We start from the raw sequence: 115,343 nt of genomic DNA on the forward strand, positions 1-115,343 counted from the left end.
TAATGTAGCTCTGATTTGGTTTTTGTTTATTTAACCACTAAACATTCTTACCAAAATAACCTACGAATTTACGAGTAAGGAGCTAGTTTCGTTCATGATAACTCGTGCTTATTGCACTGCGGGGTCTCATCGAGGCCTTTGCTCCCGCTGGAGTCTTCGTGTATTTCCTCAGCTGGTAAATTTATATTCGTATAGATGACAGTAAATGACCGGACTATCTTGATTTATATTCAAGTTATAGTTCGGTCATTGGCTTTATCAATATTAATTTGTCCTAGTCTCATATTTTATTTCCATAATAATACTAAGATTAAGTATTAAAGTAATTTAAGGGTTGCATTGGATAGGCCAAATATTTTATGCAAAATGTCGATTGTAGCTGAAGGGGCAGACTCCTACGGGATTCCGAACCTTGTCTAGTTCAGGCTCCTAGTAGCTAGTGAATTTTCGAAGCCCGCAGAAAGCAAGCCCCTGCAGCGAAAATCAACCATCGCTTATATCTTATAAAAAGAGCAGTAATCTTTAAGGAAATTAACTAATAAAGTTAATTTTTTACATATGATGAACACACTCTGGACACTTTCCATAAATTTCAAATTTATGGTCAGCAACCATGTATTCTTTTAAATCTTCGCGAACAAATTCCATTGGACATGCTTCAATTGCTTTTGTACTCCCACAATCAAGACATATAAAATGATGATGGTGATCATGAACAGAGCACGTATAGCGAAAGTGTTTTTCCCCCGCTAGCTCTGTAGACTCAAGTATACCTAGTTTATTGAATAAAGAAAGATTACGATAAATTGTATCGAAACTGAGTCCAGGATAATCTTCTTGCATCTCCTCCAGTAATTCTTTGGCAGTAATATATTTATTACTTGCAGAAAAAATTTCTAGCATTTGCTCTCGCTTTCCAGTAACCTTATAACCACTATTTTTCACTATATTAATTGCTTCCGTTATATTCATGCTCTCCACCTCACATTCCTTTTAATGGTCTTTTACTTTTCATATTTTTATAACCAATCACAATTAACAGAATCGCAATTGCAATCATGACAATCGTCCCCCCTGGAGCAAGATCCAAATAAAAGGCACTAATTAATCCCCCAATTACGGAAATTTCTCCAAATAGGATGGAAAACAAAATTGTTTGTTTAAAACCTCTTGCAATGCGCATACTTGCCGCAACTGGTAGCGTCATTAAAGCTGATACTAGTAAAATACCAACAACACGCATTGAAGCTGCAATTACAAGTGCTATCATTACCATAAAAATAAAATGAATTACTTTTGCAGGAATACCTGATGTTTTTGCATGCTCTTCATCAAAGGATAATAAAAACAGCTCTTTAAATAATAAAATAATAACTAAAATTACAATTACACTAATCATCAAAATGACGTATAAATCCATTCTACTAACAGCACTTACACTTCCAAATAAATAACTTAATAAATCCGTATTAAAGCCTTCTGCTAGGGAAATAAAGATTACTGCAAATCCTATTCCTCCAGATAGAATGATAGGTATTGCTAGTTCCTGATAATGCTTATAAACCATTCTTAGCCTTTCAATAAAAATAGAACCAAGTACTGAAAACCCCATTCCTAAATATAATGGATTTATTCCTGCAAACAGCAATGTTTTTTTACTTAAAAATAAACTTGCTGCTATACCTGCCAGTGTTACATGACTTAAAGCATCAGCAATAAGCGATAGTCTTCTAACTACAATAAATGTCCCCAATAACGGAGCAATTAACCCAATTAATAATCCTGTTATAAAAGTATTACGGAGAAATTCATAACTAAAAATTGCAGTTATCATCTCAGCGTTCACCTCCATGAGCATGATCATGGTTGTGACTAAGAACGTGTACATCATGTTGATATATATCAGATAGTTCTTCTTGATTGAGCTTCTCAAACTCCTCCACAATACCGTGATAATGTAAGTGTTTATTAAGACAAGCAACATGTGTTACTTTACTCGTTATTGTTCCAATATCGTGTGTTACTAATATTAAGGTTATCCCACGTTCTTTATTTAGCGTTTCGAGCATACTATAAAATGATTTCACATTGCTCTCATCTACACCGACAGTTGGCTCATCAAGAATTAATACATCAGGATTTGATACAATTGCCCTCGCAATAAAAACACGTTGTTGCTGTCCACCTGAAAGCTCACCAATATTGCGATTAGAGAATTGCTCCATTCCAACAGCTTTAATTGCTTCAGCTATTTCTTTACGTTTTCCGATAAAACGGAATAAGCCAATCTTTCCAGTTAGACCACTAGCTACAACTTCATATACAGTAGCAGGAAAACCACTGTTAAATGAATTCGCTTTTTGAGAAACAAACCCTATCCGATTCCACTCTTTAAATTTATGAAGAGGTTGACCAAATAACGAAATTTCACCTTGTTGTGGCTTAAGAAGTCCCAAAATTAATTTCAACAAAGTAGATTTCCCTGATCCATTAGGTCCAACAAGACCTAGAAACGCACCTTTTGGAATCGATAAATTAATATGCTCAAGCACATATTCACGTTCGTATCGGAAACTAACGTTTTTTATTTCAATTATGTTGTCAGTTATCATTAAAAACATCCTTCTAATAAGAATCATTACGATTTACGTTTTACCATTTGTCATTATACACAATATTTTTTTCAAAGTAAATAAAAGAATTTGTCACAATCCCCATTTTAAGTACATACATATTGATGAGGAGTGATACTTAAATGAATTTCTTGATTAAAAACATCGTGAGACAACGCCTTAATGCAGCAACTGCAGATGAAATACTTAAATATGCGAAAGAATACGGGTTTGAGGTTACAAAACAGCAAGCCGAATATGCCGCTAACTTTTTACGTGGGAAAAATTATGATATTTTTGATGACAAAACACGGGCAATGATTGTAAGAGAGATTGCCAAAATTGCAGGACCAGATACAGCAAGAGAACTCAATAAGCTTTTTATCGAATTTACTAGTTAATAAAGAAAAAGAGGCATTTGTCTAATAGTAAGACAAATGCCTCTTGTATTTATTTCACCAAAGTCCCCATAATTTGCTCACGTAATGTTTCATCAAATTCGCCACTTTTAATCATTGCGATTTCATGTTTATATGGAGCTTTCTTATTGTTCTTATCTTCTCCAACAAAAGGTGTTTCTAAAATTTTTGGTACACTTTCTAATTGCGGATGGTTAATGATATATGATAATGCATTAAAACCAATATGACCAAATCCAATATTTTCATGGCGGTCTTTTCGTGCACCACACTCATTTTTACTGTCATTAATATGCAATACCTTAATCCTATCAATGCCAATTAACTTATCAAACTCAGATAAAACACCATCAAAGTCATTAATAATGTCATAGCCTGCATCATGTGTATGGCACGTATCAAAACATACAGATAATTTTTCGTTCAAAGTGACTCCATCGATTATTGCAGCAAGTTCTTCGAATGATCTTCCACATTCAGATCCTTTTCCTGCCATCGTTTCTAACGCAATTTGCACATCGTCCTCTGGGGCAAGAACTTCATTTAATCCTTCGATAATCTTCTTAATTCCCTTTTCAGCGCCTTCTCCTACATGGGCTCCTGGATGAAGAACAATTTGTTTCGCACCAATAGCGATTGTACGATCGATCTCCGACCGTAAGAAATTAACTCCTAGTTCAAATGTTGCTGGGTTAACCGTATTCCCTATATTGATAATATAAGGAGCATGTACAACAATATCTTCAATCCCATTTTCCTTCATGTGAGCAAGACCAGCTTCAATATTTAGATCTTCAATTTTTTTGCGACGAGTATTTTGGGGTGCCCCCGTATAAATCATAAACGTATTTGCCCCATATGACGCTGCTTCTTCACTTGCTTGTAGGAGCATTTTTTTCCCACTCATCGACACATGTGAACCAATTTTCAACATATCCTCCACTCCCTATCGATTATTACGGCTTTTTACCTTTCTTTCTCTCTTCTTAATTTGCTCTCTTTGTTCTTGCATTTTCTTTTTATATCCAGGCTTTACTTTCTTCGGCTTACGTACAAGTTGTCGGGCTTTCTTTTCCTCTTCAGATACTGTTTTCGGTCTGTTCTTTCTTCTATTGCGATCCTTTACCTCAACCCAGTCACCTTTTTGTAAATCATAGGATAAAAACTCGATTCCCATTTTTTCTAACCTAACTAATGCATCCTCATCTGCAGGTTGATAGATCGTAGCAGAAATCCCCTTATTACCTGCACGTGCTGTCCGTCCAGCACGATGAATGTAAAAATCTAAATCTCTCGGTAATTCATAGTTAATGATATGACTTACCCCTGGAATATCAATTCCTCGAGCTGCTAAATCAGTAGCGACAATATATTGAAACTCTAAATCATGGATTTGTTTCATTACTTTTTTGCGATCACGCGGACTTACATCCCCATGAATTCTTCCTACTTTTAATCCTCGTTCGATTAATTGATCAGCTACTTGATCAGCCATTTGCTTCGTATTCACAAAAACGATTGCTAAATACGGATTATACGTTCTTAACATTTCATCTAATAATGCAATTTTTTCACGACTCCGAACTGGAACCAAAATATGTTCAATATTTTCTGCAGAGATTTGTTTCGGTTGTACCTGTTCAAATTTCGGATTTTCCATATATTTTTTCAAGAAAGGTTTCAATTTCTCTGGTATTGTCGCAGAGAAAACGAGAATCTGTAAATTTTTTGGCATTTTCCCAGCGATTTGATCGACATCACCTAAAAAACCCATATCTAGCATCATATCCGCTTCGTCAACCACTAATGTGGAAGCAGTATGAACAAAAAGTGCTTGTTCCCTAACTAAATCATTAATTCGTCCTGGTGTTCCAATAACAATTTGCGGTTGCTGTTTTAATTTACTAATATCTCTTTGTTTATCCGTCCCACCAATAAAACAACGAGCAGTTATTTGTTCTTCATTATGGCTAATAATTTTTAATGCTTCTTGGTATATTTGGTTTGCGAGTTCCCTAGTAGGTGCAGCTATAACTGCTTGAACTTGATCATTATTTGGGTTGATGTTATTTAAAATTGGCAATAAATAGGCATGGGTTTTCCCAGTACCTGTTTGTGATTGGCCAATTGCACTATCACCTTTGAGAATAATAGGTATCATTTTCTGTTGAATTTCAGTAGGTTCACTAAAGTTTAGTTCCTTAATTGCTGTATTAATAAATGGCTTTAATTGAAATTGCTCAAATTTATTTAATGCCATATTGCATCACTCCTTTAAGAGGTCTAAATGCCTCGAACAATAATTATAAACCATTAATGGTGCTTGTACAATAAAAGCAAAGAATGTACTTTATACAAGTTATTCTTCATAACATAGTAAAAATTATGACAGCAATGTTTAATAACTAATCTTTTCTTATATTATTGCATACTGTAAGACTATAGGAAGGGAGTGATCTTGATGTTCCGAAATCAAATGCAAAGAAATATGTCATGGCACCAAGGACCGTCTAGGAACCCAAGTTCTCTTAGCAGAAGAGCGCGCTTTCAACAATATAATCAAGGATTCCAACAAGGAATGGGGAGACCAGGAAATAGAGGCTTATTGTCTAGATTGTTTCAAAGACAAAGTGGACCACAATCTGCATCGATGTTTTCACGTGGATCTGAGCAAACATCACTTCTTCAAGGTATAGCTAACCCGGAAAGAATTAGTAACTTCCTTAGCCAAACACAGCAAGTACTTAATACTGCGCAACAATTTGGACCAATGATTCAGCAATATGGACCATTAGTTAAAAATTTACCTGCTATGTGGAAGCTTTATCAAGGGTTTAAAAATATGCCTGACAGTGAGACAGAGGAAAAATCTCAAGAAGAAAAACCAGCTGAAGAACCAATTCTGAAGACTGATATACAAAATACCGTACAAAATAGCAATGATACAGGTGGAACAAATAAAAGTCCGAAGCAACAAACACGCTCGAAAAAAACTGGTGAATCAATACCAAAATTATATATTCCTTAATTAATAGGGTTGTCATCCATCCCTCATTGGCTTTTTTCATGTTCTTCTATATAATAAGAGTATGAGTTCAATAGATGAAAGGCTAATAGTCTGTAGTCAGGAGGATTTGCATTGAAAATAATTAAAATAACACCACGTGGCTATTGCTATGGCGTAGTAGATGCGATGGTAATTGCCCGTAATGCAGCACTAGACAAAACATTACCACGTCCAATCTATATATTAGGTATGATTGTTCATAATAAACATGTAACAGATGCATTTGCCGAAGATGGAATTATTACATTAGATGGACCTAATCGCAAAGAGATTCTGGCTAAAGTAGATACTGGTACAGTCATTTTTACGGCACATGGTGTTTCACCTGAAGTAAAAAAATTAGCAGAAGAAAAAGGGCTAACGACAATTGATGCAACATGCCCAGATGTTACAGTTACACATGATTTAATTCTCCAAAAAGAAAAAGAAGGTTATGATGTAATCTATATTGGTAAGAAAGGACACCCAGAGCCAGAAGGTGCTGTTGGTGTTGCACCACAAATCGTACATTTAGTTGAAACACTTGATGATGTGGATGAATTAAATGTACAAAATGACAAAATTATTGTTACAAACCAAACGACAATGAGTCAGTGGGATGTTCTTGCAATTATGGAGAAGGTTCAAGAAAAATACCCACAGGCAGAAAAACATAAGGAAATTTGCATGGCAACACAAGTACGACAAGAAGCTGTTGCTGAACAAGCAGGAGAAGCTGACTTACTGATTGTTGTAGGTGATCCGATGAGTAATAACTCAAATCGCCTAGCGCAAGTATCACAAGAAATAGCTGGTACAAAATCGTATCGTGTTGCCGATGTTTCTGAAATAGAAATAGAATGGTTAAAGGACGTAGAAACAGTTGCAGTTACTGCAGGAGCTTCTACACCAACCCCAATTGTTCGTGAAGTTATTGCCTTCTTAGAACAATTTAAATATGATGATGAAACTACATGGGCACGAGAAAACAAAGTACCATTAGACAAAATATTACCGAAGGTACGCAATCAAAAAATACTCAGTAAATAACTAATCAATTGCTGACAGACTTAACTGTGTTCTATCAATGGTAGTAAAATAATAATACCGCTTCGGAAATACACCACGCTGGTTAGGTTCTAATCTTTTTATAGCAATTTTCATTCCAATCTTTACCCTCCTGTAATAAAATCACTTTGGAGATACATCAGGAGGAACTTTTAGCAGAATTTAATTTTATCTAAAAAGCCAAACTTCCATGAAAATAATTCAGGATTAGTTTGGCTTTTTTTAATTAGCTCTGTTAAACTCTGTTGTTGATTTTCGCTCCTGTACACTCGCTTTCCGCGGGAACGGCCTCAGCTAACTTGGCAAAGAAAACCGCTTTGCCAAGTGGATCTTCGGCTCGTGCTGTTCCCGCAGGAGTCTCGTGTACATCCGCTACAATCTACTAAGTTGTTAACAACAATGAACTTTAACAGAGCCTTTTAATTAAGAAGAAATGTTAAAAAGGCTCTTCCAGTTGTAGCGGGATATTTATTTTCATAATAGAAGACAATCTACAATACGAATATATTGTGTGTTAATAAGAATTTACATACGATAACTTCATTCTAAGTAATTTTATAGCAGAACTCGTTGATTGTAGCGGAAGGAGGCGACTCCTGCGGGACTAGCGAGACTGGTGAGACACTAAAAACTGAAGTGGCTCACCGCTCGCCCCGCGGAAAGCGTCCGCCTAGAGCGGAAATCAACTATTTGGAATTATTTTTCCGTACTGGTTTTATATAATACTTGATATTACCATTTATAGAAAAGTAAAAGGATTTGTATCTATTTCGGAACTGAATATCCGAACATCAAATTGCTTTTCAGCACATTTTTCATTTAGTACATCAGCTGTTCCTTGTTTCATAACTTTTTCCACATTATGTCCTGGGTCGACAATATTTAATCCCATATTCATTGCATCATGTGCAGTATGGTAATAAAAATCACCTGTAACATACACATCGGCTCCCTTAAACTTTGCTTGCGAAAAGTACTTATTACCATCTCCACCTAATACAGCAACTTTACGCACTTTTGACGTTAAATCTCCTACAACTCGAACACCAGGTGCATCTAAGGCTTCTTTTACAAACTTAGCAAACTCTTCTAATGTAAGATCACTTTTTAACGTACCAATCCTACCGAGTCCCAAACTACTCTCTTCCATTGTTGGAGATAATACTTCAATATTCTCTAGCTGTAATGCTTGTGCAAGCATATCATTTACTCCACCAGGTGTAACATCTAGATTAGTATGAGCAGCATATACCGCTATATCATGTTTTATTAATTTCTCCACGATTCTTCCATTCGTATTATCCGTGACTAGTTTCTTTAATGGACGAAAGATAATTGGATGATGAGCAATGATTAAATCTACATCGTTTGCAATTGCCTCATCTACTACCTCCTCTAGCACATCTAGGGCAATCATTACATTATGTACAGGCTTATTTAGTGTTCCAATTTGCAAACCAATTGGATCACCTTCTAATGCATATTTTTTAGGTGCGAATTCTTCAAATAATTGAATGATTTGCTGTCCATTCACCATTTTCATTTCAATTCCCCTTTCACCATATTAATTACATTTAAAAGACTTTCCTTTTTATAATGTACCTTTTCATTCTGCTCTGCTTTATTTAATTCTTGTAGGATATGTTCCCATTGCTCTATCTCTTGTTGCCATTTATAGTAAAATGCTTCGTTTTTCTTTTTTAAAATGAAAGGTCCTAGCATCAATTCTTTAACACTATAAGACGGTGTTACTTCTCCTCTTTCAGCAACTAAAACCTCATAAAACTTTCCATCCTCTTCTAGAATCTCTTCGTCAACTAACTGCCAGCCGTTGCGAACGAGCCAATTGCGAATAACATCTGCTGCTATATTTGGCTGTAATATCAGTCTTTTAACTCCTTGTAGCTTCTCTTTACCTGCTTCTAAGATATCTGTTATTAACGTACCACCCATGCCAGCTATGACGATGGCATCGACTTCTCCAGCTTCTATTACTGCTAACCCATTTCCTTTTCTAACATCAATTATATCGTTAAGCCCTACTGATGCTACCTGCTTACGTGCAGATTGATAGGGTCCCTCAACAACTTCTCCTGCTATCGCTCTAGAAACAATCCCTTTCTTTACTGCATAACAAGGTAAATATGCATGATCAGAACCAATATCTGCAATACTCATACCTTTATCAATATACGATACAACTGTCTCAAGTCGTTTTGATAGTTTATCTACATTCACCGTATCCACCTCACTCCTAAATAATAAAAGAGTTCTTTGCAGATTGCAAAGAACTCCATCATTCTACTCTAATGTTAAAATCCATTCAGCCATTGCTTCTTCGTTACCAGCAACAAGGCCTCCTGGCATCATTCCAGCATCACCATTACGACCATTTTTCAATACGTCGATTAGCTCGTCTTTTGATAGCTCAGTATTAACAAGTCCTGGGATATTCCCTTTACCTTCTAAATTGTCACCGTGACAACTAATACATGACTTAGACTTTTCTTCTGGATCAAAGACAACTTGTTCTGTGTCATCATCACCTTGAGCGATTTCTTTTGAGTCGCCAACCCCTTTTACTGATAGGAAAAATACTAGTACAAGTCCCATAACCATAATTAAAAAATAGGGTACGATTGCGTTTCGTTTCATGATTTAACCCTCCTTATGTATTAAACAATTATCTACTATAAATTATGTAACAAACATCTATATTTTACTCGATATGAATCAGATATGAAAGCTTTTGCTATTAAGTTTCACCCATTTTTCATTAATTAGACATAATATCACGTTAAAATAGTAAATAGAATTACGCATATTGCAATGATTCCCGAAACAGTAAAGAAATGAAGTTTTCTCCATACACCGGTAAATAGCCATACAAACCCATGGAAGAATAAAATAATTTGTAAACTTTTTTCGTTAGCATTAAAAAAAGTATCATTAATTTGAACGGAATAAATTAATAGAAGGAATGCGGCCGTAATATAGATAACTAATCGTTTCTTCCCTTTTTTTCGAAAAAAATAATAAGCTAAAACCAATAAAAAACAACATATCGACAAAAAAAGCGTTTGCATTCCAAATGAAAAGTCTGTAATATATGTAATTACAATCGAACTTATTATCATTAGTAAAAAGAGGAGACTAACGTAAAGTTCACTATAGTCATTTTTATGTCGTTTTTGACTTTCCGTTTTAATGTCACCACCACTATATAATGCTAATAAGTAGTCGCAGTATTGTTCTGGCAACATATTATTCTGTTTCCAAAATTCAATCTCATTCAAAATAATTTTTTTACGGGTCTCATTCATTCATTGTGACACATCCATATTTACTTATAGATAAAAAGAGAAAAGTTTACTCCCATATTTAGAAGTAAACTTTCACATAATTAATTTACTCTAAAAAGTCTTTTAGTCGTTTGCTTCTACTTGGATGACGAAGTTTTCTTAAAGCTTTAGCTTCAATTTGCCTTATTCTTTCACGTGTTACACCGAAGACTTTCCCGACTTCTTCTAAAGTGCGTGTACGGCCATCATCTAAGCCGAAGCGAAGTCTAAGTACATTTTCTTCACGATCTGTGAGTGTATCAAGAACATCTTCTAGTTGCTCTTTTAATAGCTCATATGCAGCATGTTCAGATGGAGAAGTAGCTTCTTGGTCTTCAATGAAATCACCTAAATGGGAATCATCTTCCTCACCAATAGGTGTTTCTAATGAGACAGGTTCTTGAGCAATTTTAAGTATTTCTCTAACCTTTTCTGGAGTTAAGTCCATTTCTTCTGCAATTTCCTCTGGACTTGGTTCACGGCCAAGGTCTTGTAATAATTGTCGTTGTACACGAATCAATTTATTTATTGTTTCAACCATATGAACTGGAATTCTGATTGTACGTGCTTGGTCTGCAATTGCACGAGTAATCGCCTGGCGTATCCACCATGTAGCATACGTACTGAACTTAAAGCCTTTATCATAATCAAACTTTTCAACGGCTTTAATAAGTCCCATATTTCCTTCTTGAATTAAATCAAGGAATAGCATTCCTCTACCAACATAACGCTTCGCAATACTAACTACTAGACGTAAATTAGCCTCTGCAAGACGTTTCTTTGCTTCCTCGTCTCCCTTTTCAATTCGCTTAGCAAGCTCAATTTCTTCCTCAGCAGATAAAAGGTCTACGCGCCCTATTTCTTTTAAGTACATACGAACTGGGTCGTTTATTTTAACACCTGGTGGTACACTTAAGTCATTTAAATCAAATTCTTCTTCGCTATCTTTCTGAATTTCATCTGCATCTGGACTCTCATCACTATCTTCACTATCTTCATTTTCTTCCAATAGCTGAATACCTTGGTCTGTAAGTTGTTCGTAATATTCATCCATTTGGTGAGAATCCAAATCAAAATGAGCAAGTTTCCCTGCTATATGTTCATATGTTAGTGTACCTCTTTTTTTACCTTGTTCAATTAATTGTTCCTTTGCTTGATCTAAGGTAATTTCAAATTCTGTTTCATTGGAGCGAGCTGATTTTTCAGCCATACGTCCTCCTCCTTCCGACATTTGCACACATACAGTAGTTTTAGTTTATAAAGATCTGCGGAGTTCAATAATTTCTTGTAATATTTGCATTGCACTAGTGAAGTCATTATTTTTCTCTGCAGCTTTTTGCTCTGCTTGCTTTTTCTTTATCATTAACAACTTTGCATGTTTCAACACATGACTGACATAATCTCTTATTTCTTTTTCATTATAATCATGATTTAAATCATGCATTTCGATTTCTGTCACGATTGTTCGAAGTTTTTTATCTGGTAGGTAATTTATAAACAAACTTAAATCAGGAATATTTCCAGCTTCATAATAGCCGACTAAATAGGTAAGTATTGCTTGATGTTCATCATATTGAAAAGGGGTATCTCCTAGCATTTCAACAACTTTATATGTTATCTCTTCGTCATGTAGCATTCTGGCTAATAGATTTCTCTCAGCAATTTCGTAAGCGGTAGGTATTGATTTTGTTACACTGGGCTCTGGTTGTATGACCAGTTCCTTTTCTTTTGGTTTTTGTTTTGGAATTGTTTCTCTTATTTGTTGCAATTGCTCACTTAGCGCTGTTAATGATAATGAAAATTCTTCAGAAAGTTGACGAAGATAAATATCTCTTTCCACCGGATTATCAAGCTCACCAATTTCCTTCATCGCTTGGTTGATATACTCTAGCTTATCTCCTTCATTTTGCAAGTTTTTGCCATTGCGGAAATAGATTAGCTTATATGCCATCCAAGTTTGCGGATTCCCTATTACATCTTCTCGAAACTTTTCAGCTCCAAATTTCATAATGTAGTCATCAGGATCCATTTTCGAAGGTAGCATTGCAACTGTAACAGTAAGCCCTTTTTTAACTAGCATTGTCCCGGAGCGATATGCTGCTTCCGCTCCTGCGGAATCTGAGTCAAAACATAAAAGGATAGAATCTGTTAGTCTCTTTAATAAATGAATGTGTTGCTCGGTTAAGGATGTACCCATCACCGCAACTCCATTATGAACACCTGCTGAGTCAGCTGAAATTACATCAGCAAACCCTTCAAATAAAATAGCATACCCTTGTTTTCGAATTTTACTTCTTGCATTGTAATAATTGTATAGCAATGAGCTTTTGTTAAATATTTCTGTTTCAGGTGTGTTTAAATATTTTGGTTGGTTTTCTTTTGTTAAAGACCTTGCTGAGAATCCAACAATTCTCCCTTGAGAATTAAGGAGTGGAAACATGATCCTATCCCTAAATCTGTCAAAGTGCGAATTATCCTTATCTCTTACAGCCACTAAACCTGCTTTTTCTAATAGTTCAGTGTGAAAACCTCTCTTTTCTAAAAACTTTAATGAAAAGTCCCAACTTGGTAGTGAGTATCCGATTTGGAACTTTTGAATACTTTCTTCTGTAAAACCTCTATTTAATAAATACTCAAGAGCAATTGATCCTTCATTTGTATTCATTAACAAATGATTATAAAATTTTGCAATGAGCTCATGTGCCTCCATCATATCAGCATGTTCAGGTGGCAACTCATTTTCTTTATGTCTATTTTGCGAACCTTCTATTTCTAATTGAACATTTCCTTTTTCAGCTATTTTCAATGCTGCATCTTGGAACGATATACTCTCTATTTCCATTAGGAAGGTAAAAACATTACCTCCCATTCCACAGCCAAAACAGTGGAAGATTTGTTTCTCAGCAGAAACAGAGAAGGATGGTGTGTTTTCACCATGGAAAGGACAAAGACCAAAGTAATTTCGACCTTGCTTCTTCAATTGAACATAGTCACTTATTACATCTACTATATCGGTTGATTGACGTAGTTCATTTAATTTGTCTTCTGGTATTCTTGTTGACACAAAAACACTCCACCTATCTTATAACTGTCGATATAATATTAATTCGACACTAAACTTTAATCTCCTGCAAGATTCGACAATAATCTGCGTAAAGATTCTTGGAATTGCTGACGATCTAAGTCTGTAAATGCCTTAGGTCCTTTTCCATATTTCCCAGCCCTCCTAGCTTTCGCTGCAAGGAAACGAAAATCAAGTGCTGTCACGATAGATTCATCTTTGTATTCCGTTCCCCTAGGTGAAAGTACATAAACACCTTTTGATAAAGCTAAACTCGCTAACCCAATGTCTTGGGTAATTAATATATCTTGGTGTTTGATATGATTTAAAATATATAAATCAGCTGAATCTCTACCAGGGTCAACAAAAATCCACTCACCGCTTTCCTCCTCCCGATTGGATTTATGGTCATAAGAAGCGATGAAACGCAATTCACACTTGAATTCTTTAGCTAATATAGATATTTCTAACTTTACTGGACAAGCATCTGCGTCTACATATATAACAGAATTAATATGGCTTTTATTAATTATTCTACATCTCTCCTATGATTCCTTCTTACTAATGAAAACTCTTTAAAGAATCATGTCGTTTTTTAAGGAAATCCGACATTTTAATGACGATAGACCTAAAATATTTATTTGAAAGACAATAATTAGTTTATTCCTGAATACGCAGCTCTAAACCTATTTTATGTATTTTTCAAACACAATTTTTAATTATAGCGCATTTTTTTCGTTTTGACTATTAGAAAGCAGGAAAAACACAACTAATTGTTGTGCTTTATTTTTCCTTCTGCATGTAGTCAATAATAATGTTTGCAGTTTCTTCCACTGCTTTATTTGTAACATCTATTACTTTGCAGTTTAATTTTTGGGCAATGGTATCAAAATATTCTATTTCTCTTTTTATTCTTTCTATGTTCGCATAACTAGCAGTATCAGCTAATCCTAAGGCTTTCAATCTTTCGCGACGAATATGATTTAATTTTTCTGGGCTAATTTTCAAACCAATACATCTTTTTGGATCTACTTTAAAAAGTTCAGCTGGTGGGTCGACTTCGGGTACAACAGGTACGTTTGCGACTTTATATCGTTTGTGAGCCAAATATTGTGATAATGGTGTTTTTGATGTTCTAGAAACACCTACTAATATAATATCTGCTCGTAAAAGACCACGCGGATCTCTTCCATCATCATATTTTACAGCAAATTCTATCGCTTCCACTCGCTTAAAATAATCCTCATCTAATTTACGTACTAAACCAGGTTCATTTAATGGTGCCTTATGATATGTTTTTTCAAAAATATCCATTAACGGACCCATAATATCAATTCCATGAATATTTGCTTTTGCAGCTTGGACTCTCATATGTTCACGAATCTCTGGTTTAACTAATGTATACACAATCATACCATCTTCTATTTTTGCTAATGAGACAATTTCGTCAATATGTTCTTTATCTTCGATATATGGATATCTTCTAATCAATGCATTAGATCCATTAAATTGACTAATTGCTGCTTTTGTTACGAGTTCTGCTGTTTCACCAACTGAATCAGAAACTACATAAATGATTGGATCAGACATCAGATGTCCTCCTTTCGGAAAAAATGAGCTTGTCGGCTTTATTTGACAAGCTCATATAAAATTTATTTTACAATAATTTCATTCATTGCTGCATATGCTCCAATTAGGTCTGAAAGTTTTTTCATTTGGGCAAGTCTATTTTTACGAAGCTTTTCTTCTTTTGCCATTACCATCGTATTGTCAAAGTAGCTAGAAATAGCAGGCTGTAAGGATGCCAATTTTTCAAAACGTTCCTCACTTGAATTTGTTTTGGTATTTATTTCAGCTAATTGCTGCCATGCGTTATATAGATTCAGTTCATAGTCATTCTCGAATATGGAGGTATCAATGTCTTCATCAGTTTCTGCTTTACTTGCAATATTTAAGACCCTAGAGAGCGATTCAATAATTCCTTTAAATTGAGTATCATTACTTCTATTTTGAAGTGTAATTGCACGGTTAACAATATCAGGTACTCCATTAAAGGATCCAGCTAATACCGCTTCAATGATATCATGTCGAATACCTTTTTCTTCCAGTAAATACTTTAATCGTAATTTAAAGAATACTTCTAAATGATTGTATAGCTCCGCATCTTCTTCTGCTTTTTCTATCGCAATAATTTCTTGTAACACATGTTCCAAAGAAATATTCCAGTCGAATTCAAGTAACATCCTAATAACACCAGTTGCTTGTCTTCTTAGTGCATATGGGTCTTGTGATCCCGTTGGAATTAAACCAATTGCAAAGGATGAAACAATGGAATCAAGCTTATCAGCAAGACTAACGATAGCACCGATATTAGATGATGGAATTTCATCATCTGCATGCTGTGGTTGATAATGTTCTTTAATTGCAAGCGCAATATCACGATCAACACCTTGTTGTAGAGCATACTTTTCGCCCATAACCCCTTGTAATTCAGGGAATTCATTTACCATATTAGATACAAGGTCAAACTTTGAAATTTCTGCTGCCTTCACTGCTTTTTCTTGTTCCAGCTCTGATAAATCCACCATTTTGCCAAGTATAGAAGCTATTTGCACTGTTCTACTTACTTTTTCAGATAAGGTACCTAGTTTTTCATGGTAGATGATATTTTCTAATTTTTTAAGTGATTGATCTATCGGAATTTTTTGATCCTCAAGATAAAAGAAATCAGCGTCCGAAAGTCTAGCTCTTAGCACTTTTTCATTTCCTTTTACTACCGTATCGAGATGATGATTATTTCCATTTCTAACACCGATAAAGTACGGTAACAGTTCGCCTTGTTTGTTCTTAACAGGAAAATAACGTTGATGTTCCTTCATACTAGTCACTAAAACTTCTTCTGGCAGGTGTAAAAACTCTTGATTAAAGGTTCCAAAGAAAGCAGTTGGATACTCAACTAAGTTTGTCACTTCTTCCAACAACTCTTCATCCATTGGAATATCCCATTGCTGGCTTTCAGCTATTTGCTTTATTTGTTCCACAATCAATTGTTTACGACGATAATAGTTTGCAATAACAAATTGCTCTTCCAATTTCTCTTCATAATGTTTTGGATCATGGAGCACAATTTCATTGCCTAAGAAACGATGACCATATGAAACATTGCTAGCCGTAATATTTGCAACCGTAAAAGGAATTGTTTCATTACCAAATAAGGCAACAATCCATCTAATTGGTCGAACATATCGGATTTGCAAATTACCCCAACGCATATTATTCGGGAAGTGTAAATGGGTAACGATATCCCCAAGCTCGGATAAAAGCTCTATTGATTTTTTCCCTTTAATAAATTTGCTTATATGAGCGTATTCGACTCCTTTTATTTCTTTATAAAATATATCTTCAACAGATGCACCTTGTGACCTGGCAAAACCTAAAGCTGCTTTTGACCAATTACCATCTGCATCTTGCGCAATTTTTCTAGCAGGACCTTTCGCTTCTTCTTCGATGTCTTGCTGTGATTCAGCTACAGCTCGAATCAATATCGCAAGTCTACGAGGAGTGGAAAACAATTGAATTTCGCCAAAAGTAATTTTGTTTTCTTGGAGCCAATTTTCAACTTGTTTTCCAAGATTATTAATTGCATTTAATACGAAGCGAGCTGGCATTTCTTCAATACCAATTTCTAGTAGTAAGTCACGATTACTCATGTTGAGCTCCCCCTTTCTCTTTATGCTGTAAAATTGGAAAACCAAGCTTTTCTCGTTCTTCATAGAAGGTTTTCGCTACTTGTCGAGCCATTGTGCGCATTTTCCCAATGTATGCTGTTCTTTCTGTTACAGAAATAGCACCTTTCGCATCCAACAAATTAAATACATGGGAACATTTCAAAATATAATCATATGCAGGATGAACAAGTCCTAACTTCATTTGTTCTTTTGCTTCTGCTTCGTATGTATTAAATAATTGTAGGAGCATTTCTTGATTAGATGTCTCGAATGCATATTTAGAATGCTCATACTCTGGTTGATAAAATATATCTCTAATTGTAAAGCCATCTGTCCATTCTAAGTCAAAGACATTTTCCTTGTTTTGAATATATGAAGCTAGTCGTTCAATCCCATATGTTAATTCGACAGAGACTGGCTTACATTCCAGGCCACCAACTTGCTGGAAATAAGTAAATTGTGTTACTTCCATCCCATCTAGCCATACTTCCCAACCGAGTCCAGCACATCCTAGTGATGGATTTTCCCAGTTATCTTCGACAAAGCGAATATCATGTTCTAACGGGTCAATTCCAAGAGCTCTTAATGAGTCTAAATACATTTCCTGAATATTGTCAGGAGAAGGCTTCATGATTACTTGAAATTGGTGATGCTGGTACAGACGGTTTGGATTATCTCCATATCTACCATCAGCAGGTCTCCTAGAAGGTTCTACATAAGCAACATTCCAAGGCTCTGGACCGATTGCCCTTAAAAACGTATAGGGACTCATCGTTCCCGCACCCTTTTCAACATCGTATGCTTGCATTAAAATACATCCATAATCTGACCAATGTTTTTGTAATGCCAAAATCATTTCTTGGATATTCAATACTATCATCCTTTCCATTCTTCATTAGTTTGTTTCCGTCTTGGAGTTACCTTCTAATCTAACCACAATACAAATAAAAGACGTTACAACATTGCAAAATAAAAAACTCCCGTCTCTATGCTTTCATAAAAGCATAGGGACGAGAGTTACCCGCGGTTCCACCCTATTTGCTACATTGTAGCCAACTTTCTATTGTACTGCTCCAGAATGCCTTCACTGACCTTCCAATACACTGGCTTTCACTATCCCAGGCTCGCTATAAATGGAGAACAATCAGCTACTCTTTTCTATCTCTGCAGATATATATTAAATTCTTCTATAACACAAAATAGACTAACTAACAGAAAAAGTCAATGTTTATTACTAGATTTTATCACGCAATGAATCTAATTGTTGTAAAAATCGTTTGGACTTCAAGTATAAACCCGAATATTCTTCATAATATGTTGATATTACATCACGTAATTCTTTTTTTGTTTTTTCTTTCACTGAAATAGAACCAAGACGATGTATATCTAACAAATAAAATACTCTTAGTAATTTCACAGTATGGGGTGAAATTGGAAAATAATGTGGATCATTCTCATAACAAAGATGACATATTAATCCATTTTCTTTTATAGAAAATCCAAAATGTGCTTCTGTATTTCCACAAATAGCACATTTGTTTAGTTCTGGATATAATCCTAGTACATTGAGCATTTTCATTTCAAAAATATTCGTTATTATATCAGGATCATACTCTTCATTTATATAATTTAGACTTTGCATTAACAATTCGAATAAATAAGGATTTGTTTCTTTATCATTCGTACTTTTATCAAGTAATTCAACAATATAGGTGGCATAAGCTGTCTTAAACAAATCTTCACGAATAGATCGATAAGATGATATCATTTCGCCTTGTTGTAAGATACCTAATCCTCGATTACCACCTTGTATTACGAAATAACCATATGTAAAGAGCTGGGAACTACTAGCAAGACGACTGCTTGGTTTTTTCGCCCCTCTAGCCATTCCTGCTATTTTCCCAGCCTCCCTTGTAAAAAGGGTGATTATTTTGTTTGATTCACCATAATCTGTAGTTCTTATGACAATACCTTCTAATTTATTTATCATTTTACAGTTTCAACCCCTTTAATACAGTAATCTTGGACTGCATACGGGGCATAATTTCAAGTTACTGGGTAATCTATTTCATTTGAGCTTTCTACATTTGGCAGAATATCGATATGTTCTTCTTTTTCAAGTTCCTTTAGAAGCAGGTACGTATCAACACTTCCCGTCTCTTTAAAAACTTTCCACGTGAATTCATACATTTTCATCCCGCCTTTCAATTGTTTGGAGCATAATTGTATTTCAATACTATTTTTTCACCATATGACTGAACAATACTGGACAAAATTTGTAAAAAAGTTAATACTCATCTTCTTTAAATCCGTAATCACGGAGGTGAAATGCTTTATTTCTCCAATCCTTTTGAACTTTTACCCATAATTCTAGAAACACTTTCGACCCCAGTAAATTTTCAATATCCGTCCTAGCAAGACTACCTATTTGCTTAAGCATTTTTCCTTGTTTGCCGATGACAATCCCTTTTTGAGAATCACGTTCGACAATGATTGTTGCCATAACATGGACGACATCTTGGTTTGTTTTTTGTTCCATTTTATCTATTAATACTGCTAATGAATGAGGTATTTCCTCGCGCGTTAAATGTAGCGCCTTCTCCCTGATTAACTCTGAAACAATAAACCTTTCAGGGTGGTCTGTAACCTGATCTGCAGGGTAAAATTGCGGGCCAACATCAAGGCGATCTTTTATTTGCGAAAGAAGTCGGTCTATATTATTGCCTTCCAATGCAGAGATTGGAATAATCTCTGCAAATGAATACAAATCTTTATAATGATCAATAATGCTTAGAAGAGCGTCTGGATTAACCTGATCTATTTTATTTACAACTAAAAAGACTGGTGTAGTTAGTCCTTTTAATTTCTCAATGATAAATTCATCTCCACGCCCATACCCTTCCTCAGCATTGATCATAAATAAGATTAGATCTACTTCTTTCAATGTGTTAATGGCTATTTTCATCATAAAATCGCCAAGTTTATGTTTTGGTTTATGAATTCCTGGTGTATCGATAAATATTAATTGAGCATCATCTGTTGTTAGTACCCCTTGTACTTTATTTCTAGTGGTTTGTGGCTTATCACTCATAATTGCGATTTTTTGCCCAATTACTCGATTTAAGAAAGTGGATTTCCCTACATTCGGTCTACCTATGATAGAGATAAATCCAGATTTAAAGTTATCATTATTCATGTAAATCCTCCGAAGAAAATGCAAATGGTAATAATTCTGCTACTGTTATTGTTTTTATTTCCCCATTTAAGTTAGTTAAAACCACTTTCATATCTTTTGGGCAATGTTCCGCTATTACTTGTCGACATGAGCCACATGGCGGAACTGGTCTTGCTGAATCCGCAATGACAGCTAGCATTGAAAAGTCTTTTTCCCCTTCTGAAAGCGCTTTAAACAGTGCCGTCCGCTCAGCACAATTAGTCAAGCCAAACGATGCATTCTCAATGTTGCATCCATGATAGACTTCACCATTTTTTGTAATAAGTGCTGCACCCACTGGGAAATTAGAATAAGGGACATATGCTTTTTCTCTTGCTGTTCTTGCTTCTTGGATCAGTTGTTCCATATTCATATTTTTTCATCTACCTTTATATATTTTATTTTACTACATTTCGAATGAAAAGTTATCACTTTTTCAAAAAGTTTTTAGATAATTACAATATTTACTACTTTCATCCCTTTTCATGTAATGTTATTTTATCGTACTCACTCTTTAGTTTCAAATTATAAAAAGAAGCTAGGGATAAATGTATGTGTTTTGATTCATTTTTAAAAAGAGAATCTAATGATTCATCGGTCTACCTCTTCTATTTTACTCATATATGGTCTTTTTCCGATTCAAGCTAATTTTTGGATACATCTTCCAGACCAAGTGGCAAATATTAGTTGATTCGCGAAACAATGTCATAGTGATGGTCAAAGCACCAGTAAAGTGCATCTAAGTTAATCCGTGCCTCAGAATTGTTTCCAAATCAAAAAAAACATTCACTAAATATCATTTGTACCAGCAAAGATCATAAAAATAGCCGAACTATATTGAATTAATTCATCCATAGTTCGGCCTTGCCATCTATATTCATTTGTACCAGACTATTTAATGATTGAATATCAGCTGTATTAACTTTGGCCCTAGTATAATGATTCCTATAATCACAGCCATTATTGCATATACAAGTACAGCTGCGGCAGCTAAATCTTTAGCTTGTTTTGCTAAAGGATGGATTTCCGTTGTAGATAAATCCACTACTCGCTCAATCGCTGAATTTATAAGTTCAAGTGCCATTACTCCAAAAATGGAGATGATGATAAACAGCCATTCCACCGCCTGCAATCCCAAAAAAGCGGAAACAAATAATACCAATACAGCACATAATAGATGGATCTTAAAATTTTTTTCCACAGTACTCGCATATTTTATCCCTTGAAAGGCATATTTAAATGCAGACTTGAGACGTATTATGGAGAATGTTTTTTTATCTTCCAAGGCCATAACCTTCTAGTATTTCATTTTGCTTAGTAAACATTTTTTTCTCATCTTCTTCATTCATATGATCATAGCCAAGTAAATGTAAAAATCCATGCACTGCTAAAAATCCAATTTCGCGGTCAAAAGAGTGTCCATATTCGGCTGCTTGTTCCTGGGCTTTTTCAATAGAAATAATGATGTCTCCTAAAAACCGAGGCATTTCCACACCCTTTATTATAATTTCGTCCTCGCCGAGTTCCTCTAATGCAAATGATATTACATCAGTAGCATAATCTTTTCCGCGATATGATTTATTTATTTCTTGGATGGCATTATTCGTCACAAAAGTAACGGAAAGTTCTGCATCCTCTTCTATCTTTTCGATTTCAGCTGCATATTGGAGAATATTTTCAACTAAATGTAATGTTTCCTCTGATAAATGCTCTGTTTCATCTATCATGTCAAGTTGAAGCGCCATCTGTTATCACCTTCTGTTGTTTAAAGTCTGGATATTCAATCCGTGAATGGAATATACCATTTAATGTCTCACAGAAACCTTCTGTCACGATTTTAAGTTCCTTTAATGTTAAATCACATTCATCAAACTGATTATCTTGTAGCTTATCTTGAACAATTTTATTTACAAGCGAACGTATTTCCTCTTGAGTCGGATTTGCCATGGATCGTACCGCTGCTTCCACACTATCGGCTAAACTAATAATTGCTGCTTCTCTTGTTTGCGGCTTTGGTCCTGGATAACGAAAATCTTTTTCTAAGACATCAGGATTCTTTTCTTTTGCCTTATAGTAGAAGTATTTCAATAATGATGTACCATGATGTTGTTCAGCGATATCAACAATCTCTTTTGGTAATTTATGCTTTCTTAATTCACGTGCACCATCTGTCGCATGCGCAATAATAATATCCTTACTTGTTTCAGGTGGTAATCGATCATGTGGGTTCTCAATATTCACCTGATTTTCAATAAAAAACGGTGGTCTTTTCGTTTTTCCAACATCATGGTAGTAACATCCTACCCGTGCTAACAAACCATTTGCACCAATTGCTTCACATGCTGACTCAGCTAAATTCGCAACCATAACGCTATGGTGATACGTTCCAGGAGTTTCTGTTAATAATTTCTTTAATAGCGGATGATTCGGGTTTGATAATTCAATTAATCTCATAGTAGATAAAATGCCAAACCCAGCCTCTAAAAATGGTAAAAGACCTATCGTTAGTACGGACGAAAGTAATCCAGAAACAATAGCATATATAAAATAATAAATATACTCTGCCGTAGAGAACTGGCCGCCTCCAACTAAAATTAAAAACAAAATAACTAATATATTAATGATTGCAACGAATAATCCAGCTTTTAAAATATGGCTTCTTTCATTGCGTCTAGGGATAAATAATATGCTCGCAAGACCACTAAATAATATATATAAAGCAATTTCAATATCTATTGCACCAGATATCCCATCACTGAACACAATACTTCCACATGCTGATAATATTATCGTCATGATTAATGCAAAACGTTCATTTATTAGGATTTTAATAAGCATTGGTGCAACAGCTGCCGGAATAATAAATGCAATCCCATTAATATTAGTATCTTCCATCATTTTAATTATTTGCATAATTACAAGCGAAATCATAAATATTAAACTAGTTAATAGAAGATAATTTTGTTTCTTTTCATTTGAAAAGCCTAAACGCACAAAGGTAAAATATATTGTCCCAATTGTTAATAGAACGAAAAGCGCAACTCCGAAAAGCGGTTTTGAACTTGGATTACTTTTGAGTAATCCGAGCATTTCAAGTTGTCTATAAATTTCTTTATCAATAAAATGACCTTCTTGAACAATAATTTGACCTTGTAAAATCCGTATAGGTTCTACTTCTTCCATTGCTTGCTTTCTTCTTTCTTCTGTTAGTTCAGGGTCGTACAAGTCATTTGCTACTACAGCATATTTTCCTAGTTCGGCAGCTGCTTTTTCTACAGCAGATGACAGCCCTATCTCTGTTATACTATCTTCTAGCCTATTCTTTGCATTATCAATATCCTCTTCACGAATTTTCTCTGCCATCGTTGCTTCGACTTGCGTTATAACTACCTCACGCATTTTTTGTAAATTCGTTTGATCAGCATTTAATAATGTTATTAATGTTTCGTTAGATATTGATTTAGTCACATCTTCTGATATGTTTTCATTTAATTTTGATTTTAATACTTTTAAACGATTTTCAATGGCTAATACGGATTCAATTTTATTTACATCTGACGGATCAATTTCTTGGGAGGATTTAGTAATTTCCCTATTTGTTTCTTCCACAAAATCAAATATGGACGCAATTAAGGAAACACGATTTTGACCCATTTCTTTTTTGTAAACGTACGCTTTTCCAACCTCTTCAGCAGCAAGCTCTTTCGCTTCTGCTGTTTTTAATTCATCTACTACTGTACGAGGAGAACGAATTGTTTTTTCAGCAATAGATAGAGAATTCACTTCGTAAGTTTCAGGCTTTACATTATGATATAGAATAAATAAAACTAACGCTGCTAGTATCAAATAAATGAGGCTTGTAAACACCTTATAACTAATAAAGGATCTAATTTTATTTATGTAGGATTGAAAGTTCATAAGGACCTCCATACTCGTATTTACACTTATTATATTATTTAAAATGATAGCAGGTTTTCATATGAAATACACTAAAAACTGGTTTATTAATGGAAAAAAGAAGAAAAATGAAAAAAACAACCTCTATAGCTATGAAAAAGAAGCTGTAGAAGGTTATTTTCAGACATATGACTAGTTTTGTAATACATCATTATTTTCGTATGCTTCAATGATTCTTCCAACAAGTGGATGACGGACTACATCAGTAGAAGTTAGGTGTATAAACGAAATACCTGAGACATACTTCAAAACAACTTCCGCTGCCACTAATCCAGACTTTACACCTCTAGGTAAATCAACTTGTGTGGAATCACCAGTTAGTACCATCTTGGATCCAAATCCTAACCTCGTTAGGAACATTTTCATTTGTGCTTGTGTAGTATTTTGGGCTTCATCCAGAATGACAAAGGCATTATCTAATGTTCTACCACGCATATAAGCTAATGGTGCAATTTCGATTGTTTCACGATCAATCAACCTTTGTGTATGTTCTGCTCCTAATACATCATGTAAGGCATCATATAACGGCCTTAAGTAAGGGTCTACTTTTTCCTTTAAATCCCCAGGTAAGAACCCTAGGCTTTCCCCTGCTTCAATTGCTGGGCGTGTTAATATAATCTTATCTACTTTATTATTTTTCAATGCGTTCACAGCCATTACTACAGCTAGATATGTTTTACCTGTACCCGCAGGACCGATACCAAATACTAGGTCCTTTTTTCTTATTGCTTCGATATATTCTAATTGTCCAACTGTTTTAACATGTATCGCTTTTCCCTTCGTATTCCTTGCTATTTCTTTTTCAAATAACTCAGAGAAGAATTCTGGACGATTTTCTTTTGTTAACCGAGAGGCATATTCGACATCACGTTCACTAATATGGACACCTTTTCTAATAACCCTTTGTAACTGTCTAATTGTTTCAGTTGTGTTTTCAACTGCTTGTACTTCACCAGAAACATTAACGGTTTCTCCACGTGTTACAATTGTGACATTAAAACTTTCTTCTAATAACTTTAAATGAATATCAGCATTTCCAAATAATACAAAAGCCTCGTTAGGACTTTCTAATTCAATTTTCACAGTAACTTGTTCTTCTGACATTTACTAATCTCCTTGGATGATAGGTTTTTCTTCTGCAATATTTTCAATCACCTGAAAATTTATGGTTAATTTTACTTTACCATTCTCTACCTTCTCTTGCAAAATATATTCTTCATCTATCTTAGCATCCACAGGAATATGTTTTTTAATATCTTCACGAGCAAATTTTTTTGCAGCAGCAATTGCTTCTTCCTCTGATAATGATCTTTGATAATTTTCTTTTTCTCGAGTAGTTATTTCTGCATAATCAAAGGGAAGTTTCCACCCTAGAAAGAATAAATCATGTTTCTCTATTTCTGTTTCAGATTGAGTGTAATCTGCTTTACCAAATCCCCAAACAGGTAATGAAAATTTCCCAAATACAAGTGCATGTTTTTTCTTTTCTTTCCCTGTAAATACACGCAATGATGAATCTAAAGGAAACTCCACCGTTGTTTTATACCACGTTTTACCCCAGACTTTCCCTTCTGCTACAACCATCATTTCTTCTTCCTTACCAATTGCTCCTGATACGAGAAGTTGTCCTTTATCAACAAATTGATTAATTTTCACCATCGGCTTTCCTCTCTCTACGAACATATGCGAAATTACAGCCTTTTTACTGGCAATTAAATGACCCGGACTTTTTTCCACCTGTTGCTTCGGTTCCGTCTTTTGAACAACTTGGAACTGATAGGTTGTCCCTTTTAATTCGACTCCAATCCATGTTATATTATCAATTTTCTCTGTTAACTTTTTTTGAATCATATTTGGTCTGTCACTAAAAATATGGGGAGTTCCTACTTTTACACCGAGAGTTGCAAGTTCTTTTCTGATTTGATGTTCAGTTTCAGGATCTGCTCCTTCCACTTGTATTCCCCATGTAATATTAGAAAGTATTCCTGCGACGAGGAAGAAAAATAAGATACCAACTAAAAAACCACTATTTTGAAGGGCCCTTTTCCAGAGGAAGGGAACACCCTCCCCACGTTTAAAGGAAATGGTACAATCGCTTTTTCTTACTGCTTTTCTAACCTTATGTAAATCTGGAAGTGCAATAAAAAAATAAACCGCTCCTGATTTCTTCCTTTTAATATTCCAAGTACTAATCCCTGCTTGAGTGAATTTATTTAATAATCTTTCTATCCCTCTTCCTTCTAATCTTATAAGAACGCGACCTAAGAAAAATGTTGTCCATTTGTTTTTCAATCATGACACTCCCTATTCATTTATATAAATTACTTCATCAATTTTTCCTTCTAATAAAATTTCCTCTGGAAGAATCGTTTTAATCACGAAGGCTGAACCTTTAATAAGTAGTTGTCCCTGCTTCAATAGCAGTCTTAGTTCATTGTCCTTAAAGACGAGAAGTCCTTTATGGTTTTCTATATAAACATGGAACTGCCCAACTACGGTTACTCTTGGGAAATCCATCATCACATCGGCAGGAAGTTCCATTTTGTTGGTCATCCATTTTTTTACCTTGTTAGCCCATTTTTTTGCCATAAAAAAGAACCCCCTTTCCTCTCATATGTATGAGTGGAAAGAGGGTTTCATAACAAAATTCCTCGCATAATTATATGTTTGTTTATTTACCTTCTTTGATAAGGCTTCCGGGATTTAGGCGGACCTAAAACCTCTGACATAACAATCCCGTTTAATACATCCTCCTGCGAAAATCGAAGTGCAAGTTTCGGATGTGTTTTTATCCGTTCGACTTGGTGACTAAATATATCCGCTTCTTTTTTCAACTTCTCTTCTTCTTGCTTTAATTTTTCCATCTTTAATGCTAATTCTTCTCTTTTGCGCTCAAAAGGAGAAGTTGCTTCGGTATTCTCATTTCTTGGCGTACTATTTTTATTTTCCGTCCAATCTCGTAATTCCTTTTGAACAGGTCGCATTGTTTGTTGTCGTTGTTCATTAGATGTTTGTGGAGATGGAACATTCGGTCTTGGTTGCGGATTTTTATATTGTTTTCCTTCATTTTGTTGATTTTTATTATTTCGATTAAAAAGAAATGAAACAACCGCTATAATAATGAAAATAATAAACTGTTCCAAGGGTTAACACCCCTTTCATAAAACAAGTTCCGATTTATTGTTGCTTGTTGTTATTGCCATCCTTCGGTTTCGTCATTTTACCAATTGAGTCGCGCATATCAGTATCAGCGTCAATATTTTTCAAGGAATAATAATCCATTACTCCAAGTTTTCCTGATTTTAATGCTTCAGCCATTGCCAAAGGAACTTCGGCTTCTGCTTCCACTACTTTTGCACGCATTTCTTCAACACGTGCCTTCATCTCTTGTTCATTTGCAACAGCCATTGCTCTTCTTTCTTCTGCTTTCGCTTGAGCAATTTTCTTATCTGCTTCTGCTTGATCTGTTTGTAGATGAGCACCAATGTTTTTACCAATATCCACATCTGCAATATCGATGGATAAAATTTCAAATGCAGTACCTGAATCTAACCCTTTTGTTAGAACTGTTCTAGAAATCATATCCGGATTTTCTAGTACTTTCTTATGATTCTCACTAGATCCGATTGTGGAAACGACACCTTCACCGACACGTGCGATTACCGTATCTTCACCTGCACCACCGACTAGGCGATCAATATTTGCACGAACAGTAATACGTGCTTTCGCTTTAACTTCAATACCGTCCATCGCAACACCCGCAATAAATGGTGTTTCGATAACTTTTGGATTAACACTCATTTGTACGGCTTCAAGTACATCCCGACCAGCTAAGTCAATTGCAGCTGCCCTTTCGAATGTAAGCTCAATGTTAGCGCGTTGTGCAGCAATTAATGCATTAACTACGCGGTCGACATTACCTCCTGCAAGGTAATGACTCTCAAGCTGGTTGGTAGCGACATTTATTCCCGCTTTATGGGCTTTAATGAGCGGATTCACAACTCTTCCAGGTATAACCCTTCTTAATCGCATCCCAATCAGTGTGAAAATCCCTATTTTTACTCCTGCTGCAATTGCAGATATCCAGAGCCCAATCGGTACAAATGTAAATAATATCGCTAATACAATAATACCAATCACAATAGCAACTAATAAGAAAATTGTTTCTGGTCCTAGTTCTGTTGGCATCTATGTTCCTCCTCTATCATATATTAAAGCTCACGTACCACTATACGAGAACCTTCTACCTTAATTACTTTTACTTTCGTATTTTTTTCTACAAAGCTACCCTCTGCAACTACATCAAGACGCTCATCTTCTATTTTAACAGTACCTGATGGTCTTAAATCGGTAATAGTAATACCTTCTCTACCGATGAGTTCCAGCCGATTTACGTTTGATACATATCCACTTTCTGTACTAGTTGAGTCAGTTAAAATAAGTTTTCTAAATATGTTCATACGTTTACCAAACACCTTTATCATAATGATGGACAATAATATCGATAGGAATAATGCTATTATAATTGAAATTGCCATATGAACGACATTTGCTCCTGCCATCAGCATACTCCCTATTATTGCTACTGAACCAAGTATACCAGCAATTCCTCCAGGGAGAAAGAATTCTGCAGCTATTAAAATAATTCCTAAAACAAATAATACAATGGATTCATAGCCTGCTAGACCTGCAATATAATGGCCATAAAAGAATAAAAGCAATGCACTTAAGCCCATCCCACCAGGCAAACCGAATCCAGGGGAATATAACTCCAAAACTAATCCTAAGCTAGCAATTGATAATAGAATTGGCACGACAATGGGATTTGTAATAAATTGGGCAAGTTCCTCTGAAAAAGTTGTATCTATTTTACTTACTTTTGCATTTTCATACCCTATTTTAGTTAATAAATCGTCAAGATCATGAACTGTTCCTTCAGAGTAACCAACCTTTAATGCCTGTTCTGCATCAAGAGTTAGTAACTTCCCATTTTTCTTTAATTCTGGCAAATCTATATCAGGTGTTGCCATTGCCTTTGCTATTTCAGGATCTCGACCGCTGTGTTTTGCTGCACCAGCCATAGAAGAAATCCACATACTATCAGCCTTTTCTCCTGCTGTATTACCGGATTGATCTATAATAGCTGAAGCACCCATCGTAGCATTTCCTGTCATATAGATTTCATCAGTATGCAATGCAATATAAGAACCAGCAGAAATAGCTTTAGAATTTATGAATGTTATCGTTTTGATATCCGTATTCCTTATCGTATTTGCAATATCAGTTGCAGCATCAACTGACCCACCGTTTGTATGCATATCAAAAATAATTAAATCTGCATCATTTTCTTCTGCTTCCTTAATACCTCTCTCTAAGTAAGGATGAAGTCCTTTGGCAATATCCTCACGAATCGAAAGAACATAAATATTTGCATCATTACTCTCTGCATAAACAGGTAAAATAGACAGAAATGCAGCTGTTAGAATGCAGAACATTATAAATATTCGTCTCAATCAATACCTCCCCCTTATTGAGAAAACTGTACCTATAATACGTACAACACAACTAAAAGGATTCAAAAAAAAATCCTAATATAAATAAAAGTCGATAAGCTTTTGCTCATCGACTTTTTTGACTGCAGATTACGATAAATGCCGTTGGACAAGTTTGCTTACAAGTGATCCATCTGCTTTTCCTTTGACCTTAGGCATTAGAACACCCATAACCTTGCCCATATCACTTTTTGAAGTTGCTCCAGTTTCAGCAATTGCACTTTTAACAATTGCTGAAACTTCATCTTCTGAAAGTTGCTCTGGCATATATATATTTACATATTCAAGTTCGCTTTGAATTTTCTGGACGAGATCATCTCGACCTGCTTTTTCAAATTCCTGGAGGGAGTCTTTGCGTTGCTTTACTTCGCGAGAAAGGACTGTCAACTCTTCTTCTTCGGACAATTCTTGCTTCCCAAGCTTAATCGACTCATTCTGCAAGGCTGCTTTAAGCATTCGAACGACTGAGAGCTTATCTTTTTCTTTATTTTTCATCGCTTGTTTCATATCTTCATTTAAACGCCCAAGAAGACCCATTGTTTAGCACCTCTTTTAGAACTTGCGCTTTCTAGCAGCTTCTGATTTTTTCTTACGTTTTACGCTTGGCTTTTCATAAAATTCGCGCTTTCTGTATTCTTGTAGAGTTCCCGTTTTAGAAACTGTACGTTTGAAGCGACGAAGAGCATCTTCAAGCGATTCGTTTTTACGAACAACTGTTTTTGACATCTCTCTTTCCCTCCCTCCGAACATAGCAATAACATGTTCATACATGGATGACCGTGTACCTTGCAATTATAATATAATGACTTTCTTAGGTCAACAATCTTTATTCTAAATGACCCAATATACATTATTTTTCAAGATATATATGTATATAATATTCATCTCCTCTTAACTTTGTCCATATATTATAAAAGGAGGAGAGGACATGCTATATATATTCTTTGCAATTATTTTGGCGTTTTGTTTTTTATTAGGTATGACATGGTTACGAATTGGTTTATTTAATTTATCCGGTACAAAAATGAAAGAAATGTTGCAAAGAGTAACAACTACACCTATTAACGGCACGATTGCCGGTATCATAATGACAGTCATTCTTCAGAGTAGTTCTGCTGTTACAGTTATTACAGTAGGATTAGTTTCAGCTAGAATACTAACTTTTCCGCAAACAATTGGAATCATATTAGGGACGAATATAGGCACAACGATAACATTACAATTTTTTACTTTTGATATTACAAATTATATTATCCCATTCTTTCTCATTGGGATTTTCCTACAATTCTTTAACAAGTTTAGAAGTTATAGTTTTATTTTTTTAGGTATAGGAATTATTTTTACTGCGATGAATGGATTTGTGTGGATTTCCGAACCTTTTGCACAAATTGAATATATACAACAATTTCTTGGTCTAATGAGCAAGCATTTATTATTAGCTTTTTTAGTTGGAACAGTATTAACAGCAATTGTACAGTCAAGTACGGTTATGACGGGAATTGCCATGAGTTTCTTAATGACTGGTACCATTACGCTTGAATCAAGTATCGCCATTATGATTGGAGCAAATATTGGAACATGTGCAACTGCATTATTAGCAGCTATTGGGGCAGGAAGAGAAGCAAGTTTAACAGCATTTGCCCATTTATGGTTAAATATTGGTGGAGCTGTGATATTTATACCTTTTGTTTCTTTCTTAGCATATATTTCTAGTTGGGTTGCTCAATCACCAGCAACCCAACTAGCACATGCTAGTGTAATTTATAATGTGCTCTGTTCATTGCTTGTACTACCTTTTGCAGAGCAATTTGGGAGACTTATTATCAAATTCCATGGTCGACGTTAATAATTAGTCTCAGCAGTCAATCCTTGCATAATAGCAACACCTGCACTTGCTCCAATTCTACTTGCACCAGCATCAATCATGTTACGGAGATCTTCTAAATTACGTACTCCCCCTGATGCTTTTACGCCAATGTCATTTCCAACAATTCTTCTCATCAGTTGAACATCTTCTATTGTCGCACCACCTGTTGAGAAGCCAGTAGATGTTTTGACAAAGTCAGCACCAGCTTGTTTGGATATTTCACACGCTCTTTCTTTTTCTTCATTCGATAACAATGAAGTTTCAATGATAACTTTTACTAGTGCTTTACCTTTCGCAACAGTACAAACCCTTGATATATCCTGCTTCACTTCATCATTTTGTTTCGCTTTCAGAGCACCTATGTTGATTACCATGTCAATTTCAGTAGCGCCATTCTCAATTGCATTTTTAGCTTCAAACTCTTTTGTTTCGGTCGTATTTGCACCTAATGGAAATCCGATTACGGTACAAACTTTCACATCTGAATCACCTAATAGTGAGCTAGCAAATTTGACCCATGTGGGATTAACACAAACAGACGCAAACTTGTATTGTTTAGCCTCTTCACAGATTTTCTTAATATCTTCTTTCGTTGCATCAGCTTTCAATAATGTATGGTCGATATAAGAAGCGATATTGTTCGTCATATATGTAACTCCTTTAAGTTAAATTTATTTTTATATCTTATCATTTCCATCTTTAAAATAAAAAAACAAGAAAGAAGGCGATCCGATTTTGGATAGCCTCCTTATATTACATAGCTACTGGTTTTTCTACTACATTAGTATCATCCATGACACGGACAAATTGCCCCTCATTGTATGGATAGCCGGCTTTCGTAATTTTAACTTTCACTATTTTACCAATCATTTCTTCGTTAGCAGGAAATACTACTTTCAAATAATTATCTGTATATCCTTCATATAATCCACTTTCAGGATCTTCTTTATATAGTTCTTCTGGAATAACTTCTAATACTTCATCTTCGAATTGAGCAGCATATTCTTTTGCCAATTGGTCAGACAATGTAATTAAGCGATGAACACGATCATTTTTTATGTCTTCATCAATTTGATCTGTCATACGCGCTGCTGGTGTTCCTGTACGTTTTGAGTATGGGAATACATGTAATTCTGAAAACTTATGTTCTTTTATAAAATTATATGTTTCCATAAACTCTTCTTCCGTTTCACCTGGAAATCCAACGATTACATCAGAAGTTATAGCAAGGCCTGGTAGAGCTTTTTTCAATTTTTCTAAACGTTCAGCAAAAAACTCCATCGTATACTTTCTACGCATTCTTTTTAATACTGTATTTGATCCAGATTGGATAGGGATATGCATATGGCGAACAACTAATTTCGACTTATCAATAACATCAATCACTTCATCCGTTAATTGACTAGCCTCTATGGAAGAAATACGAATTCTCTTCAAGCCACGAACTTGAGACTCTAAGTCACGCAATAATGCAGCTAAATTATAATCCTTTAAGTCTTCGCCGTACCCACCAGTATGAATGCCAGTGAGTACAATTTCTTTATAACCAGCATCTACAAGTTGTTGAGCTTGGCGTATTACTTCCTTCGGATCTCTTGAACGCATTAATCCACGCGCCCATGGAATAATACAGAAAGTACAGAAGTTATTACATCCTTCTTGAATTTTTAAAGAGGCACGAGTTCTATCTGTAAATGCAGGAACATCTAACTCTTCATAAACACGGTTCTTCATTATATTACCAACTGCATTAATCGGCTTACGTTCTTCTTTATATTGCTCAATGTACTCTAGCATTTTGACGCGATCTTGAGTACCAACGACAATATCTACACCAGGAATAGCCATAATCTCTGCGGGAGAAGTTTGAGCATAACACCCAGTAACACAAATTACTGCATCTGGATTTCGACGAATTGCGCGACGAATAACTTGTCTACTTTTTTTATCCCCTGTATTCGTAACAGTACATGTATTAATAACATAAACGTCAGCAGTGCTTTCGAAATCAACACGCTCGTAATTATTATTTTTAAATAATTGCCAAATTGCCTCAGTTTCATAGTGGTTTACTTTACAACCTAAAGTATGAAATGCAACTAGTGACATTAAACTCACCTCATTAATTCAAAATGATAAGAAATTGCCGCAAGCGTATATAAAGGTGCGGTTTCTGTTCTTAATATACGTGGTCCGAGACCACAAATCACGAAATTATTATTGATAAGTACATCTTTTTCTTTTTCTGATAAACCACCTTCAGGCCCGTACACAATGAAAAAAGAATCTCCTGCTTTTGCTGATTGAAGTGCTTTGGCAAACGAACTTGTCTCCCCTTCTTTTGCAGCCTCTTCATATGCAACCAGTTTACATGTAAATTGGTTACTATATTCTATTAACTCTGTCAACGTAAAGGGAGGATGAACAGTAGGTAAAACTTGGCGATGAGCTTGTTCAGCCGCTTCTTTCGCAATTTTATTCCAGCGTTCTATTTTTTTTACTTCTTTTTTCTTATCCCATTTTACTACGGAGCGATCAGCAATGAAAGGGACAAACTCAAATGCACCTAATTCTGTTCCTTTTTGTATGATCCATTCTAGTTTATCCCCTTTTGGCAGTCCGCTCGCGACTGTGATTTGAACAGGAAGTTCTTTATTTTGTGGTTCCCATCCTAAAATTTCAACTTCAACAAAAGTATCCTCTATGTTTGTAATAGCAGCAGAGGCCGTTTTCGATTCATTGAAAACAACCCAAATGTGATCACCAATCTTCATACGCATGACTCTTCCAATGTGATGAACATCCTCACCAGTGATTCTCACCAAATTTTGTCCTTTATAATGTTCATTTAGGAAATAACGTTGCATTTGTTCACCTCATTAGGAGCGCTTTGCAATAAAAGCTACCCAATCTTCCATTACGAGAGTTTCTTCAATTGAAAATCCTGCATTGATTAAGGCATCCTTTACTTCTTGTTTCTTTTGTTGAATAATGCCAGAAGTAATAAAGTATCCACCCTTCTTAACAACTTTTGCCGCATCGTCCGTAAATCTCAATATAACATCAGCTAAAATATTGGCAACTACAATGTCTACTTCAACATCTATTCCGGAAAGTAGATTTCCTTGTTTTACAGTTACTGTATCTGACACTTTATTTAGGGAGACATTTTCTTTTGCAGATACTACTGCAACTTCATCTAGATCTAGTGCAGTAATCTGTTTAGCCCCTAGTAAAGCAGCTGCTATACTTAATACTCCAGATCCCGTTCCAACATCAATAACTTCATCACCTTTTTGGACAACTCTCTCTAACGCTTGTATACACATAACTGTCGTCGGATGTGTGCCAGTTCCAAAAGCCATTCCTGGGTCTAACTCAATAATCAGTTCATCACTACTTACTCTTTCATAGTCTTCCCAAGTTGGAACAATTGTAAAGGTCTCCGATATTTTTACAGGATGATAATATTTCTTCCATGCTGTAGCCCAATCTTCTTCCTTTACCTCTGTTGTAGTAACTTCATTATTTCCTATATCAATATTGAAATTTACCAAATCAGAAATCTCTTGTTTTATGGCCTCAATTGTTTCTGCGATAAAGCTAGTAACAGGAAGATATGCTTTAATAATAACCCCTTCCTCAGGGTAGTCATTCGGATCTAATTCGAATATTTCTCCGAAAACGTCCTCACGTTCTCTTGTCAATTCTCTAGGATCTTCTATCACTACTCCACTTGCTCCAGCTTCATGTAATATATTGGAAATAGGCTCTACTGCTTCATTTGTCGTATGAATACTTATTTCTGACCACTTCATTTACATACCGCTCCAATCACTTTATTCAACTTTTAAAAGCACGTTTTACTTTATCAAAAAAGCTCTCTTCATGGCCATCTGGGACACTTCCGCTTATATCAGCAAATTCACGTAACAATTGTTTTTGTTGCTCCGTTAATTTTGTTGGTGTAATTATTTTTACGACAATATGTTGATCCCCTACACCAAGACCACGTACATTATGAACTCCTTTTCCTCTTAAACGGAAGCGAGTTCCAGTCTGTGTACCTGCTGGAATTTTCAATTTTACTTTTCCATGTAATGTCGGTACTTCTATTTCATCACCTAACGCTGCTTGTGCAAATGTGATCGGCATTTCACAATATATATCATCCCCATCACGTTCAAAAAACTCATGTTCTCTTACATGGAAGACTACATATAAGTCCCCTGCTGGACCACCGTTAATACCAGGTTCACCTTCACCAGAAATACGAATTTGTTGACCGTCATCTATACCTTTAGGAATCTTAATATTGATTTTCTTATTCTTCTTAACTGTGCCATCCCCAGAACATGTGCGACACTTTTCTTTAATAATATTCCCTGTCCCGTGACAGTGGTGGCAAACACGGCGGTTTACAATTCTACCGAATGGAGTGTTTTGTTCCACATTAAGTTGACCACTACCACTACAATGTGAACATGTTTCAGGAGAAGTTCCTGGTTTCGCACCTGACCCCTTACATGTATCACATGTCTCTTCCTTAGGTATTTCAATAATTGTTTCTTTACCAAAGACAGCATCTTCAAAATCAAGACGCATCGTGTATTGAAGATCAGCACCTTGTCTCGGAGCATTCGGATCCCTGCGGCCACCTCCACCAAAGAAGGTATTGAAAATATCTTCGAATCCACCAAAGCCACCACCGAAATCGGCTCCTCCGAATCCGCCACCGCCTCCAAATCCTTGAGGTCCAGCGTGGCCAAACTGATCATATTGCGAACGTTTTTGATCATCACTTAACACTTCATATGCTTCTGTTATTTCTTTAAATTTTTCGTCCGAACCAGGTTCTTTATTAATATCTGGATGATATTGCTTTGATAATCTTCGATATGCCTTTTTTATTTCATCTTTAGTAGCACTTTTCGAAACACCTAGTACTTCATAATAATCCCTTTTACTCATGTAAACACGCTCCCGAGTCTTTTCGCATAACGTTTATTCTAACATATTTAATAGCTTACTTGAAAGTAGTTCACATAAAAAGCCAAAGCCGTCTCTCGGTTAGGCTTTGGCTTTTTACCAGAAAAAATTACTTCTTATCTTCTTCGTCTTTTACTTCTTCATATTCAGCATCTACTACATTATCATCTGTATCAGCTTTTCCTTCTTCACCTTGTGCGGCTTCAGCTTGCTTAGCTGCTTCTTCATACAGTTTCATAGATAGATTTTGAACAATCTCTTGTAAAGCATCTTTTTTAGCTTTAATTTCATCTAAGTCATTTTTCTCGATTGCTGCTTTTAATGCGTCTTTCGCTTCTTCAGCAGATTTAACTTCAGCTTCATCTACTTTTCCTTCTAAATCCTTCAACGTTTTCTCTGTTTGGAATACTAATTGATCTGCTTCATTTCTCAGTTCAACTTCTTCCTTACGTTTTTTATCCGCTTCCGCATTTTCTTCTGCTTCTCTTACCATACGGTCAACTTCATCTTCAGAAAGTCCAGAAGATGATTTAATCGTAATATTTTGTTCCTTACCAGTACCAAGATCTTTCGCACTTACATTTACAATACCGTTTTTATCAATATCGAATTTAACTTCAATCTGTGGAATTCCACGTGGTGCTGGAGGAATATCAGATAATTGGAATCGACCTAATGTTTTATTGTCAGCAGCCATCGGACGTTCCCCTTGAAGAACATGGATATCAACCGCAGTTTGATTATCGGCAGCTGTTGAGAATACTTGTGATTTAGATGTAGGAATAGTCGTGTTACGATCGATTAACTTCGTAAATACGCCACCCATTGTTTCGATTCCAAGAGATAACGGAGTAACATCTAGAAGTACGACATCTTTTACGTCTCCAGTTAATACTCCACCTTGGATTGCAGCTCCCATCGCTACTACTTCATCTGGGTTAACTCCTTTGTGAGGATCTTTTCCAGTTTCTTTACGAATAGCTTCCTGAACTGCAGGGATTCTTGTAGAACCTCCTACTAAAATTACCTTATCAATCTCTGATGAAGTCTTACCTGCATCTTTCAATGCTTGTCGAGTTGGCCCCATCGTTCTTTCTACTAAATCAGCAGATAGTTCATCAAATTTAGCACGAGTTAATGAAACTTCTAAATGAAGTGGACCTGCTTCTCCCGCTGTAATAAATGGCAAGGAAATTTGTGTTGAAGTTACACCAGAAAGATCCTTCTTCGCTTTTTCAGCAGCATCTTTCAAACGTTGTAAAGCCATTTTATCTTTTGATAAATCAATGCCATTTTCTTTCTTAAATTCTGCAACTAGATAGTCGATGATTACTTGGTCAAAATCATCCCCACCAAGTCGGTTATCCCCAGCAGTTGCTAGAACTTCGAACACTCCGTCCCCAAGCTCCATGATCGAAACGTCAAATGTTCCTCCACCAAGGTCATATACTAAAATTGTTTGATCTTCATCAGCTTTATCAAGACCATAAGCAAGTGCAGCAGCTGTTGGCTCGTTAATAATTCTTTCTACTTCAAGTCCTGCAATAATACCTGCATCACGTGTTGCTTGTCGTTCAGCATCATTGAAATAAGCCGGAACTGTAATTACAGCTTTTTCTACTTTTTCACCTAAGTATTCTTCTGCATAAGATTTTAAATATTGTAAAGTAATAGCAGATAGTTCTTGAGGAGTATATTCTTTACCTTCAATATCTTGTTTAAAATCTGTACCCATATGTCTCTTAATAGACATAACAGTATTAGGGTTTGTAATTGCTTGACGTTTTGCAACTTCTCCTACTTGACGCTCACCATTCTTAAATGCAATTACAGATGGTGTTGTCCTGTTTCCTTCTGGATTAGGAATTACTTTTGGCTCGCCACCTTCTAATACGGCCACACATGAGTTAGTAGTTCCTAAGTCAATACCGATAATTTTGCTCATATTGAAATTCCTCCTGATAATTATGTAGAGTAATGATTATTTACTGGTTCACTTTCACCATAGACGGTCGAATAACACGATCTTTTAAGATATAGCCTTTTTGAAACTCTTCGACCACAATATTACTTTCGTATTCGGAATCATTTGCTTGCATCACAGCTTGATGTAAATGTGGATCAAATTCCTTACCTACAGCTTCGATTTGCTCAGCACCTTCTTGTTTTAAAGCATCTATAATGGCACGATATACCATCTGTACTCCCTCAAGTAGTGCTTTCGTTTGCTCATTATTAGGTTCAATTTGCATTGCTCGTTCGAAATTATCTATAGCTGGAAGTAAATTGGAAATTAAACCTTGAGCTCTATATTTTTGACTAGCTTCTTTATCAAGTTGAACGCGTCGCTTGTAATTTTCAAAATCAGCATATAAACGTAAATAACGATTTTCAGCTTCTTCTGCCTTCGCTTCTAATTCACTGATTTTCTTTGCGATATCATTATTATCTTCTACTTGTACATCCTCTGAAGCTTCTTCATTTACTGTTTCGTTCATTTCTTCCGTATTTTCATCTTTTATTTCTTCATTTTCAGCTGTTACTTTTGATTCTTCGTTCATTTTACTACTTCACCTCCTTGAAAGTTTACAGTATAACATATAATAATTGTTAACTGTGCCAAAACCTAACATCATTATAAAAAAATGTAAAATGAGATGCAGGCACAAATAGAAATCAGCAGGAAAGCTTGCTGATTTCCTCCATCATGCCTTATATCTACTTTGAATATAATTTTGATAACACAGCAGTCATATCTTTACTGAAAAAGTCTAATAAGCTAATTACTCGAGAATATTCCATTCGAGTTGGCCCTAAAATAGCTATTGTGCCGACATTTTCATCTTCAATTGAATAAGTCGCAGTAATTACACTACAATCTTCCATCATGACATTTTGATTTTCCCTACCAATTTTAACATTTATTCCTTTTGGTGTATGTTTAAACAACTCGTAGATTCCTTTTTCTTGCTCAATTAAATCCAATAAAGTTCTAACCTTATGGATATTATGGAATTCTGGTTGATTTAACATATTCATCTTTCCGCCAAAGAACAATTTTTCATTACCGGAAGTTTCAAAGGTTTGCAAAATCGTTTGTAGGAAATAGTCATATTGCTGAATATTTTCTTTCAGAATTACTGAAACCTCTTTTAATATAGTTTCTCTCAAGTCTGTAATAGCGATACCAGCTAGTTTGTCATTTAAAATATTAACAAGCTTTTCAATTTCCCCTGGTGCGATATGTTGCGGTAAAGAGAAGGTTCTGTTTTCAACATGTCCCGTATCCGTAATAATAATAGCAACTGCTGCTTCACTATTTAAAGGAACAATTTGTAATTTCTTTAATTTATGATCCTTTACTTCAGAACCAAGGAAAATTGCTGTGTAATTAGTTAAATCCGACAAAACTTTTGCTGCTTTTTGAGCTATTATCTCCATCTCGTATATTCGTTCTGCAAAAATGGAGCGTATCATCTGTGTTTCATAAGAATTTAAAGCTTCTGGAGCTAATAGATGATCCACATAATAACGATATCCTTTTTCAGACGGTATTCTTCCAGAGGACGAATGCGTCTTTTCAATATAACCCCATTCTTCCAGATCGGCCATTTCATTTCTGATAGTTGCAGAACTGATTGGAACTTCTATTTTTTTTGAGAGACTTCGCGAGCCGATAGGTTGTGCAGACCGAATAAAATCATCAATAATGGCTTGTAAAATTAGAAGCTGACGATCTGTTAACACGTTTTATCACCTCTGTTAGCACTCGTTAATCTTGAGTGCTAATTCTAATATAAAATTATCAAAATGCAGGAATGATGTCAATCATTTTACATACAGCACAGAGAGATATATTTATGAAATTAGAAATGATTGAAAAACCTCATTCCCTAGAAAACGCCCTTCCGTAGTCAGACGAATATAACCATTCTCCACAACTAATAAACCACGGTTTCGCATTGTCGTAACTGCCTCTTGGAAAACTTGTTCTAAATCTTTATCAAAACGTTGTTTGAAACGACTTAAACTTACACCTTCTACTTTCCGTAAACCTAAAAACATTTCTTCTTCCATTTTCTCTTGAATAGATAAGATTGTTTCATTAAAAATAGGTCGTTTATGGTCAACTAATGGTGTCATATATTTCTTTAATGGACCTGCATTCGAATATCTAACACCATTTATATAGCCATGAGCCCCTGCACCAAAACCAAAGTATTCCTCATTATCCCAATAAACTAGATTATGCTTACTTTCATATCCCGGTTTTGAAAAATTACTAATTTCATATTGTGACAACCCATAACTTTCCATCTCTTCTATTAATGTTTCATACATTTTAGTTTCTGCTTCCACACTAGGTAATACTAATTTACCTTTTCTCATTAAATTATAAAAAACAGTTTTAGGTTCAACAATTAATGAGTAGCTTGAGTAATGTGGTAATTGCAGTGACAATGCCTCTCTTAACGTTTCACGGAAGTCATTAATTGTTTGTCCAGGTAATGCATAAATGAGATCAATACTAATATTATCAAAACCAACTTTTTTCGCATTATCTAAAGAACGATAAACATCTTTCACACGATGAGAGCGGCCAATTCTTTCCAATAATTCATTATTGAAAGATTGTACACCAAAGCTGAGTCTATTTACTCCATACTCTTTAAGAATTTGTAGTTTTTCTATCGAAAGATCTCCTGGATTTGCTTCAAATGTGAACTCCCCATCTTCAAATGGTAAGTTTTCTCTAATCCCTTTACACAGTCTTTCCAATTGTTTCTCATTTAAGGCTGTAGGAGTCCCACCTCCAACAAAAATTGTTTTCAATTGTTTTACAGGTGTTTCTGTAATAGTAATTTCTATTTCCTTCATAAGTAAATCCACATATTCATCTACAGGTTGACCATGTAAGAATACTTTATTGAAGTCACAGTAGTGGCAAATATGTTCACAAAAGGGAATATGGATATATGCTGCTTTCATCGTTTTACACAACCTTTATTAATATAATAGGAAAAAGGGAAGTGCAGCATGATAAATTCAATCAAGCTTTACCTCCCTGCATGTAACTTCCTATTTTGACTTTCCGCCTTCATCCCGCTTCAAGACAGCCATAAATGCTTCCTGAGGGACTTCAACAGATCCAACTTGTTTCATACGTTTCTTACCTTCTTTTTGTTTTTCCAGTAGTTTACGTTTTCGAGATATATCTCCGCCATAACATTTAGCTAATACGTTTTTCCCCATTGATTTAATTGTAGACCTTGCGACAATTTTTTGCCCAACTGCAGCTTGAACAGGGACTTCAAATTGTTGTCTTGGTATAAGTTCTTTTAGTTTTTCTACAATCGTCTTACCACGTTCATAGGCGAAATCACGATGAACAATGAAGCTAAGTGCATCAACAGTTTCACCATTTAATAAAATATCCATCTTCACTAATTTGGAAGGTTTATATCCAATCATCTCATAATCAAATGATGCATAGCCTTTAGTATTTGATTTTAATTGATCAAAGAAATCATATACTATTTCAGCTAATGGTATTTCATAAATGACATTTACTCGAATATCATCTAGATATTGCATGTCAATGAAATTGCCTCTTTTTTCTTGTGCAAGTTCCATAACAGCTCCAACGTAATCGTTAGGTACCATCATCGATGCTCTTACATATGGTTCTTCGACGTGGTCTATCTTTTGTTGGTCTGGCATATTTGCAGGATTATCGACATCTACTGAATTTCCATTCGTCATATGTACCTTATATATAACACTTGGTGCAGTAGTGATTAACTCGATATTAAATTCACGTTCAATACGTTCTTGAATAATCTCCATATGAAGTAAACCTAAAAATCCACAACGGAAACCAAATCCAAGTGCTTGTGATGTCTCAGGTTCATATTGTAGTGCTGAATCATTTAATTCTAGTTTTTCTAATGCCTCACGCAAGTCATTAAATTTAGCAGAATCGATAGGATAAAGACCACAATATACCATCGGGTTCAACTTCCTGTAACCTGGAAGTGGAGTATCAGCAGGGTTGGCCACACTAGTAATTGTATCCCCTACCCGTGTATCTCCAACATTTTTAATAGAAGCTGTTAGAAAACCAACATCTCCAACAGTTAATTCATCGACAAGCATTGGTTTCGGTGCATGTACACCTACTTCCGATACTTCGAACACTTTACCTGTTGCCATCATTTTTATTTTATCTCCAGCTTTGACAGTACCCTCAACAACTCGGATATAAGCAATAACTCCACGGTAAGCATCATATAACGAGTCGAAAATAAGTGCTTTTAATGGAGCTTCTGGATCACCAGTAGGTGCCGGCACTTTTTCTACTACTTGTTCTAAAATTTCTTCTATACCAATCCCTGCTTTTGCAGAGGCTAACACTGCATCTGATGCATCTAATCCGATCACATCTTCTATTTCCTGTTTCACACGCTCTGGATCTGCAGCAGGTAGATCAATTTTGTTAATTACTGGTAAGATTTCCAATTCGTTATCAAGAGCTAAATACACATTGGCTAATGTTTGTGCTTCAATACCTTGAGCAGCATCTACAACCAATACTGCTCCTTCACAAGCAGCAAGACTTCTTGAGACCTCATAAGTGAAATCTACGTGTCCTGGTGTGTCAATTAAGTGAAAAATATAGTCTTCACCATTTTTCGCTTTGTATTTAAGTTGTACTGCATTTAACTTAATCGTAATACCTCGCTCACGTTCTAAATCCATAGAATCTAGTAACTGCTCTTTCATTTCTCTAGCAGTAAGTGCTTTTGTTTTCTCAAGTATACGATCTGCTAATGTTGATTTACCATGGTCAATATGAGCAATGATAGAGAAATTACGAATTTTCTCTTGCCTTTTTAATCTGTCTTCATGATTCATTCTTTTCACTCCTGTTAATCGGCGCATGTATGCTAGGGTAAATTATATCAGCACAACAAACAATCAGCAAATAAGAAATGCGAAAGGCGCTCGATTATCGGCGACAAGCAAATGTTCTGAGGCAACGAAAGGCGCTCTTTGCCTTTCATTGCCTCAGGTTATTTGACCTCGAGCCGATAGCGCCTTGAGCTAGACAATAAGAAATGCGAAAGTGCCTGTTTATCGACGTACAGATTTATTAAGAACCTGACGAGATAAAGGAAACACGACGAGGAACGAGTCGATGTTGACTTATCGTAGGAAGGTTCTGGAAATCTGCTAGTCGATAGGCACTTGAGCTAGACAAAGAAATGCGAAAGGCGCTCGATTATCGGAGACAAGCAAATGTTCTGGGGCAACGAAAGCTATTATTATGAAAGATATAGACCTCAAAAAAACAAAAAGAGGCTGCGAGAAAAGGAATATGGTTACAAATAAAAACCGAACTATAACTTGATTTCAAAACAAGATAGCTCGGTCACTTTGTCAATTATAAAATTTTTATAATTACCAGCGGAGGAAATGCACGAAGACTCCTACGGGAGCAAAGGCCTCGATGAGACCCCGCAGAAAGAAAAGCGAAGGCGACTGTTTAGCGGCGTACGAACGGGAGACAATCCTGTACTGAGATAAAGGAAACACGGCGAGGGCCCACAGGATGTGGGTCACGTCGACGTTGGCACAGGACGTGCCGCTTTTAGTCGACGTTCCTCTTGCCGATGTTGACTTATCGTAGGGGAAGGAATGTCTCGTTCGCCAGCCGCTAGGAGCCTAAGCTAGACAGGCGTTTAGCGCCGAGGAGGCTCATTAGCCTTGTCTAGCTGCAGGCGCCATCGGCTCGAGGTCAAATAACCCTACCCGATGAAAGGTAAAGAACACCTTTCTTCGGGTAGGAACATTTGCTTGTCGCCGATAAGCAAGCGCCTTCCGCTTTTCGAAGCCCGCGGAAAGCGAAGTGTATTTCCGAAGCGGTATATTGTTCATGATTTACATCCTCCTACATCCAGGTCAAATCGTTTTGTCTCGACCTCAACTTCTCTTTTTAAAATAAACTACTTACGAATTCAACAATACCATTTGTTATGGTAGAGACGGTATCTGCTAATAGTTTCCCTATTTCTGAAAAGAAGTTAAAAGCCTTTACTTCTTGTAGTTTTTCCTTTTTCTCGTCTATATTAAAAGTTCCTAACTCATTTCCCATTAACGAAGTTTCTACTTCTCCGTTATCCGTTTTATTCACTTCGACAGGTGTTTGGAATGATTGATCATTATATCCTTTCATCTCAAGCATTCCTTCATTTGCCTTATTCATACCTATGAGAACGCCAACGAACAGAACGCAAACAAGAGTTAAAAGCCTCCATATAAATGAATTCATCCTACTTCACCTCTCTTTAAAATAGCTATGCAACATACTCAATTGATATAACTCACTACCTTGTCTTAAATCCTGTGTCAGATTGATCGACAGCTGAATGTAAGGCTGCATTTAATCCAGAAGCGATTAAATTAGCCATATCCTCAATAAATACATCGACTTCTTTTGGGGTTACCATTAAATTATGGCCGAGTGGAGCGAGTACTTCGTGAATTAGTTTTCTCTTCTCCATATCTTCCAAGGTTCCTATCATTCCTAAGAAAGTTTTACGATGTTGTTCCTCTGGTAAATCCTCATCTGTTAATTTTTTTCTTTCACCAAATGTCATTCCTGCTGGTATAAGGGATTTTGAAGGATTTCCGGAATCTTGCAATTCCCTCCCAAAATGCTTTAGAAGAAAATCGATTGTGTCACTAGTAATCGTTACAGCATCAACAACGGTTGGCACACCTATAGAAATTACGGGAACTCCGAGTGTATCTTTACTAATTTCCTTCCTTTTATTTCCTACACCTGAACCCGGGTGTATTCCTGTATCCGAAATCTGTATTGTGGCGTTCACCCTTTCAATAGAACGTGATGCTAAAGCATCAATGGCAATTATAAAATCAGGCTTTGACTTTTCTGATACACCAAAAATGATGTCGCTCGTTTCAATTCCTGTTAGCCCCATTACACCAGGAGTGAGTGAGCTGACAGCACGATAACCATCTTCTACATACTCCGGTTCTAATTGAAATAGATGTCTGGTTATTATTAAATTTTCACATACTAATGGTCCTAATGAATCTGGAGTGACATTCCAGTTGCCCAAACCAACTATTAAACAGCTTGCATTTTTAGGAATATTAATCATTTCCATAAACCCACTAAATTCACTCGCAAATACTTCCTGTACTTTTTGTTGTAATACAGTATCTTGATTGCGAATCCCTTGGACTTCAATTGTTAAATAGTTTCCTTGTTTTTTTCCAAGTTTTCTTTCACCTTCGGGAGTAATCGTGGCGAGAGATACTTTAATATCCTCTACCATCTTCTCCTTTATAACTACTCCTTCAATCTCTTTCTTCTCTACTTTTTCCTTCTTTTTTCCCACCATTTGTTCAAGAGCCATTTCAAAAGCCTCTTCGGCAAGATCGGTTCGGATTGAATATTTACTTAAATCTAGATCTTTCTTATCCATAAATCTAACCCCTCCTGAATATGAAATTTCAAAATTACATGTCTAGCACAAGCATTTCCTTTTCTAGCATTTTTAATTCAGAAGTATTGCATTCCAATCTAGCGTTTGATAAAATATCTCTTGTTCTAACTGTTTATATGTGGTGATACTCGAGTGAGATAGAACCTCGATACTTGTCAGGAGGTGAAGGTAATGCCAAACATTAAATCTGCTATTAAACGTGTAACTATTAACGAAAAGAAAAACGAGCAAAACGCTGCTACTAAGTCTGCAATGCGTACAGCTGTTAAGAAATTCGAAGCTGCTGTTGAACTAAACGAAGATAACGCAAAAGATCTATTTAAAAGTGCGGTTAAACAATTAGACAAAGCTGCTAATAAAGGCTTAATTCATAAAAACACAGCAAATCGTCAAAAAGCACGTCTTGCAAAAAAATTAGGTTAATACCAATAAAAAAAACGTCCTACTAGGACGTTTTTTTATTTCCCCTTCATATTTCCAAGTTTAAGTAAAAATAATTCAAGTGCGACTTCTTTTCCAAATTGACTTGTTTTCAATTGCTCATCCGTTTTTGCTAGTAATTGCATAATTTCTCCTAATTCTGCTTCTGAAAAGGAATTTGCTTGTCCAGAAGCTAACTTAACACGATAAGGGTGAGTTTTTATCGTACCAGCAATTTGCTGTTGCCCATACCCTCTTCTTGTCATTTCCTTCACTTGGTATATTAACCTAAACTGGCTAGCAATTAGAGCCAAAATCTTTATAGGTTCTTCATTTTGTTTCCTAAGGTCATAATAAATTCTAAAAGCCTCTTCCATTTTTCTATTTACGACTTTATCGACTAGATCAAAAATATTTTGCTCCATCGATCGGGATGTTAACTTTTCCACGGTGGACACATCTATTTTTTTAGTATCACTAACATATAATGTTAATTTTGTTAATTCAGAATGTAAATTCATTAAATCTGTACCTACAAGCGTTACAAATAATTCGATGGCATCCTCATCCATGTCAACTTTATTGGCATTAGCTTGTGTACGAACCCATACTTTTAGATCGCGCTCATTTAACGATTTTGCTTCCAATACTTCTGCATTTTTCTTTAGTAATTTTGTGATTTTTTTACGTTCATCTAGCTTCTCATAAGAAGCGATAAAAACTAAAATTGAATATGGCGCTGGGGATTGTAGATAAGTTTCTAGCCTTTTTATATCATGTTCTACCTTACCCTTTGATTTATCTGCTGTTAAAAAGACCGGCTTATGTAAAAACAGTAATTTATTATCTCCCATAAAAGGGAATGTTTCAGCATCTTCAATCGCTTCTTCAATCGGGGTTTCCTCTAAGTCATAAACGGAAAAATTAAAATCCATTTCTTCTACCGTTAACACATTTGTCACTAATTTCTGTTTTGTCTCGTTGATTATAAAGTCTTCTGTTCCATATAATAAATACAAAGAAGAAAATTGTTTTTCCTCTATTTTTTCCCATACTTTCATATTTACCCTACTTTCAAATTGTCTTATTTATATGTTATGAAAGGTAGGCTTATTTGACAAGTAGAAAGGGGCTCATTTTCACATTGTGAAATGCCCCCTTAATCTATATTAAACGCTCCTGAAAAAGGCCTAGGATACTTTCACAGAAGCGGGTTTTCTATTTAACTTTACTGTACACTTAGTTTAGCCAGCTATATAAAAAGTATGGGTGTTAAGTCTTGTCAACTGTGGTAAAGGAAAAGTGGATTTTTTTATTACTTTCGTCTATACTAAAGTGGATTAGGAGGGGTATTTCGTGAACGAATTTGAACAAAATGTCCAGTCAAAACGGAATGATGCGATTGATTCTGGAATAGGATTCGTAGTATCATTTGTATTCTTTTCAGCAATTTTTGTGATTGGAACGGTTATCCAACTACTCGGTAAGTAATTCCGGAAAGAAGTTTGTTTTTACAAGCTTCTTTTTTCTATGTTTTATTTTATTGCAAAATACTCTGAAAGGTTCCATTATTATTTTTAAACTTATAATGCACTCCTCCATTTTTATCCGTACGAAAAAGCTTGATGTTGTTTTGTTGCAGTAACTGAATCACATCAGCATGAGGGTGACCATATCGATTATTACTTCCAACTGAAATTATAGCAATATCAGGTTGTAGCCATTCTATAAACTCAGCAGTTGTCGAGGTTTTGCTACCATGATGACCAACTTTTAATACATTCACATCCATTTTTTTATATTCCCGAATGATTTCTGCTTCACCTTCCTTTTCTAAATCCCCCATAAACAACCAATTTAAACCACCGATTTTTCCATATATTACGATAGAATCATTATTCCCTTCATAGGTCCTATCTAAAGGATACAATACTTGAAATTCTCCTGATTTATTGTTCCAACTATATCCATCCGTAACCTCTAATAGTGGTGTTTCTTGTTCACTTATAATGGTCAATAATTCTGCCATCGTCGATTCTTTCCAAGAATTTGGGGAAATTAAAATTTCCGAAACATTCAGTTCTGTCATTAACTCTGTTGCAGCACCCATATGATCCACGTCACTATGAGTCAAGATTAATTTGTCAATCTTTGTTATACCTTTACTTTTAAGCAAGGGAATTAAAATATTTTTTCCAACGTTAAATGGATTCTTTCTTTGTTGCCATTGCTCTTCTTCAAATCGCAATTCACCACCTGTATCAATTAAGTATGTTCCTCGGTTATATGGAAGTTTTATAAGAATACTATCTCCTTGTCCCACATCAATAAACACAATTTCACCATTTGGTGAAAACTGAACGATGATGATATGCATTATTAATAATAATGTAATTGGTAATAACGCAATAATGATTGACTCTCTATTTTCCCAAATGACAAAAAACAATATTACTGCGATGATAAATAAAAGCATACTCATTGTGCTAGGTTTACCTGTTACGATCGAACTAAAAGGAAAAGAACTTATTATTTTTGCTAACTTCTCGCTTAACATTAATAAGTCAGAAATAACATTTGCACTAAAAAGAAAAAGGTCAATACTAAAAATCGAAAGGAAGAAAAGGATTATTATCGAAGGTAAAACAATTGTTGTATAAAAAGGTACATATAAAATGTTTGTAAAGATACTTACAAGTGAAAATTCATAAAAGTGGTAAATAAGGATTGGCAAAGATGCAAGCATGGAAATAACGGAAACATTAAAAAGAAGTCTTAAATAAGATAATCCTGCTAAAATTCGTTGTGATGAAATAATTAGTGAATAACTTACAGAATATGAAAGCTGAAAACCAATATTATTAATTAAATATGGATTCCATATTAAAAATACTATAAAGCTAATCGAAAGTGCATCAATAGTAGTAATCGGTATCCTCCACTTTTTCGCAGAAAGAATAAATAATGTCATTAATACCGCTCTCGAAACTGGTGGATTAGCACCGCACAATATTGCATATATAGGTAAAAGTACAACTAGAAACCAAAATATTTTTTCCTTCGTAATCCCAATTAGAAGAAAAACATAATACAGTAAGCCCACAATTAGTCCTATATGTAAACCAGAGATTGCAAGTAAATGAACAACTCCTATTTTCTGATAATACCGATACGTATCTTCAGATAGTAATGATTTATCACCCAATAATAGCGCAATTGCATATGGTTGTAATGGATCAGGGAATTGTTGTTTTATAAAATTTATTGCTTTCGCTCTCATGTTTCGTAAATGATGGATTGGAGATTTTTGGAGATTATTACACGAAGAAATTGCAAGTTCAGAAGGTTGGAGTATCCAATGAATGTTATTGTAGTATAAGTATTTGGAGTAGTTAAAGCCATTCTCATTTCGATTTCTGTCAGGTTTATTAAGTTCGCCAGTAATGGTGCAAATTGTTCCAGCACGTAAAAACCTTTCAAGAACTTGCTTTTCCATTTCTGAATTCATTGTATAACTCAGTAAAAATTTTTCGTCTTTTGATTTAACGATAGCACGCATTCGATTTCCATCAAAGGTTGGAACTTCCGTATAGGTAAATATTGCTTCGACTTGACCAGCATGATAATTAGTTGTGTTTCTTTGTTCTGTTAAGAAGATACTACTCAAACCAATTAACATTACTGCACAATATAAAAATGATAATATGGTATCTTTTTCATAAAGTACACGAAAAAATGTACATAATAAAAACAGTATTGATAATCCATGGTACTCTTTTACACATAAAATACTAGCTAGAAGTCCAAGCGCAAGAATATACCATTTTCCACTATTCAATTTCTTACTCCTTCCATAACGTAAGAGGCAGTTCCCTGCCTCTTATATACTTAATTGCTCTCTGAATAAGCAGCAAAAATCTCGTTATTGAATGGAACTTGTACAACTCGCACACCAGCTTGTTCAAACAATTCCTCTGCGTGAGGATGATTTTTGTAATCCTCTGCATAAAAAACGACTTTAATTCCAGCCTGGATAATTGCTTTACAACATTGCAGACATGGGAAATGTGTGACATATATCTCCGCATTTTCCGTCGGCACCCCAAATTTTGCACATTGTAGTATAGCATTCATTTCTGCGTGGATTGTACGCACACAATGATTATCTATGACGTAGCAGCCTTCATCAATGCAATGAACTCCTCCAGCTATCGAGCCATTATAGCCACCAGCAATAATACGTTTATCTCGAACAATTGTTGCACCAACCGTTAGTCTCGTACACGTACTTCGATATGATAGTAAATGGCTTTGTGCCATAAAATATTGATCCCATGAAATTCGTTCCATATTCCCCTCACCTTTTCTTTTTCTTCAGTTTATCGACAATTACTCATTGAAGTCAATCATCCATTATTTTATCGTTATATTATCCTTTAGCTTTTCAAATGTTTTTTCACCAATTCCAGATATATTTTGAATATCCTCGATTTGTTCAAATGGTCCATGTTGTTCGCGATACTTTATGATAGTTTCTGCTTTAGACGGACCGATTCCTGGCAATGTTTCCAACTCAGCATTATTTGCTTTATTAATATTTATTTTGATTTCACTATTTTGCGATGATGGATTATCTAATGGGATTTCAATATCTTCTCCTTGAATCGGTATGTATATCACCATCTCATCTTCCACTTTCAAAGCAAAGTTTATAAGATTTTCATCAGCTTCTTTTAATAAACCACCTGCTTTATTGATTAAATCAGCTACACGCTCCCCCTCTTCTGCCTCATACAGGCCAGGATGTTGCACTGCCCCCTTTATATCTACAAAAATTTCCTTCTTTACTGGTGGACTATTTATTTGTTCCTCTTGAGGCATGTTCATTTTCTTTTCTACGATAGAAAAGTCAGTATTACTTGTCATGTCACTTTCTTTCCTTTGAGTAATATATATAAAAGTAATTACGATGATGATAAGCACTCCAATTATGATGGTTTTATATTTTTCAATCCAAGTCATCATTTTCAAATCACCTCGAGTTGAAATGAATATTTTAACTATTACTGCATACATTTGTTAGGAGACAGAGGCGAAGGAGGGAGCAGTATGAAGATCGGGATTATAGGGACCGGTAATATGGGTACAATTCTTTCTGAAGCATTGCTCGATGCAAAATCAGTATCTCCTTCAGACTTAATTGTAATAAACCGTACTAAGGCAAAAGCTGAGAGGCTTAAAGATAGATACAAGGACATCGTAATTGCAAATAATATTGAAGAGTTAATTGTTAGATCTGATCTCATCTTTCTTTGTATTAAACCAGCTGACTTTTACTCACTTTTACTTGAAAACAAAGACTTCTTTAACGAGGAAAAATGTATTGTTTCCATTACTAGTCCTATTCAACCAGATTGGCTCGAAAGCCTTGTAAACTGTTCATGTGCGCGTATTATTCCAAGTATCACAAATAGAGCACATTCAGGAGTAACTTTATTTACTTTTGGAAATAGGTGTTCTGAATTATGGAAGAATAAGTTAAATACATTATTTAGTGCAGTATCTTTACCTTTAGAGATTAACGAGGAAATTACAAGGGTTTCATCTGATATAGTTAGTTGTGGACCTGCTTTTTTTAGTTATTTAACAAGGAGATTTATCGAAGCCGCTGTTTCTGAAACTGCAATAGATGAAGAAACTGCAACTATACTATCTGAACAAATGTTAATTGGACTGGGAGAATTATTAAAAAAAGGATATTATTCCTTACCTACATTAGAAGAAAAAGTGTGTGTGAAAGGTGGTATAACTGGAGAAGGAATCAATGTACTTGAAAATGAAGTAGGTGATATGTTTGAGAAATTATTCCAAGCTACACATGCAAAATTTAATGATGAAAAATCCAAGCTAGAAAGAGATTTCAATTCTTAACAATACTATTCTGCTTAAGTAAAGGAAAATCCTGCTATCATATAGATATTTTTTTATAGGTTGGAATAAAAATTAAGCCGAACTATATCTTGTGCTTTTCAAGATAGTTCGGCTTTAATATATAGATATGATAGTACAAAATGCACCAAGTGTTTTACTCTTTTACGTTAACTTTATTCGATTTTACCTATTAATTAGATTTTACTGCATGTAAAGAATATACGTTCCGACTTATCGTTTGGGGCTGAGTTTGAAAAATCAGCTGTAATTGCTTGTATAGAAAATCCAGCCTCGTTAAGCCAACTTTTATACTCCTCTACATCGTATGTCCGTTGTTTATGTAATTCGTTAAATCTCTCATATTTCCCTTCTTCATCCAACACAAAAATACTCAATTCATGTTCGACAGAATGGGGAAAATCCCCTGGAAAACAGTCCCATATATAAGATACTTCTTCGTCAGCAAAAGCAAACGTCTTGTTTTTAAACAATTCATTCATTTTATAAGGTGAATGAACATCAAATAAAAACAACCCATTTGGTTCCATATGATCATAAACACTTCGAAACGTTGCTTGAACCTCTTCAGGACTTGATAAGTAGTTAAGTGAATCACAAAAAATAGTGACGATATCAAATAAACCCAGGTCTTCTAATGTAGACATATCTTGATGAAAGAGCGATATATTTACACCTGCTGAAGCGGCTTTCTCACTAGCGACCATTAACATATCTTCAGATAAATCAACGCCTGTTACACGAAAACCATTTTCTGCTAATAAAACAGTTAATTCTCCAGTACCACAAGCTAGATCAAGCACATTTAAACTTTTAGAACTACTAAACTCATCGCTCTGCACTTTAAGAAATTCTAGCCACTTGGAGTAAGGCACATCATTCATCAAATAATCATAAACATACGCAAGTCGTTCGTACGTCACTGTAATATTTCTCCTAAAATATCTTCGGTCGGAGCATCTCCCCATAATCTTTCTAAATTATAATAACTACGTTCATCACGATGGAAAACATGAGCAATGATATCTCCCATATCAACAAGAATCCATTTCGCTTCATCAAAGCCTTCTAATTTCTTCACTTCTATATTAGCTTTATCAGCGGTATCCTTCAATTCTCTCGCAATCGCCTGCACTTGTTTTTCTGAATTTCCATGGCATATTAAAAAATAATCAGCAACTAGGGAAATTCCTTGCATGTTTAATACCATAATATCCTCTGCTCTTTTATCATCAGCTGCTTTTACAACTTGTTTTAAGATATCTCTTGTTTTATTCAAACAATTGTTCCTCCTTTTGAAATTGAAATTTATACTAGACTATTATATGCCTCCACTGTATCTGGAAAGATAGCACGTTTTTTTTGAGCGAGAAATGCTATCGTATTACTTAAAGCTTGTAATACGGCTGCATTAAGATCCGTATTTGCTAAATTTCTCGTTTCATCAACACCAGGAAAATTTCTACCCGGTTCAATATAATCAGCTAAAAAAACAACCTTTTCAAGCAATGTCATATTGGATCTACCAGTTGTGTGAAAACGGATGGAATTAAGTACATCCACATCACTAATATGATAGTCTTTTGAAAGTAAATAGGCTGCGGCAGGTCCATGCCATAGTTCAGGATGATACGATAATAGTCGTTCATCTTCATTGGACTCTAATAGGACCTCACGTAATTCATTAATTGGCATTAGCTTTGCGTAATCATGGAAAATGGCTGCTAACTTTGCTTGATCTTTGTTAACTCCATATCTCTCAGCAAGTTCTATCGCAGCATCCACCACACCAAAAGTATGCTCTAAACGGGGACCTTTTAATTTTTGGCGAACTATTTGTACTGCTTGTTCATAATCCATACAAATGATTCTCCTTCATATATCTTATTACCTTATCTGGCAAAAAATATTGGACTGATTTACCATCTTCACATTTATTTCTAATCGATGATGAAGAAATCTCAATCAACGGGACTTCTATCGTAATAATCGGGTATTCACTTTTTAGTAAATAACCCGGTCTACTTACTCCAACAAACTGGACCATTTGGGATAAATCATCAATTTTATACCATTTTGATAATGATTCAACCATATCAGCGCCAATGATAAAGTAATAATCTACTTCTGGATTTCTCCTTTTTAATTCACTCATGGTATCAAATGTGTAAGATGTACCTTTCCTTTCGATTTCTATTGTTTCGATAGAAAAGGATTGGTTATTTTTTATTGCTATTTTCAACATCTCTACACGCTGTTCAGCCGTTGTTGAGCTTGCTTTTAACTTATGGGGTGGTTTATAATTCGGCAAAAACTGAATTTCATCAAGGTTTAACTGTTGAAGTACTTCATTCGCAATTATTAAATGGCCGAAATGTGGTGGATCAAATGTTCCACCTAGAATTCCAACTCTTTTAGTCATTTAATACATTCCTTATTATGGTAAGATAATTTCTTTATGTTCACTAGATTCTTTGTAAAGTACAATAGTATTTCCAATAACTTGTACTAATTCTGCATCTGTTCCTTCTACTAGAGCATTTGCAACAGTATCCTTATCTTCTTCACAATTTTGCAAAATACTAACCTTAATTAACTCTCTTACCTCAAGTGCTTCCGAGATTTGTTTTATCATATTTTCATTTACTCCACCTTTACCAACTTGAAAAATTGGATTAAGATGATGTGCTTGTGATCTTAAAAACCTTTTTTGCTTTCCTGTTAACATTATTTTCCTCCTAACTGACGGATAACGATATCCGTCATACGATTAATATCAGGAAATTTATTTGTCCACATTTCAAATGCTAGTGCACCTTGATATACGAACATCCCAATACCATTTTGAATGTTACACCCTTTTTGTTTTGCTGTTTTTAATAATAGTGTTTCAAAAGGATTATAAACAATATCTGATACCATCGCATTTTTATTAAGTTTTTCTAATGAAATAATACAATCATTAATATTAGGGTACATACCAATGGAAGTGGTTTGAATAATAAGGCTATATTCCTGTAAATTCTGTTCTGCATCAGAAAGTGTTAATGCTTTGGAATTTTCAATTACGTATGGACAATGCTTAATTAAGTTCTCTGCCTTATCAATAGAACGGTTGGCAATATCTACATTCAATACACCTTTTGCTAGAAGAGTAAAGTAAATAGCCTTAGCCGCTCCCCCCGCTCCTAATATTAAAACTTTTTCATTCTCTAGATTATCTTTCCATTCAGCTTGTAATGCTTTCATATACCCTTCGCCATCGGTGTTATAGCCGTGGTACTCCCCATCCACACGTACCACTGTATTTACTGCACCAATTGCCTTCGCAAGTGGATCTATATAATCCAAATAAGGAATGATTGTTGTTTTGTGTGGAATGGTCACATTAAAACCCTCAACACCAATCGCTTTCATTCCAGCAATTGCAATCTCTAAATTTTGTTCTACTATATGGAAAGGATGATAATGAGCATTTATGTTTAATTGTTTAAATTCATTATTATGCATAATTGGTGACATAGAATGACCTATTGGATCACCAATTACTCCATATAATTTTTGCAAGCCAACCCCTCCTAAACATCTCCATCTCCCTATATACTATATTAATGACTTTCTTAACATCACACCAACACCTTTTGGTGCATATGCTGCAACCTTTGCACCAGCATCATTTACCGTTATCCACCCCAGACCGGATATGACAATATCTGTTTTTGCTTCTTTTATCATAAATTCATGACGAACCAATTCTGGGAATTCATTCACGTCATTAGCCCTTGGAGGTTGCAACATTTCCCCTACGTGGTTTTTATATAAGGCATCTGCATTCTCAAGTTTAGTGCGATGAATCGATATTTCATTTGAAAGATAGCAAGTAATAGATCTCCGACCACCTTTTATGTAATCGAATCGAGCTAATCCACCAAAAAATAGTGTTTGCTCTTCATTTAATTGAAATACTTTCGGTTTTATTTCTTTCTTTGGAGTTATTACCTTTAAGTCTTGTTTATCTACAAAGTGAGCCATTTGATGATGATTAATAATTCCAGGTGTGTCGATTAAAGCTTTACCGTCGTCTAGCGGAATTTCAATCATATCTAATGTTGTACCAGGAAAATGCGATGTCGTAATGACATCTTGTCCACCTGCAACTTCCTTGATAACACGATTGATAAAAGTTGATTTTCCAACATTTGTACAACCCACTACATAAACATCTCTACCCTCTCGATATTGATCAATTTGAGATAGAGCATCCTGTATTTGTATTCCTTTAGTCGAACTAACTAATAAGACGTCAATTGGTCGTAATCCTAATTCCTTTGCTTGACTTTTCATCCAGTTAATTAATTTGTTTTTATTAACAGATTTCGGTAATAAATCTACTTTATTTCCAATTAATAATATTGGGTTATGACCTACAAATCGATGAAGACCAGGTAACCAACTACCATTAAAATCAAATATATCTATTACCTTAACGATTAAGCTGTCTGTTTCTCCAAGCTTGTTCAAGATATTTAAAAAGTCTTGGTCAGTTAATGAAACATCTTGGACTTCATTATAATGTTTTAATCTGAAACATCGTTGACAAATAATTTCTTCCTTGTTCAAGGCAGATGAGGGAGCATAGCCTAGTTTTTCTTTATTTTCTGTTTGAATCTGAACTCCACACCCGATGCAACTAATATCGTGTTTCACTTTTCATCCTCCCATTCGATTAAACCATTTCTTTTAAAGTTTGCCATAATACGCCTTTCAATTGCTCGATTAAATTTAGTGAAAAAACCATCAGAGCTTGCAACCGGGATAACCAATATCGTATAGATTCCCGCTTTATTTCCACCAAGAACATCTGTTAATAATTGATCACCTATTATGACCGTTTCATTATTAGCTGTACCCATCTCCACTTGCGCTTTTTTAAAAGCTTTCACTAATGGTTTTCTAGCTTTATGTATAAAAGGAATTCCTAATGGTTCAGCAAACAGCCTTACACGATTTTCATTATTATTTGATACAATCATAACTTTAATGTCATTCTTCTTTAGATTTTCAAACCATTTTATTAAATCAGGAGTAGCATTCGGTCTATCCCATTCCACCAACGTATTATCTAAATCGGTGATGACTCCTTTAATACCTTTTGCTTTTAATTCGTTAATGTTTATATGGTATATGCTTTTTACATATTCACTTGGCAAGAACTTTTTCAACAATTAATGACACCTCATCACTTTTATATAAAATTTATATTATCGAAATTTGGGAATTTCTGCATCTTTTTCTTTAAAACGCAAAAACTTTTCGACAAGAATCATCATTTTTAAATTGTGGATAACTTTATACACATTATCCACCTTACTCCCCCTTATATTCCCACAACAATCTACATGTTACCCACAAGTTATCCACCGACTCCTGTGGATATCGGAACGCTTGTTCCATTTCCTATATTTTGTTAAAGTAAACATAACATCCAAGGTTAACCTTTAAGTATATGAACGAAAATATGAAATAGAACAATTTATTGCTGGAGGTGAAGCTGATGAAAAAACTATCAGACGAACTATTAATAGAATCTTACTATAAGGCTAAAAAGTTAAAATTGAGTTCTGACTTTATTCAGCTAATTGAAAACGAGCTCCACCGGCGATCATTAGAAAAATATATGAATCAATCGTTAGTAAATGGATAATAAGCGCCTAATACGGCGCTTTTCTTATTTTCCCTATTTCCTCTCCCATTTTTATATTCATGGGAGCTTTTATTCGCGGACTTACTTCAAAACTATCCCTCTCAAATAACAAAATTACTGTCGATCCAAAAGAAAAGTATGCTACTTCTTCTCCTTTCGTCCACATTTCCTTATCATTTAACATCACTACGGAATTAATAAACATAGCACCTACCTTAATAACTGCTATAGAAGTATTGTCATGACTAATGTATGATATCCTACGATAATTTTTAGATAATACAAAGTCTCCATATTTCAATCCAATCTTATTTACTGGATAGGATGTTGAACCAAGAGAATATGATGATATTATTTTCCCTGATATCGGACTGTGTATTCGATGATAGTGTGCTGGACTTAAGTAGAGAATGATATATGTTCCATCAATAAATCTATTTGTTAGTTCTTCGCTTCCGAGCATTTCTAATATAGAATATTCTTTATTTTTTACGATAATAGTCTTGTTTTTTTCGATTTTGCCAGTATCGGATAGAACGCCATCAACTGGTGAAACTATTACTCCTTCTCTGTTATCAATCTGTCTTGCCCCTTCTTTTAGCTTTCGTGTAAAGAAGGAATGTAAGTTCTTAAATTGATTGATATCATCCTTCAATTCATCTAAATTAACAGCATAAAATTTGGAATACGGCTTAATGACAAATTTGCTCCATTTAGATAATGCGAATTTTCGGATCATGTTTGAAGTGAAAGGACCATTTGTTAATTCAATTAAAGACTGATAAATCTTTTTTCTCAATTTATTATTCCCCTTATCAATATTCTTCTTAACTTTTTTCTAAAAAGGGCATATAATTTCTTTAAGTAACTATTTTAATAAAGAGGGAGGAGATTATTTGTTTCTAACTAATGTCATAGATCAAACGCTTAAAAAGCTAAAGGCACAAACGGCAAATGTATTAACGCTTGTTAACCTATCGCTTGGTGGATTCGCAATTATTTCTGTTATGAATAACGAATTAGATTTAGCACTTTTACTTATTTTTATCGCTGCGTTTACAGATCGTTTCGATGGCATGGTAGCGCGAAAACTCCAAATCGAATCCTCATTAGGGAAGCAATTGGACTCTATGAGTGATATTATTTCGTTCGGAGTAGCTCCTGCAATGCTATTATACCAAGGAATTCTTCATAATTTTGGTTTTCCAGGAGCATTTTTCACAATTTTTTATATCGGGTGTGGCGCCTTCCGTCTAGCAAGATTCAATATTTCTGAGAATAATGGTTACTTCACTGGACTTCCAATTACTGCAGCTGGATGCTTATTGACACTTAGTTATCTCGCAATCCCTTATTTCACACCGTATTCATTTCTATTTATTAATTTAATACTATCTATATTAATGATTAGTACTTTCACTCTTAAAAAAGTATAGGAATATAAAAAGACGCCTGCATATCCAGGCGTCTTGCATTTGCGGCGCATAACCACATGTTCACATCATGTGTGCTGTAAGCTTGCTATGCGACTTATGCAAATCAGCTCATCGCTACTACACTATAACATGTCAGAGTCATTTTGACTACACAAACTTTTCTAATCCTCATTCTTTCTTTTTAACTTTTCTTTCTCTGCTCGATAAAATTCATGAAACATCTTCATTAAAGCACGCTTTTCTATTCGTGAAACATAACTTCTTGATATTCCTAGCTCTTTAGCAATCTCACGCTGAGTACGTTCTTTTTCCAGATTTAAGCCAAAGCGACCAACAATTACCTCCTTTTCTCGCTCATCTAATACATCAATATATTCTTTTACTCTTTCTAACTCCATGTTTAATTGAATAGTATCAAATACATCTTCCGCTTCTGATTTCAATACATCAATTAAAGATATTTCGTTTCCTTCCTTATCATGACCAATTGGATCATGTAAAGAGACATCTTTTTTTGTTTTTTTTAAGGCACGTAAATGCATTAATATTTCATTTTCAATACATCTGGCAGCATATGTTGCAAGTTTCGTTCCTTTACCAAATGAGTAACTTTCAATTGCTTTAATTAATCCTATTGTTCCAATAGAAATCAGATCTTCTGAATCTTCTCCTGTATTCTCAAATTTCTTCACAATGTGAGCAACTAGCCTCAAGTTATGCTCGATTAGGAGATTACGAGCATGTTCGTCCCCTTCAGCCATTTCTTTTAAGTACTTTTTTTCTTCCTCAGGAGATAACGGTTGAGGAAAAGCATTGTTCTTTACATATGAGACAAGGAATACTAATTCTTTGAACAAATAGCCAATTGCAGTTAGGATACCGGACAACTCCTCACCTCCAAAGTCGATTTTTGCCATGCATTAATGTATATGATTATCAGTAGTTGTACTTGCTTGTCTATATAAAATAAGGTTCACATATAACTTTTATAGCTAATTACTTATAAGTAACTTATAATTATTTCTATAAACTTCTAAAGGAGGAGATTTTTTGGTTTCAAGTACATATTCATTAATTTGGGATTTAGATGTTTTTTTTGAAGGAGGAAGTCATTCCCCACAATTTATTGAGCATCTAGATAAAATTAAGATACAATTGGATGAATTTGATACATCTGTAGATGAGTGGAAAGTTCCTAATCAGAAAGACGATTCTTCTTTATCTGCACTATTGAGTGAGCTTCAACAAATATCTGAAAATATACGTCAAGCTGGTGCATTCGTAAGTTGTCTACAAGCACAAAACACGTTGGATAGTCGAGCAAATGAATTACGAGGAATGGTTACTACTTTAAGTTCGCGATTTAGTACAATCCTAACTAACTTTGACGAAAAATTGGCAAAAATCGACAAAGAAGTATGGAATGCCCTTATAGAACAAGCTGAACTACAAGAAATACATTTTGTTCTAAATGAAAGACGAACAAATGCAGCTGAAAAATTACCGAAAGAACAAGAAGCATTAATTAACGCACTTAGTATTGATGGCTATCACGGTTGGGGCGAAATGTACGATACCATTGTGAGTCAGATTAAAATACCTTTCATAGAAAATGGTGAGAAGAAAGAACTTTCAGTTGGCCAGGCTGCTAATAAGTTTTCAAGTTCAGACGCAAATGTTCGTAAACAAATATTTGAGGAATGGGAAAAAGCCTGGGATAAACAAGCTGATTTATTAGCGGGAACTTTAAACCACCTTTCTGGTTTTAGATTGTCTGTGTATAAGCAAAGAGGCTGGGAGCATATATTAAAAGAGGCACTTACGTATAATCGCATGAAACAAGAAACATTAGATGTAATGTGGGAGGTTATTACCGATAATAAGCAACCATTTGCAGACTTTCTACAACGAAAAGCAGAGCTGTTAGGCGTAGAAAAATTAAGTTGGGCAGACTTAGATGCACCGGTTGGTGAAGCAAACACGGTATATAACTACCAAGAAGGAGCAGAGTTTATCTTACATCACTTTGCTGCTTTTGGAGATGAATTAACTGCTTTTACAAAGAAAGCTTTTGAAGATAGTTGGATTGAAGCAGAGGATCGCCCAGGTAAGAGACCTGGTGGTTTTTGTACTTCATTCCCAAAGAGTAATCAATCAAGAATTTTCATGACATATTCTGGGACACCTTCAAATGTTTCAACACTTGCTCACGAGTTAGGGCATGCCTTTCACTCATATGCCTTAAAAGATACACATCCGTTAAATAGAGGCTATGCAATGAATGTAGCAGAGACTGCATCGACATTCGCAGAAATGATCGTATCTGACGCTGCTGTTCAAAATGCGAAAGATGAGGATGAAAAACTCGCATTATTGGAAGACAAAATTCAACGTTCCGTAGCTTTACTAATGAATATACATGCACGTTATTTGTTCGAAACACGTTTCTATGAGGAACGCAAAAAAGGAATGGTAAGTAAAGCAAGACTTAATGAATTAATGGAACAAGCTCAAAAAGAAGCATATTTAGATTCACTAGATAAATACCACCCAACATTCTGGGGATCAAAACTACATTTCTTTATTACAGGTGTTCCTTTTTACAATTTCCCATACACCTTTGGTTACTTATTCTCTCTAGGAATATACGCTCAAGCCGTTAAAGAAGGAAAAGGATATGAGAAGAAATATATGGCAATGCTCGAAGATACTGGTTCTATGACTGTTGAAGAGCTAGCAGAAAAACACCTTGGTGTAGATTTAACAAAACGTGACTTCTGGGAAGAAGGCGTCAAATTATGCATCAAAGATGTGGAAGAATTTATGGAAATGACTAAAAATAAATAGTAAGTAATTTGATAAGTAGTTGTTCCCTTAGTGGAGAATTCATTAAACATATCAATTGAAACAACTAGAATGCAGAATGATAGAAGTTCACAATAAAAATAAGCCCAGGATTACTATGTACATAGATAATTCTGGGCATTTTTGAAGAGAGGAGGTATTACTATTGGAAACCTTTTTCGGCCATCCATATGAATCTTATCCATTTATCATGTTTTCCATAGACCATATCACAATGATTATTGTCTTTCTTTTAGTTACATGTTTCCTGTATATAAGTAGAAAAAAATTGGCTATGTTTGATAAGTCGATAAGACTTGGTATGTTTTTAGGATTGTTTATACTAGAAGCTCTATACCATATTTGGCTTTATAAAGATGGTTATTGGGATATTTCATTTACATTACCACTTCAATTATGTTCCATAAGTTTAATCCTTTGTTTAATTTTATTGAGCACAAAATCTAACGTGATTTTTCAGATTGTATTTTTCATTGGAATTACAGGTGCATTTATGGCCATTATTACACCTGAATTGTTTCTTGGATTCCCTCATTTTCGCTATTTTCAATTTTTCATAACGCATATGCTTATTATATGGACTTGTCTTTATTTTGTATTTTCACACCAATATCGTCCGACAGTTAAAGGTTTGTGTTGGTCATTTTTATTTTTAAATATAAGTGCGACGATAGCTTTCTTTGTCAACAAACTAACGGAAGGAAATTATATGTTTCTTGCCTATAAACCGACAAATGGATCATTATTAGATTATTTTGGTCCATATCCATATTATATTTTATCCCTAGAAGCAGCAGCCCTTTTACTATTTATAATTATACTTTTACCATTTCGCTTGAAAGGGCTTTTGCGAAAAAAACAACATAAAGAAGAGGATTGGACAAAAGAATACAGATGAAATAAAAAAAAACGAGGCTGGGACAGAGGAATATCGATGCAAATAAAAACCGAACTATAACTTGATTTTAAAACAAGATAGTTCGGTCACCTTTTCAATTACGAAAATTTTATGGTTACCATCGGAGGAAATACACGAAGACTCCTGCGGGAATAAAGGCCTCGATGAGACCCCGCAGAAAGAAAAGCGAAGGCGACTGTTTAGCGGCGTACGAACGGGAGCCAATCCTGTACTGAGATAAAGGAAACACGGCGAGGGCCCACAGGATGTGGGTCACGTCGACGTTGGCACAGGACGTGCCGCTTTTAGTCGACGTTCCTCTTGCCGATGTTGACTTATCGTAGGGGAAGGAATGTCTCGTTCGCCAGCCGCTAGGAGCCTAAGCTAGACAGGCGTTTAGCGCCGAGGAGGCTCATTAGCCTTGTCTAGTTGTAGGCGCTATCGGCTCGAGGTCAAATAACCTGAGACATGAAAGGCAAAGTACGCCTTTCTTTGTCTCAGAACATTTGCTTGTCGCCGATAAGCAAGCGCCTTTCACTTTTCTAAGCCCGCGGAAAGCGAAGTGTATTTCCGAAGCGTTATAGCTACACTTACATTGTTCGGATTTACATTCAAGTCAAATGGTTATGTCCCAACCTATGTTTGATATTTGTCTTCGATGTGCTGTTCGCACTTGATTTATCAGCGAAGTGTATTTCCGTAGCGGTATAGTTAGAACAAACATTGTTCGGAATTATATCCAAGTTCAATGTTTTGTCCAATCCCCTACATAAGTTTTACAATTTCCATTACTAAGTTTGCAGAATTGACAGCAGCTGTTTCCAAAAACTGATCAAACGATATATCAGATTCCTGACCAGCGATATCTGATAAAGCTCTAATAACGACAAACGGTATACCATATTGATGTGCTACTTGAGCAATGGCTGCCCCTTCCATCTCTACTGCTTGTAAGTCTTTAAATGTTTTACGAACAAATTCAACTCTCTCAGGATCACTCATAAAGGTATCTCCTGTAGCTATTAATCCGGTAACAGCATGAATGCTTGGAAGTTTTTTAGCACCTTCTATGGCTGTACGTAGTAATGCTTCATTCGCTTTAAATGCAGCTGGAAGTTGCGGAACTTGACCATACTCATAGCCAAAAGCTGTCACATCTACATCATGATGACGAACTTCATTAGAAATGACTAAATTTCCAATTTTCAAACTTGGATTATAGCCACCTGCTGAACCGGTATTAATGATATAATCCGGCTGATATCTTTCCATTAATATTGTAGTAGACATCGCAGCATTTACTTTACCTATACCTGATCTTAGTAACACAACATCTTTACCATGTAAGGTACCTGTAATAAACACAGAACCAGCAACTATTTCCTCATTCTTGTCAGCGATTTGTTCACGTAGTAATTCTATTTCTTCATCCATTGCACCGATAATAGCTATCTTCATCAATAATACCTCATTCCTAATACTCTATATCATTTTCATATAATTTTTTCATCTTCGTTGGTTTCCACCCTTTTCCATCAACCCATTCAATATAGACACGATAGATATCATCACTGTCTTTTGCTTGTACGGTTAAAACTGACTGGGTTTCAGGGTTTTCACCGCGGCCAACCCACCATGCTGTCATATTATCAACAGTAGTTCCTATTGCATATGCACCGGCCTTTAACTTTTCATTCCAATCTATACTTCCCATCTCAGATGAGGGCTGATGACCATTTACCTGTTCTGTACCTACTGGTTCCCAAGCAGGATTGATAATTATCTTTTCAACATTCTTTTCCGTGGTTTCTTTTTCGATTATTTCACTTGTGCCCGAATCACTATTTTCGTCCACATTATCATCATCGTTATTTTCATCTAGTTCATCACTCTGGTCTGAGTCGTCTTGTTGATCTGATTCATCAGCTTTATCTGAGTCATCCTTATTGCCACTAACCGGCTCGTTATTCTGTTTGTCATCATTTAATCTATCTTGATTTGATTGTTCTGCATTTGCCTGCTCTTTCTCCGTTTTTGTTTCACCCAAAAAAATCGAACTACCTACTATTAGGATAAGAGCAATCACAATTGCTATTAATGTATTTAAAATAATATTGGTTCTTCTCCGCTTAGCACGCTGTGCGGATCTAGACCGAGAATCATGGTAATTCATTGGCATATGATTTCCTCCCTTTCCAATGAAATAATCATATCATGGTTAGGGATATCCGTGAAGCAATCCATTATGCTCATTTCGTTTTGTAATAAAAATATAATATTGTTACTGAATTGGTTTGGAAGCTTCAACAGCATCATGGCTTTCTTCATAAATCATATTAACAATATCAGCAAAAAGCAGATTTACTCCTCCTTCGTTAATAGGTACACCTAAATTTACTACAACAAGTGCATATTTCGGGGACTTAAATGGAAAATAACCTGCAAACCACTTATTATGCAATTGTTCTTCATCTTTGAAAATACCAGTTTCACCTGTTCCACTTTTACCAGCAATCTCAAATGGTAAATCTTGAAAGTAGCGTCCAGTTCCTTCATTATCAGATACAACGTGCCTAAGTAAAGATTGCAGCTGCATGAAAGTGGACGGAGATATTTTCGAATCTTTTACCTTTATATCCGGAAACTTATACATGATAGATCCATCACCATATTGAATCTCACTAGCTACTTTTATTGCATTCATTTCTCCACCTCGGGCAATTGTAGCTAACATATTTGCAACATGAAGTGGTGATACTCTTACCTCATGTTGTCCAATTCCAGTTTGTCCAACATAATTTAGATCCTTCCTACTTGATTCTTCCGTAAAAATCCTACCTTGATGATGAGAGAACTGTTTAAAATTTTCAAAATGAAAGAGATCTTTTTTCCAACTTATATTACCAATTAAACCTAATTCAGATGCATACTTTTCTAACATATTAGGATCTTCTTTTTGCAACCTTTTAGCTAGTTCTGCAAAGGTGAGGTTACAACTTCGTGAAAAGCTTTCATCTAACTTGAGCTCCCCTAAATCTCTTTCTGCTTGTTCACCCCGTATGTCTAAACTACAATTAAACACTTCATCATCTTTTATTAGTTCCTCTTCTATTGCTCCAGCTGCTACTACGGTTTTAAAGACTGAACCAGGTATGTGCTGTTCAAACATTTTATTTTTTGTACCATCATCAGAAAATGGGGCAGATTCATTAATGGTTGGACGTGAAGCGGATGCAATAATACTATTTGTCTCAATGTTTAATAACAGTGCACCTCCATTAACGATGTTATGGTCGTCAATTAACTGTTCTAAACGGTCTTGAATATTTCTCTCAATTGTTGTTTTTACTCGTAACGGATAAAATGGATTATTTTCTCCAGTTAGTTTTACATCAATTCCAAATAAAGGTGCACCTTTCCCATCGACATGAAATATTAGTTTGGAAGGATTCTCTGGTATTAGGAACGGGTCAAAGCTCTCCTGTAAACCAGTTATTCCTATCTTCATAGAAGTATTTCCTTTTTTATCTGGATATCTTTTTTCAAACTCATCCTTATTTTCGCCTGTTAATCCAAGTAACTGTGCAGCAGAATTGTTAGTTGAGGGAAACTCTTTTGAAATTGCTATTACTCCCGGAATATTTAACGCTCTCACTTGTTCTGCTTCATAACTTGTTAATTGTCCATATATAAAAGGTTTATCCGCTTCTTCAATTAATGAACTTATCTCACTTTCAGATATTCGCATTATTTCAGCAAGGCTAGCTTTATCCCAGTCAATATTTTTTAGAAAAGGAAATAATACTAATACTGTTTTCTCTTCATATGATAAAGGCTGTCCACTCGCATCTAGAAAATCACCACGTCCATCATTAATAAGTATTTCATGCGAACGTTGTTTGACACTTTCATATATTAAATTGATATTTCTACTTGAAAAATGCTCTGTTGCGAATAGTTGTAGTTGCATTAATCTCCCCATAATTACGAACAACATAAATAAAATTGCCAGAGCTAAAAAAACAATTCTCCTCTTCCTCATATTACCACCTCTATATCCATTGTTGCCTTTTTCTCTAAAAGTGATAACACGAGGGATATAAAAAAGCACGACACCATTGTGTCATGCTTCTTTATACATTCTTTTAACTGATGGAAATTACTTTAACATTCATTTCGCCACCAGGAGTTTGTACAACAACTTCTTCTCCAACTTTATGTCCAATCAAACTTTTAGCGATTGGGGAATCATTAGAAATCTTACCTTCAAATGGATCTGCTTCTGCACTTCCCACAATCGTATATGTTTCTTCTTCGCCATCAGGAAGCTCTATAAATGTAACCGTTTTCCCTAATGTAATAACATCTGTATTTAGGTCATCATCTTTGATGATTTTAGCATTACGGATCATATTTTCAAGTGTAGTAATACGACCTTCCACAAATGCTTGCTCTTCTTTCGCGGAATCATATTCAGAGTTCTCTGAGAGGTCTCCAAAGCTTCTTGCAATTTTTATCCTCTCTACTACTTCTTTTCTTCTAACTGTTTTTAAGAATTCTAGTTCTTGTTCTAATTTTTCTTTTCCAGCTTCTGTCATTGGAAAAACTTTTTCTTTTGCCAAACCCTTCACTCCTTATTAATTACAACCTCAATTTATGAAATGAGATATTTATATATTTTTTTATGTAATACATGATAACGCGCCTTCAATAGGCGCGCTACATTTTCATGCTTATACATATATTAAGTTCTATGCTATCGTATTACAAAAATGACTTTTGTTCAAGAATTGTTTTTATTTTCGTTGCAACCAAGTCGATTGCAACATGATTTTGGCCACCTTCTGGGATGATAACATCCGCATATCTTTTTGTCGGTTCAATAAATTGATTATGCATTGGCCTAACTACGTTCATGTATTGTGAGATTACCGATTCCATTGACCTGCCCCTATCTTTTATATCTCTTTGCATGCGTCTAATGATTCGGATATCCGCATCGGTATCTACAAATAACTTAATATCCATTAAGTTGCGCAATCTTTCATCTTCTAATACTAAAATTCCCTCAATAATTATAACATCTTTCGGCTCTACATGAATTGTTTTAGTCGATCGAGTATGATTTGCATAGTCATATACTGGTTTTTCAATTGCTTCGTAATTTAACAATTTTTCAATATGAGATATAAGGAGATCATTATCAAACGCTAATGGATGATCATAGTTTGTTTCTAACCTTTCTTCAAAAGGAAGATCAGATTGATCCTTATAATAATAATCTTGTTCAATCACAACGATTGAATGATGTTTAAATGTATTATTTATTGTTTTCGTTACACTCGTCTTTCCGGAACCTGATCCACCCGCAACTCCTATTATGACTGGCTTTTGATACATGATGACCTCCACAGTATGTTACTTAATTTTCCGGCTAATGGCTAAGCCATCACCAGTTGGAATAATAACAGTTCTATAACTTTGATTATTCATAAGCCATTGATTATACCCTCGTATTTTTTTTGCTATGTTTTCTAATCGTTTATTTTCACCCGTAGGTTCTAATGCAACAAGTCCCTTGAATAACACATTGTCACTATATATACAACCGTTATTGGTTAAGAGAGGCTCGTATATTTCAAAAAATCTCGTATATTGCCCTTTTGCAGCATCAATAAAAATTGCATCAAACGGTCCTAAATCTTTCACTTCACCAAAGAGCTCTAGTGCATTTCCTTTAATAATCGTAATTCTATTAGCCATTCCAGCCTGTACAATATTGTCCTCTGCTTGCTTAGCGCGTGTTTCATCCATTTCTAATGTTACAACATGAACATCATCAATTGCATCCACCATTCGAAGCGCTGAATAGCCTATTGCTGTCCCTATTTCTAATATTCGTTTTGGCCCTTGTATTCGGAGCAATTGTAGTAATGTTTCTATACCCATAGGTTCCATAATAGGTATCTTATTCTCTTTTGCAAATTGTTCTAATTGCTGAAATAATTCACTTCGTTCCGGAAGTAAGCCTTCTAAATATTGATCAATGGCATCTTTCATTTTTAAGCTTCACCTACTGGTTATTTCGTTTTTGTGTAATATATTTATCTTTTAATGCATTGTGTTCTTCTAATGTCTTCGCATAGTGAACTTTTCCAGTGCCATATTCCGCTAAGAAGTATTTATAATCCGTATCTGCCGGGTATAGAGCCGCCTCAATAGATGAGGTTCCAGAATTAGCAATTGGTCCTGGGGGTAAACCTGGGTATTTATATGTGTTGTATGGTGAATCTACGTCTAGATGTTCATATAGTGTTTGTTCTAGATGTTCACCTAATGCATAAGCTACAGTTGGATCCGTTTGTAATATCATACCATCTGCTATCCGATTATAAAAAACACTTGAGATATTTTTCCGATCTGCTTGTTCCGTTGCTTCTTCTTCTATCAAAGATGCCATCGTTAATAACTCATGGATAGTCATGCCTTTTTCTTCTAATATATTTACATACGGCGTAACAACCTTCATGGTTTGTTCTAACATTACACTAATTACTGTGTCAAATGATGGATTCTTTTCATAAAAAGAATATGTTGCAGGAAATAAATACCCTTCTAAAGGATTCATGATTTCTTCGTCTAAAATATCTTCCTTTAATAGTTCCGGATATAATTTCATGTACTTCTCTATTGTTTTAGAATCATTTAATTTTTCTACTATGTCTTCTTCCGACATATCAATATGTTTTGCCATAATTTTTGCAATTTCCTTAATTTGCAGCCCTTCAGGAATTGTCATTTTAAAAACTGCTTCTCTAACAAGTTTTCCTGTTTGTAATGTTGCAGTAATTTCTTTCAGTGTCATAGAAGGTGAAAATTGATAATTCCCTGCTTGGAAACCAGAAATATTATTAAATTTAACATAGTATTTAAAAACAGTAGAATCTTTAATTATTCCTTTTTCCTCTAAAATTTCCCCTATTGAGGTTGAAGAAGAACCGATTGGAATCTCTACATCTGTTGATTTTGTATTCTCAGGGTCTAACGGTTTTAATGCGGAAGAAATGTATAAATATCCTCCTAGAGCAGTTCCTCCAAATACTAAAATTAATATAATGGCTATTACTGCTACAATTCTCCTTATTGTTCGTGCTTCATGGCCACGTTCCGTTAAGTTTTCTTGTATTATCGCTTTACGATTTGGTTTATTTGTTTGACGCTTATTATTATCCTCCACGAAGTCATCTCCCTTCTGGCTCTATACACAATTATTTAATAGGATATTTACTTTGTACATTATACTACATAATTCTCCAATTTCATCCCTTAATTAATTACTGTGCTTTTTGATAAGCAAGGTAAGATAACATCACTAAAAGGAAACTAGCTAATTCCATCCCAAAATAAAAAACAAGTGAAGAAAAACGAATCGTTTTCCTCCACTTGTTTAATTTAAGGTTTCATAACATCCCAATTTAATAATTACTCTTCTTCCTCATCAAGGAAGGTATTTAACATTTCTTCAATCATATCCCATTCTTCATCAGTTTCAATTGGTTGAAGATTTCCTTCTGCACCATCTTCATTTTGTACATAAGCAGATGCGTGGATTTCTATCTCTTCGTTTTCATCTTCGTCCGCCCCTACCGGGTAGTATAAGACGTATGATTTATTAAATTCCTCTGAATCAAATGTAAACAATATCTCATATAGCTCTTCATTTCCGTTTTCATCAACAACCGTAATATGCTTTTCGCCATTTTCCATTTTCTTCACCTCATATTTGTCGACTATCAAGATACCCTTGTAGTATCATAACAGCAGCCATTTTATCAATTACTTTTTTGCGTTTTTTTCTACTTACATCTGCTTCTAATAATACACGTTCCGCAGCCATTGTACTTAGGCGCTCGTCCCACATTTTTACTGGAATCTGAAACGTTGACTGTAAATTTTCGGCAAACATTTGTGAAGCTTCACCACGTGGTCCAATCGTATTGTTCATGTTTTTTGGGAGACCAACAATAATTTCACTCACATTATACTCTTCAATAATTTCTCTAAGACGGTCGAAACCAAATCTATTTCTATTTTCATCAATTGCAATTGTTTCTATACCTTGGGCTGTCCAACCCATTTCATCACTAATTGCAACTCCAACCGTTTTCGATCCAACATCTAGGCCCATAATTCTCATCGTTATACCTCTCGATGTTGCTTTAAATATGATTTTACTAGTTCTTCGATGATTTCATCCCGCTCTAATTTTCTGATGATATTACGCGCGTCTTGATGTCTTGGAATATATGCTGGGTCACCTGATAATAAATAACCAACAATTTGATTAATAGGGTGATACCCTTTTTCTTGAAGCGCTCCATATACGTGGAGCATTACATCTTTTACATCTTGCTCCATTGGATCTTCTTGAAAATTAAAACGCATCGTTTTATCAAAAGAGCTCATTTACAACACCTCTCTTAAGAACTACCATAACAGATAGGCCTAATTGTTAAACATTACCTATATTGTACATGATTTTACAATGGAATCAAACGGATTTTATCCATTCTTGTACAAAGTCTAAAGCAGCATCTAATTGTTGTGGATTTTTTCCTCCAGCTTGGGCCATATCTGGGCGCCCTCCGCCTCCACCACCACAACGAGTAGCTACTTCTTTCACCAATTTCCCTGCATGATATCCTTTTTTGATTAAGTCCTCTGTTATTGTTGAAATAATACTTACTTTTTCTCCTTGAACAGCACCTAATACGATGATTCCGGAACCGATTTTTTTCTTTAAGTCATCTGCCATGTTCCTCAAAGTATTCATGTCCTGAACTTGCACTTTTTGTGATAACAATTTTACACCATCTACTTCAATCACACGGTCTAATATACTTCCTGCTTCAATATTTGCTAACTTTGCAGCAAGGGATTCATTTTCACGTTGTAATTCTTTAAGTTCCTGTAACACAACTTCGGTTCTATGAACGGTATCCTTTGGTTTTGCCTTGAGAAGTTCTGCAACTTTGTAAAATTGCATAATTTCATTATTCATTAACTCAAATGCACCTTCACTCGTTACAGCTTCAATTCTTCGTGTACCAGCACCAATACCGCTCTCAGAAACTATTTTGCATAAGCCAATTGTCGCACTGTTTGGAACATGACAACCACCACAAAGTTCTAAACTATAATCTCCAATAGAAACTACACGTACAACTTCTCCATATTTTTCACCGAAAAGAGCCATTGCTCCCATTGCTTTTGCTTCATCAATATTCTTATTAGCAATCGTAACAGGAAGGTTAGCCCAAATCTTTTCGTTTACTATCTTCTCGATTGCTTCCAGTTCTTCCTGCTTAACTTGACCAAAATGAGAGAAATCAAAACGAAGACGATCTGGACCTACATATGAACCAGCTTGATTTACATGTGTACCAAGAACATCTTTCAATGCTTGATGTAGTAGATGTGTTGCAGTATGGTTTTTCTCTATCTTTTTACGATTCATTTCATCCACTTGGGCAAGAACCTGAACTCCGTTTTCTAATGTTCCTTCTTGAATTACTGCTGTATGAAGGTTTTGACCATTTGGTGCTTTTTGTACTTCGGTAACATGTACGGAAACACCTGCAGCACTTATATGTCCTTTGTCTGCAATTTGTCCACCACTTTCCGCATAGAAAGGTGTTTCTGCTAATAAGAACTCGATTTTATCACCTGCAACTGCTTGTTCCACTAGTTCTCCATCTTTAATGATTGCTGTTACTGTTGTGCTTACTTGCAGTTGGTCATACCCTACAAATTCACTTGGTATCTGTAAGTCACCTAAAATCCCACCTTGAATATGCATAGATTCTGTATCTTGACGAGCAGACCTTGCGCGTTCTCTTTGCTGCTCCATTGCTAGTTCAAATCCTGGATGATCCACCTTCATCCCTTCATCTTCTGCATACTCTTCCGTCAATTCAACAGGGAATCCATACGTATCATACAGTTTAAACACTTCAGAACCTGGGATCTCGTTTTTCCCTTCAGCTTTAGCTTGTTTTATTACAGTTGATAAAATTTCTAAGCCATCATGCAGAGTTTCATGGAATCTTTCTTCCTCATTTTTAATTACTCGTTGGATGAAGTCTGTTTTCTCTATGACATTCGGATAGAAATCTTTCATTACGTCACCAACAACTGGTACTAATTGATACATAAATGGTTTATTAATATTAATTTTTTTCGCAAAACGCACTGCTCTTCGAAGTAATCGACGTAATACGTACCCACGACCCTCATTAGAAGGAAGCGCCCCATCTGCTATTGCAAAAGAAACAGTCCGGATATGGTCAGCAATTACTTTAAATGATGTATCTAATTCATCATTTGTGCGGTATGATACACCTGCAATTTTTTCTGTTTCTTTAATAATCGGCATGAATAAATCCGTATCAAAGTTTGTTGGCACATTTTGAATAACAGATGCCATTCTTTCTAATCCCATACCCGTATCTATATTTTTCTTTGGTAATGGAGTATAAGTACCATCTGGATTATGGTTAAATTGTGAGAATACTAAGTTCCATATTTCTAAATAGCGTTCGTTTTCTCCTCCAGGATATAATTCAGGATCATTTGGGTCATCTCCAAATTCTGGTCCTCGATCATAAAAAATTTCTGTATTTGGACCACTTGGGCCTTCACCTATATCCCAGAAATTCTCTTCTAGTCTAATAATTCGTTCTTTTGGGATACCAATTTTTTCATGCCATAGGTTGAATGCTTCATCATCTTCAGGATGGATAGTTACCGATAATTTTTCTGGGTCAAAGCCTATCCATTTTGGACTTGTTAAGAATTCCCATGCCCATTCAATTGCTTCTTCCTTAAAATAATCCCCAATAGAAAAGTTACCGAGCATCTCGAAAAATGTATGATGTCTTGCTGTATAACCAACATTTTCGATATCGTTCGTTCTTATTGATTTCTGCGCATTTACAATACGTGGATTTTCGGGGATAATTCTCCCATCGAAATATTTCTTTAATGTTGCCACACCACTATTAATCCATAATAAAGTGGGATCATCATGTGGCACTAGTGATGCACTAGGCTCCACACTATGTCCTTTCTCTTTAAAAAAATCTAGATACATTTGTCTAATTTCTGAACCTGTTAACTTTTTCACACTAAATACCTCCTAAAAATATAAAAAAGCTCCTCCCCTAGACAGGGGCGAAGCTTGAATTCACGGTACCACCCTGATTTAAAAGTAAAAAAACATACTTTTCTCTCAGTACCTTAACGCGGCTGACGGCAGTGATTAGCTGCTCTCAGGATTGGCAATATGTTATGCTATGTCTAGAATTCTTTCAGCCTAGGAATTCCTCTCTAAAGCATATTCATGCGTAAGACTAGTAATAACATTTAGATCCTTCTTCAATTTAACTAATTTACTTGTATATGGTGATTATAGAGAAGTTTGTTATCATTTGTCAATATTATGCTTGCCTCTTTCTTATTAGATAATCACGCGAATGGATAATTGCGATTTTCAGAATAGCTAATAATGGAACCGCAACAATCATTCCGATGATCCCAAAAGCTTCTCCTCCAATGATTAATGCAGCAATAATAAATAACGGATGGATTTCAATTGATTTACCGACGATGTATGGAGATAAAATATTACCTTCAATAAATTGTAAGACAAACACAATCACAACTGCAATAATTGCTAATTTGACAGATCCCATTAAAGCAATAGCAGCTACTGGAATAGCTCCAATAAAAGGGCCGAAATAAGGGATAATATTAGTTGCAGCAATGATAATTCCTAATAAAATGGGATACTTAATTCCTAATAAGCTAAAAGCTGTCGCCGATGTGACACCTACAATTCCACAAACTAATAAATAACCTCGTAAATATCCACCCAATGACTCATGAACCGCTTCGATAAAATTAATTCCATCTTTCCTCCATGATTTTGGTGTTATATACCATACAGCTTTTTTAATTTTTTCAATGTCCTTAAGCAAATAAAAAGAGATAAATGGGATCACAGCAACTACGATAATAAAATCCACTAGTTTGACTAATACATTCGTTGTTTTCGCTAATATTTCGTTTCCCCATTGTTCAAAATCATTAATCCTTTCATTGATTTGAACTTTTATCCCATCAGGAAAACGTGAAGTAGAGACTTGTATATCATTAATCCAATCGCGGTACTGACTTAACAATATTGGAAATTGTTCCGTAAATTCTCTCATTTGTTTTATCATTAATGGTATCCCTAAATATAATCCAAATCCGATTCCACCAAAAAAAAGAAAATAAATCAGTAAGATTGCATATGATCGCTTCATACCAAGCGCTTTTTCTAATTTATCCACTAATGGATGTAATAAGAAGGCGATGAAACCACTAATGATAAATGGAAGAACTCCAATAAAAGCAGTAGTGACAACAGGCTTCCAAATTGGTTTCAATAATAAAAGACAATATAGGATAATTAATACTAACAATGTGATGATTAATCGATAAATAATGGCTAAATGCTTCTGCTTCAAACTTTCCCCTCCTTGCTTATATATTGCCGAAAGTTAATGTTTTTAATCAAAAAAACAAAAAAAGAGAGTTGCCCAATATGGACAACTCCTTAACTTAGCTTCCGCTCCTGTTCATCAAATAAATCATCTAATGAACTTAATGACCCATCTTCTTCGACTTGATGGGTATGAATCATTTTACCGCCAATAGAAAGCTCGATAAAACAATTCCAACAATAATATTGATTTACGCCAATTTTACCTAGGTCCTTGCTATGGCAATTCGGACATTTCATCATGGGCTTCGCCACCTCGCAGCTTAGTCACTGACACAATCATGGAATCTTTTCCAATCTTTGGTGGATGAGGAGTCCGAATTACTCGTTTTCCCTTTTTGATGTCAGAAAAGAAACCATCTGTCAGTTCATACCCTACGATGGTGCCCACTTCTTCTAAAAAATATACATCATCTAATAATCCAAGATGTTCTCCCGACTGAGAACTGGTACTCTTTTTTGAGATTGGATTACAATGATGCATGGTGTACATCCCTTCGCGTTCATACCATTTAGTGATATGTTGCTCATCCGCAATCACCACTTCCTGCTCTCCAAAAGAATGAACATATTCTATCGGTATTCGAAATTTTTTTCCGAATAACCCTTTTTTATGAAGAAGAATATCAGAAACTCGTCCATCATCTGTGATACAAATATCACAAATTTCTCCTAGCAAATCCCTTTGATAGTTATAAACTGGCATACCTTTCAAAAGTGAAAATGTCCGCAAAGAAACACCCGCCTTTCCGAACATCCTTATCTTTTCACTTATCCATAAAATCATAAGGCGAAACATTTTCCATCCCAATCATTGGATCGATTAACAGAAATGTTTCTTCACTCAAAATGGTTGATTCGCCTGTTTTTTCAACCTGCTGATTATCTGTTAATTTCTCATATAAAGTCGTTTTTCTTTGTAAATCATCTTTCCGCTCAATTCCAATTTTAAAAGCACTTTCTTCTCCACATAATATAAGTGATTGCTTACTTCTAGTTATTGCCGTATATAATAAATTTCTTCGTAACATCCTATAATAACTTCTAATAACTGGTAGAATCACAATTGGGAACTCACTCCCTTGTGATTTATGGATGGAACAACAAAATGCATGAGTTATTTGATTCAAATCTGCTCTTGTATACGTAACCTCTGTACCTTCAAATGATACGATTATCATGTCCTGTTTTTCAGTATTCTCTTTTGCATATAAGATCGAGATTATTTCACCCATATCTCCATTGAAGACATTTTGTTCAGGTTGGTTTACGAGTTGGAGAACCTTATCACCAATCCGAAATTTGACATCCCCAAACTGTATCTCTTTTCGTTTACCGTCTGAATTCGGATTAAAAATTTCTTGAAGAATAACATTTAAGTTATCGATCCCAGCAGGACCTCGATACATAGGTGCCAATACTTGCACATCTTTGGCTGAATAGCCTTTTTTCTTTGCATTTACAACAACTTTTTCCACGACTTCAGCAATCTGACTTGACTGACAACGAATAAAGGTTCTATCCTTCTGCGGCTGAAGTAAATTATCAGGAATAATTCCTTTCTTTATCTCATGTGCGAGATCAATAATAGACGAACCTTCTTTTTGTCGATAAATATCAGTCAATTGCACAGTAGGAATTACTTGTGAACGAAGAATATCCTTTAACACCTGGCCAGGTCCGACAGAGGGAAGTTGGTCTTCATCACCAACAAAAATCACTTGGATTTCATCGGGTAATGCTTTTAACAATTGATGTGCCAACCATGTATCGACCATAGACATTTCATCAACAATTATCAACTTACCTTCTATTTGGCGTTCGTCATCGCTATCTAGTTGCTCTTGTCCTGTCATCCCTAACAGACGATGAATCGTCATTGCCGGAAGTTCAGTGGATTCTGCCATTCTTTTCGCCGCTCTCCCTGTAGGAGCAGCTAATAAAATTGGAAAAGGTTCTTCTTTCTTATAAGTGGTTGGGTCTAACGAACAGCCATGTAGTTCTGCATACAATTCCACAATCCCTTTTATAACGGTAGTTTTACCTGTACCTGGACCACCTGTTAAAATCATCATTGGATTTGTAAGAGCTGTTTTAATTGCCTCTCGTTGCGAACCTGCATACTCCACTCCTAAACGCTCTTCTAATTCACCTAATGCAAGTAAAAATTCAGATTCAGGGAACTGATCTTCGTATTCCTTCTGCTCCATTATTCTTTTTATATTAGAAACTATCCCCTTCTCTGAAAAATATAAGGATGGCATATAGACTCTTTTGTCTTCTACAATTATTTTGCTTTCTTCCTCCAGTTTCACCACTTCATTAGCAATATCCTGAAATGGAATTTCGACTGCTTGACGCTCTTCTAATAAAGTTTTTACTTGATCTAATAATTCAGCTAAGTCTAAGTACACATGTCCATTACGAATACACTCTTGTTCTAATATGTAAATACAACCCGCTTTTATTCGGTCTGGATGATTCCCTGTAATCCCAAGATGTGAACCAAGTTCATCTGCTCTTCCAAAACCAATCCCTTCCACATCTTCAATTAATTTATAGGGATTTTTTTCAATGATGTTTAATGTATCCTCTTTATATACTTGATAAATTTTCATGGAGATTTGCGGTCCAAATCCATACTCACTTAACGCAATCATTACATTTTCTAAGCCTTGATGTTCTAATAAGGTTTCGTATAATTGTTTTGCTGTTTCTGCTCCAAGTTTAGGGATAGTATCAAGGATAGAAGGTTGAGCAAGTATATTGCTAATGGCATTTTCACCTAAAGTCTCCACGATTCTTTCTGCTGTTTTTGTACCGATACCTTTAAAAAGGTCACTGGATAAATACGTTATCACGCCTTGTTTCGTTTGTGGCATCTCTTTCTTAAAGTGTTTGGCATTAAATTGTAATCCAAAGCGGGGATGTTCCTTATATTCACCGTAAAATATGTACGTTTCTTGTTCATGAAGCTTAGGAAAATATCCTGTAATAACTGCTTCCTTATCTTTATTCTCATCATTTGTTTCATCGACACGTATGCGAATAACTGAATATAAGTTTTGTTCATTATGAAAGATGGTGACGAGATGGCGCCCCTTTACATATTTCTCCTGATCAGAAAATAACTCCATTGAATCCTGAACATCCATCTCTCTTCCCCCCTTACATTCATCTTATTTTTCGAGTTCTTCTAGATATTGTTTCATTACTTTTTGGCCATTTCCAGCTAATGCATGATAAGGTTGAAGGGAAAGTGCCTTCTCAAAATTCTCTAAGGCTTTTTCTGCATTATTTTCATGTGCAGCATATGCAACTCCAAGGTTATAAAAGGCATCGGCGTGTTCAGGATCCACTTCCACCACTTTTTGTAATTGGGAAATGCAATCTTCGTATACTCCACAACGAGCCAATGCAAGTCCATATTGGAATCTAGCTTCATTATCAGACTCAGCAAGTTCAACACTTCTTTGTAAGTAAGGAAGAGAAAGTTCGTTTTTACCCAGGTTTACAAAGCACATACCAAGCATGTAATGAAGGTCATTAGATTCTGGTCCAATTGCTAATGCTTTTTCATATTGCTTCACTGCTAGTTCGTATCTTTCTTGATTGAAGTGTAAATTTCCGTAGCTATAATAGGCTGCTGAGGCATTTTCATCAATTTCAATTGCTCTATTAAGAAATTGTTCAGCTCTTTGTGGCTCGCCGACTGAGATCAGTACATTAGCAAAGTTTACATAACCTACTGCGTCTTTAGGATCATCCTCAATTGCTTCTGTAAACATTTGGATTGCCTTTTCGTAATTACCAGCTTTCATATATTCAATACCTTGTACATTTTTATCCATTAGTCACACTCCGATGTAGTAATTAATATAGAATTATAGCATACATTCTTTGCTATTTAGAAAGGGAACATGAATCAGTTAAAATAATTTAAAATTATTTGCTATCCGATAATAAATGATCAATTCATATAGTTGATTTCCTTTATAGAACATACATATATCCTCTCTTTACCTGAATAGCGACTGTCATTAATAATTCCCTTATTCATGGTATCTATCTTGCTGAATAGATACCTAATTTTGATTTCCCTATTTATTTGGGCTTTATTCAGCTGGAATAGGGACTATTACTGCATTATTTCCTGAACTTGAGGTTGGGACAAAACGGTATGAACTAGTGGTAAATCCGAACAATGGAAGTAAAACTATTCCGCTCCGGAATTACACTACGCTTTCCGCGGGTAATAAAAAGCATGATAATAGTGAGAAGTAGTCGCTATCTACTTTTAGGAAGAAAAAATAAAAAACAAGTGGAGAAGAAACGGGTTGTTTTCTCCACTTGTTTTATTTTAAGACTTACATGAATGCTATTTTGTTGATTTTATCCAACATATGTTAGCATTTGTTCATTTTTGTAAATTTTATCGATGGTGCCACCGCCAAGACACTCGTCTCCTTGGTAAAACACGACTGCTTGTCCAGGTGTTACGGCACGAACTGGACGTGCAAAGACTACTTCTACTTCATTATTAGGTAAAATTTTCACTGTAACCTCTTCATCAGGTTGGCGATATCGGAACTTAGCAGTACATGTAAATTCGTTTGGTTTTTCTTTATTAGATACCCAACTAACATTTACTGCCTTGATGGAATCAGAATACAGCGATGGATGATGAAAACCTTGTTCAACATATAGGACATTTTTTTCTAAATCTTTTCCCACTGCAAACCAAGGTTCACCTGCACCACCTATACCTAGACCATGACGTTGACCAATTGTATAGTACATTAGGCCGTCATGAGTACCCACTTTTTCACCAGCTAATGTTTGCATTTCACCTGGTTGTGCAGGTAAATAGCTACTTAAAAATTCTTTGAAGTTACGTTCACCAATAAAACAAATACCCGTGCTATCTTTCTTTGTAGCAGTTGCTAAGCCAGCTGCTTTGGCTATTTCACGAACTTCTTTCTTATCTATACCACCTAATGGGAACATCACTTTCTCTAATTGTTCTTGGCTAAGTTGGTTTAAGAAATATGTTTGATCTTTATTTTGATCAACACCACGAAGCATTTTCACTTCTCTGTCACGATTTACTACTTGTGCATAGTGACCAGTTGCTAAATAATCAGCACCCAATTTCATCGCATGTTCTAGAAAAGCCTTAAACTTAATTTCTTTATTACACATAACATCCGGATTCGGTGTACGTCCTGCTTTATACTCATCTAAGAAATAAGTAAACACTTTATCCCAATATTGTTTTTCAAAATTAACTGCGTAATAAGGGATTCCAATTTGATTACAAACGCGAATTACGTCATTATAATCTTCTGTAGCTGTACATACTCCGAATTCATCTGTGTCATCCCAATTTTTCATAAAAATACCAATGACATCATAGCCTTGCTCTTTTAATAACAAGGCAGCAACAGATGAATCAACACCACCGGACATCCCTACTACGACACGAATATCTTTATTTTCTTTCATTTGTCACACCTCCTAATTACGGAGCCTTTTCACAATTGCAGCTGTTTTTTCGGCCGCGATTGTAATATGTTCTATATCATTACCTAGTCCGAAACTGAAGCGGATGGAATTTCGAATCCGCTCCGACTTATTCCCAAACATAGCAACAAGTACATGTGAAGGCTCAATCGATCCTGCTGTACAGGCAGAACCGCTTGAAACTGCAATTCCTTCAATATCTAAGTTCACCAATAAAGATTCTACATCTGTACCAGGAAAACTAATATTTAATACATGTGGAAGACCAGTTTCTAAATTACCATTTATATAATACTCTATATTTTCATGTTTTAAAATTTCTACAAATCGCTTTTTATATGTTAGATATTGTTCTTTTCTTTCCGTAATCGAATTAATAGCTATACGGCAAGCCTCTGCAAAGCCAACAATTGCCGGTAAATTTTCAGTTCCAGCACGCCTCTTTAACTCCTGTTCTCCTCCAAATGATACAGGTAACAGTTTAGTACCAGTCCTTACATATAAGAATCCAATACCTTTTGGACCATTAATTTTATGACTCGATACCGATAGCATGTCTACTTGAATATCAGTAATATCTATTTGAATTGCACCAAATGCTTGAACAGCATCTGTATGAAGTAATGCTTGATGATTAGCCACGACAGCTGCAATATCTTTCATTGGTTGAATAGCACCAACTTCATTATTCCCATACATGATGGTTACAAGTATCGTATCAGAACGCAATGCACCACGAACACTTTCTACACTTATAACCCCATGTTCATCCGGTGATAAATAAGTTACGTCAAAACCTTGCTTCTCTAAATATTGACAAGAGTGGAGAACTGCATGATGCTCCAATTTTGTTGTAATAATATGATTTCCTTTATCACGGTTAGCCATTGCAGATCCTATAATTGCTAGATTATCTGCTTCCGTACCACCACTAGTAAAAATAATTTCGGAAAATTTCGCACCTATACTTTTGGCTAATGTTGTTCTGGATTCATCTAGTACTCTTCTTGCACTCCGTCCAATCGCATGTATACTGGATGGATTTCCATATTCGAGTTTCATTGCTTCTGTCATGACTTCTATCACTTGCGGATGAATGGGAGAAGTTGCCGCATGGTCTAAATATATTGTGTTCATGTATGCCACCTATTCTAATAAATTAAATATAAAACATATATGGTTCTGAATCACCGTCATCTTGATGATTTGCTAAATCCTCAATTGTTGTATTATCCAATACATCTTTTACAGCATCACGAATTCGAATCCATAGTTGGCGTTTCGCAGGTTCTTCGTCTTCTATACCTTCAACTGGACTGATTGGTCCTTCTAATACTCGAATAATATCTCCAGCTGTAATTTTACTAGGCTCATCTGCTAGAATATAACCACCATATGCCCCTCTTATACTTTTTACCAAACCAGCATTACGTAATGGCCCAGCTAATTGCTCTAAATAATGTTCCGAAAGATTATGAGCATTTGCAATCGCCTTTAATGAAGTTGGTCCTTCCCCATGCTGTTTTGCAAGTTCAATCATAATCGTCAGTCCATATCTTCCTTTTGTTGAAATTTTCATAAACTAGCTCCCCGTCCTATCTGTTTCCCTATATTTTTTTGTTCGATTTTGTTTAATAATTTATCTGTATTTTTTTGACAATGTGGTAGTGCAAAACCCACAACTGGTCCAATCAACAGGCAAAAAACGATTGTTCCAATAAAAACTGGGCCACCTAGAACCCAGCCAATAATAAGCACAATAACTTCCATTATCCAACGAATAGAGGATACTTTCCATTTTGTTAACTTATTCAACGCGAGCATTAAGCTATCCCTAGGCCCTGCTCCTAGTTGAGAGGATAGATATATCCCCATTCCATATGCATATATAAAAACGCCTATAATAAACATTGTTAGTTTTCCTATCATACTATTTGGCTCCACCAAAAACGGAATCATCAAATACATATCGATAAAAATTCCTACTAATAACATGTTTAAGTACGCACCAAATTGTGGCCATTGTTTTAACATTATTGAAGAAGTTGCTAATATTACTACTCCTACTATAATCGACCATGTTCCAATTGTTAAACCGAATTGATAATATAGTCCAACATGCAATACATCCCAAGGTGATGCACCGAAGTCAGCTACAATAATAAGCACAATCCCTAATGCCATAACTAACAATCCAAGCGTGAATATGGATAGTCTTTGTGGTAATTGCTTCATATGTTTCATGATGTTTTTCCCCTTTGCATTAAAACATTATAACATATTCATCAACTTGAATGCATATTTGCTATTGTTTTGTTAGAATAGAATTAAGAATATAGAGAACGTCAGTTTGGAGTGATGCTTATGAAAAAACAACCATTAGCATTTAGGATGCGTCCCCAATCAATAGAAGAAGTGTCAGGACAACAACATTTAGTTGGAGACGGGAAAATTATTGCGAGAATGGTGAAGGCAAAGCAGCTCTCGTCCATGATTTTGTACGGACCACCTGGCATTGGAAAGACATCAATTGCTAGTGCGATAGCAGGTAGTACTCAATATGCATTTCGTACATTAAATGCTGTAACAAATAACAAAAAAGATTTAGAAATTGTCGCCGCAGAAGGAAAAATGAGTGGGAAAGTCATTTTACTACTCGATGAGGTACACCGACTAGATAAGGGAAAACAAGATTTTCTATTGCCCTATTTAGAAAGTGGAATGATTATCTTAATTGGTGCAACAACAAGTAATCCATATATAGCAATTAATCCAGCTATACGAAGTCGTTGTCAAATCTTTGAACTCTTCCCACTTACGGAAGAAGAAATTAAAACGACACTTTTACGTGCTTTAAAAGACACAAAACGCGGATTAGGTTCTTATTCTGTGGAATTAGATGAGCAAGCATTAGAACATCTCGTCCACGCAAGTAATGGAGATGCGCGCAGCTCACTAAATGCGCTTGAATTGGCCGTCCTATCTACTGAACCCAATGAAGATGGGACTATACATATCACGGTTGAAATAGCGGAAGAATGTCTACAAAAGAAAAGCCTTGTGCACGATAAAGATGGAGATGGGCATTATGATGTATTAAGCGCCTTTCAAAAATCTATTCGTGGCAGCGATGTAAATGCGGCATTACATTACTTAGGTAGATTAATTGAGGCTGGGGATCTTATAAGTATTGCGAGAAGATTATTAGTAATTGCTTATGAAGATATCGGTTTAGCAAATCCACAAGCTGGTCCACGTGTTCTCTCAGCAGTTGAAACAGCAGAAAGAATCGGGTTCCCAGAAGCAAGAATTCCACTTGCCAATGCAGTTATTGAGTTATGCTTGTCACCCAAGTCTAACTCCGCTATTACTGCAATTGATGATGCATTAGCAGACATTCGTGCTGGTAAAAGTGGTGAGGTTCCACTTCATTTAAAAGATGCACATTATAAGGGTGCAGCTGCTTTAGGAAGAGGAATAGAATATAAATACCCTCATGATTATGAATCAGGTTGGGTCAAACAACAATATTTACCTGATAAATTAAAGAACAAACAATATTACAAACCTAAAAAGACAGGAAAATTCGAACAAGCAATTGCGGCAGTATATGAGAACATAATGAAAAGCTAAGAAAGATGCTATTGGGCTTCTTTCTTAGCTAATATATTACTTCTTCTCATCCTTTACACGTTGGATGTGAATACCCTTCACGATTTCTTGGAAGACGTAGCTTGCCATTATTAATCCAGTTGTAGAGGGAACAAATGCATTGGAAGCAGGAGGCATTTGTGCCTTTCTAATTTCAGATTTATCATTACCTACTGTTTTACGGACATCCTCCCTAATGACAATGGGACTCTCATCAGAAAATACGACTGGTACCCCTTTTTTATATCCTTCTTTTCTTAACTTCGTTCTAATTATCTTTGCTATAGGATCTGTATGTGTTTTAAATAAATCTTTCACCATTAAGCGTGTAGGATCCATTTTATTAGCTGCACCCATAGAAGATATCATCGGTATATTTCGTTTTAAACATTCCTTAATAAGGTGAATTTTATATACAATCGTATCCGAAGCATCAATCACATAATCAGGTTGATGAGCAAAAAACTCTTCATACGTATCCTCTGTATAAAACATTTTTAACGCGATAACTTCGCATTCAGGATTAATATCATGAATTCTTTCTTTCATTAAATCTGCCTTTGGTTTACCTACTGTTGATAATAAAGCAATTATTTGTCTATTTACATTCGTAATATCGACATCATCTTTATCAACTAAAATTAATTTTCCTACTCCAGAACGTGCCAAAGCTTCTGCAGCAAATGTACCTACTCCACCTATGCCTAGTATTGCAACAGTACTGTTTTTTAATAGCTCCAGTCCTTCTTTTCCTATAGCTAATTCATTTCTAGAAAATTGATGTAACATGAACTTCAACTCCAATTAAAATATGTATCTTGCTTAGAATAATGGAAAAAAGGATAAAAATGCAAGGGAAAAATCAAATCCTACAGACGAATTAAAATAAAAAAAACAATCTTCCAATTTTGCGGAGATTGTTTCATCGTTTAGTATTCATAGGAAAAGTCCCGATTATGCCGTCCATTTAATTCCTTTGTTTTGAACCCGCTCTCGGCAGGTGGGTGTCCTGCTCAAGACTTTGCGCGTCCTTATGGAAGGCATGCACTCTATCTTGAAACTCCAGACTCCCGTAGGTATGGCTTGTAGGTCAAAACGACAAGGTATGAGAACGTACACATCAGGACTTTTCTTGTTGAATAAATCTTATCATACGAGATTCATTATTTCAAATAGATCCGTATAGGAAAAATTGCTTGTTTTATTACTTATTTCCAATTTTTATATCTGTTACTGCTAAATGAAGTTCCTTTAATTGTGCATCACTAACTACATCGGGAGCCTTCATTAATAAATCACTTGCACTTGCGGTTTTCGGAAATGCAATTGTATCCCTTAGACTATTTCGACCTGCAAGTAACATAACTAATCGATCTAAACCGAGAGCAATCCCACCATGTGGAGGAGTACCATAATCAAATGCTTCTAGTAAGAAACCAAATTGTTCTTTAGCCTCTTCCTTCGAGAAACCAAGAACTTCGAACATTCTTTCTTGAATATCACGTTCAAAGATACGTAAAGAACCACCACCAAGTTCGTAACCATTTAATACTAGGTCATATGCTTGTGCTCTTACATTTCCAGGCTCTATTTCCAACTTATTTAAGTCTTCACGAACAGGCATTGTAAATGGATGATGTGCTGCGAAATATCTTCCCGCCTCTTCGTCATATTCCAGTAATGGCCAATCTGTAAGCCAAAGGAAGTTGTATTTTGACTCATCAATTAATCCAAGGTCTTTTCCGAGCTTAAGTCGTAACGCACCTAAAGAATCTGCTACTACTTTTTTACTATCAGCACCGAACAATAATAAATCGTCAGCTTCTGCATTTAAGCGATTGATTAGTGCTTGTTGTTGCGACTCATCAAAGAATTTTGCGATTGGACCTTTTAATCCTTCTGCATCTACCTTTAACCATGCAAGACCTTTTGCACCATAACGTGCAGCATATTCGCCAAGAGCGTCTATATCTTTCCTTGAATATTTAGTTGCTGCACCTTTTACAACTAATGCTTTAACTTGACCACCAGATTCAATTGCATTTGTGAAAACCTTGAAATTGGAGTTTTCCATGAGATCCGAAATATCATTTAGCTCCATTTCGAATCGAGTGTCAGGTTTATCAGAGCCATATCTTGCCATCGCATCATCATACGTTAAAATAGGGAACGGTGTTTCTACTTCAATCCCTTTCACTGCGGACATTACTAACTTCATCATTCGTTCTGTCATTTCACGAATATCTTCTTCACTCATAAAGCTAGTTTCAATATCAATTTGTGTAAATTCAGGCTGACGATCTGCACGTAAATCTTCATCACGAAAACATCTCGCAATTTGGAAATACTTATCAAATCCACTAACCATTAATAGCTGTTTAAAAAGCTGTGGTGATTGTGGTAATGCAAAGAATTCTCCACTATGCACCCTACTAGGTACTAGATAATCACGGGCACCTTCTGGAGTACTTTTCGTTAATATTGGTGTTTCAATATCTAAAAATCCTTCTTCGTTTAAAAAGTTTCGAACCGTTCTTGTAATATCAGATCGTAATTTAAATACATTAAACATTTCTGGTCTTCTTAAATCTAAATATCGATATTTTAAGCGGACTTCTTCAGCAGCTTCCGTGTTATCTTCAATCATAAAAGGTGGTGTTTTTGCTTCATTAATAATAGCAACTTCTGTCACAACCACTTCAATTTTCCCTGTATTTATATTAGGATTAATTGTTTTTTCATCACGTGCTACGACTTTTCCACGTACATCAATGACATATTCATTACGGATTTTTTCAGCAATAGCTAATGCATCTGCAGATGTTTCTGGATTAAATACGATTTGGACAATTCCAGAGCGATCGCGTAAATCGATAAAAATTAGTCCTCCTAAATCACGTCTTCTCTGTACCCATCCTTTTAGTACTACTTCTTCGCCAATTGCTTGTTCTGTAATTTCACCACAATAATAAGATCTTCCAAACATACATGATCCCCCCTAATTACTTAATGTTGTATATTCATTTATAAAGTTTTCTAAAGGTAATTCTACTTGATCACCAGATTGAAGATTTTTCACAGCTACTTTTCCAGCTGCTAATTCATCCTCTCCTAGAATAATTACATGTTTAGCGTTTAGTCGTTCTGCTGCTTTAAATTGAGCTTTCATTTTGCGGTTTAGATAATCTCTTTCCGCTGAAAAACCTGCTTGTCTTAGCGATTGAAGCAATGTGACGGAATAATCTTTTGCTTTTTCACCTAATGCAATAACGTAACAGTCAATTTGTTGTTCTTGAGTAATCTCTATCCCTTCTGCTTCTAGTGCACTAATTAATCTTTCTACACTAAAGGCAAAACCAATACCTGGTGTTTCTGGACCACCCATTTCCTGCACGAGACCGTTATAACGTCCCCCGCCACAAAGTGTAGTAATGGCACCGAATCCTTCTGCCTCACTCATAATTTCAAAAGCAGTATGGTTATAATAATCTAATCCTCTAACTAATGTAGGATCTACAATAAAATCGATGTTCATTAATGATAAATACTGTTTTACTTTTTCGAAGTATAAGGATGATTCCTCATTTAAATAATCCAAAATAGATGGTGCAGTTTTCATTAATTCGTGATCCCGGTCTTTTTTACAATCTAGTATCCTTAAAGGATTTTTTTCTAACCGATTTTGACAATCGCTACAAAATTCGTGAATACTTGGTTGGAAGTGATTGATTAGAGCTGTTCTATGTGCTGCACGACTTGAATTATCTCCTAGACTATTGATTACAAGCTTTAGTTTCTTAAGACCTAATTGTTTATATATTTGCATCGCTAGTGAAATTACTTCTGCATCAATTGCAGGATCCATACTCCCTAGTGCTTCTACACCAAATTGTACAAATTGACGATAACGACCTTTTTGTGGGCGCTCATAGCGAAACATTGGACCTATATAATAAAGTTTCACAGGTTGATTTGCATTGCCATACATTTTATTTTCCGTAAAAGAACGAACAACAGATGCCGTTCCTTCTGGGCGTAAAGTTAAACTTCGCTCTCCACGATCTTCAAATGTATACATTTCTTTTTGAACGATATCGGTAGTGTCACCCACTCCACGGAGGAATAATTCCGTATGTTCAAAGATTGGGGTGCGAATTTCCTCATATAAATATTTCCGACAAACTTCTTTTGCTGTTTCTTCAATCAACTGCCATTTTTCTACTGTACCTGGAAGAATATCTTGTGTTCCCCTTGGTATTTGAATTGACATTCTGTTACCTCCTCTGATCATTTTCATTATGTACAGCTTTATTAACTCCAAAAAAAAGAAAGCTCCCGTCCCTTGTTCCGAAAAACAAGGGACGAGAAACTTTCCCGCGGTGCCACCCTTTTTGAAGTTAATGAATAACCTCCACTTAACAGTTATCGCCTGTATACGTCCGTCCCTACTAAGTATGCACTTTTCGAAACAGAGCCTACGGAATGTCTTTCATCAAGTCGTTTTGCAGAAATGCTTTCAGCCATGGCATTTCCTCTCTTTCCATTCGGTTCTTAACTACTTTTTCCATCATTAGCTAATTATTAATATTTTAATTATTCATTAATCATAATGAGTTACGCAATCTTTGTCAATACTATCTTAATGGAGTATTAAGATCGGCCTAAATGCTTTTTCAATGCACGGACTTCCATTGAATTCAAACCGAACTCTTCCGAGGGACCTCCACTAATAGTATAATTGTCTTTATCTATACTATTTTGTATATTCATATTATACATTTGCCTTGTACTAAAGGATGCAGTTTGGTTTTGCTCGTTTATCCTCATAGTGGTGACTCCTCCTTTTTTGGATATGGTGTCATTATGCCCAATTTGTAAAAATTCTATTTAAAAAAAGGGTTTTCATTTTCTTTCACGAATAGGTACAATAAATAATAACGAAAAAAATGATGGAAATGGAGTTTGGAAGAAAGGCGGTTCCACTGTTGTACAAGAAATTATTTGTTATCATCGTACTATTATTTTCACTATTATTTGTCTCAACTGCTAGTATAGCGAAAGATAAAGTGATAATTATTACAGGAGATAGTGTAAATGTTAGGGAAGAACCAAGTATATCCTCTTCCGTTATTACCCAAATAGATTCAGGAGAAACATTTCCTTTCCTTCAAGAAAAGAATGATTGGTACCAAATCGAACTAGAGAATGGTACCAAAGGCTGGATTGCTAGTTGGTTAGGAAAAATCGAGGAGATAGAATCTACTACAAGTCCAACGAAAAAAGGAATTATTTTAGTCGATAATTTAAACATAAGGTCTGAACCAAACACAAATAGTACCGTAATTAATCAGTTACAAAAAGATGATCATGTACAAGTCATTTCACAAGAAAATGATTGGACAGAAATCTTATATCAATCAAAAAGTGCATGGATAAGTAGTCAGTATGTAGACATTTTGGAAGAAGAAAAGAGTAGTGAAGAAGATAACACGCAAACGAATATGGATGCGGAATTTATAACTACGTTATTTGACAATACAAGTATTAAAGAGAAGCCTACATCTAAATCTAAATCGATAGGAGAAACAAAAGCTGATACGGTATTAGAAGTGTTGGAGAAGAAGGATGATTGGTATAAAGTCAAATTCGATCATGACAAAACAGGCTATATCGCAACGTGGATTGTATCTGATACAGCTGTTCCAGCAACAAATCCTACGACAATCGAGGAAGCTGTAAACAAAACAATAGTTATAGATGCAGGTCATGGTGGAAGAGATGATGGAGCAGCAGGCTCAAACGGAACCCATGAAAAGGAATTAACATTAAATGTTGCTACTCAATTAGCAAGTAATTTAAAGAGAATTGGTTTTAATGTAGTAATGACAAGATCTGATGATCAGTTTATTCCTTTAGAAGACCGCACATATATCGCAACTAGCAATAATGCCGATGCTTTTATTAGTATTCATTTTGATAGTATAGAGGATAGTTCAGTTACTGGTCATACAACATACTACTATCATGATAGGGATACTCAATTATCAGAATTGATTCATCAGGAAATTTCACATGTTGCGCAAATAAGAGATCGCGGAGTACGATTTGGCGACTACTTTGTTCTTAGAGAAAACCTAAAACCGTCTGTATTACTAGAGCTTGGCTACATTAGTAACCCAGAAGAAGAAAAAATCATCAATTCAAAAAGCTACCAACAACAAATTGCCGAAGCAATAGCTAAGGGAATACAAAAATACTTTAGTCAAATTTAAAAAAGTTGTCCTAAAAGGCTACACCTTTTAGGACAACTTTTTATTATTTTTCAAGTATAAGAGTTACTGGCCCATCATTTATAAGTTCTACATCCATCATTGCACCAAATATTCCTGTTTCCACTTCTATTCCTTTAGTTCGTAATAGTTCATTAAAGTGGTTATAAAGCAATTCCGCTTGATCGGGCTTAGCTGCACTCATAAAGTTCGGTCTTCTTCCCTTTTCACAATTACCATAAAGTGTAAACTGGGACACAGAAAGAATAGATCCCCCTATGTCTAGTAATGATCTATTCATTTTTCCGCCTTCATCTTCAAATACACGTAAATGGGCAATCTTTTCTGCAAGCCATTCACATTCCTGTGTAGTATCCTCATGAGTTACCCCTACTAATAATACTAATCCATTATCAATAGATCCAGTAACCTCTTTATTAACTGTAACACTAGCTTTCTTACATCTTTGTAAAACAACTTTCATTAAAGCCTCGAGCCCCTTTAATTCATAATTCTTCTTACTGCATATATATCAGGTATTTGCTTGATTTTATCAACAACTTTATGAAGATGGGCAATATTCTGGATCGATATTGACATCATAATTGTTGCCATTTTATTGCGATCACTTCTACCAGTAACTGCAGTAATATTCGTTTTTGTACCACTTACAGTTTGTAATACTTCATTTAAAAGACCACGACGATCATATCCTGATATTTCAATATCCACATTATATTCCTTACGATGTTGAGTAGTAGATTCCCACTCAACCGCAATAAGGCGATTTTTCATTTCCTCTGTATTTATGTTTGGACAATCAGTACGGTGCACTGACACTCCTCTTCCCTTTGTAATGAATCCAACGATTTCATCTCCTGGGACAGGACTGCAACAACGTGACAAGCGTATAAGTAAATTATTTGCACCTTTTACTGTAACTCCTGCCTCATGACGTTTATTAGGAGTATCCGGTTTAAGTTCTATAATCTCATTTACAGCTTCTGCTTGGTCACGCTCTTTCCGTAATTTTTCAGTTAACCGATTTGCTACTTGTAGAGCAGTGATGCCATTATAGCCCACACTTGCGAATAAATCATCTTCATTTACAAAATTAAACTTACTTGCAACTTTTTTAATATTTTCTGGTGTTAATACCGATTTAGCATCAAATTCCATCTCTTTTATTTCTTTTTCTACAAGCTCGCGCCCTTTTATCACATGCTCATCTTTACGTTGTCGTTTAAAGAACTGTCTAATTTTATTTTTCGCTTGTGAAGTTTGCGCTAATTTTAGCCAATCTTGACTAGGACCATAGGAATGTTTAGATGTTAAAATTTCGATTATATCGCCTGTTTTTAATTTATAATCAAGCGTAACAATTTTCCCGTTAATTTTTGCACCGATTGTTTTATTTCCTATCTCTGAATGAATTCGATAAGCAAAATCGATTGGAACAGAACCAGCTGGTAGTTCAATAACATCGCCTTTTGGAGTAAATACAAATACCATGTCAGAGAACAAATCGATTTTCAATGATTCCATAAATTCTTCGGCATTATCCGATTCATCCTGAAATTCTAATATTTCTCGGAACCATGAAAGTTTTTTCTCTAAAGCAGTTTGCGGACTCAATGCCTTGCCTTCTTTGTAAGCCCAATGTGCCGCTACACCATACTCCGATATTCGATGCATTTCAATCGTCCTAATTTGTACTTCTAGTGGATCCCCTTTAGGACCAATAACGGTAGTATGCAGCGATTGATACATATTAGGTTTGGGCATTGCAATATAGTCTTTGAAGCGACCAGGCATCGGTTTCCAGCATGTATGAATAATACCTAATGCTGCATAACAATCTTTTATGCTATTTACAATAATTCTGACCGCTAATAAATCATAAATTTCATTAAATTGTTTATGTTGTTTGACCATTTTTCGATAAATGGAGTAAATATGTTTAGGTCGACCATGAACTTCGGCTTTTATATCCATATTTTCTAAGCCTTTTTTCACTTCAATCATAACGTCATCTAATGATTTCTCACGTTCATTACGCTTCCGCTTCATTAAATTAACGATTCTGTAATATTGTTGTGGATTTAAATAACGGAGAGCTGTATCTTCAAGTTCCCATTTAATTTTCGAAATCCCTAAACGATGAGCTAAAGGAGCAAAAATCTCAAGTGTCTCATTTGCAATTCTTCTCTGCTTCTCAGGCGGCAAATGTTTTAGCGTCCGCATATTATGAAGTCTGTCCGCTAATTTAATCAAAATAACACGAATGTCCTGTGCCATGGCAATAAACATCTTTCGATGATTCTCGGCTTGTTGTTCCTCATGTGATTTATATTTGATTTTTCCAAGCTTTGTGACCCCATCGACAAGCATTGCAACCTCACTATTAAATTCAGATGATATATCTGCAAGAGTTACGGAAGTATCTTCTACTACATCGTGAAGAAAACCAGCGGCAAGTGTAGCTGGATCCATTTCTAAATTTGCAAGAATACCGGCAACTTGAATAGGATGAATGATATAAGGTTCACCGGACTTCCGTACTTGCTCCTTGTGAGCATTATATGCAAATTCATATGCCTTTCTTACGAATGCCACATGCTCATCATTTAAATATTTACTTGTCTGCATGATTACATCTTCTGCTGATAATATTAGATCTTTTGCCATGAGGATCACCTTTTTAATAATTATATAAAATTGTATAAAAAAAGAGTATAATCTCTATTATCGAGAATTAAGACAAACTTGTAAAGGTTTTGACAACAATTTAATTAAAATAGTTATTACAAAATTTCAAAGTATAGAAAAAGCACTCAACTTTTCATGAGTGCTTTTCTCAGATTGGCTTTAATTAAAATTTCATTAATGAAACAACATCATAACCGTCTAGTTTTTCTTTACCGTTAAGATATGATAATTCAATTAAAAATGCAATACCAGCAACTATACCACCTAGTTTTTCAACTAGTTCAATCGTAGCTAAGATCGTTCCACCAGTGGCTAATAAATCATCCGTAATTAATACTCTTTGACCAGGCTTTATAGCATCTTTATGAATTGTAAGAGAATCTTTTCCATACTCTTTCCCATATGTTGCTTTTATTGTTTCACGAGGAAGTTTGCCCTCTTTACGAACTGGTGCAAATCCAACTCCTAATGCATAAGCAACTGGGCAACCTATGATGAACCCACGTGCTTCAGGTCCGACAACTAAATCTATTTGCCTTTCTTTTGCATAATTTACGATTTGATCTGTTGCATAATGATAAGCTTCACCATTATCCATCAATGTTGTTATGTCTTTAAAAAGGACACCTTCTGTTGGCCAATCTGGAACAATCGTAATAAATTGCTTTAAATCCATGCTTTCTTTTCCTCCTCATTCGACACATTGTGTCCTAAACGTTTATCGAACCATTGTTTCAATTCTTGACTCGATGAATATAATAATTGTTCTTCAACTTGCATCTTAGCTTGTTTGCGTTGAAAAGTGGGTGAATCCGCTAAATCCTTTTTCGTTTTTTGAGAATTCATCGTTATAATCCCATCATTTATTGTAACAAAATCCAACTCAAAAAACACTTTTGACATAAATAGTACTGTTTCCTTTGACCAGCCTCGATGTGCTGCAAGATCTGCTGCATATCGATTTACATTAAAACTACCTCTCTTTAATAAAAATGCATAATACCATTTAAAATTCTCTCTCGTCGGTAATGTAAGGGAAAAGGGCTCCTCGACTTGAGCAAAGTGAGAATATATCCTTGCAGGCTTTTTCCCTTCAATAAGATATTCTAAATCAATTATGTCATTCGGCAGATCAAATAACACTATATTTTGTCCATCTATATTAATGTGGAGAGCTTCTTCTCTATTTTTAATATATACAAAATTATCGATTACATCTGAATGTATCATCTTCTGATAATATTCATTGGAGAAAAAAATGAACAAGCCATTTCTTTTCTTCATTTCTTCCAGCCAATCATTCGATTGCTTATTTCCGCGGACATCGAAATGTTGCCACTCATTAATTGCAATATCTCGTAAGAATATTTGCGGCTTCTTGCGATTGTTCCATTCATTAATAGAAAGTTCACCTATGACCGATAATCTTGCTTTTGGTGATATATCATCAGCGAGTGAACCTAGATTGAAACCGACACCATCTAATACATGATTATTATTATCTTCTAATGCGACTTTTAAATGGGTTTTATTTGCACCAATCTTGCGAATATCAGTAGTTTGTACATTTTCTATCATGACTAATGGTTTTGGGTTACTCATTCCAAAAGGGGCTAACATATTTATCTGACTAATAGCCTCTATATCTATTTCTGTCATGTTTAAGGAAGTATCCAATTCAGTTAAAGGTTTATAATCTTCCTCTGTTAGTTGTTCCGCAGCAGCTTGATTTAGACGAGTACGGAGTATGTCTACATCCTCTAGTTTTAATGTCATTCCAGCTGCCATCGTATGTCCACCAAAATGCGGAAGAATATCTCTTGAATTGGATAGATTTTTAAATAAATCAAAACCATCAATACTTCTAGCCGAGCCTTTTGCCAGCCCTGTGTCCTGATCAAAATTTAACACAATTGTTGGTCGATAGAAATTCTCAACTAATCTAGAAGCAACGATACCAATTACACCGGGATTCCAGCCTTCCTTCCCTATAACAAGTACTTTATTATCAGAAATTGGGTACTTTTCGTTTACCATTTCAATTGCTTCTGTTGTTATGTCTGCAACAATTTTTTGCCTTTCTTTATTTAACAAATCTATTTCATTTGCAAGTTGTGTGGCATAATCTATATCTTTTGTCATTAATAATTCTACTGCTGGACCAGCATGTTGAAGTCGTCCAATTGCATTTAACCGCGGGCCAATCGCAAAACCTACCGTCTCTTCATTGATATCAGAAAGTTGTGTACCTGCTAAATTACACAATGCTTGAATACCTGGACGGGAAGTATTTGCTAGTTTATTTAGTCCTTTTTTCACTAGAAGCCGATTTTCTGCTTGCAATGGAACAAGATCAGCTATCGTCCCAATTGCTGCTAAGTCAAGAAGATGTTCAGGAACTTTTCCTAACAATGCATGAGCTAATTTAAAGGCTACTCCTACCCCTGCGAGATGGGGAAAGGGATAATGACCATCAGGTAATTTAGGGTGAATAATAGCATATGCATCTGGTAATATTTCTCCTGCTTCATGGTGATCGGTAATAATAAGGTCGATTCCAAGCTCTTTAGCTAATGACGCTTCCTTTAATGCTGCAATTCCAGTATCGACAGTGATGATAAGCTTAATGCCAATTTCATGCGCATGCCGAAAAGCATTCTCATTTGGACCATAGCCTTCTGTAAAGCGGTTTGGTATATAGTATGTTACATTCGCATGTTTTTCTAATAAAGTTTCCATTATGACGGATGTACTTGTCACACCGTCAGCGTCATAATCTCCAAATATTAAAATAGGCTGTTGTTGTTCTATCGCATCATTTATACGTTGGACAATCTTTTCCATATCTGAAAATAAATATGGATCATGAAATGTTTCATTTTCAATATTTAAAAACCCTTGTGCAGTAGCAGCATCTGTTATTCCACGAGTAACTAAAAGTTTAGCAACTAGCGGGCTAATATTTAATTGATTACTTAATTCTTTTGCTAATGATTCGTTGGATTCTTTCACAATCCAGCGTGATTTTGGAATTAACATGAATTTCACTCCCTAACCTTATTAGTATACTAGAGTGAATCGTTCGTTTCAATTTGATTTAATGGTAGAGTTTATCACAAAAAAACCCGCAGATTTTATTCTGCGGGATTCTTTTTACACTTGTGGTTCGTCAGAGGACCATTTCTTTTTCTCTTTTACTGTATCGATTGGTCCATTTTTTCTTAATTCTCTCACTTTCAAATCATACCAAATTTGAGCTGAAATAAAGATAGACGAATACGTACCAGCTATTAAACCTACTAATAATGCAACGGAGAAGTTAAGAATAGACTCACTACCGAAAATGAGTAAGGCAACTACTGTTACAATTACTGTTAAAATAGTATTAATTGAACGTGTTAATGTTTGTCTTAACCCTTTATTTACAACATCTGCAATATCCTCTTCTGTTTTCAGTCGTCTCTTCGCTTTTAAGTTTTCCCGAATTCGGTCAAACGTTACAATCGTATCATTGATGGAGTAACCTACGATAGTCAGTACAGCCGCTATAAATGTAATATCGACTTCTAACCGAATAAAGCTAAAGACGGCAATAATGAAAAATGCGTCATGTAACAATCCAAGAATGGATGCAATTCCCATCGTATATTCAAAGCGGAAAGATACGTAAATTATGATACCAAGAGCAGCAATTGCCAATGCATATAGGGCGTTCTTGGCCAATTCTTTCCCAACTGTTGGAGATACAGTACTTACATTAGGCTCTGAGCCATATTTCTCACTGAAATGAGCCTTTAAATCGGCAATTTCCTGTTGTGTAAGTTCTCCTTTATAACGGACAACGCCGCGGTCTTTTTCATCACCAGAAAGAACGATGTCACTAGAAGATAGATTGATTGCATCAAGTTCAGTTGATATTTCCTCCGCCGTAACTGGTTTTCCTGCATCAATCTCAACCCTTGTTCCTGCAGAAAAATCAATTCCTAAATTTAGACGGAAAATAGCTAAAATAATGATTCCAACTACGATCAATGCCGACGTTAACATATAAAATTTCTTTCGATGTTTTACGAAATCAAAACGATCAAATCGAGTAGTTAACTCCAAAGTTGTTTTGTTTTCAGATAGTTGGTGAATACTTGATCGTTTAACCCCAAACCAACCTGGTTTATCTTTTAAGAAACCACTATTAATCCATAGCCATAGGAATAACCTTGATCCATAAACAGCTGTTAAGAAGCTCATTAAGATACTGACAATAAGCATTGTAGCGAAACCTTTTACTGAGCTTGTACCAAAGAAAAATAGAACTGCAGCTGCTAGTAATGTCGTAATATTAGCATCTAAAATTGTAACGAATGATGTTTTATTACCCGCCTGGAATGCAGCTTTTAAGGATCTTCCAACTTTCAATTCTTCCTTCAAACGTTCATAAGTTAAAATGTTAGCGTCCACGGCCATGCCGACACCAAGTATTAGTGCTGCAATTCCTGGCAAAGTAAGGACAGCATTCATCCAATCAAACACAACTAAAATTAAATATACATAAATGGATAATGTAATTGTCGCAATAAACCCTGGAAAACGATAGAATACGATCATGAATAAGAAAATTAAAGCAATCCCGATTATCCCTGCTGTAATTGTCTTCGTTAACGCCTCTTCCCCGAATTGCGCTCCTACAGAAGTAGAATATACTTCGGTTAGCTTAACTGGAAGTGAACCTGCATTTAATAAACTGGCTAAATTCTCAGCTTCTGCCTTCGTAAAATTCCCTTCAATTGTAACTTCAGTGCTGGTAAATACCTGTCTAACTGCAGGATCGGAAAGTAATTTCGAACTGCCGCTTGCAGCAGCTTCAGCATAGGAATCTACACCTTCCTCAAAATCCATCCAAATGACTAATTTATTGTTAGGGTACATATCAACAACTGTTTGTGTAACATTTTGCCATTTCTTTCTATCTTTCATTTCAACCACAACTACAGGTTGGTTGGTACGACTATCTATTGTAAATTTAGCAGACCCCTCTACTAAATCAGTACCGTCCATCATAATATTATCGTTAACATCTCGGAACGTTAATTCTGCTTGTGTTCCTAGAATTTCACGAGCTTCCGTTTGATCGTCAATACCAGCAAGCTGAACCCTAATCCTTTTTCCCTCAATTTGGATATTCGGTTCGCTTACGCCTAGAACGTCAATACGTTTTCGAAGTGCCTCTACTGTATGTACTAATGTATCATTATTTACTACTTGATCATTATGGATGGCTTCCACATCATATAAAACTTCAAAGCCTCCTTGTAAATCAAGCCCTAGTTTAATATCATGGAGAACAGAATTAGTTGTTGTTCCCATTAAACTACCAATAAAAATTAATAATAGAAAAAATGCCAATATCCTGCTTCTTTTAACCATTTTTCAATATCCCCCTCAGATGGAGCGTTCCCAACTTTTTGTCAATATAAGTATTATGAAGTAGTTAAAAAGTGGTGTCAATTTATCTTTTTACTCATTCACTGTTTTCTCACCTAATAATTCCTGAAGCTCTTCACTATCTAATTCAACAAATAAGTTTGGAGCTTTATAAGCTTCAACAGTAGCATAATTCATAAATTCACCAATCTTCACGGAAAGTATATCTGCCACTAATTCGTGGATACGAATACCCTCTTTAGGTTTTCGCCATTTTTTCTTCGTTAGAAAATCCCATAAATCTTGTTTATTTACTTTCCCATAGCCAGTTAAAGTAAACTCTTCTAATTTGCTATCAATGACAGGCGTTAAGAGATGCAAATAAGAATTGTATGGATGACTGCTATTTGACATATTGTCCCCACCTTTATTTTTATATAAATATTATAATCTACTTTATCTTGTCATGCTTTGTCCATATTGTTGCATATACTTCATTGTAATCGAATGCAACAGATTTGAGAAGGCAGGGACCAAAATGTCAAAGTTTCTAAAAGGTACATTAATATTAATGATTGCTGGGCTGATTACGAGATTGCTCGGCTTTATAAACAGAATCGTTATTGCCCGCATGATTGGAGAAGAAGGCGTAGGGTTATTCATGATGGCGTTTCCTACTCTAGTATTAGTCATTTCATTGGTTCAAATTGGACTACCTGTCGCCATATCAAAAGCCGTAGCTGAAGCGGAAGCTAGAGGAGATAAACGAAAAACGAAAAAAATCCTAGCTGTTTCCCTAACAGTGACAATCTCATTATCGCTTCTGTTTACACCAACATTAATGCTATTAGCACCTTATTTAGCAGAAACACTTTTTACAGACACTAGAATTTATTATCCATTAATCGCTATATCACCAATTATTCCAATCGTCGCAGTTTCCTCTGTTATAAGAGGGTATTTCCAAGGGAAACAAAACATGAGGCCAGCAGCGATTGCTCAAGTGCTGGAACAAGCAGTTCGAATTGCATTAATCGCAATCTTAGCTAAAGCTTTTTTACCTTATGGTATTGAATTTGCTGCTGCTGGAGCAATGATTGCCTCTGTTCTTGGAGAGCTTGCATCATTAATTTATTTATTTACTGTTTTTAAAGTAAAAAAGAAATTCCCAATTCGCCGCAACTTTTTCAAATCATTAAGATCGAGTAAAAGTACGTTAAAAGAATTAATGAGCATCGCCATACCAACTACAGGTAGTAGGATGATTGGTTCACTCTCTTGGTTCTTTGAGCCGATTGTTGTATCTCATAGTTTGTTATTAGCTGGAGTAGCAGCTGGAGTAGCAACAAAACAATATGGGTTATTGACTGGGTATGCGTTACCTTTATTAATGTTACCTTCTTTCATCACATTTTCACTATCCACATCACTCGTTCCTGCAATAAGTGAGGCAAATGCTAGTAGAAACCACAAATTAGTTGAACATCGATTACAGCAAGCACTTCGGTTTGCGCTACTAACTGGTGGACTAGCAGTAATTGTTCTTTATGTATATGCAGAACCTTTAATGACATTAATGTATGGATCACCAAAGGGATACGAGTTCATAAGACTAATGGCACCATTCTTTATCTTTCATTATTATCAAGGGCCATTACAAGCAATTCTACAGGCACTTGATTTAGCAAGAGCAGCCATGATAAACAGCTTAATAGGAGCAATTATTAAAATATCTGTGATTTTTGCTCTTAGTTCCCAACCTAGTTTTGGTATTAATGGCGCTGCACTAGGAATTGCAGCTGGAACCGTATTAATTACAATGCTACACTTTGCGACGGTACTTAAAAAGATACAATTCACAATCTACGTTGCAGAATATGTAAAGTTTATTATTGCTGCGGTTCTTTCTAGTATAATCGGGACATTATTCTATACAAAGGTACTAATAGAAAGCCCACTAGTTACTCGATTACTAATAGGAATATTGATTATTGTTATAACGTACATTTTGTTTATTACCATGTTTAGATTATTAAAGAAAAATGACCTTCTACGTATCCCAATCATTAACAAGATGATTCGATAATACTGGGGTAATGAGATTGAGATAAAATCAAAAACCGAACTATCGTTTACATCGAAATCGATATGATATATAGTTCGGTTTTATTCTGTTTTTAAGTGATGATTTCACAGGATGGAATTGTCCATTTACGCATTTGAAGATACAAGCAAAGTGTATTTCCGAAGCGGTGTAGTTACACCAAAAACATTCAAATTTATATCCTTTTCAAATGGTTTTGTTTCATCCTTAATTAGGTTCATCCATGTAATCAATAAAAAACTTTCCGTCTTGAAAACTACAGAAAGAAATTTTTTCAATATCGTGATGGCCACGATCATGGAGTTCTTTTCTAAGCCATTCTTCGCTTTTTTGTATTTCTTCAAGATGCTCCTGCTGAACAATTCCATTTAAAATAACGGGAATTGTATAGGATGCAGGTGTCTTTTTGTTGCTTTTTTTAATAACAGATAAATTGCCAGACGGCTCCAGGATGGCAAATTCAACATCTGCAATATTAGGAATATCTTTTTCACGTAACTGCATGAGCAAGTCATCGAAATTATAACGTAGTTTTCGCATTTCATTTTCATCAATTTTGCCTTTATTAATAATTAATGATGGCTTTCCATCAATTAAACGTCTGAATCTACGACTTTTTAAACCAATGTAGGCTAGACCAACTTGTATTATAAGCAGGATTAGCATTGGAACAATGGAATGCAATATTGGATCATTATGTTGTTCTATTGCCACTACTGCCATTTCACCAATCATAATGAAAACAACCAAATCTAAAATACTTAATTCTCCTATTTCCCTTTTTCCCATTAACCTAAAAATGACCAATATGACTCCATAGAGAAAAATCGTCCGAAAAATAATACTGAAGTAATCTTCCACAACATAATCCCCCTTATTTTTCATCCGTAATTTTTAGTATGTCCTTAATTTGCATAAAAAAATAATGGAATTGTCGTTTCTATATTCTAAATATAAATTTAGTGAATAAGCATGTACTATGAGGTTTGGACAGGGTTCCATTCCTCTTAAAGGATAAGATAAAAAGGAGTGAATACCTATCGAAGCAAAATCATTTGGGGTGTCTATCTTATATGGGATAGTGACTATTTTATTATTAGCAGTGATTACAAGTTTTATTTTCTCGCTTATTTTCCAGTTTACCGAAACTCAGGAAAAATCGGTTAGCTTTCTTATCACGGTAATTTCTTTTTTATCTGTTTTTATCGGAGGGTTTATTTGCGGTGGGAAAGCGAAACAAAAAGGTTGGTTGATTGGAGGAGCAACTGGTGTTGTGTATAGCCTAATAATTTTGGCGTACCAATATTTAGGACACTCACTTTTATTTACAATCGAGCAATTAATTTATTATATTTGCTATACATTAACTGCGATGATGGGAGGAGTATTAGGAGTAAATATTTTATCAAATGAATCTAAAAGATAAGGAAAGTACTGTATGATATCACCTTTAGTAGATGCAAAATTGAGTGCAAATTTTTTTGAAAAAGGACTGCCTTATCGTCACATTACAATGACTTAAGACAGTCCTCTTCATTTTACATTTTTTAGTTATTTCCTGAAACAGATTCAACAACTTCACGTATTGCTGAACGGTCATATGTAAGTCTGCTGCCATCCCCACACTTAATAATGATTTTCGCTTCATCTAAGCCATCAATTATTCCATGAAGACCACCGATCGTTACAATCTTGTCCCCTTTTTGGAGACTATTTTGCATTGTTTGAATTGCTTTTTGACGTTTTTGGTTTGGTCTAATTAATAAAAAGTAGAACAACACAAACATCAAAATAAATGGTGATAATCCTATTAACGTATCCATATATTCCCCTCCTTTACTAGGTAAATTATATTAGAAATTTTTCGCGTTTGGTCCATTGAAGCCATAGCGCTCAAAAAATTCTTCTTTGAAGTCACCGAGACGATCCTCTTTTATCGCATTCCGGACTTGCTTCATTAAGTTTAACAGAAAATGCAAGTTATGATAAGTCGTAAGTCTAATTCCGAACGTTTCGTCACATTTAATTAAATGACGAATATATGCTCTAGAATAATTACGACAAGTATAACAATCACAGTTCTCATCAATAGGTCCGAAATCCTTTGCATATGCTGCATTTTTCACAACTAACCTACCATTACTAGTCATTAATGTCCCATTTCTTGCTATTCTAGTCGGTAATACACAATCAAACATGTCAATTCCTCTGATTGCACCGTCAATTAAGGAATCTGGTGATCCTACTCCCATCAAGTAACGAGGTTTATTACTTGGTAGTAGAGGTGTAGTAAAGTCCAAAACTCTGTTCATTACATCTTTCGGCTCTCCTACAGACAAACCACCTACAGCATACCCAGGAAAATCAAGCGAAACAAGATCTTGTGCACTTAGTTTTCGTAAATCTTCATATTCTCCACCCTGAACTATCCCAAATAAACCTTGATCTTCAGGTCTTTGATGCGCTTGTAGACAACGCTCTGCCCAACGAGATGTTCTCTCTACCGACTTTTTCATATATTCATGTGATGCAGGAAATGGAGGACATTCGTCAAATGCCATCATAATATCTGGCCCTAATGCATTTTGAATTTCCATTGCCTTTTCAGGGGAAAGGAATAACTTATCACCGTTTAAGTGATTACGGAAATGAACACCTTCCTCTTCAATTTTACGGAATTCACTTAATGAAAAGACTTGAAATCCACCAGAATCAGTTAAAATTGCTTGATCCCAATTCATGAATGAGTGTAGCCCACCTGCTTCTTTTACTATTTCATGACCAGGACGAAGCCATAGATGATATGTATTACTTAAAATAATACCTGCTCCCATTGCTTTCAATTCTTCTGGAGACATCGTTTTTACGGTTGCTAATGTTCCTACCGGCATAAACATAGGTGTTTCATAAGAGCCATGTGGAGTATGAATGATACCTAATCTAGCACCAGTCTGTTTGCATGTTTTTATTAATTCATATCTAATAGCAGTCAATACATTCGCTCCTTTCTTTCTTAAATTAGTAACATAGCGTCGCCAAAGCTAAAAAAGCGATACTGCTCCTTTACCGCTTCGTTATATGCATGTAATACATGATCACGACCAGCAAATGCACTTACAAGCATAATTAAAGTAGACATCGGTAAATGGAAGTTTGTAATTAATCCATCAATTGCCTTAAATGTATAACCAGGATAGATAAAAATATCTGTCCAGCCACTACCAGCAATAAATTCACCATCATCTGTTGCACTTGCAATCGTCTCAAGTGTTCTTGTAGATGTTGTTCCAACCGAAATTATTTTTCCGCCTTTTTGTTTTACATTATTTAATAACTCTGCTGTTTCTTTAGAAATCGTATAATATTCAGCATGCATTTTATGATCATTAATATCCTCTACACTTACAGGTCTAAACGTACCAAGTCCAACATGCAAAGTTATAAATGCGACATGAACTCCTTTTGCTCTAATCGCATCGAGTAACTCGTTCGTAAAATGCAATCCAGCTGTAGGTGCTGCTGCTGATCCACGCTCTTTTGCATATACTGTTTGATAACGGTCCTGATCATCTAATTGTTCCTTTATATATGGTGGTAGCGGCATTTTCCCTAACTCGTCCAACACCTCGTAAAAAATTCCTTCATATTCAAAATCTAATAACCTACCACCATGTTCAAGTTCTTCAACACATACTGCTTTTATATTACCGTTCCCAAAAGTAATAATAGACCCTTTTTTAATACGTTTGGCAGGTTTTACTAACGTTTCCCAAGTATCACCATTTACTTGTTTTAAAAGTAATACTTCGATCTTTGCTCCAGTATCAAACTTTGATCCCATTAATCGAGCTGGGAGGACTTTTGTGTCATTCAGAACTAAACAATCTCCTTCATGCAAATAATCAACAATATCGTTAAAAATTGCATGATTCAACTCACCTGTTTGTTTATTTAATACCATTAATCTACTTGCTGATCTATTCTCTAATGGTACTTGAGCAATAAGTTCCTCGGGTAATTCAAAATTAAACATTTCTACTTTCACTATTTACCTAGCCTCCCAATTACATACAAAACTACTGAAAGTATGATACTAATGATAATGGAGCTCATAATTGGGAAAAACATGGTTGTGTTCCCTTTTTTTATGATGATATCACCTGGTAATTTCCCTAGTTTGAAAAATTGTAGAAGAAATCCAATTAAAAAGATTATTGCTCCTACCACCATGAATAGCTTTGAAAATCCACTCATTTACTAGGTGCCTCCATTTGAAAATGCTCGTATACAAGTTGAGTTACCATTCTTCCACGCGGTGTCCGCTGCAGAAAACCAATTTGTAGTAAGTATGGCTCATATACATCCTCTATTGTTGTTGGCTCCTCTCCAATACTGGCGGCAATTGTATCAATACCTACAGGTCCACCTCTGAATTTCTCTATCATCCCTATAAGGAGCTTGTGATCAATATTATCTAAGCCAAGATGATCTACCTGCATTAATTCTAGTGCTTCTTCAGCTACTGCTAATGTGATAATACCATTTCCTTTTACTTGTGCAAAATCTCTTACACGTCTCAATAATCGATTTGCAATTCTGGGAGTTCCACGCGACCGCCTAGCAATCTCTATAGCTCCTTGTATTTCTATTTCCGTATCCAATATATGTGCAGTTCGGACAACGATATCTGTTAGCTGATCCTCTGTATAATATTCTAAACGACTAAGTACACCGAAACGGTCACGTAATGGTGCTGACACTGCTCCAGAACGAGTTGTAGCACCTACAAGTGTAAATGGAGGCAGATCTAGTCTCACCGATCTGGATTCAGGTCCTTTTCCGATGACAATGTCTAAACAGTAATCTTCCATTGCTGGATATAATACTTCTTCAATGGCACGAGGCAGACGGTGAATCTCATCAATAAATAAAACTTCTCCAGGTTCAAGTGATGTAAGGATGGCTGCGAGATCACCAGGCCTTTCAATAGCTGGTCCGGATGTAGTGCGTACATTTACACCCATCTCATTCGCAATAACAACGGCTAACGTTGTTTTACCAAGTCCTGGAGGGCCGTATAATAACACATGGTCTAGTGTTTCCTTTCTCATTCTTGCTGCTTTAATAAATATAGAGAGGTTATCCTTAACTTTATTTTGCCCAATATATTGCGATAATGTTTGAGGACGTAAACTTTGTTCAAATGTTAAATCATTTCCCATTGCTTCGCTCGATACAATTCTATCTTCCATTACCTTTGCCTCCTCCCTATGTCCATTTCTAATATATATTTTATGTAATTAATAATTGTAATGCTTGTTTTATATATTGATCCGTAGTTAAATCCTTACCTTCTAGTTTTGGTGTAATTTTCTTTAATTCTCTATCAGAATAACCTAATGCTGCTAATGCTAGTAACGCCTCTTCCAAATGCGTTTCTTCAGTTGGTTTCTGTAAGTTAATATCATCACCACTTGCAAATAAATCATAATTATCTAATGGAGCAATATCTGTTAATTTACCTTTTAGATCTAAAATCATTTGTCTAGCAGTTTTTTTTCCAACTCCAGGAAACTTCGTTAAAAACTTTTCATCTTCATTCTCGATTGCTCTTATGACATGAACTGGTTCACCAAATGCTAAAATGGCTAAAGCCCCTTTAGGTCCAATACCAGAAACACTAATTAATTTCTTAAATAACATTTTTTCCTCTGTTTTTTCAAATCCATACAGTGCGATGACATCTTCTCTAACATGCTGATACGTATAAATAATCGTTTCCTTACCACGAATTTTCGAAAAGACAAACGGATTTGGTGTTAATATTTGATAACCAATACCGTTATTTTCAATTACTACATACTCGGGTCCAATTAGTTCTACATTCCCTTTAATATATTCGTACAAATCATTCTCTCCCTAGTAAATGCTATCCATCATTGTACCATATAACGCCTTATGTATTGAAATAAAAAACATACGTTCTTTATATTACAAACATTACATCAAGTTTACTATTTGATTTAGCTTTTGCATTCATGGTTTCACTTTTTTTAAATACGGGTATTATGAAACAACTAGACATTTATTTTTAAAATATGAGGGAGGCTTTCATCTATGGTTAAGACCGTTGTTGGTGTTTATGGAACTAGTTTTGAAGCCTTAGGAGCAATTAACTCATTAAAAGAAGACGGAATACAAAAGCAGCATATTCTTGTAATTGCACACGACGAGTACGAAACAAGCATACTGGAGAAAAAAGCTGGTGTAGCAGTTGATCAAGGCATTAATCTTGAACAACAAAAGAAAAGTGTACTTCAATCTTTAAGATCATTGTTTTCCTCTAGCTCATCCAATGATTATATGTATACAAACTATTTAATGGACATTGGCCTTGACAAAGAGGATGCAGAGCTACACAGTCTTGATGTAAAATCAGGGAAAATCCTTGTGCTACTGGATAAAAAATATGACAGAGAGAAGCCTGAAACAGACTTAAGTGAAGTTGCTGAAGAAATGAGTAACAATCCAGTAAATAATGCGCTTGAGGAACAACGAGTAGCATCTAGAATTGAATCCGAAAATAAGCTAAGAGCAGAATCTTTAAATGATGTTGATAGGATAAAGCATTTAAAATAAAAATGAAGGAGTGTTCTACAACAAGCAATTGAGCTAGTTGTGGAACACTCCTTTTTTTATTCATCACCGACATCTATTGAATAACGCTTCATCGTTTCTAAAACTTCAGCAAAAATTTCTTTTGATTTCACAGGAATTCCCTGTTTTAATTGCTGTCTTTTCTTCCCTTCCAACTTTTGTATATCTATTTGGAAGAAAGATTGGATAATATCCTCATGTTCTGGACTGCCATTGAAGATAGACAATGTTCCGTCTTCAGAAACCCCAAAGAAGCCATTTAGTTTCAAAAGTGGGGAAATATCATCCACTACCTTCTCAAAGATAAGTTGTTTTTCATTCATGTCGATAAGTTGCCAAGATTCATATTTAGCCCAAAAATCCTCCATTGCCCAAATCGTTTCTTTTACTGTTTCTTCACTTATTTCGCCATCTAAATATATTCTTTTTAACGTAACGTTAATAATTTGCGGACTATATTCTTCTATCTGATTGCTTGAATAACCTTCTTCCACCATCTCTGACCCGTTTTTCGCATAAGTAGACTGCACTCCTACAGCAATATGAATCGTTGTTAATAATACAAACATTATTAGAATCATTGCTTTAAATCTCATACGGATCACCTCTATAGCCAAAATTTATATCTATGCTTAGCTATAGGTTACCCAAAAATTTACATGAATATCCGAAAAAGAAAGTTTGATTACATTTTTTAATCATTATCTATTTGTAGAATTAAATTTTTATAAAATTGTATTCGTTTTTTATAATGATTTAACGTTTGGTTCTCCAAGTCATTTAACATTAATCGCTGTTCTAACTTGCTTTTTCTGGAATAGTAGTTCCACTCTCTAAACATGTCTGCTGGGTAAACTAATGCTGATAAGAAGTATTTATTATGCTTATATTCCTGGATGATAGGATACTCAAACAACTTCTCTATATCCCATTCCTTATAAGGTAAAATCCGATTACTAAACTGCAACAAATCAATATAATTTGGAGCAATACTAATTAAATCAAAATCAATTAAATATAATGAGTCATTTTTTCTACGAATAAAATTATGACTAGCAACATCGCCATGAATGATACAATTTTTCGTTTTTATTGATTCATCACTGTACTGTTTCATTTTTCGCAGTGCCCAGTCACCATAATAGGAAAGTCGCTGTAAATGCGAATAAGTTTTCGTATTATTATGTAACTGCAATCCCTTTTTAAAATCTGCTAATCTTCTTTCCCATTTTGTATATAAATTAAATTTTGGCAATTGCGTTTTCAATGAATTTGTTAATAAGGATGTTGTTGCATGAAATTTATTTAATAATAGTAAGGCATCGCGAATATTCATTTCATTTTCATATGTGAATTTAGTTTCATTTGTAGCCTCGATATATTGTATAAGCCCAAACACTCGATTACCGAAAACAAATGGCTTTGGAATAAAACGATACGTTTCTGTAAATTCATGTCTGAATAATTCATTCGTTAATGCAATTTGGTTCACAAGCTGTGTCTTATTCGGAAATTCCTTCACTATCCAAGCTTCAGTATCACTAGATAATAGCCAGACACCTTCTTTTATTCTCTGTATTTTAGAAAAAGGAATCCCCGAACTTCTATTCATAAAAAGAAGGAGACGGCGATTATATCCGTCCCTATCATCAAAATAATTATTCTTCATCGTTACCTACTCGAAAATCAGTTGGGAGTGCATAAGATAATTCTGGATTAGGCATTCCGTATGGATATGCTTCATAACCAACAGGTGGCGCAAATGATTGATTAGGCATTTGCTGCATCATTTGTGGCATCATCTGTGGCATCATCTGTGGCATCATTTGTGGCCCTTGTTGGAAAAATGGATGTGCGTGTTGACCACTCATTTGTGCATTACCTCCACCACAACCACAGTCTTCATTTGGATTATCTTGCATGCCTGCAACTGGGAAAGGTTGTTGGTTATAGTCCATTGGCATGTTTACATTAGGATATTGCATTGGTAGTGGGTATCCTGGATTTCCAAACCCTTGAACATTTTCCCAGTCATTTGGACTTTCATCATCATAATCATTATCCCAGTCATCTAAATCCCAATTCCCTGCTGGCATTTGCATTCCTGGCATGGCAGCTGGCATACCTTGCTGCATGAAAGGCATTTGTGCCGGATTTTGCATTCCAGGATATTGTGCCATCATATGTGGGTGATGACCAAATGGTTGCATCATTGGATAGCAAGGATCACACATAGGCATCATTGGCATTGGATAGCAATACTGGTACACAGGTGGACACATATTTTGCTGGGCTGGCATTGTTGGCATTACTGGCATGACTGGCATTTGTGGAGCTTCGGGAACTTCTTTTGAGATTGGTTTTTGTAATGGCACTTCTTTTTTTGGTATAGGTGCTGGTTGTTCTTTTACTGGTAGTTCTTTTGCCGGTAATTCTTTTGCTGGTAATTCCTTTGCTGGTAATTCTTTTGCAGGAGCTGGTTTCTCTTTGGCTGGTTGTTGTACTTGTGCTTGTAATTGTTGTAAGTTCATTGTGTAATAATTATTAATATCGATTTCTGGTAACTGTATAGGCATTACAGGTTGATAAATTGGAGCTGGTTTTTCCTTTGGCACCTCTTTCGCAGGTTTTGTAACTGGCATAGGTGCTTCTTTCTTCTGAATAAACGGATGTTCAGCTTTCGGCATTTCTTTCGGTTTGCTTGGGGATGCAATTGGCATCTCCTTTGGCTTATTAGCAGAGACTATGGGCATTTCTTTTTTTATTGTTCCTCCGCTAGTTGGAACCTTGATTTTCATACCGGGCATGATCATCTCTGGATTTGACAATTGTGCATTCATCTTCTTAAGTTCGTCAAAATCTACTCCATATTTTTTAGATATAGTCCAGAGCGTATCTCCTTTTTGGACAATATGAATCTTCACTCATTTCCCCTCCTCAGGCATAAGTCCATATAGTGTATGAATATATAGGCAAAATGCTAATAATCTTCACAAAAACTTATGATTACTTATGAGGATTTATGCAAAAAGAACAGAGAGCCAAAACAAAATTCCTAAGTTAGAACGAATGTCGTATCTATGATAATATTTAGATACATACATACGAAGCAGGGAAACTGGAGGTTTTATCATTGGAAAAGAAAAAATTACTTGGTGATGAAAGAAGGGAACTATTACTGACACTGTTAAAAGAGAGTAATTCACCCTTAACAGGTACTTTTCTTGCAAAAAAGGCAAATGTTAGCCGTCAAGTAATTGTCGGTGATATTACATTACTTAAGGCTCGTAATGAACCAATCATCGCCACAAGTCAAGGTTATATTTATTTGAATACAAATCCTTCAGAGAATGTGGTAGAAAAAACGATTGTTTGCGTACATAACATGGATCAAACTGAAGAAGAATTAAATATTATTGTAGATCATGGAGTAACAGTGAAAGATGTAAGAGTAGAACATCCAGTTTATGGAGATTTAACTGCATCGATAATGGTTTCCAATCGTAGCGATGTTAAAGCATTTCTAAATCGGATGAAAGAAACGAATGCAGCTTTACTTTCTGATTTGACTTCTGGTATTCATTCACACACACTTTCTGCATCAAATAGTCAGTTAATTGATAAGGCAGAAGCTGCTTTGAAGAAAGCAGGATTATTAATAGACGAGAACTAAAGAAGAGACTCGACATCCTCATTTTACTGGAAGAAAAGTATCTAATTCACTTCGGAAACACATTTGGCTGATAACTTTTTAATTCGTATTTGGGTCTGTCCAATAATAACAGCATTTTACAAGGAAAAATAAAAAACGAACTATCTTGATTACAGGATAGTTCGTTTTTTACTTTTTCTATTATTAACCACCGGAACTTAATACATCGACTTTATCTACAAAGGAAAGTTTCCGTAAATTTGCTAGTAATTCGTCTATATCTACACTCATATGTGTAACATCTAATGATAAAGTAACATTGGCTCTTCCTTGTAAAGGAATTGTTTGGTGTATAGTCAATACATTACAAGAATTCATCGCCACAATTCCCAATAATTTGGAGAGGGCACCAGGTTCATCCTCTAAATAGAAGAAAAGAGTAAGTATTTTTTCAGTCACCACTTTATGAAATGGAAACACTGTATCTCTATATTTATAAAATGCACTCCTACTCAAATCGACTTGTTGAACTGCCTCCCAAACAGAATCAACTTTTCCTCTCTCAATTAATTCTTTTGCATCTAATGTTTTTTTCATTGCTTCAGGTAATACATCCTCCCTGATCAAAAAAAACCGATGATGACTTTCTTTTTTCGCCATACCATTTTCCCCCGTTCAAAAGAAAAAACTTACTCTATAAATTCAAATTCGAATTCAAGCAGACGAATGGTGTCACCATGTTGAGCTCCTCTTTCCCTTAATGCATCGTCCACTCCCATAGATCTTAACTGACGTGAAAAACGGCGAACTGATTCATCGCGAGAAAAGTCTGTCATTTTGAACAGACGTTCAATTTTGTCACCTGTTAGTACAAAACTTCCGTCAGGATCTCTTGAAATTTCAAACTCTTGCTCCGCTTTTTCATGCCTGTACACTACCCGATTAATTGTATCATCTTGTATCGTCTCGTGTAGTGGAAATTCTGGTGTTTGTTCTAACTGATCAGCAATTGCATATAATAGCTCTCGCAAGCCTTGTCTACTTATTGCAGAAATAGGGAATATAGGATAATCCTCAGTTAATTTCTCCTTAAATTCTTGCAAATTTTGTTCTGCATCAGGCATGTCCATTTTATTAGCTACAATAATTTGAGGTCTTTCTAGAAGTCGAAGATTATACTCCTGCAATTCTTGATTTATGGTAGTAAAATCAGCATACGGATCTCGTCCTTCTAAGCCTGACATATCAATAACATGAACGATAACTCTTGTTCTTTCAATATGTCTCAAGAATTGGTGTCCTAATCCGACACCTTCATGTGCACCTTCAATTAATCCTGGAAGATCTGCCATTACAAAACTTCTACCATCATCTGTCTCCACAACACCTAAGTTGGGAACAATCGTTGTGAAATGATATTCAGCTATTTTAGGCTTTGCAGCAGATACTACGGATAGCAAAGTAGATTTCCCAACACTAGGAAAACCAACAAGACCAACATCAGCTAATACTTTCAATTCTAGAATTACATTTCTTTCCTGGCCCGGCTCCCCATTCTCAGCAATCTCTGGTGCAGGGTTTGCAGGTGTTGCAAATCGAGTATTACCTCTTCCTCCCCTGCCACCTTTCGCAATTACGGCTTGTTGTTCATGTTCAATTAAATCTGCTATGATTTCATTAGTATCTTCATCTTTTACAACAGTCCCCGGTGGAACTTTAATAATTAAATCTTGCGCTCCTTTTCCATGTTGGCCTTTGGACATTCCATGCTCACCACGTGGAGCTTTAAAATGGCGTTGATAACGAAAATCCATTAATGTTCTTAAACCTTCGTCGACTTGAAAAATGACACTTGCTCCTTTTCCTCCGTCTCCACCAGCTGGGCCACCCATTGCAACATATTTCTCACGGCGGAATGCAACCATCCCATTACCACCGTCTCCACCTTTAACAAATATTTTTACCTGATCGACAAACATCTTATCACTCCATATTTCATAAAATGAACTCGAAAATGAGCTCTGTTTCGTTCATTTTAAGTAAATGTACATTATTATACCTATTTTCACTATTAGATATCCAGTTTTCGATTATGTCTACATGTTCTATCTTTCCACTAAAATGAAATAAAAATTGATTATGATTTTCGACTGGTTTTACGGAAATTGCCAGCCGATTTTCATACAGTGGATGGACAACACTTTCTAGTTGCTGAAAAAAATCTCTCATCCATAACACTAATAATGTTTCATCTTCCACCTTTTTATGTACTTGCTCAGCGACTTCATACTCAACTAGGAATTTACTTCCTTGCCAATTATGAGTAATAAGCATATACGCAAATTCTGGTAGCTTCAAGTTTGTAATTCTTGATTCTTGTTGTGATTCCATTATTATATCTGTAATGATACTTTCAGCTTTCTCTAATCTCCCTAAAGATATATATCCTTTTATCAACTGTATCTTATTGAGCCAATCATGTCTTACATGTTGGAGTATGTCCAAAACTTCCTTCTTATCGGTCATCTTTTTATCCTCACAATCCATCTACCATCGTTACTATAGTATAACAGAAATTGGCATTACATTATATAAGTCCTATAAAAAACACAAAAGCTCTAACCTTATCAGGCTAGAGCTTTCATATATCCTCAGGAAGAGGTAATTATTGAGCTTTAGGGTACACACTTACTCTTTTCTTATCGCGACCTACACGTTCAAAACGTACAACGCCATCGATTTTTGCGAAAAGTGTGTCATCACCGCCACGACCAACGTTTTCACCTGGGTGAACTTTTGTACCGCGTTGACGGTAAAGAATAGAACCACCAGAAACGAATTGACCATCTGCACGTTTAGCACCTAGACGTTTCGCTTCAGAGTCACGACCGTTCTTTGTAGAACCTACTCCTTTTTTGGATGCAAAAAACTGAAGATCTAATCTTAGCATGAATTCCACCTCCTACTCGTTAAAGGAAATATTTATAAAATCACTATAATCTCTTTCGATTGTTTGTAGTGATATAACCATGCTATCTAGCAGTAGCTGAAGCTGTTTGGACACTTCATCGGATAGTTTATGCGGGAATGT

The 115,343-nt window shown here is 35.4% G+C and carries 118 protein-coding genes, 1 other RNA gene and 1 other annotated feature (1 of these 120 running past the window's edge); of the genes, 17 read left to right on the forward strand and 102 right to left on the reverse strand.

Going from position 1 to position 115,343, the window contains the following annotated elements; all coding sequences use genetic code 11:
* Positions 1-552: 552 nt before the first annotated feature.
* From ACFPM4_RS18030 to ACFPM4_RS18040, 3 genes are read right to left on the reverse strand one after another with little or no spacing between them, the layout of a single operon-like run.
* Positions 553-972: a Fur family transcriptional regulator gene (locus ACFPM4_RS18030; protein ID WP_144920475.1), complete on the reverse strand. Its 420-nt coding sequence runs from the start codon at positions 970-972 to the stop codon at positions 553-555.
* 10 nt (positions 973-982) lie between these two features.
* A complete protein-coding gene (locus ACFPM4_RS18035) occupies positions 983-1,834 on the reverse strand; it encodes a metal ABC transporter permease (RefSeq protein ID WP_382354896.1) in 852 nt (283 codons plus the stop codon).
* A gap of 1 nt (position 1,835) precedes the next feature.
* The gene (locus ACFPM4_RS18040; protein ID WP_382355322.1) at positions 1,836-2,612 is read right to left on the reverse strand and encodes a metal ABC transporter ATP-binding protein; all 777 of its coding nucleotides are present in this window, start codon (positions 2,610-2,612) and stop codon (positions 1,836-1,838) included.
* Between the two features lie 143 nt (positions 2,613-2,755).
* On the opposite strand from ACFPM4_RS18040, the gene ACFPM4_RS18045 reads away from it, so the two are divergent.
* A complete protein-coding gene (locus ACFPM4_RS18045; RefSeq protein WP_382354899.1) occupies positions 2,756-3,013 on the forward strand; it encodes a DUF2624 domain-containing protein in 258 nt (85 codons plus the stop codon).
* A gap of 49 nt (positions 3,014-3,062) precedes the next feature.
* Here the strand turns inward: ACFPM4_RS18045 and ACFPM4_RS18050 are convergent, their stop codons facing one another.
* Both ACFPM4_RS18050 and ACFPM4_RS18055 read right to left on the reverse strand, forming a co-directional pair.
* Positions 3,063-3,965, reverse strand: coding sequence for a deoxyribonuclease IV (locus ACFPM4_RS18050; protein WP_144920467.1), 903 nt, complete (start codon positions 3,963-3,965; stop codon positions 3,063-3,065).
* Positions 3,966-3,977: 12 nt separating this feature from the next.
* Entirely contained in the window at positions 3,978-5,291 is a 1,314-nt protein-coding gene (locus tag ACFPM4_RS18055) for a DEAD/DEAH box helicase (RefSeq protein ID WP_382354902.1), read from the reverse strand.
* Positions 5,292-5,492: 201 nt separating this feature from the next.
* Here ACFPM4_RS18055 and vrrA point away from each other — a divergent pair, with 201 nt between their 5' ends.
* Together vrrA and ACFPM4_RS18065 are read left to right on the forward strand one after the other, a co-directional pair.
* Complete coding sequence (vrrA, locus tag ACFPM4_RS18060; RefSeq protein ID WP_382354905.1) at positions 5,493-6,059, forward strand: VrrA/YqfQ family protein; 567 nt, start codon at positions 5,493-5,495, stop codon at positions 6,057-6,059.
* 111 nt (positions 6,060-6,170) lie between these two features.
* A complete protein-coding gene (locus tag ACFPM4_RS18065) occupies positions 6,171-7,127 on the forward strand; it encodes a 4-hydroxy-3-methylbut-2-enyl diphosphate reductase (protein ID WP_144920461.1) in 957 nt (318 codons plus the stop codon).
* Between the two features lie 757 nt (positions 7,128-7,884).
* On the opposite strand, the gene ACFPM4_RS18070 is transcribed toward ACFPM4_RS18065, so the two are convergent.
* From ACFPM4_RS18070 to rpsU, 25 genes are all read right to left on the reverse strand, one after another.
* Positions 7,885-8,688, reverse strand: coding sequence for a Nif3-like dinuclear metal center hexameric protein (locus ACFPM4_RS18070; protein WP_382354908.1), 804 nt, complete (start codon positions 8,686-8,688; stop codon positions 7,885-7,887).
* Positions 8,685-9,383, reverse strand: coding sequence for a tRNA (adenine(22)-N(1))-methyltransferase (locus ACFPM4_RS18075; RefSeq protein ID WP_382354911.1), 699 nt, complete (start codon positions 9,381-9,383; stop codon positions 8,685-8,687). The genes ACFPM4_RS18070 and ACFPM4_RS18075 overlap by 4 nt, the downstream gene beginning before the upstream one ends.
* 63 nt (positions 9,384-9,446) lie before the next feature.
* Positions 9,447-9,800 (reverse strand): c-type cytochrome, encoded by a 354-nt coding sequence (locus ACFPM4_RS18080; protein ID WP_144920455.1) that lies wholly within the window; start codon positions 9,798-9,800, stop codon positions 9,447-9,449.
* 137 nt (positions 9,801-9,937) lie between these two features.
* The gene (locus tag ACFPM4_RS18085; RefSeq protein ID WP_144920453.1) at positions 9,938-10,468 is read right to left on the reverse strand and encodes a hypothetical protein; all 531 of its coding nucleotides are present in this window, start codon (positions 10,466-10,468) and stop codon (positions 9,938-9,940) included.
* Between the two features lie 85 nt (positions 10,469-10,553).
* Positions 10,554-11,696, reverse strand: a complete 1,143-nt coding sequence (gene rpoD, locus ACFPM4_RS18090) for an RNA polymerase sigma factor RpoD (protein WP_144920451.1) — start codon at positions 11,694-11,696, stop codon at positions 10,554-10,556.
* A 45-nt stretch (positions 11,697-11,741) separates the two neighbouring features.
* Positions 11,742-13,550 carry a DNA primase gene (gene dnaG / locus ACFPM4_RS18095; RefSeq protein WP_144920449.1) on the reverse strand — a complete coding sequence of 603 codons (1,809 nt, stop codon included), beginning with the start codon at positions 13,548-13,550 and terminating at the stop codon, positions 11,742-11,744.
* A 56-nt stretch (positions 13,551-13,606) separates the two neighbouring features.
* Positions 13,607-14,062 (reverse strand): YaiI/YqxD family protein, encoded by a 456-nt coding sequence (locus ACFPM4_RS18100; protein ID WP_144920447.1) that lies wholly within the window; start codon positions 14,060-14,062, stop codon positions 13,607-13,609.
* A 268-nt stretch (positions 14,063-14,330) separates the two neighbouring features.
* Entirely contained in the window at positions 14,331-15,137 is an 807-nt protein-coding gene (locus tag ACFPM4_RS18105) for a pyruvate, water dikinase regulatory protein (RefSeq protein WP_144920445.1), read from the reverse strand.
* Between the two features lie 62 nt (positions 15,138-15,199).
* Positions 15,200-17,257, reverse strand: a complete 2,058-nt coding sequence (gene glyS / locus ACFPM4_RS18110) for a glycine--tRNA ligase subunit beta (protein ID WP_382354917.1) — start codon at positions 17,255-17,257, stop codon at positions 15,200-15,202.
* The gene (gene glyQ / locus ACFPM4_RS18115; protein ID WP_382355326.1) at positions 17,250-18,146 is read right to left on the reverse strand and encodes a glycine--tRNA ligase subunit alpha; all 897 of its coding nucleotides are present in this window, start codon (positions 18,144-18,146) and stop codon (positions 17,250-17,252) included. Before glyQ ends, glyS begins: the two co-directional genes overlap by 8 nt.
* Before the next feature lie 363 nt (positions 18,147-18,509).
* Positions 18,510-19,265 (reverse strand): DNA repair protein RecO, encoded by a 756-nt coding sequence (gene recO, locus ACFPM4_RS18120; RefSeq protein ID WP_382354920.1) that lies wholly within the window; start codon positions 19,263-19,265, stop codon positions 18,510-18,512.
* A 56-nt stretch (positions 19,266-19,321) separates the two neighbouring features.
* The gene (locus ACFPM4_RS18125; protein ID WP_144920437.1) at positions 19,322-19,465 is read right to left on the reverse strand and encodes a YqzL family protein; all 144 of its coding nucleotides are present in this window, start codon (positions 19,463-19,465) and stop codon (positions 19,322-19,324) included.
* 97 nt (positions 19,466-19,562) lie between these two features.
* The gene (gene era, locus ACFPM4_RS18130) at positions 19,563-20,471 is read right to left on the reverse strand and encodes a GTPase Era (protein WP_144920435.1); all 909 of its coding nucleotides are present in this window, start codon (positions 20,469-20,471) and stop codon (positions 19,563-19,565) included.
* Positions 20,464-20,862, reverse strand: coding sequence for a cytidine deaminase (locus ACFPM4_RS18135; RefSeq protein ID WP_382354925.1), 399 nt, complete (start codon positions 20,860-20,862; stop codon positions 20,464-20,466). The genes era and ACFPM4_RS18135 overlap by 8 nt, the downstream gene beginning before the upstream one ends.
* Before the next feature lie 522 nt (positions 20,863-21,384).
* The gene (locus ACFPM4_RS18140) at positions 21,385-21,780 is read right to left on the reverse strand and encodes a diacylglycerol kinase (protein ID WP_382354928.1); all 396 of its coding nucleotides are present in this window, start codon (positions 21,778-21,780) and stop codon (positions 21,385-21,387) included.
* Positions 21,764-22,234, reverse strand: a complete 471-nt coding sequence (gene ybeY / locus ACFPM4_RS18145) for an rRNA maturation RNase YbeY (RefSeq protein WP_382354931.1) — start codon at positions 22,232-22,234, stop codon at positions 21,764-21,766. Before ybeY ends, ACFPM4_RS18140 begins: the two co-directional genes overlap by 17 nt.
* Entirely contained in the window at positions 22,218-24,407 is a 2,190-nt protein-coding gene (locus ACFPM4_RS18150) for an HD family phosphohydrolase (protein ID WP_382354934.1), read from the reverse strand. The genes ybeY and ACFPM4_RS18150 overlap by 17 nt, the downstream gene beginning before the upstream one ends.
* Before the next feature lie 171 nt (positions 24,408-24,578).
* Positions 24,579-25,550 carry a PhoH family protein gene (locus tag ACFPM4_RS18155; protein WP_382354937.1) on the reverse strand — a complete coding sequence of 324 codons (972 nt, stop codon included), beginning with the start codon at positions 25,548-25,550 and terminating at the stop codon, positions 24,579-24,581.
* Between the two features lie 3 nt (positions 25,551-25,553).
* On the reverse strand, positions 25,554-26,738 hold the full coding sequence (gene yqfD / locus ACFPM4_RS18160) for a sporulation protein YqfD (RefSeq protein WP_382354940.1): 1,185 nt from the start codon (positions 26,736-26,738) through the stop codon (positions 25,554-25,556).
* A 12-nt stretch (positions 26,739-26,750) separates the two neighbouring features.
* Complete coding sequence (yqfC, locus tag ACFPM4_RS18165) at positions 26,751-27,035, reverse strand: sporulation protein YqfC (RefSeq protein ID WP_144920422.1); 285 nt, start codon at positions 27,033-27,035, stop codon at positions 26,751-26,753.
* 86 nt (positions 27,036-27,121) lie between these two features.
* The gene (locus ACFPM4_RS18170) at positions 27,122-27,589 is read right to left on the reverse strand and encodes a hypothetical protein (protein WP_382354944.1); all 468 of its coding nucleotides are present in this window, start codon (positions 27,587-27,589) and stop codon (positions 27,122-27,124) included.
* Between the two features lie 34 nt (positions 27,590-27,623).
* Complete coding sequence (gene floA, locus ACFPM4_RS18175) at positions 27,624-28,634, reverse strand: flotillin-like protein FloA (RefSeq protein ID WP_144920418.1); 1,011 nt, start codon at positions 28,632-28,634, stop codon at positions 27,624-27,626.
* 23 nt (positions 28,635-28,657) lie between these two features.
* Positions 28,658-29,941 (reverse strand): NfeD family protein, encoded by a 1,284-nt coding sequence (locus tag ACFPM4_RS18180; RefSeq protein WP_382355329.1) that lies wholly within the window; start codon positions 29,939-29,941, stop codon positions 28,658-28,660.
* A 147-nt stretch (positions 29,942-30,088) separates the two neighbouring features.
* Positions 30,089-30,535 carry a GatB/YqeY domain-containing protein gene (locus tag ACFPM4_RS18185; protein ID WP_382354947.1) on the reverse strand — a complete coding sequence of 149 codons (447 nt, stop codon included), beginning with the start codon at positions 30,533-30,535 and terminating at the stop codon, positions 30,089-30,091.
* A gap of 15 nt (positions 30,536-30,550) precedes the next feature.
* On the reverse strand, positions 30,551-30,724 hold the full coding sequence (gene rpsU, locus ACFPM4_RS18190; protein ID WP_039238310.1) for a 30S ribosomal protein S21: 174 nt from the start codon (positions 30,722-30,724) through the stop codon (positions 30,551-30,553).
* Positions 30,725-30,926: 202 nt separating this feature from the next.
* On the opposite strand from rpsU, the gene ACFPM4_RS18195 reads away from it, so the two are divergent.
* Positions 30,927-31,844: a Na/Pi symporter gene (locus ACFPM4_RS18195; protein ID WP_382354950.1), complete on the forward strand. Its 918-nt coding sequence runs from the start codon at positions 30,927-30,929 to the stop codon at positions 31,842-31,844.
* On the opposite strand, the gene deoC is transcribed toward ACFPM4_RS18195, so the two are convergent.
* The 12 genes from deoC to gpr all read right to left on the reverse strand — a co-directional run bounded on the left by deoC (position 31,841) and on the right by gpr (position 46,369).
* Entirely contained in the window at positions 31,841-32,512 is a 672-nt protein-coding gene (gene deoC / locus ACFPM4_RS18200) for a deoxyribose-phosphate aldolase (protein WP_382354953.1), read from the reverse strand. The genes ACFPM4_RS18195 and deoC overlap by 4 nt on opposite strands.
* A gap of 106 nt (positions 32,513-32,618) precedes the next feature.
* A complete protein-coding gene (gene mtaB / locus ACFPM4_RS18205) occupies positions 32,619-33,974 on the reverse strand; it encodes a tRNA (N(6)-L-threonylcarbamoyladenosine(37)-C(2))-methylthiotransferase MtaB (protein ID WP_382354955.1) in 1,356 nt (451 codons plus the stop codon).
* A 5-nt stretch (positions 33,975-33,979) separates the two neighbouring features.
* Positions 33,980-34,732 carry a 16S rRNA (uracil(1498)-N(3))-methyltransferase gene (locus tag ACFPM4_RS18210; protein WP_144920406.1) on the reverse strand — a complete coding sequence of 251 codons (753 nt, stop codon included), beginning with the start codon at positions 34,730-34,732 and terminating at the stop codon, positions 33,980-33,982.
* A gap of 12 nt (positions 34,733-34,744) precedes the next feature.
* On the reverse strand, positions 34,745-35,683 hold the full coding sequence (gene prmA, locus ACFPM4_RS18215; RefSeq protein WP_144920404.1) for a 50S ribosomal protein L11 methyltransferase: 939 nt from the start codon (positions 35,681-35,683) through the stop codon (positions 34,745-34,747).
* Between the two features lie 25 nt (positions 35,684-35,708).
* The gene (gene dnaJ, locus ACFPM4_RS18220; protein WP_144920402.1) at positions 35,709-36,836 is read right to left on the reverse strand and encodes a molecular chaperone DnaJ; all 1,128 of its coding nucleotides are present in this window, start codon (positions 36,834-36,836) and stop codon (positions 35,709-35,711) included.
* A 127-nt stretch (positions 36,837-36,963) separates the two neighbouring features.
* The gene (dnaK, locus tag ACFPM4_RS18225; RefSeq protein ID WP_382354959.1) at positions 36,964-38,799 is read right to left on the reverse strand and encodes a molecular chaperone DnaK; all 1,836 of its coding nucleotides are present in this window, start codon (positions 38,797-38,799) and stop codon (positions 36,964-36,966) included.
* Positions 38,800-38,839: 40 nt separating this feature from the next.
* On the reverse strand, positions 38,840-39,415 hold the full coding sequence (grpE, locus tag ACFPM4_RS18230) for a nucleotide exchange factor GrpE (protein ID WP_382354962.1): 576 nt from the start codon (positions 39,413-39,415) through the stop codon (positions 38,840-38,842).
* Positions 39,416-39,572: 157 nt separating this feature from the next.
* Positions 39,573-40,601, reverse strand: coding sequence for a heat-inducible transcriptional repressor HrcA (gene hrcA / locus ACFPM4_RS18235; protein ID WP_382354965.1), 1,029 nt, complete (start codon positions 40,599-40,601; stop codon positions 39,573-39,575).
* Positions 40,602-40,712: 111 nt separating this feature from the next.
* Positions 40,713-41,843, reverse strand: coding sequence for a radical SAM family heme chaperone HemW (gene hemW / locus ACFPM4_RS18240; protein ID WP_144920394.1), 1,131 nt, complete (start codon positions 41,841-41,843; stop codon positions 40,713-40,715).
* 90 nt (positions 41,844-41,933) lie between these two features.
* Entirely contained in the window at positions 41,934-43,769 is a 1,836-nt protein-coding gene (gene lepA, locus ACFPM4_RS18245; protein ID WP_144920392.1) for a translation elongation factor 4, read from the reverse strand.
* A 1,081-nt stretch (positions 43,770-44,850) separates the two neighbouring features.
* Positions 44,851-45,186, reverse strand: coding sequence for a DUF3679 domain-containing protein (locus ACFPM4_RS18250; RefSeq protein ID WP_382354970.1), 336 nt, complete (start codon positions 45,184-45,186; stop codon positions 44,851-44,853).
* Positions 45,187-45,241: 55 nt separating this feature from the next.
* A complete protein-coding gene (gene gpr, locus ACFPM4_RS18255) occupies positions 45,242-46,369 on the reverse strand; it encodes a GPR endopeptidase (protein WP_144920388.1) in 1,128 nt (375 codons plus the stop codon).
* A gap of 192 nt (positions 46,370-46,561) precedes the next feature.
* On the opposite strand from gpr, the gene rpsT reads away from it, so the two are divergent.
* A complete protein-coding gene (gene rpsT, locus ACFPM4_RS18260; RefSeq protein ID WP_144920386.1) occupies positions 46,562-46,813 on the forward strand; it encodes a 30S ribosomal protein S20 in 252 nt (83 codons plus the stop codon).
* 35 nt (positions 46,814-46,848) lie between these two features.
* Here rpsT and holA read toward each other — a convergent pair whose 3' ends face one another.
* Positions 46,849-47,871, reverse strand: coding sequence for a DNA polymerase III subunit delta (gene holA / locus ACFPM4_RS18265; protein WP_382354975.1), 1,023 nt, complete (start codon positions 47,869-47,871; stop codon positions 46,849-46,851).
* 295 nt (positions 47,872-48,166) lie between these two features.
* On the opposite strand from holA, the gene ACFPM4_RS18270 reads away from it, so the two are divergent.
* Positions 48,167-48,301, forward strand: a complete 135-nt coding sequence (locus ACFPM4_RS18270) for a YqzM family protein (RefSeq protein ID WP_144920382.1) — start codon at positions 48,167-48,169, stop codon at positions 48,299-48,301.
* A 49-nt stretch (positions 48,302-48,350) separates the two neighbouring features.
* Here ACFPM4_RS18270 and ACFPM4_RS18275 read toward each other — a convergent pair whose 3' ends face one another.
* The 3 genes from ACFPM4_RS18275 to ACFPM4_RS18285 form a co-directional block, all read right to left on the reverse strand.
* Positions 48,351-50,648: a DNA internalization-related competence protein ComEC/Rec2 gene (locus ACFPM4_RS18275; RefSeq protein WP_382354980.1), complete on the reverse strand. Its 2,298-nt coding sequence runs from the start codon at positions 50,646-50,648 to the stop codon at positions 48,351-48,353.
* Between the two features lie 50 nt (positions 50,649-50,698).
* Positions 50,699-51,160 carry a ComE operon protein 2 gene (locus ACFPM4_RS18280; protein WP_382354983.1) on the reverse strand — a complete coding sequence of 154 codons (462 nt, stop codon included), beginning with the start codon at positions 51,158-51,160 and terminating at the stop codon, positions 50,699-50,701.
* A 63-nt stretch (positions 51,161-51,223) separates the two neighbouring features.
* Entirely contained in the window at positions 51,224-51,835 is a 612-nt protein-coding gene (locus ACFPM4_RS18285) for a helix-hairpin-helix domain-containing protein (protein ID WP_382354986.1), read from the reverse strand.
* Between the two features lie 84 nt (positions 51,836-51,919).
* Between ACFPM4_RS18285 and comER the strand changes: the two genes are divergently transcribed.
* Positions 51,920-52,741, forward strand: coding sequence for a late competence protein ComER (gene comER, locus ACFPM4_RS18290; protein WP_382354989.1), 822 nt, complete (start codon positions 51,920-51,922; stop codon positions 52,739-52,741).
* Between the two features lie 194 nt (positions 52,742-52,935).
* Here the strand turns inward: comER and ACFPM4_RS18295 are convergent, their stop codons facing one another.
* The 8 genes from ACFPM4_RS18295 to ACFPM4_RS18330 are packed head-to-tail and all read right to left on the reverse strand — an operon-like array spanning position 52,936 to position 57,981.
* Entirely contained in the window at positions 52,936-53,682 is a 747-nt protein-coding gene (locus ACFPM4_RS18295) for a class I SAM-dependent DNA methyltransferase (protein WP_382354992.1), read from the reverse strand.
* Positions 53,679-54,038 carry a ribosome silencing factor gene (rsfS, locus tag ACFPM4_RS18300; protein ID WP_382354995.1) on the reverse strand — a complete coding sequence of 120 codons (360 nt, stop codon included), beginning with the start codon at positions 54,036-54,038 and terminating at the stop codon, positions 53,679-53,681. Before rsfS ends, ACFPM4_RS18295 begins: the two co-directional genes overlap by 4 nt.
* Before the next feature lie 29 nt (positions 54,039-54,067).
* A complete protein-coding gene (gene yqeK / locus ACFPM4_RS18305) occupies positions 54,068-54,619 on the reverse strand; it encodes a bis(5'-nucleosyl)-tetraphosphatase (symmetrical) YqeK (protein WP_382354998.1) in 552 nt (183 codons plus the stop codon).
* Positions 54,609-55,181 (reverse strand): nicotinate-nucleotide adenylyltransferase, encoded by a 573-nt coding sequence (locus ACFPM4_RS18310; protein WP_144920365.1) that lies wholly within the window; start codon positions 55,179-55,181, stop codon positions 54,609-54,611. The genes yqeK and ACFPM4_RS18310 overlap by 11 nt, the downstream gene beginning before the upstream one ends.
* 15 nt (positions 55,182-55,196) lie before the next feature.
* Entirely contained in the window at positions 55,197-55,487 is a 291-nt protein-coding gene (gene yhbY / locus ACFPM4_RS18315; RefSeq protein WP_144920363.1) for a ribosome assembly RNA-binding protein YhbY, read from the reverse strand.
* The gene (gene aroE / locus ACFPM4_RS18320) at positions 55,487-56,326 is read right to left on the reverse strand and encodes a shikimate dehydrogenase (protein ID WP_382355003.1); all 840 of its coding nucleotides are present in this window, start codon (positions 56,324-56,326) and stop codon (positions 55,487-55,489) included. The genes yhbY and aroE overlap by 1 nt, the downstream gene beginning before the upstream one ends.
* A 36-nt stretch (positions 56,327-56,362) precedes the next feature.
* On the reverse strand, positions 56,363-57,466 hold the full coding sequence (gene yqeH, locus ACFPM4_RS18325) for a ribosome biogenesis GTPase YqeH (RefSeq protein WP_382355006.1): 1,104 nt from the start codon (positions 57,464-57,466) through the stop codon (positions 56,363-56,365).
* A complete protein-coding gene (locus tag ACFPM4_RS18330) occupies positions 57,463-57,981 on the reverse strand; it encodes a YqeG family HAD IIIA-type phosphatase (protein WP_144920357.1) in 519 nt (172 codons plus the stop codon). Before ACFPM4_RS18330 ends, yqeH begins: the two co-directional genes overlap by 4 nt.
* A gap of 332 nt (positions 57,982-58,313) precedes the next feature.
* Between ACFPM4_RS18330 and ACFPM4_RS18335 the strand changes: the two genes are divergently transcribed.
* Positions 58,314-58,463: a sporulation histidine kinase inhibitor Sda gene (locus ACFPM4_RS18335; protein WP_144920355.1), complete on the forward strand. Its 150-nt coding sequence runs from the start codon at positions 58,314-58,316 to the stop codon at positions 58,461-58,463.
* A gap of 7 nt (positions 58,464-58,470) precedes the next feature.
* Here ACFPM4_RS18335 and ACFPM4_RS18340 read toward each other — a convergent pair whose 3' ends face one another.
* Positions 58,471-59,262 carry a phosphatidylserine decarboxylase gene (locus ACFPM4_RS18340; protein ID WP_382355011.1) on the reverse strand — a complete coding sequence of 264 codons (792 nt, stop codon included), beginning with the start codon at positions 59,260-59,262 and terminating at the stop codon, positions 58,471-58,473.
* A 97-nt stretch (positions 59,263-59,359) separates the two neighbouring features.
* Here ACFPM4_RS18340 and pssA point away from each other — a divergent pair, with 97 nt between their 5' ends.
* On the forward strand, positions 59,360-59,899 hold the full coding sequence (gene pssA / locus ACFPM4_RS18345) for a CDP-diacylglycerol--serine O-phosphatidyltransferase (RefSeq protein ID WP_382355014.1): 540 nt from the start codon (positions 59,360-59,362) through the stop codon (positions 59,897-59,899).
* Between the two features lie 161 nt (positions 59,900-60,060).
* On the opposite strand, the gene sigK is transcribed toward pssA, so the two are convergent.
* On the reverse strand, positions 60,061-60,786 hold the full coding sequence (sigK, locus tag ACFPM4_RS18350; protein WP_144920348.1) for an RNA polymerase sporulation sigma factor SigK: 726 nt from the start codon (positions 60,784-60,786) through the stop codon (positions 60,061-60,063).
* Positions 60,787-60,949: 163 nt separating this feature from the next.
* Between sigK and ACFPM4_RS18355 the strand changes: the two genes are divergently transcribed.
* Complete coding sequence (locus ACFPM4_RS18355; RefSeq protein WP_144920346.1) at positions 60,950-62,746, forward strand: M3 family oligoendopeptidase; 1,797 nt, start codon at positions 60,950-60,952, stop codon at positions 62,744-62,746.
* Positions 62,747-62,909: 163 nt separating this feature from the next.
* A complete protein-coding gene (locus ACFPM4_RS18360; protein WP_382355019.1) occupies positions 62,910-63,662 on the forward strand; it encodes a YwaF family protein in 753 nt (250 codons plus the stop codon).
* A 765-nt stretch (positions 63,663-64,427) separates the two neighbouring features.
* Here ACFPM4_RS18360 and mtnN read toward each other — a convergent pair.
* From mtnN to ACFPM4_RS18460, 20 genes are all read right to left on the reverse strand, one after another.
* Positions 64,428-65,120 (reverse strand): 5'-methylthioadenosine/S-adenosylhomocysteine nucleosidase, encoded by a 693-nt coding sequence (gene mtnN / locus ACFPM4_RS18365; protein WP_382355022.1) that lies wholly within the window; start codon positions 65,118-65,120, stop codon positions 64,428-64,430.
* A gap of 16 nt (positions 65,121-65,136) precedes the next feature.
* Positions 65,137-65,841, reverse strand: a complete 705-nt coding sequence (locus ACFPM4_RS18370; RefSeq protein ID WP_144920340.1) for a YrrS family protein — start codon at positions 65,839-65,841, stop codon at positions 65,137-65,139.
* 102 nt (positions 65,842-65,943) lie between these two features.
* Positions 65,944-67,704 carry a peptidoglycan D,D-transpeptidase FtsI family protein gene (locus ACFPM4_RS18375; RefSeq protein WP_382355025.1) on the reverse strand — a complete coding sequence of 587 codons (1,761 nt, stop codon included), beginning with the start codon at positions 67,702-67,704 and terminating at the stop codon, positions 65,944-65,946.
* A gap of 103 nt (positions 67,705-67,807) precedes the next feature.
* Positions 67,808-68,284 carry a transcription elongation factor GreA gene (gene greA / locus ACFPM4_RS18380; protein WP_382355028.1) on the reverse strand — a complete coding sequence of 159 codons (477 nt, stop codon included), beginning with the start codon at positions 68,282-68,284 and terminating at the stop codon, positions 67,808-67,810.
* A gap of 142 nt (positions 68,285-68,426) precedes the next feature.
* Entirely contained in the window at positions 68,427-69,062 is a 636-nt protein-coding gene (gene udk, locus ACFPM4_RS18385; protein WP_382355031.1) for a uridine kinase, read from the reverse strand.
* An 18-nt stretch (positions 69,063-69,080) separates the two neighbouring features.
* Positions 69,081-69,722, reverse strand: coding sequence for an O-methyltransferase (locus ACFPM4_RS18390; RefSeq protein WP_382355034.1), 642 nt, complete (start codon positions 69,720-69,722; stop codon positions 69,081-69,083).
* A gap of 13 nt (positions 69,723-69,735) precedes the next feature.
* On the reverse strand, positions 69,736-70,899 hold the full coding sequence (gene mltG, locus ACFPM4_RS18395; RefSeq protein WP_144920330.1) for an endolytic transglycosylase MltG: 1,164 nt from the start codon (positions 70,897-70,899) through the stop codon (positions 69,736-69,738).
* A 245-nt stretch (positions 70,900-71,144) separates the two neighbouring features.
* Entirely contained in the window at positions 71,145-71,429 is a 285-nt protein-coding gene (locus ACFPM4_RS18400) for a DUF1292 domain-containing protein (RefSeq protein ID WP_144920328.1), read from the reverse strand.
* A gap of 10 nt (positions 71,430-71,439) precedes the next feature.
* Positions 71,440-71,859 carry a Holliday junction resolvase RuvX gene (gene ruvX, locus ACFPM4_RS18405; RefSeq protein ID WP_144920326.1) on the reverse strand — a complete coding sequence of 140 codons (420 nt, stop codon included), beginning with the start codon at positions 71,857-71,859 and terminating at the stop codon, positions 71,440-71,442.
* 2 nt (positions 71,860-71,861) lie between these two features.
* Entirely contained in the window at positions 71,862-72,128 is a 267-nt protein-coding gene (locus ACFPM4_RS18410; protein WP_144920323.1) for an IreB family regulatory phosphoprotein, read from the reverse strand.
* An 85-nt stretch (positions 72,129-72,213) separates the two neighbouring features.
* Entirely contained in the window at positions 72,214-74,847 is a 2,634-nt protein-coding gene (gene alaS / locus ACFPM4_RS18415) for an alanine--tRNA ligase (RefSeq protein WP_144920321.1), read from the reverse strand.
* A gap of 313 nt (positions 74,848-75,160) precedes the next feature.
* A complete protein-coding gene (locus ACFPM4_RS18420; RefSeq protein ID WP_382355041.1) occupies positions 75,161-76,234 on the reverse strand; it encodes an AI-2E family transporter in 1,074 nt (357 codons plus the stop codon).
* 89 nt (positions 76,235-76,323) lie between these two features.
* Positions 76,324-76,512: a hypothetical protein gene (locus tag ACFPM4_RS18425; protein WP_144921418.1), complete on the reverse strand. Its 189-nt coding sequence runs from the start codon at positions 76,510-76,512 to the stop codon at positions 76,324-76,326.
* Positions 76,487-77,002, reverse strand: a complete 516-nt coding sequence (locus ACFPM4_RS18430) for a PRC-barrel domain-containing protein (protein ID WP_144921416.1) — start codon at positions 77,000-77,002, stop codon at positions 76,487-76,489. The genes ACFPM4_RS18425 and ACFPM4_RS18430 overlap by 26 nt, the downstream gene beginning before the upstream one ends.
* Positions 77,003-77,036: 34 nt before the next feature.
* A complete protein-coding gene (gene recD2 / locus ACFPM4_RS18435) occupies positions 77,037-79,424 on the reverse strand; it encodes an SF1B family DNA helicase RecD2 (protein WP_382355045.1) in 2,388 nt (795 codons plus the stop codon).
* 24 nt (positions 79,425-79,448) lie between these two features.
* Positions 79,449-80,120: a tetratricopeptide repeat protein gene (locus ACFPM4_RS18440; protein ID WP_382355048.1), complete on the reverse strand. Its 672-nt coding sequence runs from the start codon at positions 80,118-80,120 to the stop codon at positions 79,449-79,451.
* 541 nt (positions 80,121-80,661) lie between these two features.
* The gene (gene mnmA, locus ACFPM4_RS18445; protein WP_382355051.1) at positions 80,662-81,774 is read right to left on the reverse strand and encodes a tRNA 2-thiouridine(34) synthase MnmA; all 1,113 of its coding nucleotides are present in this window, start codon (positions 81,772-81,774) and stop codon (positions 80,662-80,664) included.
* 12 nt (positions 81,775-81,786) lie between these two features.
* Positions 81,787-82,929 carry a cysteine desulfurase family protein gene (locus tag ACFPM4_RS18450; protein WP_382355054.1) on the reverse strand — a complete coding sequence of 381 codons (1,143 nt, stop codon included), beginning with the start codon at positions 82,927-82,929 and terminating at the stop codon, positions 81,787-81,789.
* Positions 82,930-82,951: 22 nt separating this feature from the next.
* Positions 82,952-83,371, reverse strand: a complete 420-nt coding sequence (cymR, locus tag ACFPM4_RS18455) for a cysteine metabolism transcriptional regulator CymR (RefSeq protein WP_382355057.1) — start codon at positions 83,369-83,371, stop codon at positions 82,952-82,954.
* Positions 83,368-84,036, reverse strand: coding sequence for a YczE/YyaS/YitT family protein (locus ACFPM4_RS18460; protein ID WP_382355060.1), 669 nt, complete (start codon positions 84,034-84,036; stop codon positions 83,368-83,370). The genes cymR and ACFPM4_RS18460 overlap by 4 nt, the downstream gene beginning before the upstream one ends.
* A gap of 120 nt (positions 84,037-84,156) precedes the next feature.
* Between ACFPM4_RS18460 and ACFPM4_RS18465 the strand changes: the two genes are divergently transcribed.
* The gene (locus ACFPM4_RS18465) at positions 84,157-85,425 is read left to right on the forward strand and encodes a replication-associated recombination protein A (protein WP_382355063.1); all 1,269 of its coding nucleotides are present in this window, start codon (positions 84,157-84,159) and stop codon (positions 85,423-85,425) included.
* 36 nt (positions 85,426-85,461) lie between these two features.
* Here the strand turns inward: ACFPM4_RS18465 and ACFPM4_RS18470 are convergent, their stop codons facing one another.
* The 5 genes from ACFPM4_RS18470 to ACFPM4_RS18490 form a co-directional block, all read right to left on the reverse strand.
* Positions 85,462-86,232, reverse strand: a complete 771-nt coding sequence (locus tag ACFPM4_RS18470) for a tRNA threonylcarbamoyladenosine dehydratase (protein ID WP_382355066.1) — start codon at positions 86,230-86,232, stop codon at positions 85,462-85,464.
* Between the two features lie 154 nt (positions 86,233-86,386).
* Positions 86,387-86,573, reverse strand: a non-coding RNA gene (gene ssrS / locus ACFPM4_RS18475) — 6S RNA.
* Between the two features lie 74 nt (positions 86,574-86,647).
* On the reverse strand, positions 86,648-88,429 hold the full coding sequence (gene aspS, locus ACFPM4_RS18480; RefSeq protein WP_382355069.1) for an aspartate--tRNA ligase: 1,782 nt from the start codon (positions 88,427-88,429) through the stop codon (positions 86,648-86,650).
* Between the two features lie 12 nt (positions 88,430-88,441).
* Positions 88,442-89,713 (reverse strand): histidine--tRNA ligase, encoded by a 1,272-nt coding sequence (hisS, locus tag ACFPM4_RS18485; RefSeq protein WP_144921396.1) that lies wholly within the window; start codon positions 89,711-89,713, stop codon positions 88,442-88,444.
* An 84-nt stretch (positions 89,714-89,797) separates the two neighbouring features.
* Positions 89,798-90,023, reverse strand: a binding site (T-box leader).
* Positions 90,024-90,093: 70 nt separating this feature from the next.
* Complete coding sequence (locus ACFPM4_RS18490; RefSeq protein ID WP_382355073.1) at positions 90,094-90,270, reverse strand: hypothetical protein; 177 nt, start codon at positions 90,268-90,270, stop codon at positions 90,094-90,096.
* A 158-nt stretch (positions 90,271-90,428) separates the two neighbouring features.
* Here ACFPM4_RS18490 and ACFPM4_RS18495 point away from each other — a divergent pair, with 158 nt between their 5' ends.
* Entirely contained in the window at positions 90,429-91,715 is a 1,287-nt protein-coding gene (locus tag ACFPM4_RS18495; protein WP_382355076.1) for an N-acetylmuramoyl-L-alanine amidase, read from the forward strand.
* Positions 91,716-91,758: 43 nt separating this feature from the next.
* Here the strand turns inward: ACFPM4_RS18495 and dtd are convergent, their stop codons facing one another.
* The 6 genes from dtd to ACFPM4_RS18525 all read right to left on the reverse strand — a co-directional run bounded on the left by dtd (position 91,759) and on the right by ACFPM4_RS18525 (position 100,253).
* The gene (dtd, locus tag ACFPM4_RS18500) at positions 91,759-92,196 is read right to left on the reverse strand and encodes a D-aminoacyl-tRNA deacylase (protein WP_382355079.1); all 438 of its coding nucleotides are present in this window, start codon (positions 92,194-92,196) and stop codon (positions 91,759-91,761) included.
* A 17-nt stretch (positions 92,197-92,213) separates the two neighbouring features.
* Positions 92,214-94,400, reverse strand: coding sequence for a RelA/SpoT family protein (locus tag ACFPM4_RS18505; protein ID WP_382355082.1), 2,187 nt, complete (start codon positions 94,398-94,400; stop codon positions 92,214-92,216).
* A 184-nt stretch (positions 94,401-94,584) separates the two neighbouring features.
* Complete coding sequence (locus tag ACFPM4_RS18510; protein ID WP_382355085.1) at positions 94,585-95,097, reverse strand: adenine phosphoribosyltransferase; 513 nt, start codon at positions 95,095-95,097, stop codon at positions 94,585-94,587.
* Complete coding sequence (recJ, locus tag ACFPM4_RS18515) at positions 95,088-97,460, reverse strand: single-stranded-DNA-specific exonuclease RecJ (RefSeq protein WP_382355088.1); 2,373 nt, start codon at positions 97,458-97,460, stop codon at positions 95,088-95,090. Before recJ ends, ACFPM4_RS18510 begins: the two co-directional genes overlap by 10 nt.
* Before the next feature lie 114 nt (positions 97,461-97,574).
* Complete coding sequence (gene secDF, locus ACFPM4_RS18520) at positions 97,575-99,842, reverse strand: protein translocase subunit SecDF (RefSeq protein WP_382355092.1); 2,268 nt, start codon at positions 99,840-99,842, stop codon at positions 97,575-97,577.
* Between the two features lie 90 nt (positions 99,843-99,932).
* Positions 99,933-100,253 (reverse strand): post-transcriptional regulator, encoded by a 321-nt coding sequence (locus tag ACFPM4_RS18525; protein ID WP_382355095.1) that lies wholly within the window; start codon positions 100,251-100,253, stop codon positions 99,933-99,935.
* 124 nt (positions 100,254-100,377) lie between these two features.
* Here ACFPM4_RS18525 and spoVB point away from each other — a divergent pair, with 124 nt between their 5' ends.
* Complete coding sequence (gene spoVB / locus ACFPM4_RS18530) at positions 100,378-101,925, forward strand: stage V sporulation protein B (protein WP_382355098.1); 1,548 nt, start codon at positions 100,378-100,380, stop codon at positions 101,923-101,925.
* 225 nt (positions 101,926-102,150) lie between these two features.
* On the opposite strand, the gene ACFPM4_RS18535 is transcribed toward spoVB, so the two are convergent.
* Positions 102,151-102,804, reverse strand: coding sequence for a DUF421 domain-containing protein (locus tag ACFPM4_RS18535; protein WP_382355101.1), 654 nt, complete (start codon positions 102,802-102,804; stop codon positions 102,151-102,153).
* A gap of 199 nt (positions 102,805-103,003) precedes the next feature.
* Between ACFPM4_RS18535 and ACFPM4_RS18540 the strand changes: the two genes are divergently transcribed.
* Positions 103,004-103,369 carry a TIGR04086 family membrane protein gene (locus ACFPM4_RS18540; protein WP_382355104.1) on the forward strand — a complete coding sequence of 122 codons (366 nt, stop codon included), beginning with the start codon at positions 103,004-103,006 and terminating at the stop codon, positions 103,367-103,369.
* 121 nt (positions 103,370-103,490) lie between these two features.
* On the opposite strand, the gene yajC is transcribed toward ACFPM4_RS18540, so the two are convergent.
* Genes yajC through ruvA form a run of 6 tightly spaced genes read right to left on the reverse strand, consistent with a single transcriptional unit; the run spans position 103,491 to position 107,850 of the window.
* On the reverse strand, positions 103,491-103,766 hold the full coding sequence (yajC, locus tag ACFPM4_RS18545; protein WP_144921373.1) for a preprotein translocase subunit YajC: 276 nt from the start codon (positions 103,764-103,766) through the stop codon (positions 103,491-103,493).
* 30 nt (positions 103,767-103,796) lie between these two features.
* Positions 103,797-104,936, reverse strand: a complete 1,140-nt coding sequence (gene tgt, locus ACFPM4_RS18550; RefSeq protein ID WP_144921371.1) for a tRNA guanosine(34) transglycosylase Tgt — start codon at positions 104,934-104,936, stop codon at positions 103,797-103,799.
* A 20-nt stretch (positions 104,937-104,956) separates the two neighbouring features.
* Positions 104,957-105,988, reverse strand: a complete 1,032-nt coding sequence (queA, locus tag ACFPM4_RS18555) for a tRNA preQ1(34) S-adenosylmethionine ribosyltransferase-isomerase QueA (RefSeq protein WP_382355109.1) — start codon at positions 105,986-105,988, stop codon at positions 104,957-104,959.
* Positions 105,988-106,197, reverse strand: a complete 210-nt coding sequence (locus tag ACFPM4_RS18560) for a DUF2905 domain-containing protein (RefSeq protein WP_144921366.1) — start codon at positions 106,195-106,197, stop codon at positions 105,988-105,990. The genes queA and ACFPM4_RS18560 overlap by 1 nt, the downstream gene beginning before the upstream one ends.
* The gene (ruvB, locus tag ACFPM4_RS18565) at positions 106,194-107,195 is read right to left on the reverse strand and encodes a Holliday junction branch migration DNA helicase RuvB (RefSeq protein ID WP_144921364.1); all 1,002 of its coding nucleotides are present in this window, start codon (positions 107,193-107,195) and stop codon (positions 106,194-106,196) included. The genes ACFPM4_RS18560 and ruvB overlap by 4 nt, the downstream gene beginning before the upstream one ends.
* A 40-nt stretch (positions 107,196-107,235) precedes the next feature.
* Positions 107,236-107,850, reverse strand: coding sequence for a Holliday junction branch migration protein RuvA (ruvA, locus tag ACFPM4_RS18570; RefSeq protein ID WP_144921362.1), 615 nt, complete (start codon positions 107,848-107,850; stop codon positions 107,236-107,238).
* Between the two features lie 210 nt (positions 107,851-108,060).
* On the opposite strand from ruvA, the gene ACFPM4_RS18575 reads away from it, so the two are divergent.
* The gene (locus ACFPM4_RS18575; RefSeq protein ID WP_144921360.1) at positions 108,061-108,582 is read left to right on the forward strand and encodes a general stress protein; all 522 of its coding nucleotides are present in this window, start codon (positions 108,061-108,063) and stop codon (positions 108,580-108,582) included.
* A gap of 56 nt (positions 108,583-108,638) precedes the next feature.
* Here ACFPM4_RS18575 and ACFPM4_RS18580 read toward each other — a convergent pair whose 3' ends face one another.
* The 3 genes from ACFPM4_RS18580 to safA all read right to left on the reverse strand — a co-directional run bounded on the left by ACFPM4_RS18580 (position 108,639) and on the right by safA (position 111,524).
* On the reverse strand, positions 108,639-109,196 hold the full coding sequence (locus ACFPM4_RS18580; RefSeq protein ID WP_318280940.1) for an intercompartmental signaling factor BofC: 558 nt from the start codon (positions 109,194-109,196) through the stop codon (positions 108,639-108,641).
* 98 nt (positions 109,197-109,294) lie between these two features.
* A complete protein-coding gene (locus ACFPM4_RS18585; RefSeq protein WP_144921358.1) occupies positions 109,295-110,269 on the reverse strand; it encodes a phosphotransferase in 975 nt (324 codons plus the stop codon).
* Entirely contained in the window at positions 110,259-111,524 is a 1,266-nt protein-coding gene (safA, locus tag ACFPM4_RS18590) for a SafA/ExsA family spore coat assembly protein (protein ID WP_382355116.1), read from the reverse strand. The genes ACFPM4_RS18585 and safA overlap by 11 nt, the downstream gene beginning before the upstream one ends.
* A 209-nt stretch (positions 111,525-111,733) precedes the next feature.
* On the opposite strand from safA, the gene ACFPM4_RS18595 reads away from it, so the two are divergent.
* Positions 111,734-112,273: a transcription repressor NadR gene (locus ACFPM4_RS18595; protein ID WP_382355119.1), complete on the forward strand. Its 540-nt coding sequence runs from the start codon at positions 111,734-111,736 to the stop codon at positions 112,271-112,273.
* 183 nt (positions 112,274-112,456) lie between these two features.
* Here ACFPM4_RS18595 and ACFPM4_RS18600 read toward each other — a convergent pair whose 3' ends face one another.
* The 5 genes from ACFPM4_RS18600 to ACFPM4_RS18620 all read right to left on the reverse strand — a co-directional run.
* The gene (locus ACFPM4_RS18600) at positions 112,457-112,912 is read right to left on the reverse strand and encodes an ACT domain-containing protein (RefSeq protein ID WP_144921351.1); all 456 of its coding nucleotides are present in this window, start codon (positions 112,910-112,912) and stop codon (positions 112,457-112,459) included.
* Positions 112,913-112,941: 29 nt separating this feature from the next.
* Positions 112,942-114,231, reverse strand: a complete 1,290-nt coding sequence (obgE, locus tag ACFPM4_RS18605) for a GTPase ObgE (RefSeq protein ID WP_144921349.1) — start codon at positions 114,229-114,231, stop codon at positions 112,942-112,944.
* 16 nt (positions 114,232-114,247) lie between these two features.
* Positions 114,248-114,778 (reverse strand): Spo0B C-terminal domain-containing protein, encoded by a 531-nt coding sequence (locus ACFPM4_RS18610; protein WP_382355123.1) that lies wholly within the window; start codon positions 114,776-114,778, stop codon positions 114,248-114,250.
* 139 nt (positions 114,779-114,917) lie between these two features.
* Positions 114,918-115,202, reverse strand: a complete 285-nt coding sequence (rpmA, locus tag ACFPM4_RS18615; protein WP_144921346.1) for a 50S ribosomal protein L27 — start codon at positions 115,200-115,202, stop codon at positions 114,918-114,920.
* Between the two features lie 12 nt (positions 115,203-115,214).
* A protein-coding gene (locus ACFPM4_RS18620) for a ribosomal-processing cysteine protease Prp (RefSeq protein WP_382355127.1) crosses the window boundary here: on the reverse strand, positions 115,215-115,343 show its 3' portion. The gene runs 204 nt beyond the window's last position; the window shows 129 of its 333 coding nt (coding positions 205-333); its start codon lies beyond the right edge, outside the window; the stop codon is at positions 115,215-115,217.

Origin of the sequence: Lederbergia graminis (assembly GCF_042655485.1) — a bacterium.
GTDB classification, from domain to species: Bacteria; Bacillota; Bacilli; order Bacillales; family Bacillaceae_C; genus Lederbergia; species Lederbergia graminis.

What these genes read in the sequence shown, in the direction of transcription:
- ACFPM4_RS18030 (WP_144920475.1), bottom strand. Translation starts at nt 972, where the DNA reads ATGAATATAACGGAAGCAATTAATATAGTGAAAAATAGTGGTTATAAG.
- ACFPM4_RS18035 (WP_382354896.1), bottom strand. Translation starts at nt 1,834, where the DNA reads ATGATAACTGCAATTTTTAGTTATGAATTTCTCCGTAATACTTTTATA.
- ACFPM4_RS18040 (WP_382355322.1), bottom strand. Translation starts at nt 2,612, where the DNA reads ATGATAACTGACAACATAATTGAAATAAAAAACGTTAGTTTCCGATAC.
- ACFPM4_RS18045 (WP_382354899.1), top strand. Translation starts at nt 2,756, where the DNA reads ATGAATTTCTTGATTAAAAACATCGTGAGACAACGCCTTAATGCAGCA.
- ACFPM4_RS18050 (WP_144920467.1), bottom strand. Translation starts at nt 3,965, where the DNA reads ATGTTGAAAATTGGTTCACATGTGTCGATGAGTGGGAAAAAAATGCTC.
- ACFPM4_RS18055 (WP_382354902.1), bottom strand. Translation starts at nt 5,291, where the DNA reads ATGGCATTAAATAAATTTGAGCAATTTCAATTAAAGCCATTTATTAAT.
- vrrA (WP_382354905.1), top strand. Translation starts at nt 5,493, where the DNA reads ATGTTCCGAAATCAAATGCAAAGAAATATGTCATGGCACCAAGGACCG.
- ACFPM4_RS18070 (WP_382354908.1), bottom strand. Translation starts at nt 8,688, where the DNA reads ATGAAAATGGTGAATGGACAGCAAATCATTCAATTATTTGAAGAATTC.
- ACFPM4_RS18080 (WP_144920455.1), bottom strand. Translation starts at nt 9,800, where the DNA reads ATGAAACGAAACGCAATCGTACCCTATTTTTTAATTATGGTTATGGGA.
- ACFPM4_RS18085 (WP_144920453.1), bottom strand. Translation starts at nt 10,468, where the DNA reads ATGAATGAGACCCGTAAAAAAATTATTTTGAATGAGATTGAATTTTGG.
- rpoD (WP_144920451.1), bottom strand. Translation starts at nt 11,696, where the DNA reads ATGGCTGAAAAATCAGCTCGCTCCAATGAAACAGAATTTGAAATTACC.
- ACFPM4_RS18105 (WP_144920445.1), bottom strand. Translation starts at nt 15,137, where the DNA reads ATGTCTGATCCAATCATTTATGTAGTTTCTGATTCAGTTGGTGAAACA.
- glyS (WP_382354917.1), bottom strand. Translation starts at nt 17,257, where the DNA reads ATGAGTAATCGTGACTTACTACTAGAAATTGGTATTGAAGAAATGCCA.
- recO (WP_382354920.1), bottom strand. Translation starts at nt 19,265, where the DNA reads ATGATAAATAAATTAGAAGGTATTGTCATAAGAACTACAGATTATGGT.
- ACFPM4_RS18125 (WP_144920437.1), bottom strand. Translation starts at nt 19,465, where the DNA reads ATGTATGAATTCACGTGGAAAGTTTTTAAAGAGACGGGAAGTGTTGAT.
- era (WP_144920435.1), bottom strand. Translation starts at nt 20,471, where the DNA reads ATGAATAATGATAACTTTAAATCTGGATTTATCTCTATCATAGGTAGA.
- ACFPM4_RS18135 (WP_382354925.1), bottom strand. Translation starts at nt 20,862, where the DNA reads ATGAATATGGAACAACTGATCCAAGAAGCAAGAACAGCAAGAGAAAAA.
- ACFPM4_RS18140 (WP_382354928.1), bottom strand. Translation starts at nt 21,780, where the DNA reads ATGGCCTTGGAAGATAAAAAAACATTCTCCATAATACGTCTCAAGTCT.
- ybeY (WP_382354931.1), bottom strand. Translation starts at nt 22,234, where the DNA reads ATGGCGCTTCAACTTGACATGATAGATGAAACAGAGCATTTATCAGAG.
- ACFPM4_RS18150 (WP_382354934.1), bottom strand. Translation starts at nt 24,407, where the DNA reads ATGAACTTTCAATCCTACATAAATAAAATTAGATCCTTTATTAGTTAT.
- ACFPM4_RS18155 (WP_382354937.1), bottom strand. Translation starts at nt 25,550, where the DNA reads ATGTCAGAAGAACAAGTTACTGTGAAAATTGAATTAGAAAGTCCTAAC.
- yqfC (WP_144920422.1), bottom strand. Translation starts at nt 27,035, where the DNA reads ATGGCAAAAAAATGGGCTAACAAGGTAAAAAAATGGATGACCAACAAA.
- floA (WP_144920418.1), bottom strand. Translation starts at nt 28,634, where the DNA reads ATGCCAACAGAACTAGGACCAGAAACAATTTTCTTATTAGTTGCTATT.
- ACFPM4_RS18180 (WP_382355329.1), bottom strand. Translation starts at nt 29,941, where the DNA reads ATGTTCTGCATTCTAACAGCTGCATTTCTGTCTATTTTACCTGTTTAT.
- ACFPM4_RS18185 (WP_382354947.1), bottom strand. Translation starts at nt 30,535, where the DNA reads ATGGGTCTTCTTGGGCGTTTAAATGAAGATATGAAACAAGCGATGAAA.
- rpsU (WP_039238310.1), bottom strand. Translation starts at nt 30,724, where the DNA reads ATGTCAAAAACAGTTGTTCGTAAAAACGAATCGCTTGAAGATGCTCTT.
- ACFPM4_RS18195 (WP_382354950.1), top strand. Translation starts at nt 30,927, where the DNA reads ATGCTATATATATTCTTTGCAATTATTTTGGCGTTTTGTTTTTTATTA.
- deoC (WP_382354953.1), bottom strand. Translation starts at nt 32,512, where the DNA reads ATGACGAACAATATCGCTTCTTATATCGACCATACATTATTGAAAGCT.
- mtaB (WP_382354955.1), bottom strand. Translation starts at nt 33,974, where the DNA reads ATGTCACTAGTTGCATTTCATACTTTAGGTTGTAAAGTAAACCACTAT.
- ACFPM4_RS18210 (WP_144920406.1), bottom strand. Translation starts at nt 34,732, where the DNA reads ATGCAACGTTATTTCCTAAATGAACATTATAAAGGACAAAATTTGGTG.
- prmA (WP_144920404.1), bottom strand. Translation starts at nt 35,683, where the DNA reads ATGAAGTGGTCAGAAATAAGTATTCATACGACAAATGAAGCAGTAGAG.
- dnaJ (WP_144920402.1), bottom strand. Translation starts at nt 36,836, where the DNA reads ATGAGTAAAAGGGATTATTATGAAGTACTAGGTGTTTCGAAAAGTGCT.
- dnaK (WP_382354959.1), bottom strand. Translation starts at nt 38,799, where the DNA reads ATGAGCAAAATTATCGGTATTGACTTAGGAACTACTAACTCATGTGTG.
- grpE (WP_382354962.1), bottom strand. Translation starts at nt 39,415, where the DNA reads ATGAACGAAGAATCAAAAGTAACAGCTGAAAATGAAGAAATAAAAGAT.
- hemW (WP_144920394.1), bottom strand. Translation starts at nt 41,843, where the DNA reads ATGAAAGCAGCATATATCCATATTCCCTTTTGTGAACATATTTGCCAC.
- lepA (WP_144920392.1), bottom strand. Translation starts at nt 43,769, where the DNA reads ATGAATCATGAAGACAGATTAAAAAGGCAAGAGAAAATTCGTAATTTC.
- ACFPM4_RS18250 (WP_382354970.1), bottom strand. Translation starts at nt 45,186, where the DNA reads ATGAATTCATTTATATGGAGGCTTTTAACTCTTGTTTGCGTTCTGTTC.
- gpr (WP_144920388.1), bottom strand. Translation starts at nt 46,369, where the DNA reads ATGGATAAGAAAGATCTAGATTTAAGTAAATATTCAATCCGAACCGAT.
- rpsT (WP_144920386.1), top strand. Translation starts at nt 46,562, where the DNA reads ATGCCAAACATTAAATCTGCTATTAAACGTGTAACTATTAACGAAAAG.
- holA (WP_382354975.1), bottom strand. Translation starts at nt 47,871, where the DNA reads ATGAAAGTATGGGAAAAAATAGAGGAAAAACAATTTTCTTCTTTGTAT.
- ACFPM4_RS18280 (WP_382354983.1), bottom strand. Translation starts at nt 51,160, where the DNA reads ATGGAACGAATTTCATGGGATCAATATTTTATGGCACAAAGCCATTTA.
- ACFPM4_RS18285 (WP_382354986.1), bottom strand. Translation starts at nt 51,835, where the DNA reads ATGATGACTTGGATTGAAAAATATAAAACCATCATAATTGGAGTGCTT.
- comER (WP_382354989.1), top strand. Translation starts at nt 51,920, where the DNA reads ATGAAGATCGGGATTATAGGGACCGGTAATATGGGTACAATTCTTTCT.
- yqeK (WP_382354998.1), bottom strand. Translation starts at nt 54,619, where the DNA reads ATGGATTATGAACAAGCAGTACAAATAGTTCGCCAAAAATTAAAAGGT.
- ACFPM4_RS18310 (WP_144920365.1), bottom strand. Translation starts at nt 55,181, where the DNA reads ATGACTAAAAGAGTTGGAATTCTAGGTGGAACATTTGATCCACCACAT.
- yhbY (WP_144920363.1), bottom strand. Translation starts at nt 55,487, where the DNA reads ATGTTAACAGGAAAGCAAAAAAGGTTTTTAAGATCACAAGCACATCAT.
- ACFPM4_RS18335 (WP_144920355.1), top strand. Translation starts at nt 58,314, where the DNA reads ATGAAAAAACTATCAGACGAACTATTAATAGAATCTTACTATAAGGCT.
- mtnN (WP_382355022.1), bottom strand. Translation starts at nt 65,120, where the DNA reads ATGAAGATAGCTATTATCGGTGCAATGGATGAAGAAATAGAATTACTA.
- ACFPM4_RS18370 (WP_144920340.1), bottom strand. Translation starts at nt 65,841, where the DNA reads ATGCCAATGAATTACCATGATTCTCGGTCTAGATCCGCACAGCGTGCT.
- ACFPM4_RS18375 (WP_382355025.1), bottom strand. Translation starts at nt 67,704, where the DNA reads ATGAGGAAGAGGAGAATTGTTTTTTTAGCTCTGGCAATTTTATTTATG.
- udk (WP_382355031.1), bottom strand. Translation starts at nt 69,062, where the DNA reads ATGTATCAAAAGCCAGTCATAATAGGAGTTGCGGGTGGATCAGGTTCC.
- ACFPM4_RS18390 (WP_382355034.1), bottom strand. Translation starts at nt 69,722, where the DNA reads ATGAAAGATGCCATTGATCAATATTTAGAAGGCTTACTTCCGGAACGA.
- ACFPM4_RS18400 (WP_144920328.1), bottom strand. Translation starts at nt 71,429, where the DNA reads ATGGAAAATGGCGAAAAGCATATTACGGTTGTTGATGAAAACGGAAAT.
- ruvX (WP_144920326.1), bottom strand. Translation starts at nt 71,859, where the DNA reads ATGAGAATTATGGGCCTAGATGTTGGATCGAAAACGGTTGGAGTTGCA.
- ACFPM4_RS18410 (WP_144920323.1), bottom strand. Translation starts at nt 72,128, where the DNA reads ATGAGCTCTTTTGATAAAACGATGCGTTTTAATTTTCAAGAAGATCCA.
- ACFPM4_RS18425 (WP_144921418.1), bottom strand. Translation starts at nt 76,512, where the DNA reads ATGATGAAATGTCCGAATTGCCATAGCAAGGACCTAGGTAAAATTGGC.
- recD2 (WP_382355045.1), bottom strand. Translation starts at nt 79,424, where the DNA reads ATGGATGTTCAGGATTCAATGGAGTTATTTTCTGATCAGGAGAAATAT.
- ACFPM4_RS18440 (WP_382355048.1), bottom strand. Translation starts at nt 80,120, where the DNA reads ATGGATAAAAATGTACAAGGTATTGAATATATGAAAGCTGGTAATTAC.
- mnmA (WP_382355051.1), bottom strand. Translation starts at nt 81,774, where the DNA reads ATGAAAGAAAATAAAGATATTCGTGTCGTAGTAGGGATGTCCGGTGGT.
- ACFPM4_RS18450 (WP_382355054.1), bottom strand. Translation starts at nt 82,929, where the DNA reads ATGAACACAATATATTTAGACCATGCGGCAACTTCTCCCATTCATCCG.
- cymR (WP_382355057.1), bottom strand. Translation starts at nt 83,371, where the DNA reads ATGAAAATTTCAACAAAAGGAAGATATGGACTGACGATTATGATTGAA.
- ACFPM4_RS18460 (WP_382355060.1), bottom strand. Translation starts at nt 84,036, where the DNA reads ATGAAACATATGAAGCAATTACCACAAAGACTATCCATATTCACGCTT.
- ACFPM4_RS18465 (WP_382355063.1), top strand. Translation starts at nt 84,157, where the DNA reads ATGAAAAAACAACCATTAGCATTTAGGATGCGTCCCCAATCAATAGAA.
- ACFPM4_RS18470 (WP_382355066.1), bottom strand. Translation starts at nt 86,232, where the DNA reads ATGTTACATCAATTTTCTAGAAATGAATTAGCTATAGGAAAAGAAGGA.
- aspS (WP_382355069.1), bottom strand. Translation starts at nt 88,429, where the DNA reads ATGTTTGGAAGATCTTATTATTGTGGTGAAATTACAGAACAAGCAATT.
- hisS (WP_144921396.1), bottom strand. Translation starts at nt 89,713, where the DNA reads ATGTCAATTCAAATACCAAGGGGAACACAAGATATTCTTCCAGGTACA.
- ACFPM4_RS18490 (WP_382355073.1), bottom strand. Translation starts at nt 90,270, where the DNA reads ATGAGGATAAACGAGCAAAACCAAACTGCATCCTTTAGTACAAGGCAA.
- dtd (WP_382355079.1), bottom strand. Translation starts at nt 92,196, where the DNA reads ATGAAAGTTGTTTTACAAAGATGTAAGAAAGCTAGTGTTACAGTTAAT.
- ACFPM4_RS18505 (WP_382355082.1), bottom strand. Translation starts at nt 94,400, where the DNA reads ATGGCAAAAGATCTAATATTATCAGCAGAAGATGTAATCATGCAGACA.
- ACFPM4_RS18510 (WP_382355085.1), bottom strand. Translation starts at nt 95,097, where the DNA reads ATGGATTTAAAGCAATTTATTACGATTGTTCCAGATTGGCCAACAGAA.
- recJ (WP_382355088.1), bottom strand. Translation starts at nt 97,460, where the DNA reads ATGTTAATTCCAAAATCACGCTGGATTGTGAAAGAATCCAACGAATCA.
- secDF (WP_382355092.1), bottom strand. Translation starts at nt 99,842, where the DNA reads ATGGTTAAAAGAAGCAGGATATTGGCATTTTTTCTATTATTAATTTTT.
- ACFPM4_RS18525 (WP_382355095.1), bottom strand. Translation starts at nt 100,253, where the DNA reads ATGTCAAATAGCAGTCATCCATACAATTCTTATTTGCATCTCTTAACG.
- spoVB (WP_382355098.1), top strand. Translation starts at nt 100,378, where the DNA reads ATGTCAAAGTTTCTAAAAGGTACATTAATATTAATGATTGCTGGGCTG.
- yajC (WP_144921373.1), bottom strand. Translation starts at nt 103,766, where the DNA reads ATGGATACGTTAATAGGATTATCACCATTTATTTTGATGTTTGTGTTG.
- ACFPM4_RS18560 (WP_144921366.1), bottom strand. Translation starts at nt 106,197, where the DNA reads ATGAGTGGATTTTCAAAGCTATTCATGGTGGTAGGAGCAATAATCTTT.
- ruvB (WP_144921364.1), bottom strand. Translation starts at nt 107,195, where the DNA reads ATGGAAGATAGAATTGTATCGAGCGAAGCAATGGGAAATGATTTAACA.
- ACFPM4_RS18575 (WP_144921360.1), top strand. Translation starts at nt 108,061, where the DNA reads ATGGTTAAGACCGTTGTTGGTGTTTATGGAACTAGTTTTGAAGCCTTA.
- ACFPM4_RS18580 (WP_318280940.1), bottom strand. Translation starts at nt 109,196, where the DNA reads ATGAGATTTAAAGCAATGATTCTAATAATGTTTGTATTATTAACAACG.
- ACFPM4_RS18585 (WP_144921358.1), bottom strand. Translation starts at nt 110,269, where the DNA reads ATGAAGAATAATTATTTTGATGATAGGGACGGATATAATCGCCGTCTC.
- ACFPM4_RS18600 (WP_144921351.1), bottom strand. Translation starts at nt 112,912, where the DNA reads ATGGCGAAAAAAGAAAGTCATCATCGGTTTTTTTTGATCAGGGAGGAT.
- obgE (WP_144921349.1), bottom strand. Translation starts at nt 114,231, where the DNA reads ATGTTTGTCGATCAGGTAAAAATATTTGTTAAAGGTGGAGACGGTGGT.
- ACFPM4_RS18610 (WP_382355123.1), bottom strand. Translation starts at nt 114,778, where the DNA reads ATGACCGATAAGAAGGAAGTTTTGGACATACTCCAACATGTAAGACAT.
- rpmA (WP_144921346.1), bottom strand. Translation starts at nt 115,202, where the DNA reads ATGCTAAGATTAGATCTTCAGTTTTTTGCATCCAAAAAAGGAGTAGGT.